Source organism: Burkholderia ubonensis (assembly GCF_001718695.1).
In the GTDB taxonomy this organism is placed as follows: domain Bacteria; phylum Pseudomonadota; class Gammaproteobacteria; order Burkholderiales; family Burkholderiaceae; genus Burkholderia; species Burkholderia ubonensis_B.
The window spans coordinates 1,703,597-1,816,206 of sequence record NZ_CP013420.1 but is presented as its reverse complement, the minus strand read 5'-3'; the positions used below and the strand labels follow the sequence as shown (position 1 = coordinate 1,816,206).

General features: G+C 68.8%; 100 protein-coding genes, 1 tRNA gene, 4 pseudogenes and 1 riboswitch (2 of these 106 running past the window's edge). Of the genes and pseudogenes, 53 read left to right on the top strand and 52 right to left on the bottom strand.

Features of this window, described 5'->3' with window-relative positions; genetic code table 11:
• The 4 genes and pseudogenes from WJ35_RS08285 to ubiA form a co-directional block, all read left to right on the top strand.
• Nucleotides 1-76, top strand: the 3' end of a protein-coding gene (locus tag WJ35_RS08285) for a LysR substrate-binding domain-containing protein (RefSeq protein ID WP_010091417.1). 884 nt of this gene lie to the left of the window's left edge; 76 of the gene's 960 nt are visible here — the last part of the coding sequence; its start codon lies beyond the left edge, outside the window; its stop codon occupies nt 74-76.
• Between the two features lie 492 nt (nt 77-568).
• A pseudogene (gene katG / locus WJ35_RS08275) lies at nt 569-2,756 on the top strand (catalase/peroxidase HPI).
• A 118-nt stretch (nt 2,757-2,874) separates the two neighbouring features.
• Nucleotides 2,875-3,039, top strand: a complete 165-nt coding sequence (locus WJ35_RS31790) for a hypothetical protein (RefSeq protein ID WP_088580152.1) — start codon at nt 2,875-2,877, stop codon at nt 3,037-3,039.
• A 138-nt stretch (nt 3,040-3,177) separates the two neighbouring features.
• Nucleotides 3,178-4,041 carry a 4-hydroxybenzoate octaprenyltransferase gene (gene ubiA, locus WJ35_RS08265; RefSeq protein ID WP_010091422.1) on the top strand — a complete coding sequence of 288 codons (864 nt, stop codon included), beginning with the start codon at nt 3,178-3,180 and terminating at the stop codon, nt 4,039-4,041.
• Between the two features lie 121 nt (nt 4,042-4,162).
• On the opposite strand, the gene proC is transcribed toward ubiA, so the two are convergent.
• From proC to WJ35_RS08235, 6 genes are all read right to left on the bottom strand, one after another.
• Entirely contained in the window at nt 4,163-4,975 is an 813-nt protein-coding gene (gene proC / locus WJ35_RS08260; RefSeq protein WP_060236192.1) for a pyrroline-5-carboxylate reductase, read from the bottom strand.
• A gap of 23 nt (nt 4,976-4,998) precedes the next feature.
• Nucleotides 4,999-5,697: a YggS family pyridoxal phosphate-dependent enzyme gene (locus WJ35_RS08255; protein WP_042584509.1), complete on the bottom strand. Its 699-nt coding sequence runs from the start codon at nt 5,695-5,697 to the stop codon at nt 4,999-5,001.
• Nucleotides 5,698-5,839: 142 nt separating this feature from the next.
• The gene (gene glcF, locus WJ35_RS08250; protein WP_060236190.1) at nt 5,840-7,066 is read right to left on the bottom strand and encodes a glycolate oxidase subunit GlcF; all 1,227 of its coding nucleotides are present in this window, start codon (nt 7,064-7,066) and stop codon (nt 5,840-5,842) included.
• A 7-nt stretch (nt 7,067-7,073) separates the two neighbouring features.
• Complete coding sequence (gene glcE / locus WJ35_RS08245) at nt 7,074-8,162, bottom strand: glycolate oxidase subunit GlcE (protein WP_010091426.1); 1,089 nt, start codon at nt 8,160-8,162, stop codon at nt 7,074-7,076.
• 169 nt (nt 8,163-8,331) lie between these two features.
• Complete coding sequence (locus WJ35_RS08240) at nt 8,332-9,822, bottom strand: FAD-linked oxidase C-terminal domain-containing protein (protein ID WP_010091427.1); 1,491 nt, start codon at nt 9,820-9,822, stop codon at nt 8,332-8,334.
• 17 nt (nt 9,823-9,839) lie between these two features.
• A complete protein-coding gene (locus tag WJ35_RS08235) occupies nt 9,840-11,258 on the bottom strand; it encodes an FAD-binding oxidoreductase (protein ID WP_060236189.1) in 1,419 nt (472 codons plus the stop codon).
• A 268-nt stretch (nt 11,259-11,526) separates the two neighbouring features.
• Here WJ35_RS08235 and WJ35_RS08230 point away from each other — a divergent pair, with 268 nt between their 5' ends.
• On the top strand, nt 11,527-12,078 hold the full coding sequence (locus WJ35_RS08230) for a cob(I)yrinic acid a,c-diamide adenosyltransferase (protein WP_069239026.1): 552 nt from the start codon (nt 11,527-11,529) through the stop codon (nt 12,076-12,078).
• A 90-nt stretch (nt 12,079-12,168) separates the two neighbouring features.
• Nucleotides 12,169-13,377, top strand: a complete 1,209-nt coding sequence (hmpA, locus tag WJ35_RS08225; RefSeq protein ID WP_069239025.1) for an NO-inducible flavohemoprotein — start codon at nt 12,169-12,171, stop codon at nt 13,375-13,377.
• A 126-nt stretch (nt 13,378-13,503) separates the two neighbouring features.
• Here the strand turns inward: hmpA and aroG are convergent, their stop codons facing one another.
• The 4 genes from aroG to WJ35_RS08205 all read right to left on the bottom strand — a co-directional run bounded on the left by aroG (nt 13,504) and on the right by WJ35_RS08205 (nt 21,617).
• Nucleotides 13,504-14,577, bottom strand: a complete 1,074-nt coding sequence (aroG, locus tag WJ35_RS08220; RefSeq protein WP_010091431.1) for a 3-deoxy-7-phosphoheptulonate synthase AroG — start codon at nt 14,575-14,577, stop codon at nt 13,504-13,506.
• A 398-nt stretch (nt 14,578-14,975) separates the two neighbouring features.
• Nucleotides 14,976-16,442, bottom strand: coding sequence for a metalloprotease TldD (gene tldD / locus WJ35_RS08215; protein ID WP_060236182.1), 1,467 nt, complete (start codon nt 16,440-16,442; stop codon nt 14,976-14,978).
• 100 nt (nt 16,443-16,542) lie between these two features.
• On the bottom strand, nt 16,543-17,370 hold the full coding sequence (locus WJ35_RS08210) for a carbon-nitrogen hydrolase family protein (RefSeq protein ID WP_060236179.1): 828 nt from the start codon (nt 17,368-17,370) through the stop codon (nt 16,543-16,545).
• 44 nt (nt 17,371-17,414) lie between these two features.
• Nucleotides 17,415-21,617, bottom strand: a complete 4,203-nt coding sequence (locus WJ35_RS08205; protein ID WP_060236177.1) for a YhdP family protein — start codon at nt 21,615-21,617, stop codon at nt 17,415-17,417.
• A gap of 187 nt (nt 21,618-21,804) precedes the next feature.
• On the opposite strand from WJ35_RS08205, the gene glnE reads away from it, so the two are divergent.
• Nucleotides 21,805-24,609, top strand: a complete 2,805-nt coding sequence (gene glnE / locus WJ35_RS08200; RefSeq protein ID WP_069239419.1) for a bifunctional [glutamate--ammonia ligase]-adenylyl-L-tyrosine phosphorylase/[glutamate--ammonia-ligase] adenylyltransferase — start codon at nt 21,805-21,807, stop codon at nt 24,607-24,609.
• A gap of 131 nt (nt 24,610-24,740) precedes the next feature.
• Here glnE and recN read toward each other — a convergent pair whose 3' ends face one another.
• Both recN and WJ35_RS08190 read right to left on the bottom strand, forming a co-directional pair.
• Complete coding sequence (recN, locus tag WJ35_RS08195; protein ID WP_060236175.1) at nt 24,741-26,390, bottom strand: DNA repair protein RecN; 1,650 nt, start codon at nt 26,388-26,390, stop codon at nt 24,741-24,743.
• Nucleotides 26,391-26,409: 19 nt separating this feature from the next.
• Nucleotides 26,410-27,318, bottom strand: coding sequence for an NAD kinase (locus WJ35_RS08190; protein ID WP_069239024.1), 909 nt, complete (start codon nt 27,316-27,318; stop codon nt 26,410-26,412).
• A 133-nt stretch (nt 27,319-27,451) separates the two neighbouring features.
• On the opposite strand from WJ35_RS08190, the gene hrcA reads away from it, so the two are divergent.
• From hrcA to WJ35_RS08175, 3 genes are all read left to right on the top strand, one after another.
• The gene (hrcA, locus tag WJ35_RS08185) at nt 27,452-28,474 is read left to right on the top strand and encodes a heat-inducible transcriptional repressor HrcA (protein ID WP_010091439.1); all 1,023 of its coding nucleotides are present in this window, start codon (nt 27,452-27,454) and stop codon (nt 28,472-28,474) included.
• Between the two features lie 138 nt (nt 28,475-28,612).
• The gene (gene hemH / locus WJ35_RS08180; RefSeq protein ID WP_069239023.1) at nt 28,613-29,677 is read left to right on the top strand and encodes a ferrochelatase; all 1,065 of its coding nucleotides are present in this window, start codon (nt 28,613-28,615) and stop codon (nt 29,675-29,677) included.
• Nucleotides 29,678-29,682: 5 nt separating this feature from the next.
• Entirely contained in the window at nt 29,683-30,090 is a 408-nt protein-coding gene (locus tag WJ35_RS08175; RefSeq protein ID WP_060236172.1) for an RNA-binding S4 domain-containing protein, read from the top strand.
• On the opposite strand, the gene WJ35_RS31785 is transcribed toward WJ35_RS08175, so the two are convergent.
• Entirely contained in the window at nt 30,062-30,223 is a 162-nt protein-coding gene (locus WJ35_RS31785; RefSeq protein ID WP_010091442.1) for a hypothetical protein, read from the bottom strand. The genes WJ35_RS08175 and WJ35_RS31785 overlap by 29 nt on opposite strands.
• Before the next feature lie 342 nt (nt 30,224-30,565).
• Between WJ35_RS31785 and grpE the strand changes: the two genes are divergently transcribed.
• The 5 genes from grpE to pabB all read left to right on the top strand — a co-directional run bounded on the left by grpE (nt 30,566) and on the right by pabB (nt 36,931).
• A complete protein-coding gene (gene grpE / locus WJ35_RS08170; protein WP_060236170.1) occupies nt 30,566-31,111 on the top strand; it encodes a nucleotide exchange factor GrpE in 546 nt (181 codons plus the stop codon).
• A 10-nt stretch (nt 31,112-31,121) separates the two neighbouring features.
• Nucleotides 31,122-31,544 carry a thioredoxin family protein gene (locus WJ35_RS08165; protein WP_060236168.1) on the top strand — a complete coding sequence of 141 codons (423 nt, stop codon included), beginning with the start codon at nt 31,122-31,124 and terminating at the stop codon, nt 31,542-31,544.
• A gap of 147 nt (nt 31,545-31,691) precedes the next feature.
• Nucleotides 31,692-33,641 carry a molecular chaperone DnaK gene (gene dnaK, locus WJ35_RS08160; protein ID WP_069239022.1) on the top strand — a complete coding sequence of 650 codons (1,950 nt, stop codon included), beginning with the start codon at nt 31,692-31,694 and terminating at the stop codon, nt 33,639-33,641.
• Between the two features lie 256 nt (nt 33,642-33,897).
• Entirely contained in the window at nt 33,898-35,031 is a 1,134-nt protein-coding gene (dnaJ, locus tag WJ35_RS08155) for a molecular chaperone DnaJ (protein WP_010091447.1), read from the top strand.
• Nucleotides 35,032-35,035: 4 nt separating this feature from the next.
• Nucleotides 35,036-36,931, top strand: a complete 1,896-nt coding sequence (gene pabB / locus WJ35_RS08150) for an aminodeoxychorismate synthase component I (RefSeq protein ID WP_069239021.1) — start codon at nt 35,036-35,038, stop codon at nt 36,929-36,931.
• Between the two features lie 144 nt (nt 36,932-37,075).
• On the opposite strand, the gene panB is transcribed toward pabB, so the two are convergent.
• From panB to hda, 6 genes are read right to left on the bottom strand one after another with little or no spacing between them, the layout of a single operon-like run.
• Entirely contained in the window at nt 37,076-37,891 is an 816-nt protein-coding gene (gene panB, locus WJ35_RS08145; RefSeq protein WP_042583171.1) for a 3-methyl-2-oxobutanoate hydroxymethyltransferase, read from the bottom strand.
• 41 nt (nt 37,892-37,932) lie between these two features.
• Nucleotides 37,933-38,619, bottom strand: coding sequence for a deoxynucleoside kinase (locus tag WJ35_RS08140; RefSeq protein ID WP_060236163.1), 687 nt, complete (start codon nt 38,617-38,619; stop codon nt 37,933-37,935).
• Entirely contained in the window at nt 38,616-39,161 is a 546-nt protein-coding gene (gene folK / locus WJ35_RS08135; protein WP_060236161.1) for a 2-amino-4-hydroxy-6-hydroxymethyldihydropteridine diphosphokinase, read from the bottom strand. Before folK ends, WJ35_RS08140 begins: the two co-directional genes overlap by 4 nt.
• Before the next feature lie 33 nt (nt 39,162-39,194).
• Nucleotides 39,195-40,715 (bottom strand): polynucleotide adenylyltransferase PcnB, encoded by a 1,521-nt coding sequence (gene pcnB, locus WJ35_RS08130; RefSeq protein ID WP_060236159.1) that lies wholly within the window; start codon nt 40,713-40,715, stop codon nt 39,195-39,197.
• A gap of 21 nt (nt 40,716-40,736) precedes the next feature.
• Nucleotides 40,737-41,414 carry an HAD family hydrolase gene (locus WJ35_RS08125; RefSeq protein WP_010091454.1) on the bottom strand — a complete coding sequence of 226 codons (678 nt, stop codon included), beginning with the start codon at nt 41,412-41,414 and terminating at the stop codon, nt 40,737-40,739.
• A gap of 11 nt (nt 41,415-41,425) precedes the next feature.
• Nucleotides 41,426-42,166: a DnaA regulatory inactivator Hda gene (gene hda, locus WJ35_RS08120; RefSeq protein ID WP_029226419.1), complete on the bottom strand. Its 741-nt coding sequence runs from the start codon at nt 42,164-42,166 to the stop codon at nt 41,426-41,428.
• A gap of 223 nt (nt 42,167-42,389) precedes the next feature.
• On the opposite strand from hda, the gene purM reads away from it, so the two are divergent.
• Both purM and WJ35_RS08110 read left to right on the top strand, forming a co-directional pair.
• The gene (gene purM, locus WJ35_RS08115; protein ID WP_010091456.1) at nt 42,390-43,445 is read left to right on the top strand and encodes a phosphoribosylformylglycinamidine cyclo-ligase; all 1,056 of its coding nucleotides are present in this window, start codon (nt 42,390-42,392) and stop codon (nt 43,443-43,445) included.
• Nucleotides 43,446-43,552: 107 nt separating this feature from the next.
• Nucleotides 43,553-43,933, top strand: a complete 381-nt coding sequence (locus tag WJ35_RS08110) for a YybH family protein (RefSeq protein ID WP_011883373.1) — start codon at nt 43,553-43,555, stop codon at nt 43,931-43,933.
• Between the two features lie 26 nt (nt 43,934-43,959).
• On the opposite strand, the gene miaA is transcribed toward WJ35_RS08110, so the two are convergent.
• Nucleotides 43,960-44,934: a tRNA (adenosine(37)-N6)-dimethylallyltransferase MiaA gene (gene miaA / locus WJ35_RS08105; RefSeq protein WP_069239020.1), complete on the bottom strand. Its 975-nt coding sequence runs from the start codon at nt 44,932-44,934 to the stop codon at nt 43,960-43,962.
• Nucleotides 44,931-46,925: a DNA mismatch repair endonuclease MutL gene (gene mutL / locus WJ35_RS08100; protein WP_069239019.1), complete on the bottom strand. Its 1,995-nt coding sequence runs from the start codon at nt 46,923-46,925 to the stop codon at nt 44,931-44,933. Before mutL ends, miaA begins: the two co-directional genes overlap by 4 nt.
• Nucleotides 46,926-47,099: 174 nt before the next feature.
• Here mutL and WJ35_RS08095 point away from each other — a divergent pair, with 174 nt between their 5' ends.
• On the top strand, nt 47,100-47,783 hold the full coding sequence (locus WJ35_RS08095; protein ID WP_069239018.1) for a DedA family protein: 684 nt from the start codon (nt 47,100-47,102) through the stop codon (nt 47,781-47,783).
• Between the two features lie 240 nt (nt 47,784-48,023).
• Here the strand turns inward: WJ35_RS08095 and cysC are convergent, their stop codons facing one another.
• From cysC to WJ35_RS08035, 12 genes are all read right to left on the bottom strand, one after another.
• Nucleotides 48,024-48,611, bottom strand: a complete 588-nt coding sequence (gene cysC / locus WJ35_RS08090; protein WP_069239017.1) for an adenylyl-sulfate kinase — start codon at nt 48,609-48,611, stop codon at nt 48,024-48,026.
• 505 nt (nt 48,612-49,116) lie between these two features.
• On the bottom strand, nt 49,117-49,950 hold the full coding sequence (locus WJ35_RS08085; protein WP_069239016.1) for a class II glutamine amidotransferase: 834 nt from the start codon (nt 49,948-49,950) through the stop codon (nt 49,117-49,119).
• A gap of 116 nt (nt 49,951-50,066) precedes the next feature.
• A complete protein-coding gene (locus tag WJ35_RS08080; protein WP_060236147.1) occupies nt 50,067-50,396 on the bottom strand; it encodes a carboxymuconolactone decarboxylase family protein in 330 nt (109 codons plus the stop codon).
• Between the two features lie 609 nt (nt 50,397-51,005).
• A tRNA-Lys gene (locus tag WJ35_RS08075) sits at nt 51,006-51,081 on the bottom strand.
• A gap of 58 nt (nt 51,082-51,139) precedes the next feature.
• Complete coding sequence (gene ybgF, locus WJ35_RS08070) at nt 51,140-51,889, bottom strand: tol-pal system protein YbgF (protein ID WP_069239015.1); 750 nt, start codon at nt 51,887-51,889, stop codon at nt 51,140-51,142.
• A gap of 19 nt (nt 51,890-51,908) precedes the next feature.
• On the bottom strand, nt 51,909-52,418 hold the full coding sequence (gene pal, locus WJ35_RS08065) for a peptidoglycan-associated lipoprotein Pal (RefSeq protein WP_010091485.1): 510 nt from the start codon (nt 52,416-52,418) through the stop codon (nt 51,909-51,911).
• A gap of 15 nt (nt 52,419-52,433) precedes the next feature.
• Entirely contained in the window at nt 52,434-53,729 is a 1,296-nt protein-coding gene (tolB, locus tag WJ35_RS08060; RefSeq protein WP_060234335.1) for a Tol-Pal system beta propeller repeat protein TolB, read from the bottom strand.
• Between the two features lie 109 nt (nt 53,730-53,838).
• Nucleotides 53,839-54,864, bottom strand: coding sequence for a cell envelope integrity protein TolA (gene tolA / locus WJ35_RS08055; RefSeq protein WP_060234334.1), 1,026 nt, complete (start codon nt 54,862-54,864; stop codon nt 53,839-53,841).
• A complete protein-coding gene (tolR, locus tag WJ35_RS08050; RefSeq protein WP_060234333.1) occupies nt 54,861-55,310 on the bottom strand; it encodes a protein TolR in 450 nt (149 codons plus the stop codon). The genes tolA and tolR overlap by 4 nt, the downstream gene beginning before the upstream one ends.
• Nucleotides 55,311-55,320: 10 nt before the next feature.
• The gene (gene tolQ / locus WJ35_RS08045; protein ID WP_010091489.1) at nt 55,321-55,998 is read right to left on the bottom strand and encodes a protein TolQ; all 678 of its coding nucleotides are present in this window, start codon (nt 55,996-55,998) and stop codon (nt 55,321-55,323) included.
• A 133-nt stretch (nt 55,999-56,131) separates the two neighbouring features.
• Nucleotides 56,132-56,602 (bottom strand): tol-pal system-associated acyl-CoA thioesterase, encoded by a 471-nt coding sequence (gene ybgC, locus WJ35_RS08040; protein ID WP_069239014.1) that lies wholly within the window; start codon nt 56,600-56,602, stop codon nt 56,132-56,134.
• Nucleotides 56,603-56,694: 92 nt separating this feature from the next.
• The gene (locus WJ35_RS08035; protein WP_010091492.1) at nt 56,695-57,441 is read right to left on the bottom strand and encodes an SDR family NAD(P)-dependent oxidoreductase; all 747 of its coding nucleotides are present in this window, start codon (nt 57,439-57,441) and stop codon (nt 56,695-56,697) included.
• Between the two features lie 177 nt (nt 57,442-57,618).
• Nucleotides 57,619-57,718: riboswitch (ZMP/ZTP riboswitch) on the top strand.
• Between the two features lie 139 nt (nt 57,719-57,857).
• Between WJ35_RS08035 and glyA the strand changes: the two genes are divergently transcribed.
• The 7 genes from glyA (at nt 57,858) to WJ35_RS08000 (ending at nt 62,676) form a co-directional block, all read left to right on the top strand.
• Nucleotides 57,858-59,105, top strand: a complete 1,248-nt coding sequence (gene glyA, locus WJ35_RS08030; protein ID WP_060234332.1) for a serine hydroxymethyltransferase — start codon at nt 57,858-57,860, stop codon at nt 59,103-59,105.
• A gap of 6 nt (nt 59,106-59,111) precedes the next feature.
• Nucleotides 59,112-59,594, top strand: a complete 483-nt coding sequence (gene nrdR, locus WJ35_RS08025; protein WP_010091494.1) for a transcriptional regulator NrdR — start codon at nt 59,112-59,114, stop codon at nt 59,592-59,594.
• 171 nt (nt 59,595-59,765) lie between these two features.
• Entirely contained in the window at nt 59,766-60,326 is a 561-nt protein-coding gene (locus tag WJ35_RS08020) for a GspH/FimT family pseudopilin (RefSeq protein ID WP_069239418.1), read from the top strand.
• The gene (locus WJ35_RS08015; protein WP_045578510.1) at nt 60,323-60,745 is read left to right on the top strand and encodes a hypothetical protein; all 423 of its coding nucleotides are present in this window, start codon (nt 60,323-60,325) and stop codon (nt 60,743-60,745) included. The genes WJ35_RS08020 and WJ35_RS08015 overlap by 4 nt, the downstream gene beginning before the upstream one ends.
• The gene (locus tag WJ35_RS08010; protein WP_069239013.1) at nt 60,735-61,568 is read left to right on the top strand and encodes a type IV pilus assembly protein; all 834 of its coding nucleotides are present in this window, start codon (nt 60,735-60,737) and stop codon (nt 61,566-61,568) included. The genes WJ35_RS08015 and WJ35_RS08010 overlap by 11 nt, the downstream gene beginning before the upstream one ends.
• Before the next feature lie 197 nt (nt 61,569-61,765).
• Nucleotides 61,766-62,224, top strand: a complete 459-nt coding sequence (locus WJ35_RS08005; RefSeq protein WP_011883410.1) for a pilus assembly PilX family protein — start codon at nt 61,766-61,768, stop codon at nt 62,222-62,224.
• Nucleotides 62,224-62,676: a type IV pilin protein gene (locus WJ35_RS08000; RefSeq protein WP_069239417.1), complete on the top strand. Its 453-nt coding sequence runs from the start codon at nt 62,224-62,226 to the stop codon at nt 62,674-62,676. Before WJ35_RS08005 ends, WJ35_RS08000 begins: the two co-directional genes overlap by 1 nt.
• A gap of 52 nt (nt 62,677-62,728) precedes the next feature.
• On the opposite strand, the gene WJ35_RS07995 is transcribed toward WJ35_RS08000, so the two are convergent.
• From WJ35_RS07995 to WJ35_RS07985, 3 genes are all read right to left on the bottom strand, one after another.
• Nucleotides 62,729-63,172, bottom strand: coding sequence for a DUF3318 domain-containing protein (locus tag WJ35_RS07995; protein WP_069239012.1), 444 nt, complete (start codon nt 63,170-63,172; stop codon nt 62,729-62,731).
• A gap of 43 nt (nt 63,173-63,215) precedes the next feature.
• Complete coding sequence (locus WJ35_RS07990) at nt 63,216-63,605, bottom strand: phage holin family protein (protein ID WP_060234329.1); 390 nt, start codon at nt 63,603-63,605, stop codon at nt 63,216-63,218.
• A gap of 124 nt (nt 63,606-63,729) precedes the next feature.
• Nucleotides 63,730-64,032, bottom strand: a complete 303-nt coding sequence (locus tag WJ35_RS07985; RefSeq protein WP_010091502.1) for a DUF883 family protein — start codon at nt 64,030-64,032, stop codon at nt 63,730-63,732.
• A 316-nt stretch (nt 64,033-64,348) separates the two neighbouring features.
• Here WJ35_RS07985 and WJ35_RS07980 point away from each other — a divergent pair, with 316 nt between their 5' ends.
• Nucleotides 64,349-64,987, top strand: a complete 639-nt coding sequence (locus WJ35_RS07980; RefSeq protein WP_059760761.1) for a peroxiredoxin — start codon at nt 64,349-64,351, stop codon at nt 64,985-64,987.
• 124 nt (nt 64,988-65,111) lie between these two features.
• Here WJ35_RS07980 and WJ35_RS07975 read toward each other — a convergent pair whose 3' ends face one another.
• Nucleotides 65,112-66,299, bottom strand: coding sequence for an acyl-CoA dehydrogenase (locus tag WJ35_RS07975; protein ID WP_060234328.1), 1,188 nt, complete (start codon nt 66,297-66,299; stop codon nt 65,112-65,114).
• Between the two features lie 94 nt (nt 66,300-66,393).
• Here WJ35_RS07975 and WJ35_RS07970 point away from each other — a divergent pair.
• A pseudogene (locus WJ35_RS07970) lies at nt 66,394-67,183 on the top strand (IclR family transcriptional regulator).
• An 85-nt stretch (nt 67,184-67,268) separates the two neighbouring features.
• Nucleotides 67,269-67,679 (top strand): GFA family protein, encoded by a 411-nt coding sequence (locus WJ35_RS07965; RefSeq protein ID WP_010091506.1) that lies wholly within the window; start codon nt 67,269-67,271, stop codon nt 67,677-67,679.
• 46 nt (nt 67,680-67,725) lie between these two features.
• Here WJ35_RS07965 and WJ35_RS07960 read toward each other — a convergent pair whose 3' ends face one another.
• Nucleotides 67,726-68,529 carry an EAL domain-containing protein gene (locus WJ35_RS07960; protein ID WP_060234326.1) on the bottom strand — a complete coding sequence of 268 codons (804 nt, stop codon included), beginning with the start codon at nt 68,527-68,529 and terminating at the stop codon, nt 67,726-67,728.
• Nucleotides 68,530-68,871: 342 nt separating this feature from the next.
• Here WJ35_RS07960 and WJ35_RS07955 point away from each other — a divergent pair, with 342 nt between their 5' ends.
• From WJ35_RS07955 to fahA, 5 genes and pseudogenes are all read left to right on the top strand, one after another.
• Nucleotides 68,872-70,539 carry an FAD-dependent oxidoreductase gene (locus tag WJ35_RS07955; protein WP_196222073.1) on the top strand — a complete coding sequence of 556 codons (1,668 nt, stop codon included), beginning with the start codon at nt 68,872-68,874 and terminating at the stop codon, nt 70,537-70,539.
• Between the two features lie 29 nt (nt 70,540-70,568).
• Nucleotides 70,569-70,802, top strand: a complete 234-nt coding sequence (locus WJ35_RS07950; RefSeq protein ID WP_042583256.1) for a DUF2783 domain-containing protein — start codon at nt 70,569-70,571, stop codon at nt 70,800-70,802.
• Entirely contained in the window at nt 70,799-72,154 is a 1,356-nt protein-coding gene (locus tag WJ35_RS07945) for an MFS transporter (protein ID WP_059846949.1), read from the top strand. The genes WJ35_RS07950 and WJ35_RS07945 overlap by 4 nt, the downstream gene beginning before the upstream one ends.
• Nucleotides 72,155-72,174: 20 nt before the next feature.
• Entirely contained in the window at nt 72,175-73,509 is a 1,335-nt protein-coding gene (gene hmgA, locus WJ35_RS07940; RefSeq protein WP_042583258.1) for a homogentisate 1,2-dioxygenase, read from the top strand.
• Nucleotides 73,506-74,815, top strand: a pseudogene (gene fahA, locus WJ35_RS07935) (fumarylacetoacetase). Before hmgA ends, fahA begins: the two are co-directional and overlap by 4 nt.
• 65 nt (nt 74,816-74,880) lie before the next feature.
• Here the strand turns inward: fahA and WJ35_RS07930 are convergent.
• From WJ35_RS07930 to WJ35_RS07910, 5 genes are all read right to left on the bottom strand, one after another.
• Complete coding sequence (locus WJ35_RS07930; RefSeq protein WP_060234323.1) at nt 74,881-76,047, bottom strand: MFS transporter; 1,167 nt, start codon at nt 76,045-76,047, stop codon at nt 74,881-74,883.
• Between the two features lie 94 nt (nt 76,048-76,141).
• Nucleotides 76,142-77,311: an MFS transporter gene (locus tag WJ35_RS07925; RefSeq protein WP_060234322.1), complete on the bottom strand. Its 1,170-nt coding sequence runs from the start codon at nt 77,309-77,311 to the stop codon at nt 76,142-76,144.
• Between the two features lie 409 nt (nt 77,312-77,720).
• On the bottom strand, nt 77,721-78,458 hold the full coding sequence (bluB, locus tag WJ35_RS07920) for a 5,6-dimethylbenzimidazole synthase (protein ID WP_069239011.1): 738 nt from the start codon (nt 78,456-78,458) through the stop codon (nt 77,721-77,723).
• A 166-nt stretch (nt 78,459-78,624) separates the two neighbouring features.
• Nucleotides 78,625-79,623: a 2-hydroxyacid dehydrogenase gene (locus WJ35_RS07915; protein ID WP_060234320.1), complete on the bottom strand. Its 999-nt coding sequence runs from the start codon at nt 79,621-79,623 to the stop codon at nt 78,625-78,627.
• 35 nt (nt 79,624-79,658) lie between these two features.
• A complete protein-coding gene (locus WJ35_RS07910; RefSeq protein ID WP_010091518.1) occupies nt 79,659-80,642 on the bottom strand; it encodes a LysR family transcriptional regulator in 984 nt (327 codons plus the stop codon).
• Between the two features lie 705 nt (nt 80,643-81,347).
• Between WJ35_RS07910 and WJ35_RS07905 the strand changes: the two genes are divergently transcribed.
• Nucleotides 81,348-82,559, top strand: coding sequence for a pyridoxal-phosphate-dependent aminotransferase family protein (locus WJ35_RS07905; protein ID WP_069239010.1), 1,212 nt, complete (start codon nt 81,348-81,350; stop codon nt 82,557-82,559).
• 23 nt (nt 82,560-82,582) lie between these two features.
• Here the strand turns inward: WJ35_RS07905 and WJ35_RS07900 are convergent, their stop codons facing one another.
• The gene (locus tag WJ35_RS07900; protein WP_060234319.1) at nt 82,583-83,530 is read right to left on the bottom strand and encodes a helix-turn-helix domain-containing protein; all 948 of its coding nucleotides are present in this window, start codon (nt 83,528-83,530) and stop codon (nt 82,583-82,585) included.
• A gap of 140 nt (nt 83,531-83,670) precedes the next feature.
• Here WJ35_RS07900 and WJ35_RS07895 point away from each other — a divergent pair, with 140 nt between their 5' ends.
• The gene (locus WJ35_RS07895; protein WP_060234318.1) at nt 83,671-84,561 is read left to right on the top strand and encodes a DMT family transporter; all 891 of its coding nucleotides are present in this window, start codon (nt 83,671-83,673) and stop codon (nt 84,559-84,561) included.
• Nucleotides 84,562-84,701: 140 nt separating this feature from the next.
• Here the strand turns inward: WJ35_RS07895 and WJ35_RS07890 are convergent, their stop codons facing one another.
• On the bottom strand, nt 84,702-85,925 hold the full coding sequence (locus WJ35_RS07890; RefSeq protein ID WP_069239009.1) for an MFS transporter: 1,224 nt from the start codon (nt 85,923-85,925) through the stop codon (nt 84,702-84,704).
• A gap of 340 nt (nt 85,926-86,265) precedes the next feature.
• Between WJ35_RS07890 and xdhA the strand changes: the two genes are divergently transcribed.
• The 6 genes from xdhA to WJ35_RS07860 all read left to right on the top strand — a co-directional run bounded on the left by xdhA (nt 86,266) and on the right by WJ35_RS07860 (nt 92,240).
• Entirely contained in the window at nt 86,266-87,810 is a 1,545-nt protein-coding gene (gene xdhA / locus WJ35_RS07885; RefSeq protein ID WP_069239008.1) for a xanthine dehydrogenase small subunit, read from the top strand.
• Between the two features lie 16 nt (nt 87,811-87,826).
• The gene (gene xdhB, locus WJ35_RS07880) at nt 87,827-90,178 is read left to right on the top strand and encodes a xanthine dehydrogenase molybdopterin binding subunit (RefSeq protein WP_060234316.1); all 2,352 of its coding nucleotides are present in this window, start codon (nt 87,827-87,829) and stop codon (nt 90,176-90,178) included.
• Nucleotide 90,179: 1 nt separating this feature from the next.
• A complete protein-coding gene (gene xdhC / locus WJ35_RS07875; protein WP_069239007.1) occupies nt 90,180-90,743 on the top strand; it encodes a xanthine dehydrogenase accessory protein XdhC in 564 nt (187 codons plus the stop codon).
• A 326-nt stretch (nt 90,744-91,069) separates the two neighbouring features.
• Nucleotides 91,070-91,303: a FitA-like ribbon-helix-helix domain-containing protein gene (locus tag WJ35_RS07870; protein ID WP_069239006.1), complete on the top strand. Its 234-nt coding sequence runs from the start codon at nt 91,070-91,072 to the stop codon at nt 91,301-91,303.
• On the top strand, nt 91,290-91,709 hold the full coding sequence (locus WJ35_RS07865) for a type II toxin-antitoxin system VapC family toxin (protein WP_069239005.1): 420 nt from the start codon (nt 91,290-91,292) through the stop codon (nt 91,707-91,709). Before WJ35_RS07870 ends, WJ35_RS07865 begins: the two co-directional genes overlap by 14 nt.
• Nucleotides 91,710-91,838: 129 nt before the next feature.
• Nucleotides 91,839-92,240, top strand: a complete 402-nt coding sequence (locus WJ35_RS07860) for a nuclear transport factor 2 family protein (protein WP_069239004.1) — start codon at nt 91,839-91,841, stop codon at nt 92,238-92,240.
• A 40-nt stretch (nt 92,241-92,280) separates the two neighbouring features.
• Here the strand turns inward: WJ35_RS07860 and WJ35_RS07855 are convergent.
• The 3 genes and pseudogenes from WJ35_RS07855 to WJ35_RS07845 all read right to left on the bottom strand — a co-directional run bounded on the left by WJ35_RS07855 (nt 92,281) and on the right by WJ35_RS07845 (nt 95,507).
• Nucleotides 92,281-93,233 (bottom strand): annotated as a pseudogene (locus WJ35_RS07855) (LysR family transcriptional regulator).
• A 98-nt stretch (nt 93,234-93,331) separates the two neighbouring features.
• Nucleotides 93,332-93,970, bottom strand: a complete 639-nt coding sequence (locus WJ35_RS07850; protein WP_060234313.1) for a DsbA family protein — start codon at nt 93,968-93,970, stop codon at nt 93,332-93,334.
• Between the two features lie 112 nt (nt 93,971-94,082).
• The gene (locus WJ35_RS07845) at nt 94,083-95,507 is read right to left on the bottom strand and encodes a TAXI family TRAP transporter solute-binding subunit (protein WP_060234351.1); all 1,425 of its coding nucleotides are present in this window, start codon (nt 95,505-95,507) and stop codon (nt 94,083-94,085) included.
• A 438-nt stretch (nt 95,508-95,945) separates the two neighbouring features.
• Here WJ35_RS07845 and WJ35_RS07840 point away from each other — a divergent pair, with 438 nt between their 5' ends.
• The 3 genes from WJ35_RS07840 to WJ35_RS07830 all read left to right on the top strand — a co-directional run bounded on the left by WJ35_RS07840 (nt 95,946) and on the right by WJ35_RS07830 (nt 100,965).
• Nucleotides 95,946-96,320, top strand: a complete 375-nt coding sequence (locus WJ35_RS07840; RefSeq protein ID WP_029226428.1) for a BON domain-containing protein — start codon at nt 95,946-95,948, stop codon at nt 96,318-96,320.
• A 109-nt stretch (nt 96,321-96,429) separates the two neighbouring features.
• A complete protein-coding gene (locus tag WJ35_RS07835) occupies nt 96,430-98,529 on the top strand; it encodes a D-(-)-3-hydroxybutyrate oligomer hydrolase (protein WP_060234312.1) in 2,100 nt (699 codons plus the stop codon).
• Between the two features lie 603 nt (nt 98,530-99,132).
• Nucleotides 99,133-100,965, top strand: coding sequence for a S10 family peptidase (locus WJ35_RS07830; RefSeq protein ID WP_060234311.1), 1,833 nt, complete (start codon nt 99,133-99,135; stop codon nt 100,963-100,965).
• A 120-nt stretch (nt 100,966-101,085) separates the two neighbouring features.
• Here the strand turns inward: WJ35_RS07830 and WJ35_RS07825 are convergent, their stop codons facing one another.
• The 4 genes from WJ35_RS07825 to WJ35_RS07810 all read right to left on the bottom strand — a co-directional run bounded on the left by WJ35_RS07825 (nt 101,086) and on the right by WJ35_RS07810 (nt 105,015).
• The gene (locus WJ35_RS07825) at nt 101,086-101,874 is read right to left on the bottom strand and encodes a sulfite exporter TauE/SafE family protein (RefSeq protein WP_029226429.1); all 789 of its coding nucleotides are present in this window, start codon (nt 101,872-101,874) and stop codon (nt 101,086-101,088) included.
• Nucleotides 101,875-102,032: 158 nt separating this feature from the next.
• On the bottom strand, nt 102,033-103,475 hold the full coding sequence (locus WJ35_RS07820) for a DHA2 family efflux MFS transporter permease subunit (protein WP_060234310.1): 1,443 nt from the start codon (nt 103,473-103,475) through the stop codon (nt 102,033-102,035).
• A gap of 103 nt (nt 103,476-103,578) precedes the next feature.
• Entirely contained in the window at nt 103,579-104,310 is a 732-nt protein-coding gene (locus WJ35_RS07815) for a DsbA family oxidoreductase (protein WP_060234309.1), read from the bottom strand.
• A gap of 57 nt (nt 104,311-104,367) precedes the next feature.
• Nucleotides 104,368-105,015 (bottom strand): helix-turn-helix transcriptional regulator, encoded by a 648-nt coding sequence (locus WJ35_RS07810; protein ID WP_060234308.1) that lies wholly within the window; start codon nt 105,013-105,015, stop codon nt 104,368-104,370.
• Nucleotides 105,016-105,718: 703 nt separating this feature from the next.
• Here WJ35_RS07810 and WJ35_RS07805 point away from each other — a divergent pair.
• From WJ35_RS07805 to groL, 9 genes are all read left to right on the top strand, one after another.
• Entirely contained in the window at nt 105,719-107,566 is a 1,848-nt protein-coding gene (locus tag WJ35_RS07805) for a beta strand repeat-containing protein (RefSeq protein WP_060122186.1), read from the top strand.
• A 292-nt stretch (nt 107,567-107,858) separates the two neighbouring features.
• Nucleotides 107,859-108,218 carry a hypothetical protein gene (locus tag WJ35_RS07800; protein ID WP_069239003.1) on the top strand — a complete coding sequence of 120 codons (360 nt, stop codon included), beginning with the start codon at nt 107,859-107,861 and terminating at the stop codon, nt 108,216-108,218.
• Between the two features lie 49 nt (nt 108,219-108,267).
• Entirely contained in the window at nt 108,268-108,783 is a 516-nt protein-coding gene (locus WJ35_RS07795; RefSeq protein WP_069239002.1) for a sigma-70 family RNA polymerase sigma factor, read from the top strand.
• Nucleotides 108,783-109,574, top strand: coding sequence for an anti-sigma factor family protein (locus WJ35_RS07790; protein WP_069239001.1), 792 nt, complete (start codon nt 108,783-108,785; stop codon nt 109,572-109,574). The genes WJ35_RS07795 and WJ35_RS07790 overlap by 1 nt, the downstream gene beginning before the upstream one ends.
• Before the next feature lie 31 nt (nt 109,575-109,605).
• Complete coding sequence (locus WJ35_RS07785) at nt 109,606-110,025, top strand: quinol oxidase (protein ID WP_069239416.1); 420 nt, start codon at nt 109,606-109,608, stop codon at nt 110,023-110,025.
• Nucleotides 110,022-110,654 (top strand): DUF1571 domain-containing protein, encoded by a 633-nt coding sequence (locus WJ35_RS07780; RefSeq protein WP_069239000.1) that lies wholly within the window; start codon nt 110,022-110,024, stop codon nt 110,652-110,654. The genes WJ35_RS07785 and WJ35_RS07780 overlap by 4 nt, the downstream gene beginning before the upstream one ends.
• 23 nt (nt 110,655-110,677) lie before the next feature.
• Nucleotides 110,678-111,187: an SRPBCC family protein gene (locus WJ35_RS07775; RefSeq protein WP_069238999.1), complete on the top strand. Its 510-nt coding sequence runs from the start codon at nt 110,678-110,680 to the stop codon at nt 111,185-111,187.
• Nucleotides 111,188-111,560: 373 nt separating this feature from the next.
• A complete protein-coding gene (groES, locus tag WJ35_RS07770; protein ID WP_004186661.1) occupies nt 111,561-111,854 on the top strand; it encodes a co-chaperone GroES in 294 nt (97 codons plus the stop codon).
• A gap of 46 nt (nt 111,855-111,900) precedes the next feature.
• On the top strand, nt 111,901-112,610 hold the beginning of the coding sequence (groL, locus tag WJ35_RS07765) for a chaperonin GroEL (protein WP_069238998.1). Its footprint extends 931 nt past the window's final position; only the first 710 of its 1,641 coding nucleotides appear in the window; the start codon lies at nt 111,901-111,903; its stop codon lies off the right edge, out of view.

The window sequence follows — 112,610 nt, the reverse complement described above, 5'->3', positions numbered from 1 at the left end:
CGCGATCAGCGAGGCGATCGCCGCGTGCGAGCTGCCGGGCGTCGCAAAGCTCGACATGCCGGCGACGATGAACTGAGCACACGTGGCGTACGCCGTGCGCCGGCCGATGAACGGGGTTCCGAGGCCCCGTTTATTTTTCCCTATCGCATAGATAAAAGTTATCAAATTCAAAATGTCGATAGATGAAAATAGAATGGTCGACATGGATGCAGCAGGCCGGTCAAACGCGGTCTGCACGCTGGGTGCAAGGGTCAGGGGAGGATGTCATGATGCGATCGGTATTGGAGCACGCGCGGCGGAACATGCCGTTGCGCGATGAAGTCGTCAATCGTGCGCGGGCCGCGGCCCGCAGCCTGGGCCCGCTCGCGTATGCGTATCTCGCGGACCGCGCGTACGGCGGATGAGAGCCGCCGCGCAGGATCGGCGGGCCAGCCGCGCTGCGGCCACGACGCACGACATCCGATAGCAACACAGGTGTACGAGCCTGTTCCGTCTTATCCCCCGCAATGCTTCACTGACCGCGCCACGGCACGTGGGGGCCTACGAGCAAACAATGGAGAAGAAAAGCATGTCGACCGAATCGAAATGTCCGTTCAACCACACGGCGGCCGGCGGCACGTCGAACAAGGACTGGTGGCCCGAGCAGCTGAACCTGAACATCCTGCACCGGCATGCGTCGGTGTCCGATCCGATGGACGCGGATTTCGACTATGCCGAGGCATTCAAGAAGCTCGATTTCGCGGCGCTCAAGCAGGACCTCCGCGCGCTGATGACCACGTCGCAGGACTGGTGGCCGGCCGACTTCGGCCACTACGGCGGCCTGTTCATCCGCATGGCGTGGCACAGCGCCGGCACGTACCGCACGGGCGACGGCCGCGGCGGCGCGGGCGGCGGCCAGCAGCGCTTCGCCCCGCTCAACAGCTGGCCCGACAACGGCAACCTCGACAAGGCGCGCCGGCTGCTGTGGCCCGTCAAGCAGAAGTACGGCCGCAACATCTCGTGGGCCGACCTGATGATCCTCGCCGGCAACGTCGCGCTCGAATCGATGGGCTTCAAGACCTTCGGCTACGCGGGCGGCCGCGCGGACACGTGGGAGCCGGACGACGTCTACTGGGGTTCGGAGAAGATCTGGCTGGAACTGAGCGGCGGCCCGAACAGCCGCTACTCGGGCGACCGTGATCTCGAGAACCCGCTGGCCGCCGTGCAGATGGGCCTGATCTACGTGAACCCGGAAGGCCCGGACGGCAACCCGGACCCGATCGCCGCGGCGCGCGACATTCGCGAGACCTTCGCGCGGATGGCGATGAACGACGAGGAAACCGTCGCGCTGATCGCGGGCGGCCACACGTTCGGCAAGACCCACGGCGCTGGCCCCGCGTCGAACGTCGGCGCCGAGCCGGAGGCTGCGGCCATCGAGGAGCAGGGGCTCGGCTGGAAGAGCAGCTACGGCACCGGCAAGGGCAAGGACGCGATCACGAGCGGGCTGGAAGTCACGTGGACGACCACGCCGACGCAGTGGAGCCACAACTTCTTCGAGAACCTGTTCGGCTACGAATGGGAGCTGACGAAGAGCCCGGCCGGCGCGCACCAGTGGGTTGCGAAGGGCGCCGACGCGGTGATTCCGGATGCATTCGATCCGTCGAAGAAGCACCTGCCGACGATGCTGACGACCGACCTGTCGCTGCGCTTCGATCCGGCGTACGAAAAGATCGCGCGGCGCTTCTACGAGAACCCGGACCAGTTCGCCGACGCGTTCGCCCGGGCGTGGTTCAAGCTGACCCACCGCGACATGGGCCCGCGCGCACGCTATCTCGGCCCGGAAGTGCCGGCCGAGGCGCTGCTGTGGCAAGACCCGGTTCCGGCCGTCGACCACGAGCTGATCGACGACGCCGACGTCGCGGCGCTGAAGGGCAAGATCCTCGCGTCGGGCCTGTCCGTGTCGCAGCTGGTGTCGACCGCGTGGGCGTCGGCGTCGACGTTCCGCGGCTCCGACAAGCGCGGCGGCGCGAACGGCGCGCGCATTCGCCTCGCGCCGCAGAAGGACTGGGAAGCGAACCAGCCCGCGCAGCTCGCGAAGGTGCTGGCGACGCTCGAAGGCATCCGCAGCGCGTTCAACGACGCGCAGACGGGCGGCAAGCAGGTGTCGCTCGCGGACCTGATCGTGCTGGCCGGCGCCGCGGGCGTCGAGCAGGCGGCGAAGAACGCAGGCCAGACGGTGACGGTTCCGTTCGCGCCGGGCCGCACGGATGCGTCGCAGGAGCAGACCGATGTCGACGCGATGGCGGTGCTCGAGCCGCACGCGGACGGCTTCCGCAACTACCTGAAGGGCAAGTACCGGGTGCCGGCCGAGGCGCTGCTGGTCGACAAGGCGCAGCTGCTGACGCTGAGCGCGCCGGAAATGACGGTGCTGCTGGGCGGGCTGCGCGTGCTGGGCGCGAACGTTCGGGCAGAGCGCGCATGGCGTGTTCACGGACCGGCCGGAGGCGCTGACCAACGACTTCTTCGTGAACCTGCTCGACATGGGCACCGAGTGGAAGCCGGTGTCGGCCGACAACGACGTGTTCGAAGGGCGCGATCGCGCGACGGGCAAGGTGAAGTGGACCGGCACGCGCGTGGACCTGGTGTTCGGCTCGCACTCGCAGCTGCGGGCGCTGGCCGAGGTCTACGGCAGCGCGGATGCGCAGGAGAAGTTCGTGCGCGACTTCGTCGCGGTCTGGAACAAGGTGATGAACCTCGACCGCTTCGACCTCGCGTAATCGCGACGCCTCGCTGTCGACGCACTGACGGCGGGTAACGGGGAAACGGCCGGTCGCGAGACCGGCCGTTTTCGTCTGACGGATGGATTTTGTCGTTCTGTTTGAAGGAGTCACGATCATGACGCAATTGATGATGGATATGCGCGTCGCGCTCGCCGCGCCGGTGACGCGCGCGCCTGCGGCCGCGCTGCGGCGCTTCGTCGGCTTCGCGATCGCCGGCGGCGGCGCGGCCGTGCTGGTCGCGCAGGCGCTGCACCACGTCGCCGCCGTCGCGGCCGGTTGAGCGCGCGAACCCGTTTCGCTCGAGGGGGCCGATCACGATCCCCGCTGCGCGGGCGGGCGCCGGGCGCGAGCCGCCCCGACATGACGCGAACCGCTGCCCGGCTCTAAAATGCCGGGGTTATCTTCCCGGTGCTTCGCCATGCTCGCCCGCTTTCCCCTGTATCTGCGGCTCGTCCGGATGGACAAGCCGATCGGCAGCCTGCTGCTGCTCTGGCCGACGCTCAACGCGCTGTGGATCGCGTCGAACGGCCAGCCGCGCTGGTCGCTGCTCGTGATCTTCGCGCTCGGCACGCTGCTGATGCGTTCGGCCGGCTGCGCGATCAACGACTACGCGGACCGCGACTTCGACCGCCACGTGAAGCGCACGGCCGACCGTCCGCTGACGTCCGGCAAGATCCGGGCGTGGGAAGCGATCGCGATCGCGGTCGGGCTGGCGCTCGTCGCGTTCCTGCTGATCCTGCCGCTCAATACGCTGACGAAGGAGCTGTCGGTAGTCGCGGTGATCGTCGCGGGCACCTATCCGTTCATGAAGCGCTTCTTCGCGATCCCGCAGGCGTACCTCGGCATCGCGTTCGGCTTCGGCATCCCGATGGCGTTCGCGGCCGTGCAGGACACGGTGCCGATGCTCGCGTGGGTCATGCTGATCGCGAACGTGTTCTGGTCGGTCGCCTACGACACCGAATACGCGATGGTCGATCGCGACGACGACATCAAGATCGGCATTCGCACGTCGGCGCTCACGTTCGGCCGCTTCGACGTCGCGGCGGTGATGGCATGCTATGCGGCCACGCTCGGCATCTACGTGTGGGTCGGGCTGACGCTCGGCTTCGGCCTCGTCTACTGGGCGGGGTGGGCGGCGGCGGCCGGCTGCGCGGTGTATCACTACACGCTGATCAAGGATCGCGAGCGGATGCCGTGCTTCGCTGCGTTCCGGCACAACAACTGGCTCGGCGGCGTGCTGTTCGCGGGGATCGCCGCGCATTACGCGGTGGCCGGGCTCTGAGCGCCGGTGACGGCGGCGCATCCTGCGCCGGAAAAAGAGAAAGCGGCCCGCGGGCCGCTTTCTCTTTTTGCGCGAAGGGGCGAGCGGGGGTGCGGAGCCGCAACCGCCGCGCACGTACCGTTTAATCGCGCCCGAGCTCGTCGCCCATTTCCTTCGCGCGCGCCGCGGCCGCGAGCGCGCCGCGCACGATCGCTTCCTTGACGCCCTGCGCGTCGAACGACGCGAGCGCGGCCGCCGTCGTGCCGCCCTTCGACGTCACGCGCTCGCGCAGCACGCTGGCCGGCTCGCCGGATTGCGCGGCGAGCTGCGCGGCGCCCGTGAACGTCGCGACCGCGAGCGCGCGGCCCTGCTCGTCGTTCATCCCGAGGCGGCACGCCGCTTCCTGCAGCGCTTCGATGAAATAGAACACGTACGCGGGGCCGCTGCCCGAGATCGCGGTGACCGCGTCGAGCTGCGACTCGTCGTCGAACCAGACGATCTCGCCGACCGCGCCGAGCACGTTCGACGCCAGTTCGCGGCCCGCCGCGTCGACGCCCGGCAGCGCGGCGAGCCCCGTCACGCCCATGCCGACGAGCGCCGGCGTGTTCGGCATCGTGCGCACGACGCGCGCGTAATCGCCGAGCCAGCGCGCCAGATCCGTGCCGCGGATGCCCGCCGCGATGCTGATCACGAGCTGGGTCTTCAGGTGCGGCGCGAGCGCCTGCGCGACGTCCTTCAGCACCTGCGGCTTGACCGCGAGCACGACCGCGTCGTAATCCGCGAGCGTCGCGTCGATGGCCGCGCCGGTGCGGATGCCGAATTGCTGCGCGGCGCGCGCGCGGACGTCTTCGTTGACGTCGATCGCGTACAGGCCGTCCGCGCCGACGCCGCGCTTGACGAGGCCGCCGATCAATGCCGCGGCCATGTTGCCGCTGCCGATGAATGCAATCTTCATGATGTCGGGGAATGAGAAGTGGATCAATGGGAATAGTCGCGCGCGCCGAAGATCGCGGTGCCGACTCGCACGATCGTCGCGCCTTCGAGCACGGCCGCCTCGAGATCGGCGGACATGCCCATCGACAGCGTATCGAGCGGCAGCCCATCCGCGCGCAGCGCGTCGAACAGCGCGCGCAGCGCGCGATGCGGCGCGCGCTGCGCGTCGGCGTCGCCCGCGGGTTCGGGGATCGCCATCAGGCCGCGCAGCCGCAGCGACGGCAGCGCGGCCACCGCGTGCGCGACCTCGGCGACGTCGGCCGGCGCGACGCCGCTCTTCGACGCCTCGCCGCTGATGTTCACCTGCACGCACACGTTGAGCGGCGGCAGATGCGCGGGCCGCTGCTCGGCGAGCCGCTGCGCGATCTTCAGCCGGTCGATCGAATGCACCCAGTCGAAGCGTTCGGCGACGGGGCGCGTCTTGTTCGACTGCAGCGGCCCGATGAAATGCCATTCGAGCGCCGCGCGCAGATCGGCGAGCGCGTCGATCTTGTCGATCGACTCCTGCACGTAGTTCTCGCCGAACGCGCGCTGGCCGGCTGCGTGTGCGGCGCGCACCGCATCGGCGGGGAAGGTCTTCGAGACGGCGAGCAGCGTGACGGCGGCGGGGTCGCGCCCGGCTGCGCGGGCGGCGTCGGCGATGCGGCGGTGGACGGATTCGAGGCGAACGGCGAGATCGGACATGACGGGCACGGAAGCTGGCACTGAAGCGGAGACGGCGCGCTGCGGCACCGCATGCGCCGCAGCAAAGCGCCCATTATACGGACGGCACGCGGACGGACGGCAGGCGGACGGCGCGCCGCGCCGCAGCGGGCCGCCGCTCGCGTCAGCCGTACAGCAGGTGCTCGACCAGCTGGACCCAGTGCGCGACCGGTATCTGCGTGCCGCTTTGCAGGTGCGCGATGCAGCCGACGTTCGCGGAGACGATCATCTGCGGCTCGAGCGCCTGCAGCTTCGCGAGCTTCTGCTTGCGCAGCTTGTACGACAGCGACGGCTGCGTCAGCGAATAGGTGCCGGCCGAGCCGCAGCACAGGTGGCTGTCGGCAGGCAGGCGCACGTCGATGCCGAGCGTCTCGAGCAGCCGCTCGACCTTGCCGCGCGACTGCTGGCCGTGCTGCAGCGTGCACGGCGGGTGGTAGGCGACGGTATGGATCGCGCGGCGCCGCGCGAGCGTCGCGAGCTCGGCCTCGAACGCGAGCAGCACGTCGGACACGTCGCGCGTCAGCGCGACGATGCGCTGCGCCTTCTCCGCATAGGCCGGATCGTCGCGCAGCAGGTGCGCGTATTCGAGCACCGTCGCGCCGCAGCCGGACGCGTTCATCACGATCGCCTCGACGCCCTGCTCGACGTAGGGCCACCACGCATCGATGTTGCGGCGCACGTCGTCGAGCGCCTCGTCGTGATAGTTCAGGTGCAGCCGGATCGCGCCGCAGCAGCCGGCCTCGGGCGCGACGATCGTCTCGACGCCGAGCGCGTCGAGCACGCGCGCGGTCGCGATGTTGATGTTCGGCAGCATCGACGGCTGCACGCAGCCGGCCAGCATCAGCATCTTGCGGGGATGGGGGCGGTTCGGCCATTCGAGCAGCTTCGTGCGCGGCGGCACCTTGTCGCGCAGGCGCTTCGGCAGCAGCGGCCGCACGTGCTGGCCGAGCCGCATCACCGGCGAGAACAGCGCGCTGTTCGGCACGAAGCTCGCGAGCGCGCGGCGCACGAGCCGCTGCGACAGCGGGCGCCGCACCTGCGCCTCGACGTGCTTGCGGCCGATCTCGACGAGGCGGCCGTACTGGACGCCGGACGGGCACGTCGTCTCGCAGCTGCGGCACGTGAGGCAGCGATCGAGGTGCTGTTGCGTGCTGCGCGTCACGGGGGCGCCCTCGACCATCTGCTTGATCAGGTAGATGCGCCCGCGGGGGCCGTCGAGCTCGTCGCCGAGCAGCTGGTAGGTCGGGCAGGTCGCGGTGCAAAACCCGCAATGCACGCACTTGCGCAGGATCGCGTCGGCTTCGTCGCCGTCGGGCGTATTGCGGATGAAATCGGCGAGGTTCGTCTGCATCGAGCCCTCAGAGATCGGGGTAGAGCCGGCCGCGATTGAAGATGCGCGCCGGATCGAACGCCGCCTTCAGCCCGCGGTGGATTTTCATCAGCGGCGCGGGCAGCGGCGTGAACACGCCGGCGCTGCGGTCGTACGATTCGCCCGCGCGGAACAGCGTCGCATGGCCGCCCGCCTGTTTCGCGCTCATGCGGACGGTCTGCGCATCGGCGTCGGTGATCCACCAGCGCTGTGCGCCGCCCCATTCCATCAGCTGGGTGCCCGGCAGGTGCATCGGCTCGGTGATGCTCGGCAGCGACAGGCGCCACAGCGCGAAGCCCGGCGGAATGCCGTTGAAGAACGGATCGGTGTGCTCGCGCAGGCCGGCCCAGAAGCGCTCGGCTTCGACCGCGTCGACGACTTCGCCGCCGAGCAGCGTCTTCGCGGCCTTCACCGCGGCCTCGGCGCCGGACAGGCGCAGCACGAGGGTGCCGTTGCGCCACGCGCTCGCGCTGACGGGCAGCGGGTGGCCGCCCCATTCATTGAGCTTGCGCACCGCATCGGTCGCGCTCATCTCGAACTTCAGCGTGATTTCGGCGACGGGCACCGGCAGCACCTTGATCGACAGCTCGAGCATCAGCCCGAGCGTGCCGAGCGAGCCGGCCATCAGGCGCGACACGTCGTAGCCGGCGACGTTCTTCACGACCTGGCCGCCGAACCGCAGCACTTCGCCGCGGCCGTTCATCAGTTCGACGCCCAGCACGAAGTCGCGCGGCGCGCCGCAGGCTGCGCGCCGCGGGCCGGCGAGCCCCGCCGCGATGCAGCCGCCGACCGTGGCCGCGCGGCCGAAATGCGGCGGCTCGAACGGCAGCATCTGGCCGCGCTCGCCGAGGATGGCTTCGAGCTGCGCGAGCGGGGTGCCCGCGCGGACCGTGACGACGAGTTCGGCCGGGTCGTACGACACGATGCCGTGAAACGCGCGCGTATCGAGTATCTCGCCCTCGAGCGCCTGGCCGTACCAGTCCTTGGTGCCGCCGCCGCGCAGGCGCAGCGGCCGGCCGTCGGCGCTGGCCGCGCGAACGCGCTCGGCCCAGCCGGCGACGATGTCGTCCTCTTCCATGATCGGTTGTCGTTTCGTCTCGTGTCGTTGTCCGGTCGATTGTACCGGGGTCGCGCGAATGCACATCGCGACTATCCCTAAGCCCGGTCCGGTTCCGGCGGCGCGCGGCCACGCCGCCGGAACCGGACCGGGCCGGCTCGGGCGGCGGCGCGTGTGCCGCGCCGGCGGCTCAGAAGCGCGGCAGGTCGGGGTGCGGCAGCAGTCCGCCTCGGACGTGCTGGCGGCCGTATTCGGCGCAGCGCGCGCGGGTCGGGATGCCCTTGTCGGGATTGAGCAGCCCGGGCGGATCGAACGCGCGCTTGACCGCGAAGAACGCGTCGCGCTCCTGCGGCGAAAACTGCACGCACATCGAGTTGAGCTTCTCGACGCCGACGCCGTGCTCGCCCGTCACGGTGCCGCCGAATTCGACGCAGCACTCGAGGATGTCCGCGCCGAACAGCTCGACGCGGTGCAGCTCGTCCGGATCGTTCGCGTTGTACAGGATCAGCGGATGCATGTTGCCGTCGCCCGCGTGGAACACGTTGATGCAGCGCAGCCCGTAGCGCGCCTCCAGCTGCTCGATGCGCGCGAGCAGCGGCCCGATCGCGCGGCGCGGCACGGTGCCGTCCATGCAGTAATAGTCGGGGGAAATCCGCCCGGCGGCCGGAAACGCGTTCTTGCGGCCGGACCAGAAGCGCAGCCGCTCGCTTTCGTTGCGCGACACCTGGATGCGCGTCGCGCCGTGCTCGCGCAGCACCGCCGTCATCCGGACGATCTCCTCGGCGACCTCCTCGGGCGTGCCGTCCGATTCGCACAGCAGGATCGCCTTCGCGTCGAGGTCGTAGCCTGCGTGCGTGAACGCCTCGACCGCCTGCGTCGCCGGCTTGTCCATCATCTCGAGGCCGGCCGGGATGATCCCCGACGCGATGATCGCCGCGACCGCCTCGCCGCCCTTGACCACGTTGTCGAAGCTCGCCATCACGAGCTGCGCGGTCTGCGGTTTCGGGATCAGCCTCACCGTGACTTCGGTGACGATCGCGAACATGCCCTCGCTGCCGATCGTGACCGCGAGCAGGTCGAGGCCCGGCGTGTCGAGCGCGAGCGAGCCGAATTCGACGATTTCGCCGTCGATCGTCACCGCGCGCACGCGCATCACGTTGTGCACGGTCAGGCCGTACTTCAGGCAGTGCACGCCGCCGGAATTCTCGGCGACGTTGCCGCCGATCGTGCAGGCGATCTGCGACGACGGGTCGGGCGCGTAATACAGGCCGTACGGCGCGGCGGCCTCGGAGATCGCGAGGTTGCGCACGCCGGGCTGCACGGTCGCGGTGCGCGCATACGGGTCGACCTCGACGATTCGCGTGAAGCGCGCGAGCGACAGCACGACGCCGAGCGAGATCGGCAGCGCGCCGCCCGACAGGCTCGTGCCCGCGCCGCGCGGCACGATCGGCACTTCCATGCGCCGGCAGATCTGCACGATGCGCTGCACCTGCGATTCCGTCTCGGGCAGCGCGACCGCGAGCGGCAGGCGCCGGTACGCGGACAGGCCATCGCATTCGTATGGCGCGGTGTCTTCCTCGCGATACAGCAGGCAATGCGTCGGCAGCACGGCCATCAGCGCCTGCACGACTTCGCGCTGGCGCTGCGCGCGCATCTCGGCCGACAGTTCGGGGGCGTTCATGAGGTCTCCTGCGTGGGTCAGCACGTGAAGATCTTGCCGGGATTCATCAGGTTGCGCGGGTCGAGCGCGAGCTTGATCGCGCGCATCGCGTCGATCGCGTCGTCGCCGTGCTCCTTCGGCAGGAAGCGCATCTTGTGCAGGCCGACGCCGTGCTCGCCGGTGCAGGTGCCGCCCATGCGCAGCGCGCGCTCGACGATCCGGTCGTTGATGCGTTCCGCTTCGTCGAGCTCCTCGGGCCGGTCGGGATCGATCAGGATCGCGACGTGGAAATTGCCGTCGCCGACGTGGCCGACGATCGGGCACGGCAGCGACGACGCGCGCAGGTCGGTCTCGGTTTCCTCGACGCACGCGGCGAGCTGCGAGATCGGCACGCAGACGTCGGTCGTCACCGCGCGGCAGCCGGGCTTCAGCTGCAGCATCGCGAAGAACGCGTTGTGGCGCGCGGCCCAGAGCCGGCTGCGGTCTTCGGGCCGGGTCGCCCATTCGAATCCCTGGCCGTGGTTCTGGCCCGCGAGGGCCTCGACCAGTTCGGCCTGTTCCTTCACGCCGGCCTCGGTGCCGTGGAATTCGAAGAACAGCGTCGGCGCCTCGGCGAGCGTCAGGTTCGAGTGGCGGTTGATCGAGCGGATGGCGAGCGCATCGACGAATTCGACGCGCGCGATCGGCACGCCGATCTGGATCGTCTCGATCACGGTGCGCACTGCGTCGCCCATCGACGGGAACGTGCAGGTCGCGGCCGACACGGCTTCCGGCAGCGGGTGCAGGCGCAGCGTGATTTCGGTGATCACGCCGAGCGTGCCTTCGGAGCCGACGAACAGGCGCGTGAGGTCGTAGCCGGCCGACGACTTGCGCGCGCGCGAGCCGGTCTTCACGACGCGGCCGTCGGCGAGCACCGCGGTCAGGCCGAGCACGTTCTCGCGCATCGTGCCGTAGCGCACGGCGTTGGTGCCGGACGCGCGGGTCGCGGTCATGCCGCCGATGCTGGCGTCGGCGCCGGGGTCGATCGGGAAGAACAGGCCCGTGTCGCGCAGCGCTTCATTGAGCGCCTTGCGCGTGATGCCGGGCTCGACGGTTACGGTCAGGTCTTCCGCGTTGATCGACAGCACGCGGTTCATGTCGGACAGGTCGAGCGACACGCCGCCGCGCACCGCGAGCAGGTGGCCCTCGAGCGACGAGCCCGCGCCGTACGGGATCAGCGGCACGCCGTAGAGCGCGCAGAGCGCGACGACCTGCCGGACGTCGTCGGCGCTGTGCGCGAACACGACCGCGTCGGGCAACTGCGGGTCGAACGGCGATTCGTCGCGGCCGTGATGCGCACGCACTGCGTCGGCCGTCGACACGCGCTCGCCGAACGCGGCGCGCAGCGCATCGAGCAGGGCGGGGGGCAGGGGGCGGCGCGTTCCGGTCGGTGCGGCCGGCGGGGCGGGGTGATTCACGCAAGTCTCCTCTCGATCAGCATGGGCGCATCGGCACCGGGTTGCGGTCCCATGCAGGGCTGCGAGCGCCTCGGCACCGATTCCGGCCCCGCGCTTTGCGCCTGGTCCCGTGCAAGGTCCGACAGCTTGCCGGGCGGTACCGCGGCGGGCGGGGCGGTCTGCTTTCATTCTACGCTGGAACACCTGCTGCGAGCCGCGCGGCAGGCTGCGATAATCGGCTTGCAATGCAACCCGGGCCGCGCCGCGGCCGAGCACGAGAGGACTTCGCATGGGCAACCGCTTGAGCAAGATCGCCACGCGCACCGGCGACGACGGTACCACCGGCCTGGGCGACGGGCGGCGCGTCGGCAAGGACGACGTGCGGATCGCCGCGATCGGCGACGTCGACGAACTGAATTCGACCATCGGCGTGCTGCTCGCCGAAACGCTGCCCGACGACGTGCGCGCGGCGCTCGTCACGATCCAGCACGACCTGTTCGACCTGGGCGGCGAGCTGTGCATTCCGGGCCACACGGTGCTCGGCGATGCGCATCTCGCGCGCCTCGACCAGTGGCTGGCCGGCTACAACGCGACGCTGCCGCCGCTGAAGGAATTCATCCTGCCCGCTGGTTCGCGCGCGGCGGCGCTCGCGCACGTGTGCCGGACCGTGTGCCGGCGCGCGGAGCGCGCGATCGTCGCGCTCGGCCGCGTCGAAACGCTGCAGGAGACGCCGCGCCGGTACGTGAACCGGCTGTCCGACCTGCTGTTCGTGCTCGCGCGCGTGCTGAACCGCGCGGACGGCGGCGCGGACGTGCTGTGGGAGCGAGGGCGCGTGCGCTGAGGCGCGCGCCTTCCCGCGCTGCGACAATTTGCCCGAGGGGCCGCGATTTTTAAAGATGTATTGTATGGGCATGTTTAACGGAGAACGAACATGACCCACATCACCGCCGACCAGATGGCCCGCGTGAAAGCCACCGCCCCCGTCCTCGCCGAGCACGGCGCGACGATCACGAAGCATTTCTACGGGCGCATGTTCGCGCGTCACCCGGAACTGAAGAACCTGTTCAACCAGACGCACCAGAAGACCGGCAGCCAGCCCGAGACGCTCGCGAAGGCGGTCTACGCGTATGCGGCGAACATCGACAACCTGGGGGCGCTCGGCGGTGCGGTGTCGCACATCGCGCACAAGCACGCGAGCCTGAACATCCGCCCCGAGCATTACCCGATCGTCGGCGAGAACCTGCTCGCGTCGATCGTCGAAGTGCTCGGCGACGCGGTCGATGCGGACACGCTCGAAGCGTGGCGCGTCGCATACGGCCAGCTCGCGCAGATCCTGATCGGCGCCGAGGCGGACCTGTACGCGGGCGCGGCGTGGAGTGGCTTCCGTCCGTTCAAGGTCGCGCGCAAGGTGCGCGAGAGCGACGAGATCACGTCGTTCTACCTGAGGCCGGCCGACGGCGGCCAGGCGCCGACGTTCGAGCCGGGCCAGTACGTGACCGTGAAGCGCTTCGTCGGCGACCTGGGCGTCGATCAGCCGCGCCAGTACAGCCTGTCCGACGCGCCGAACGGCACGTGGCTGCGCATTTCGGTGAAGCGCGAGGCGGGCCGGCCCGAGGCGATCCCGGCGGGCAAGGTGTCGACGCTGATGCACGACGGCGTCGAAGAGGGCGCGATCGTCGAGGTGACCGCGCCGATGGGCGAGTTCTCGCTGAAGCGCGACGTGCCGACGCCGGTCGTACTGATCTCCGGCGGCGTCGGCCTCACGCCGATGGTGTCGATGGCGTCGACGCTGGTCGCGCAAGGCAGCCCGCGCGAAGTGCGCTTCATCCATGCATGCCGTTCGGGCGCGGTGCACGCGTTCCGCGACTGGCTCAACGACACGGTGCGCGAGCACGCCAACGTCAAGCGGACCGTGCTGTACGAGCTGGTCGGGCCGAACGACCGCGCGGGCATCGATCACGATCTCGAAGGGCGGCTCACGCCGGAGCGGGTGAAGCACCATGCGCTGGTGCCGGACGCCGACTATTACATCTGCGGCCCGATCGCGTTCATGCAGGCGCAGCGCGATGCGCTCATCGCGCTGGGTGTCGCGCCGGAACGTATCAACACCGAGATCTTCGGCTCGGGCGCGCTCGAGTAACGACCGCTTGGCCGGTGGCGGCCGATGCAGCGACGCAACGACAAAGCCCGGCGCGAGCCGGGCTTGTCTTATTGGGGCATCGATCGGGCCGCGCGCGGCATGCGCCGGCCCGCGGCCCGCTGGCCGTCAGTTCCCGCTGCCGCGCGCGACGCGCCGCGCCTTGACGGATTCCGCGAGGCCTTCGAGCACCTTGACGCTGTCCTCCCAGGCGATGCATGCATCGGTGATGCTCTGGCCGTAGGTCAGCGGGCAGCCTTCCTTCAGGTCCTGGCGGCCTTCGACGAGGTGCGACTCGACCATCACGCCGACGATGCGCTCGTCGCCCGCCGCGATCTGGCGGCCGATGTCCGCGCATACCGGAATCTGGTTCTCGTGCTTCTTCGAGCTGTTCGCGTGGCTCGCGTCGATCATCAGGCGCGCGGCGAGGCCGGCCTTGCCGATGTCCGCGCACGCGGCATTCACGCTTTCCGCGTCGTAGTTCGGCGTCTTGCCGCCGCGCAGGATCACGTGGCAATCCTCGTTGCCGGCCGTCGACACGATCGCCGAGTGGCCGCCCTTCGTCACCGACAGGAAATGGTGCGGCTGCGACGACGCCTTGATCGCGTCGACCGCGATCTTCACGTTGCCGTCGGTGCCGTTCTTGAAGCCGACCGGGCACGACAGCCCCGACGCCAACTCGCGGTGCACCTGCGATTCGGTCGTGCGTGCGCCGATCGCGCCCCACGAGATCAGGTCCGCGATGTACTGCGGGCTGATCATGTCGAGGTATTCGGTCCCGGCCGGCAGCCCCATTTCGTTGATGTGCAGCAGCAGCTCGCGCGCGGTGCGCAGCCCTTCGTTGATCTTGAAGCTGTTGTCGAGGTGCGGATCGTTGATGAGCCCCTTCCAGCCGACCGTCGTGCGCGGTTTCTCGAAGTACACGCGCATCACGATTTCCAGCTCGTTCTTGAAGCGCTCGCGCTCCTTGACGAGTCGCCCCGCGTACTCGAGCGCCGCCTTCGTGTCATGGATCGAGCACGGCCCGATCACGACGATCAGCCGGTCGTCCATCCCGTGCAGGATCCGGTGCATCGACTGCCGCGCGTTGTAGATCAGCTCGGACGCGGCTTCGGAGCACGCGAACTCGCGGATCAGGTGGGCGGGCGGCGTCAGCTCCTTGAGTTCACGAATGCGGACGTCGTCGGTATTGTGCGGGGGCATGCTGTTTCTCCTTGATAGGGCTAGCCGTTCGGTCAGTGCGCGGGCGGCAAATTCATCAATTCAGGCAATTCAGTCGTTTCGGCCGGCGCTGCGGGACGACTTCGGCGGCGACCAGGGGCGAAGGGCGAAAAAAAACCGCCGGGTTCGCCGGCGGTTTTTTTTTCGGGAATTTTGGTTGCGCTTTACGCGCCATCAACCCTCTCGATCCGCCAGCGGTCTGAGATGCCAAAAAAAGTAAAAGTAAAACTTGGCGGACATGACGGAAAGTGGGTTCGTCAAAAAAGTTGATTCGGAATTTATACCCGCTCGCCGCGCGGCTGGCAACCAGGGGGCGACGAAAATGCGGACATTCCGCGCGTTTTTCGCAAAATGCGCGGAATGTCTGCGCGGCGATGCGGTTATGCCGTACCGCCGACCGTCATCTTGTCGATCCGGAGGGTCGGCTGGCCGACGCCGACCGGCACGCTCTGGCCTTCCTTGCCGCACACGCCGACGCCGGTGTCGAGCGACATGTCGTTGCCGATCATGCTCACGTACTTCAGCGATTCCGGGCCGCTGCCGATCAGCGTCGCGCCCTTGACCGGATACGTCACCTTGCCGTTCTCGATCATGTACGCCTCGGACGCCGAGAACACGAACTTGCCGTTCGTGATGTCGACCTGGCCGCCGCCGAAGTTCACCGCATACAGGCCGTTCTTCACCGACGCGATGATTTCCTGTGGGTCCTTGTCGCCGTTCAGCATGTAGGTGTTGGTCATGCGCGGCATCGGCAGCGCCGCGTACGACTCGCGCCGCGCGTTGCCGGTGACGGGCATCTTCATCAGGCGCGCGTTCAGCGTGTCCTGGATGTAGCCCTTCAGGATGCCGTCCTCGATCAGCGTCGTGCACTGGGTCGGGTTGCCTTCGTCGTCGATGTTCAGCGAGCCGCGGCGGTTCGGCAGCGTGCCGTCGTCGACGACGGTCACGCCCTTCGCGGCGACCTGCTCGCCGATCCGGCCCGCGAACGCCGACGAGCCCTTGCGATTGAAGTCGCCCTCGAGGCCGTGGCCGATCGCCTCGTGCAGCAGCACGCCCGGCCAGCCCGGCCCGAGCACGACCGTCATCGCGCCGGCCGGCGCCGGGCGCGCATCGAGGTTCACGAGCGCCGCGTGCACCGCGTCGTCGACGTAGCGCGACAGCACGTCGTCCGTGAAGTAGCCGTAGTCGAAGCGGCCGCCGCCGCCGCCGGTGCCGATCTCGCGGCGGCCGTTCTGCTCGGCGATCACCGTCACCGACACGCGCACCAGCGGGCGGATGTCCGCCGCGAGCGCGCCGTCGCTGCGCGCGACGAGCACGACATCGTATTCGCCGGCGAGGCCCGCCATCACCTGCGTGATGCGCGGGTCGCGGCCGCGCGCCATCTGCTCGATGCGCTCGAGCAGCCTGACCTTGGCCGTGGCGTCGAGCGACGCGAGCGGGTCGGACGGCAGGTACAGGTCGCGGCCCGAGATGCCCTTCAGCGACGTGGCCGCCTTGATCTTCTGGCGGCCGCCGCCCGCGGCCGCGATTGCCTTGGTGGCCGCGGCCGCCTGTGCGATCGCTTCGGGAGACAGGTCGTCGGAATACGCGAACGCGGTGCGGTCGCCCGCGACCGCGCGCACGCCGACGCCCTGGTCGATGCTGAAGCTGCCCGATTTGACGATGCCTTCCTCGAGGCTCCACGCTTCGCTGCGGGTCGCCTGGAAGTACAGGTCCGCGTAGTCGACGCGATGCGTGAAGATGTCGGCGATCGTGCGCGTCAGGAGGCTCTCGTCGAGGCCATAGGGCGTGAGCAGGATGTCCTTCGCCAGCGCCAGGTTGCGGATGCCGGGTTCGATGATGTTCATGCGGGTATCGGGGTTTCTCAAAAAATTGTCGGGTGCGGATAGGGGGCAGATGGTTCGCGCGGGCCGGGGTTTCAAGGGGGCGGGCCGGTGACGGCGGGCGTCAGCCGAGCACGCGGTGCCGCCATGCGGGCAGGCTCTGGCGCACGTCCGCGATGCGTTGCGGGTCGAGCGTGCCGATCACGACGCTCGCGCCTTCGGCGCGCTCCGCGACGATCTCGCCCCACGGGTCGACCAGCATGCTGTGACCCCAGGTGCGCCGGCCGTTCTCGTGCCTGCCGCCCTGCGCGGCCGCGAGCACGTAGCACTGGTTCTCGACCGCCCGCGCGCGCAGCAGCGTTTCCCAGTGCGCGCGGCCGGTGGTGTAGGTGAACGCCGACGGCACGACGACCAGCGCGCAGTCGCCCATCTTGCGGTACAGCTCCGGAAAGCGCAGATCGTAACAGACCGACAGCCCGACGCGGCCGAACGGCGCGCCGAACGTGACGACCGTGTCGCCCGGGCGGATCGTGCGCGCCTCGTCGAACGACTCGTCGCCCTTCTCGAAGCTGAACAGGTGGATCTTGTCGTAGCGGGCCGCCTCGGTTCCGGACGGATCGAACACGAGCGTCGTGTTCAGCACGCGGTTCGCCTCCGGCGCCTTCAGCGGCAGCGTGCCGCCGATCACCCAGATGCCGTGGCGGCGCGCGGCGTCGGCGAGGAACTGCTGGATCGGGCCGTCCCGGTAGGCTTCGGCGAGCGCGAGCTTGTCGGTGTCCTGGTGCCCCATGAAGCAGAAATACTCGGGCAGCAGCACGAGCTGCGCGCCTTCGCCGGCGGCCTCCGCGATCAGGCGGCGCGCCTCGGCGAGATTGCGCGCGACATCCGGCGTGCTCACCATCTGCAGCGCGGCAACCCGGACGGGCGTGGCGGAAAGGGTGGGGTCGGTCATCGCGAGTTCGGTTGCGTCATAAATGGGGTGCGGCCCGTTGCGGCTCAGGGGTTCGACGTGCCGGCCGCGTCGTGATTCATCTTACCCTGATCGCCCCGCACCCGCTCGATGTGCGGATGCGCCCACGAGCCGTTGATCGCGTAGTCGATCGCGAACGCGCGCGACAGCGTCTCCGACAACGCGTAGTTCGCGGCCAGCACGCCGATGCCGAGCAGCGGGTTGACGATCGCGGCCGCGATCGCCGCCGTGCCGGCGCCGATCTTCGGCGCAACGTGCGCGCGCAGGTCCTGCGTCTCCGCGCCGAGGTCGACCGAGCCCTTCAGCGTGACCTTCGCGGGCGACGTCGTCATCTCGAAATCGTCGGTGCGCGCGATGCCGTTGGTGATCTGGCCGGTGCCGGTGATCTTGTCGAACGGCAGCCCCTTGCCGACCACTTCGCGGAAATTGAGCGTCAGGAAGCGCGCGAGGCTCTGCAGGCTCAGCACGCCGAGCAGCTTCGCCGCGCCCGGATCGACCTTCAGGATCTCGCCGTGCTCGAGTTCGAGCGCGAGATGGCCGTTGAGCGACGGGTAGTCGAGCGCAGTCGGGCCGCCGCGCCAGCCGACCTTGCCGGTCAGCGTGCCGTGGCCGTCCCCGACCGTGCGGGGCAGGCCGACGCGGTCGAGCAGCGCGCCCGCGTTGTCGATGTCGAGCTTGAAGTCGAACACGCTGCGGCGCGGCGCGTCGGCTTCGTCGACGCCGCGCGCGAGCGCCCGGCGCGACGTGCGCCAGTTGCCGGTCGCGGTGAGCTTCGCCGCCGGGTTCGACAGCTCCAGCTTGTCGAGCTGCCAGACCGGCACGCCGTCCTCCTCGACGTTGCGCGCGTTGACGACCAGCCGGCCGATGTCGTGGCCGCGCTCGACGACTTCGTCGACGACCAGGTCGATCGACGGAATCGGGCGGTCGGCCGGCGTCGGCAGGTTCATCGCGCGGCCGACGAGGTCCTGCTCGGCGCTCTGCGGAATCACGAGCTTCGCGAGCCGCGCGTTCAGCACGCCTGCGCCGTTGTCGCCGCCGCCCGGCGCCCACGACAGGTAGCCGGACACCTGGTTCGACGCGATGTTCGCCTGCCACAGCTCGTCGACGTGCGACGCGCCGACGATCACGTTTTCCCAGTTGCGCTTGAGCAGCTTCAGCGTGCCGAAATGGAACGCGAAGCGCTTCGGCGCGAAGCTCGCGAGATCGATGCGTTCGGCCGCCTGCGGCTCCTGCGCGCGCTGCGGGCCGCGCAGCGTGTGCGCGAGCGCGAGCCACGCGTCGGCGTCCAGCTCGCCGACGTCGACGGCCGCGCTCACGCCTTCCTGCGGCACGTCGGGCATCCGGTGGATCCCCATCGCGCCGCGCACCGCGCGCAGCGGCTGGCCGCGCGTCGCGTCGAGCACGTAGGTGGCGGCGATCGGGCCGAGCGTCAGGTCGGCGCGCTCGAGGCGCCGCGCGTCCGTCTGCGGCGCTGCCGGCCGCAGCGTGAAGCTGAACGGCATCGGCGTGCCCGCGGGCTTCGCGAACGGCGCCGGGAAGTTCAGCGCGACGCCCGTCAGGTCGGAGCGGGCCGTCACGTCGGGCAGGCGGCCCGGCGCGCCGCGCACGGCGATCCGGTACGGCGCGTCGCCGACCACGTGCTCGAGCAGCGCGGCCGCGGGGCCGTGCAGGTTCAGGCCGCGCGCGGCGTCGAGCGCGAGCCGGCCGTCGATGTCGAACGCGTACGGGCCGTGCGACGTCAGGCTGCCGTTCGCGCGCACCGGGCCGCCGAGGAAGCGGGCGGAGAGGTTGTCGAGCGCCGCGCCGGACTGCGTGAAACGCACGCTGCCGCGCAGCGCGGACAGCGGCGGCACGCCGTCGGTCGACAGCGTGTTGCCGCCGAACGCGAGCGCGCCTTCGACGCTCGTGTGCTGGTGCGCGATCCGCTGCGGGATCGTCAGCTTGAGCGCGAGCGTCGCGGGCCCTTGCGCGTCGATCCGTTCGCCGACGTGGCCGCTCAGGCCACCGAGCGTGCTGTTGTTCGCATAGTCGATCAGGTCGGCGAGCGGGCCGCGCGCGTCGCCTTCGATCACGAGCGGCGACGTGACCGGGCGGCCGAGGTCGTCGATCCGGCCGCTGACCTTCGTCAGCGCGACCTGCTTGTAGGACGCGCGGGAGATGTCGAAGCGCAGCTTGTTCTGCTCGAGCTCGAACACGCCGTCGATGCCGGTGAGGGCGGGCCACACGCTCGGCGTGCCGTTCGCGAGCTTGTGCGGCGGGAACGGAGTCGGTTCGAACTTGCCGCCGGTGAACGGCGCAACGATGCGGAACACGCCGCCGCTCGGGTCGTGCTCGTACGGGAAGGTCTCGAGCGGGCCGCGCGCGACGATCGACGCGCCTTTGGTGACCTGTCCCGCCTGCAGCGCGTGGCCGAGATACTGGCGCAGGTGCTCGGCCATGCCGGTCGGCAGGTAGCGCGGGATGCGCGCGACCGCGGCGCGCGCGAAGTCGGCGCGCAGGTCGAGCGAGCCGCGGCCGTGGCCCGGGTTCGTGTAGCTGCCCGACACCGCGATCTCGGCGTCCGGGTTCGACACGAGCAGGTCGGGCACCGTCACGTCGACGCGCGCGTGCTTCTCGCCCGGCGCCGGCGTGACGACCCATTTCGCGTTGCCGCGCAGCCGGTCGAACGTGAGGCGCGGCTCGTCGAACTCGCCGGGCACCGTGACCGCGGCGTTGACCGTGTCGAAATGCGCGACGCCGCCCGTCTCGGTCGCGTCGATGCGGCCCCACAGGTTTTCGATCCCCGGCCAGCCGGCGCGCGGATGGCCGCGCGCGGACAGGCCGGGCGGCGGCTCCTGCGCGGCGAAGCTGATGCCCTGCAGGTCGCCGAGGAAGCGGTACCGGACGACCGGCGCGGCGCCGGTGCGCTTCTCCTCTTCGGCGAGCTCGGCTTTCGCCGGCTTCGCGCGCTCGACCTCGATGTGATAGTTCGACACCATCCCGCGCGGGTCGACCCGCACGAGCTCGTTGCGCAGGTGGGCCGGCAGCGGCAGCCCGCGGATGAATTCGCTGAGGATGCCGAGATCGACGCGGTCGCCGGCCACGCTGATCAGCTGCCCCTGGCTCGCGGACGGCACCCGGTAACGCGCGGTGAGCGTCGCCATGCCGAGCGAGCGGGCGAGCGTCGTGCCGTCCGGCAGCGGCGGCTGGCCCAGCTCCGCGTGAAAGCGCGACAGGTGCAGCGTGTAGTCGTGGCCGGGGTCCATCGTCATGTCCCAGCCGAAGCGGGCGATCGGCACGTCGAGCCGCGGCTGCGTCGGCCGCACGCGCAGCGCGACGTCCGCGCCCTGCAGGTTGCCGCCCGCCGAGCGCAGGCGGCCGTCCCGGAAGGTCGCCCAGATCGCGTTGTCGATCCGGCCCGCGTGCATCGTGAACGGCATGTTCACGTAGCGGGCAAGGGTCGGCAGGTCGACGGGACCGGTCGACAGGTACGCATCGCCGGTCCAGTTCGCGGGCTTGCCGATCGGCTCGAGCGCCTTGTGCGTGAAGCGCGCGCGGAAATCCAGCGGGCCGCGCAGCAGCGTGCCGTTCGCGGGCGCCTGCAGCGCCGCCCTGTGGGTGCGCCCATCGTTGAGCACCGCGAGCCGGATCCCGGCCAGCGCGAGCTCCGGCGCGTCGTGCCGCGCGTCGCGCCAGCGCAGCGTGCCGCCGCGCAGCACGATCGCTTCCTGCTTGAGGAGCCAGGCGCTGAACGTGTCGTCGTGGCCGCCGTGGGTGGTCGGCACGCCGACCCCGGCGATGAACAGCTCGCCGTCCGCGGTGCGCTCGACGACCAGGTCCGGCTGGTCGACGATCAGGCTCGACAGCGCGGGCGACAGGCGCGGCAGCGACCACCAGGACAGCGCGGCGGTCGCATGCGGCACCGACAGCGCGAGCCGGCCGTCGCGGCCGCGGATCGTCAGCCCGGTGATTTCGACGCCCGGCTGCATGCCGGACCAGTGGGGCGCCAGCTTGCCGATCGACAACTGCGCGTGGAGCTTGTCGGAAACGAACCGCTCGATGCGCGGCCGGTAGTCGTCGACGCGGGGCAGCAGCACGTAGCGCAGCCCGAGAAATGCGCCCGACGCGACGAAGTAGGTGCCGAGCCCGACCGCCAGCGTCACCTTGAACACGCGGCGCAATACCGGATGATCGTGCTTCGGAGGTCCCGCTTTGGGCACTGCTACGGCGGATTCCTGACGGTCGGACATGCGGCGGACGGGCGGCGGTGTGGTAGTTTGCGAACTGACGTTGAAATGTATCACACGGGTCCGTGCCGGCGGCCGTCGCGGCGGCGCGGCACGGGCTTCCCGGCGCGCGATCGTGCGCCTGCCGCGCTCGCGGCAGCGCGTGCACGTTCCCCATGTCGCCCGATTCTTGCGCAAGGCCCGCATCTCGATGACCGACGCTTCAGCCCTGATCAGCACGTCCTATTCCCACTATCTGGCGCGCGCGGTCGCGGCGCGCCCCGCGCTCGCCGGCCGGATCGCCGCGTGGGCGGCTGCCCCCTTGTCCCGCGCGCAGCTCGAAACGCGGCTCGACGAGTTGCTCGCGGCGCTCGCCGGAGCGGCCGCGCCGACCGAGGACCAGTTCAAGAAGGCGCTCCGCCAGTTGCGCGCCGAGGTGTTCGGCGCGGTCGCCGAGCGCGACCTGCGCGGGCTTGCCGACGTCGCCGAGGTCACGGGCGCGATGACCGATCTCGCCGAGGTGGCCGTGCAGCGCGCGCTCGCGCTGCTGTCGGCCGAGCTCGACGCGCTGTACGGCGAGCCGCGCGGCGCCGACGGCCAGCGCGTCGTGCTCGGCGTGGTCGGGATGGGTAAGCTGGGCGGGCGCGAGCTGAACGTGTCGTCCGACATCGACCTGATCTTCGTCTACGAGGACGACGGCGAGACGGCGGGCGGCACCCGCGCGGCGTTGTCGACGCAGGAATACTTCACGCGGCTCGGCCGGCGCCTGATCGGCGTGCTGTCCGAAGTGACGGCCGACGGCTACGTGTTCCGCGTCGACATGCGGCTGCGCCCGAACGGCGATTCCGGGCCGCTCGTCTGCAGCATCGGGATGCTCGAGGAATATTTCTACGTGCAGGGGCGCGAGTGGGAGCGCTACGCGTGGATCAAGGGCCGGCTCGTGTCGGAAGGGCAAAGCGACGCGGCCCGGCGGCTCGCGACGCAGCTCGACGCGATCGTCAAGCCGTTCGTCTACCGGCGCTACCTGGATTTCGGCGTGATCGGCGCGATCCGCTCGCTGCATCAGCAGATCCGCCAGGAAGCGGCGCGCCGCGCGTCGATGCGGCCGGACAAGGCCGACGACATCAAGCTCGGGCGCGGCGGGATCCGCGAGATCGAATTCAGCGCGCAGGTGTTCCAGCTGATCCGCGGGGGCCAGGACGCGGGCTTTCGCGTGCGGCCGACGCTCGCCGTGCTGCGCCATGCGCAGGCGCGCGGGCTGATCGGCGACGACGTCGAGGCGCGGCTCGCCGACGCGTACCGCTTCCTGCGCACGCTCGAGCACCGGCTGCAATACCGCAACGACGCGCAGACGCACGCGATGCCGGTCGACGCCGACGAGCGCGCGGCGCTGGCGGCATCGCTCGGCCTGGCCGACTATGCGGCGCTGATGACGGTGCTCGACGGCCACCGGACCTTCGTCGAGGCGCAGTTCGACCAGATCTTCGCGGACAAGGTCAGCGGCGGGCCATGCGGAGCCGCCGACGACAGCGAGGCAGCCTGGATCTGGAGCGGTGCGCTCGCCGACGACGGCACGGACGATACGCTGGCGGCCCGTCTGGAAAGCCTCGGTTTCGGCGATCCGCAGGCCGTGCTGACGCGCCTGCGTGCGGTCTGGCGCTCGTCGCGCTACACGGGCCTCGCGGAAAAGAGCCGCCAGCGCTTCGACAGCGTCGCGCAGCGCGCGCTCGAGGCGGCGCCGCGGATCGACGCCGCGCACCGCGACGACACGATCGTGCGGCTGTTCGACCTGCTCGAGACGGTCAGCCGGCGCGGCGTCTATCTCGCGCTGCTGACCGAGTACCCGGCGGCGCTGGACCGCGTGCTGTCGGTGCTCGGCGCGACGCGCTGGGGCGGCGGCTACCTGATCCGGCATCCGCAGCTGCTCGACGAGCTGCTCGACGACGAGGCGATCGCGAGCCCGTTCGACTGGCCCGCGTTCAAGCATGCGCTGCGCGCGCGGCTCGCGGCGGCCGACGGCCCCGAGCAGCAGATGGACCTGCTGCGCCACGCGCAGCACGCGGAGGTGTTCCGCATCCTGCTGATCGATCTCGCCGGGCAGCTGTCGGTCGAGCACATCAGCGACCGCTTGTCCGAGCTGGCCGACGCCGTGCTCGACGTGACGATCGAGATCGTCTGGTCGCAGCTCGCGAAGCGCCACCGCGACGTGCCGAAGTTTGCGGTGATCGCGTACGGCAAGCTGGGCGGCAAGGAGCTCGGCTATGCGTCGGATCTCGACCTGATTTTCCTGTACGACGACCCGGACGAGCGCGCGGCGGACGTCTACACGACGTTCACGCGGCGGCTGATCACGTGGCTGACGACGGCGACCGGCGCGGGCGCGCTGTTCGACATCGACCTGCGGCTGCGGCCGAACGGCGAGGCCGGGCTGCTCGTCACCGATCTCGACGCGTTCCGCCGCTACCAGCTGCGCGAGGGCGACGCGGCGAACACCGCGTGGGTCTGGGAGCACCAGGCGCTGACGCGGGCGCGCTACAGCGCGGGTGACGCGCAGATCGGCGCGGCGTTCGAGGCGATCCGCCGGCAGGTGCTGACGATGCCGCGCGACGCGGCCGTGCTCGCGAAGGAAATCGTCGACATGCGCGACAAGGTGTTCGCCGGCCATCCGAACCACGGCGAGCTGTTCGACCTGAAGCACGACCGCGGCGGGATGGTGGACATCGAGTTCATCGTCCAGTACTGGGTGCTGCTGCATGCGTCGCGCGACCCGGAGCTGATTCGCAATACCGGCAACATCGCGCTGCTGCGCGAGGTCGCGCGCTTCGGGCTGATGAGCAGCGAGGCGGAAGCCGAACGCGTCGGCGCGGCCTATCGCACGTACCGGAAGCTGCAGCACAAGCTGCGGCTCGACGGGATGGAGAAGGCGCGGGTCGATCCGGCGACGGTCGCCGACGAGCGGGCGGTGGTGACGGCGTTGTGGGAGCGGGTGTTCGGGGCGGCAGGGACTGCGGGCTGACGGTGGTTCGGCTTTGAACGCGGTTGGGGGCGGGCGGTCGAAGCTCGCGGCTTGTCACCCTGGCTCGAGGCCGAATCTGAATCCGGGATCGAGCCCCGAGCCCCAACCGCTTTCCGCGGCAGAGCGGCCCGTCAGGCCGCCAGCATTTCCTTCGCGTGCTTGCGCGTCGTCGCCGTGATCTCGAGCCCGCCGAGCATCCGCGCGACTTCCTCGACGCGGCTCGCCTTGTCGAGCGGGACGACCGTCGACACGGTGCCGCCGTTGTCGTCGGCGCCCTTGGCGACCTGGAAGTGCTGGTCGCCGCGCGCCGCGACCTGCGGCAGATGGGTCACGCACAGCACCTGCCGGTCGCGGCCCAGCTGGTGCAGCAGCCGGCCGACCACTTCGGCGACGCCGCCGCCGATCCCGGTGTCGACTTCGTCGAAGATCAGCGTCGGCGTCGGGCTCGCGGCGCTCGCAATGACCGCGAGCGCGAGGCTGACCCGCGCGAGCTCGCCGCCCGACGCGACCTTCGCGAGCGGCCGCAGCGGCACGCCCGGGTGCCCGGCGACGCGGAACTCGACCTGTTCGAGGCCGTGCGGGCCGCCGTCGGCGAGCGGCACGAGCGCGACCTCGAAGCTGCCGCCCGCCATCGACAGCTCCTGCATGCCGGCGGTCACGGCCGTGCCGAGCGCCTTGGCCGCCTGCGCGCGCGCCTTCGACAGGCGTTTCGCGTCAGTGACGTAAGCGTCCCATGCCTTGGCCTGCGCGGCGTGCAGCGCACCGAGGTCGGCGGCGGCGTCGAGCGCGGCCAGCTGCGCGCGCCGCGCCGCGTGCTCCTCGTGCAGCGTGTCGGGCGGCAGGCGGAATTTGCGGGCGGTCGAATGCAGCGCGTCGAGACGCGTTTCGACCTGCGCGAGCCGGTTCGGGTCGAGGTCGAGGCGCTGCGCGTAGTGCGACAGCGAGTAGACGGCCTCCTGCAGCTGGATTTCGGCCGGCTCGAGCGACGCGAGCGCATCGCCGAGCGCCGGATCGTAGTCGGCGAGGCTGCGCAGCTTCGACACGATCGCGCCGAGCTGCGCGAGCATCGCGTCGTCCGCTTCGGACAGCGCGTTGAGCGCGCCCTGCACGCCGTCGATCAGGTTCGCCGAATGCGACAGGCGCTTGTGCTCGTTGCTGACCTCGTCCCATTCGCCGGGCTGCGGCGCGAGCTTGTCGAGCTCGGCGAGCTGCCACGCGAGCTTTTCGCGTTCGAGCTGCAGTTCGCGCTCGTGCGCCTTCGCCGCGTCGATCGCCTGGGTCGCGTCGCGCCACACGCGCCACGCGCGCGCGACGTTCGCGGCGTCGGCGACGAGCCCGGCATGGGTGTCGAACAGCTCGCGCTGCGCATCCGGCCGCATCAGCAACTGGTGCGCGTGCTGGCCGTGGATGTCGACGAGCATCTCGCCGACCTCGCGCAGTTGCGCGAGCGTCGCGCTGGTGCCGTTGATGAACGCGCGCGAGCGGCCGTTCGCGTCGATCACGCGGCGCAGCATCACGGTGTCCTCGGCGTCGAACGCGTGCTCGTCGAGCCAGCGCGCGACGCGGTCGTGCTGGGTGAATTCGGCGGTGATATCGGCGCGGCCGCAGCCGGTGCGCACGACGCTCGCGTCGGCGCGTTCGCCGAGCGCCAGCGCGAGCGCGTCGATCAGGATCGATTTGCCGGCGCCGGTTTCGCCGGAGAAGACGGTAAAGCCGCTGTCGAATTCGAGATCGAGCGCGGCGACGATGACGAAGTCGCGGATCGAGAGGTGGCGGAGCATGGTGTCGGGCGGTTGGGCGTCAGGACGCCGTGTCGTCGTCGTCTTCGTTCGATGCGTGCTCGTTCCAGTGCAGCTTCTTGCGCAGCGTCGCGTAATAGCTGTAGCCGATCGGGTGCAGGAACGGCACGGTGTGCTTCGAGCGGCGCACCTCGATCGTGTCGTTCAGTTCGAGCGCGGTGAACGACTGCATGTCGAAATTCACGTTGACGTCGCGCCCGCCGACGATCTGGATCGCGATCCTGGTGTCGTCGGGCAGCACGATCGGCCGGTTCGACAGCGCATGCGGCGCGATCGGCACGAGCACGATGCCCTGCAGCTGCGGATGGAGGATCGGCCCGGCCGACGACAGCGCGTACGCGGTCGAGCCGGTCGGCGTCGCGACGATCAGGCCGTCCGAGCGCTGGTTGTACATGTACCGGCCGTCCACCGTCGCGCGCAGCTCGACCATCCCGGAAAAGCCGCTGCGGTTCACGACGACGTCGTTGAACGCGAGCGCGTGGTAGATCGGTTCGCCGTTGCGCATGATCCGGGCCTCGAGCAGCGACCGTTCCTCGCGCTCGAACTTGCCGGACAGCATCACCGGGACGCGCGCCTGCATGTCGGCCGCCGCGATGTCCGTGACGAAGCCGAGCCGCCCGTGGTTGATCCCGATCAGCGGCGTCTTGTACGGCGCGAGCTGCCGGCCGATGCCGAGCATCGTGCCGTCGCCGCCCAGCACGACCGCCACGTCGGCGCGCGCCCCGATCTCGGCCGGGGTGAGCGCCGGGTAGCCGGCGATGCCGAACTCGCGAGCGGTGTCGGCTTCGAACACCACCTCGAAGCCCCGCTCCGCGAGGCAATCGGCAAGCGTGGCGAGCGGCTCGGCGATGCCGGGCGTGTTGCTCCGGCCGACGAGCGCGACAGTATGGAACTGATTACCGGTTTTCATGGCGGCATTACACCATAGCTCGTTGACGAAAAGAACCGTTTGCGTTTGCGGCCCCGGGCGCCGCGCCCGGCCCGTTTGCGTGCCGGGCGCGGCCACTCGCCGCAGTCGCGCGGTTGCGCTAAAATTTTCTACCATGCTAGATCCTCGCGCACGAACCCTCCTGAAAACCCTGATCGATCGGTATATCGCCGACGGTCAGCCGGTCGGATCGCGCACGTTGTCTCGTTATTCCGGGCTGGAACTGAGCCCGGCGACGATCCGCAACGTGATGTCCGACCTGGAGGAGCTCGGCCTCGTCTCGAGCCCGCACACGTCGGCCGGCCGGGTGCCGACCCCGCGCGGCTACCGCCTGTTCGTCGACACGATGCTGACGGTCGAGACGCCGATCGACGCCGAGGCGGTCGCCCGCCAGGTCCAGACCACGCTGCAGGCCGGCGAGCCGCAGCAGAAGGTGGTCGCGGCCGCGGCGAGCGTGCTGTCGAACCTGTCGCAGTTCGCGGGTGTCGTGCTGACGCCGCGCCGCAGCCACGTGTTCAAGCAGATCGAGTTCATGCGCCTGTCCGACAAGCGCATCCTGCTCATCATCGTCACCCCCGAAGGCGACGTGCAGAACCGGATGCTCGCGACGCCGCGCGACTACTCGCCGTCGCAGCTGACCGAGGCGTCCAACTACATCAACGCGCATTTCGCCGGCCTGTCGTTCGACGAGGTGCGCCGCCGCCTGCGCGACGAGATCGACCAGCTGCGCGGCGACATGACCGCGCTGATGCACGCGGCCGTGACCGCGAGCACCGAGGTGCCGGATACGGAAGACACCGTGCTCATTTCCGGCGAGCGCAACCTGCTCGAGGTCGCCGACCTGTCGTCCGACATGGCGCGGCTGCGCAAGCTGTTCGACGTGTTCGACCAGAAGACCGGCCTCCTGCAGCTGCTCGACGTGTCGAGCCATGCGCAGGGCGTGCAGATCTTCATCGGCGGCGAATCGACGCTCGTGCCGATCGAGGAAATGAGCGTCGTCACCGCGCCCTACGAGGTGAACGGCCAGATCGTCGGCACGCTCGGCGTGATCGGCCCGACCCGGATGGCGTACAACCGGGTGATCCCGATCGTCGACATCACCGCGCGCCTGCTGTCGCTCACGCTCAGCCAGCAATAACCGCTCCGATGGCCGGTCCCGCCATCGTGCCGCGGCGCGCTGCGCGCCGCAATCGGCCGAACGGCCAGTCACCCGTTGCAGGACGGCCCGCTATAATTGAAAGCCGTCCGGTTCCGTGCCTCGAGCACGTCCCTGCTTATGCGCTTCGATCTTGAGCCGCCATCGAGCGTCGCGGCCGCCCATCGCATCGCGGTGCTGCTGATCAACCTCGGCACGCCCGACGCTCCGACGCCGCGCGCGGTCCGTCGCTATCTCGCCGAATTCCTGTCCGATCCCCGCGTGGTCGAAATCCCGCAGGCGGTCTGGCAGGTCCTGCTGCGCACGCTGATCCTGCCGTTGCGCGGCCGCGCGTCCGCGAAGAAATACGCGGCCGTGTGGATGCCCGAAGGCTCGCCGCTGCGCGTGCACACCGAGCGCCAGGTCGACGGCGTGCGCCACCTGCTCGCGTCGAACGGCTATCAGGTGCTGGTCGACTACGCGATGCGCTACGGCAGCCCGAGCATCGCGCAGGTGCTCGCGCAGCTCAAGCGCGCCGGCGTCGAGCGCGTGCTGCTGATGCCGATGTATCCGCAATATTCCGCGTCGACGACGGCGACCGCCTTCGACGCGGCGTTCAACGCGCTCGCGCGCATGCGCAACCAGCCGGAAGTTCGCACCGTGCGTCATTACGCCGACCATCCGGCCTATATCCATGCGCTCGCCGAGCAGGTGCGGCAATACTGGGCGCAGCAAGGGCGACCCGATTTCGCGGCCGGCGACAAGCTGGTGCTGAGCTTCCACGGCGTGCCGAAGCGCACGCTCGACCTCGGCGATCCCTATCACGACCAGTGCCAGCAGACGGCCGCGCTGCTGATGACGGCGCTCGGGCTGTCGACGATCGAATGCCGCGTGACCTTCCAGTCGCGTTTCGGCAAGGCCGAATGGCTGCAGCCGTACACCGCGCCGACGCTGCGCGAGCTCGGCGAAGCGGGCGTGCGGCGCGCGGACGTGTTCTGTCCGGGCTTCACGGCCGACTGCCTCGAGACGATCGAGGAGATCGGGATGGAAGTGCGCGACGAATTCATCGCGGGCGGCGGCAAGGCGTTCCATCGTATTCCGTGCCTGAACGGCGCGCATGCGTGGATCGGCGCGCTCGGCGAGATCGTCGCCGAGAATCTGCAGGGCTGGCCGGTCAAGGCGGCGCAGCCGGAAACGGTGAGTTGAACGCGATGAACTACAAGATTTCCACCGAGCCGGGCGCGCGGCTGCGCATCGACAAGTGGCTGTGGGCCGCCCGGTTCTTCAAGACGCGCTCGCTCGCGGCCGACGCGGTCGACAAGGGGCGGGTGCGGATCGGCGGCGCGCCGGTCAAGCCGGCCAAGGAGGTGCGCGTCGGCGACGAGGTCGAGATTGCGATCGACGGCATCGTCTGGCAAATTGCCGTGCTGGGCGTGTGCGACGTGCGCGGGCCGGCGAGCGTCGCGCAGACGCTTTACGCGGAGACGGAATCCGGGCGGGCCGCGCGGCTCGCCGAGCAGGAGCGGCGACGCACGTTCCACGAGCCGGCGGCCCAACTGCACGGCCGGCCGACGAAACGCGACCGTCGCATCATCGACAGATTTTCGGGTGGGAGCTGAACATCCGGTCCAGCGTCGCCTGTACGCTGCCGTATTCGGTCGTGCGGTCGGTGACTGCCCCGGACAGGCAGATGGTGGTGGTGCCGGCAATGAGTACCAGCGCGACCACCGATATGGCAAAGGTCAGTTTCACGGTACTCCCCTCGAGAAGACGGGTGAAAATGGCGCCTGGTGGAGTTCGGGCAACGGTCGCGTCAGGGTAAACGCGCCGCTCCGATGCGTGAAATGCAGTGTAGTGCAGCGTCCGGAGGCGGGCTAGTACTCGCCGGGTAAGCGTTGTTACAGGCCGTTTCGACCGCTCGGGCGGCGGTTGCCGCAGACGGCGCGGTTGATTCGCGACGTTGGCGAATGCGCGACAATGACCCTCTTGAAGTGGGTGTTTTCGCCCTTATCTGCACCAGTAATGTGCGGTGCCGTCGACGATTCGTCAGACGGTTGCCGATTTGGCTTCAACCTCTAATCGACTTTCAGCGACATGGAAAATACGCAAGAGAACCCGGCTGCCCAATCGGCCGAAGACATCGGCAGCGAGACGCAGGCGGCGCAAGGCGCCGCGCCGGCCGCCGAGGCTGCCGAAGCGGCGCTCGCCGAGGCTCAAGCCAAGGTCGCCGAGCTGCAGGAAAGCTTCCTGCGGGCGAAGGCCGAGACCGAGAACGTGCGCCGCCGCGCGCAGGACGACGTCGCGAAGGCGCACAAATTCGCGATCGAGAGCTTTGCCGAGCACCTGCTGCCGGTGCTGGACAGCCTCGAGGCGGCGGTCGGTGATACGTCCGGCGACCTCGCGAAGGTGCGCGAGGGTGTCGAGCTGACGCTGCGCCAGCTGACGAGCGCGCTCGAGAAGGGGCGCGTCGTCGCGATCAACCCGGTCGGCGAGAAGTTCGATCCGCACCTGCACCAGGCGATCTCGATGGTGCCGGCCGAGCAGGAGCCGAACACCGTCGTCACCGTGCTGCAGAAGGGCTATACGATCGCCGACCGCGTGCTGCGCCCGGCGCTCGTCACGGTCGCGCAACCAAAGTAAGGCTGCCGCCATGGTGCCCGCCGGCGTCGATCCGGCCGCGTTCGTCGCGTTCGACATGCAGGCGCTGTCGGCCGACACGTTCGACGCCGGCCTCGCAGGCGCGGGCGACGCGCTCGCCGTGGTGTTCTTCTGGGGCGTCGACTGCTTCAACTGCGAAATCGCGAAGAAGGCGATGCTCGCGCAGCCGGACGCCATTCGCGCGCTGGGCTTGAAGTGGTTCCACAGCAACGTCTACGAACACCGCGACCTCGGTCGACGCTTCGGGCTGCACGGCGTGCCGACGTGGTTGTTCTTTCACCGCGGCAGGCGGCTCGGCCGTGCGACCGGCTGGCATGGTCTCGCGCAGTTCCAGGCGGCGGTGGCGGCAGCGCGGGCGAAGATCGTGGCGGCCGGCGCTCCGGCGGCCGGCAACCCGGCACTGTCCGGCGATTGAAAAAATTTAATAGCCGCATCGCTTGTCGGGTCTTGAAAACGGCGCGAGCGGACTTATTTCGGGAACAGAGTTGAATTCGGCGCGCGAAACGGCCCAAAAAGAGCAAATTTTCGCGCAGCAATCAAGGATTTCTGGAGATTAGGAAAAATGGGAAAGATCATCGGTATTGACCTCGGCACCACGAACTCGTGCGTTGCCATCATGGAAGGCAACCAGGTCAAGGTCATCGAGAACTCGGAAGGTGCGCGCACCACGCCGTCGATCATCGCCTACATGGACGACAACGAGGTGCTCGTCGGCGCGCCGGCCAAGCGTCAGTCGGTGACGAACCCGAAGAACACGCTGTTCGCGGTCAAGCGCCTGATCGGCCGCCGCTTCGAAGAGAAGGAAGTCCAGAAGGACATCGGCCTGATGCCGTACTCGATCATCAAGGCGGACAACGGCGACGCATGGGTCGAAGCGCACGGCGAGAAGCTGGCGCCGCCGCAAGTGTCGGCCGAAGTGCTGCGCAAGATGAAGAAGACGGCCGAAGACTACCTCGGCGAAAGCGTCACGGAAGCCGTGATCACGGTGCCGGCGTACTTCAACGACAGCCAGCGCCAGGCCACCAAGGACGCCGGCCGCATCGCGGGCCTCGAAGTCAAGCGGATCATCAACGAGCCGACCGCGGCGGCGCTCGCGTTCGGCCTCGACAAGGCGGAGAAGGGCGACCGCAAGATCGCCGTGTACGACCTCGGCGGCGGCACGTTCGACGTGTCGATCATCGAGATCGCGGACGTCGACGGCGAAATGCAGTTCGAAGTGCTGTCGACCAACGGCGACACGTTCCTCGGCGGCGAGGACTTCGACCAGCGCATCATCGATTACATCATCGGCGAGTTCAAGAAGGAGCAGGGCGTCGACCTGTCGAAGGACGTGCTCGCGCTGCAGCGCCTGAAGGAAGCCGCCGAAAAGGCGAAGATCGAGCTGTCGTCGAGCCAGCAGACCGAAATCAACCTGCCGTACATCACGGCGGACGCATCCGGTCCGAAGCACTTGAACCTGAAGATCACCCGCGCGAAGCTGGAAGCGCTGGTCGAGGATCTGGTCGAGCGCACGATCGAGCCGTGCCGCATCGCGATCAAGGACGCGGGCGTCAAGGTGTCGGACATCGACGACGTGATCCTGGTCGGCGGCCAGACCCGCATGCCGAAGGTCATGGAGAAGGTGAAGGAATTCTTCGGCAAGGATCCGCGCCGTGACGTGAACCCGGACGAAGCCGTCGCGGTCGGCGCGGCGATCCAGGGCCAGGTTCTGTCGGGCGACCGCAAGGACGTGCTGCTGCTCGACGTGACCCCGCTGTCGCTCGGCATCGAGACGCTCGGCGGCGTGATGACGAAGATGATCAACAAGAACACGACGATCCCGACGAAGCACGCGCAGGTGTACTCCACCGCGGACGACAACCAGGCCGCCGTGACGATCAAGGTGTTCCAGGGCGAGCGCGAGATGGCCGCCGGCAACAAGCTGCTCGGCGAGTTCAACCTCGAAGGCATCCCGCCCGCACCGCGCGGCGTGCCGCAGATCGAAGTGACCTTCGACATCGACGCGAACGGCATCCTGCACGTCGGCGCGAAGGACAAGGCGACCGGCAAGGAAAACAAGATCACGATCAAGGCGAACTCGGGCCTGTCCGAAGCCGAGATCGACCAGATGATCAAGGACGCGGAAGCGAACGCGGCGGAAGACCACAAGCTGCGTGAGCTGGCCGATTCGCGCAACCAGGGCGACGCGCTCGTCCACAGCACGAAGAAGGCGCTGACCGAGTACGGCGACAAGCTGGACGCGGGCGAGAAGGAGAAGATCGAGGCCGCGCTGAAGGAGCTCGAGGAAGTGCTGAAGAGCACCGCGAGCGACAAGGCCGCGATCGATGCGAAGGTCGAAGCCGTGGCGACGGCCTCGCAGAAGCTCGGCGAGAAGATGTACGCCGACATGCAGGCGCAGCAGGCAGGCGCGGCCGGTGCGGCGGGCGCAGCGGAAGGCGCGGCCCATGCGGGCGCGCAGCAGGCCGCGGACGACGTCGTCGACGCCGAGTTCAAGGAAGTGAAGAAGGACTGAGCCGGGTTGCAACAGCACCGTACGCCGCGCGCGAGCCGCGCGCGGCGCGGCTGACAAGCGGTCTGTCTTTCCTTCCGGATGGCCGGATCGACTCTACGCCTGGCGGGCTTCGCGGCCCTCCGGGCACATTTGTTTTTTGGCGGGCGCTGCGCACGCCGTCCCCGGACGGCGCGCCGCAACGCCAGACGAGTCGCGAGACTTTACTGCAGGCGAAAGGAGCCGTTGCGCGCATCAGGCGTGGCGGCAGTGAATCGATATGGCGAAACGGGATTACTACGAGGTTCTGGGCGTCGCGAAGAATGCGAGCGACGACGAAATCAAGAAGGCATATCGCAAGCTTGCGATGAAGTATCACCCTGACCGCAATCCGGACAACAAGGGTGCGGAAGAGCATTTCAAGGAGGCGAAGGAAGCCTACGAAATGCTGTCGGACAGCCAGAAGCGGGCCGCGTACGACCAGTACGGCCACGCGGGCGTCGATCCGAACATGGGCGGTGCGGGCGCACAGGGCTTCGGCGGCTTTGCCGACGCGTTCGGCGACATCTTCGGCGACATTTTCGGCCAGGCGGCGGCGGGCGGCCGCGGCGGCCGGGGTGGTCCGCAGGTGTATCGCGGCGCGGACCTGCGCTACAGCATGGAAATCACGCTCGAGCAGGCCGCGCACGGCTACGACACGCAGATCCGCGTGCCGAGCTGGGTGTCGTGCGGGATCTGCCACGGCTCGGGCGCGAAACCGGGTACCAAGCCCGAGACCTGCCCGACCTGTCACGGCCAGGGCACGGTGCGGATGTCGCAGGGCTTCTTCAGCATCCAGCAGACCTGCCCGAAGTGCCACGGCAGCGGCACCTACATTCCCGAGCCGTGCGCGCATTGCCACGGGTCGGGCAAGGTGAAGGAAACCAAGACGCTCGAAGTGAAGATCCCGGCGGGGATCGACGACGGCATGCGGATCCGCTCGGCCGGCAACGGCGAGCCGGGCATCAACGGCGGGCCGCCGGGCGACCTGTACGTCGAGATCCACATCAAGCCGCACTCGGTGTTCGAGCGCGACGGCGACGACCTGCATTGCCAGATGCCGATCCCGTTCACGACCGCCGCGCTCGGCGGCGAGATCGAGGTGCCGACGCTGGCCGGCCGCGCGACGTTCCCGGTGCCGGAAGGCACGCAGTCGGGCAAGACGTTCCGCCTGCGCAGCAAGGGCATCAAGGGGCTGCGTTCGAGCATCGCGGGCGATCTGTACGTGCACGTGCAGGTCGAGACGCCGGTGAAGCTGACCGAGCAACAGCGCGATCTGCTCAAGCAGTTCGAGAAATCGCTGGCCGAAGGCGGCGCGCGCCACAGCCCGCAGAGCAAGAGCTGGTTCGACCGGGTGAAGAGCTTCTTCGAGTAACGGCATGACTGAAGGCAGCGAGAGCGCGTCGTTCGCGCTCTTGGACGATTGCGACTCGACCGCGTCCGCGCGGTCGAGTCGCTTGTATACGGGCTTCGTGCGCGAGCGGGTGTGCGCCGATCCCGCGCAGCTCGACGCGATCGATGCGGCGCTCGCGCAGGATCTGCGCGACGGGCTGCACGCGGTCGTGGCCGGCGACTATGAATTCGGGCGCAACCTGCAATGGGCGCAGCCGGGCGAGGCCCCGCTGCGCTTTTTGCTGTTTGCGCGCTGCGAGCGCCTGTCGCGCGACGAGGTCGATGCGTGGCTCGCGCAGCGCGACGGCGGCGCGGCGTCGCCGTCGATCGCGGGCGTCGCGCACGTGACGAAGAGCGTGACGCGCGACGCGTTCGATGCGGCGATCGCCGCGGTGCACGACGCGCTGCGCGCGGGCGACTCGTATCAGGTCAACTACACGTACCGGCTGCATTTCGACGCGTTCGGCGCGCCGCTCGCACTGTATCGGCGCCTGCGTGCTCGCCAGCCGGTGCGCTACGGCGCGCTGATCGCGCTGCCGGACGGCGCGTGGGTCGTGTCGTGCTCGCCGGAGCTGTTCGTCGAGCGGCACGGCGACGTGCTGCGCGCGCGGCCGATGAAGGGCACCGCACCGCGTTCGGGCGATCCGCAGCGCGATGCTCAGGCAGCGGCATTCCTCGCGAACGACCCGAAGAACCGTGCCGAGAACGTGATGATCGTCGATCTCCTGCGCAACGATCTGTCGCGGATCGCGCGCACGGGGACGGTCAAGGTGCCGGCGTTGTTCTCGGTCGAGCCGTATGCGTCGGTGTGGCAGATGACGTCGACCGTCGAAGCCGGATGGCGCGACGGCACGACGTTCGCCGATGTGCTGCGCGCGCTGTTTCCGTGCGGCTCGATCACCGGTGCGCCGAAACACAAGACGATGCAGCTGATCGACGCGATCGAGTCGACGCCGCGCGGCCTCTATACGGGAGCGATCGGCTGGCTCGACGCGCCGCCCGAACCCGCGGCCGGCTGCGGCGATTTCTGCCTGTCGGTGGCGATTCGCACGTTGACGCTCGGCGCGGCCGGCTTAGGCGCGGCCGGCGTAGGTGCGGCAGGCGAAAGCGCGGCCATCGCCGGCGGCTGGCGTACCGGCACGATGGGTGTCGGCGGGGGGATCGTGCTCGACAGCGTCGCCGCCGACGAATATGCGGAGTGCGAATTGAAAGCGCGATTCCTGACCGATGCCGATCCCGGCTTCCAGCTGTTCGAAACGACCTGCGCGACGCGCGCGGACGGCATCCGCCATCTCGACCGGCATCTCGCGCGGCTGCGGCGCAGTGCGGACGCGTTCGGCTTTCGCTTCGACGAAGCCGCGTGCCGCGAGCGGCGGATCGCCGCGGATTGCGCGTCGCTCGAAGGCGACGGTCCATACCGGATGAAGCTGTCGCTCGCGAAGGATGGGGCGTTCGAGATCGTCGCCGCGTCGTTGAAGCCGCTGCCGGCAGGGCCGGTCGGCGTGCTGCTCGCATCGGAGCACGGCTTTGCGCCGATGCGTTCGGACGACGCACTGCTACTGCACAAGACGACGCGCCGCGCCGAATACGATCGCGCATGGCAGGCGGCCGAGGCGCTCGGCTGTTTCGACATGCTGTTTTTCAACGAGCGCGGCGAGCTGACGGAAGGCGGGCGCTCGAACGTGTTCGTGAAGCTCGATGGGCGATGGGTGACGCCGCCGCTGTCGAGCGGGGTGCTGCCGGGTGTGATGCGCGGCGTGCTGCTCGACGATCCGTCGTTCGGCGCGACGGAGCGCGTCGTGACGCGCGAGGACCTGTCGCGCGCGCAAGCGCTGCTCTTGACCAACGCGCTGCGCGGCGCGCTGGATGCGGTGTTGAAGTGATGTGACCGGCAGGGGTGGCCGCCGAGGCCGCGCCGGTCATCCCGAATGCAACGATGAAAAAAACGCGGCGCCCCGCAACGGGCACCGCGTTTTTTTGCGTCTGCGAATCGGCGGCGAGTCGCTATTCGTGCGCGCCGCCGCGCATCAGAACGTATGCTCCGGCCCGGGAAACGAACCGTCCTTCACCGCGCGCACATACGCTTCGACCGCCGCCTGAATATTCGGCTGGCCCTGCATGAAGTCCTTGACGAAGCGCGGCCGCTTGCCGGGGAAGATGCCGAGCATGTCGTGCAGCACCAGCACCTGGCCCGAGCAGTCCACACCCGCGCCGATGCCGATCGTCGGAATGCGCAGCATGTGCGTGACTTCGGATGCGACGAGCGTCGGCACGGCCTCGAGCACGACGAGCTGCGCGCCCGCGTCCTCGATCGCGCGCGCGTCGCGCAGCAGTTGCGCGGCGCCGGCTTCGGTCTTGCCCTGCACCTTGAAGCCGCCGAACGCATGCACCGATTGCGGCGTCAGGCCGACGTGCGCGCACACGGGCACCGCGCGCTCGACCAGGAAGCGCACGGTGTCGGCGAGCCATTCGCCGCCTTCGAGCTTGACCATCTGCGCGCCGGCGCGCATCAGCTTGACCGAGCTCTCGAACGCGTCGGCGGGCGTGCCGTACGTGCCGAACGGCAGGTCCGCGACGATCAGCGTGCGCGGCTGCGCGCGTGCGACGCAGGCGGTGTGATACGCGATGTCGTCGAGCGTGACGGGCAGGGTGGTGGTGTGGCCTTGCAGCACGTTGCCGAGCGAATCGCCGATCAGCAGGACGTCGACGCCCGCGCGGTCGAGCAGCGCGGCGAAGCTCGCGTCGTAGCAGGTCAGCATCGCGATCTTCTCGCCGGCGTCGCGCATCGCCTGCAGTTTCGGCACGGTCACGGCAGCCCGGCTCGATTCCTGGAGATAGGTCATGGGAAATCCGGTTCGATAGGTAAAAACAGCGGCGAGACGCGTCAGCGCGTCGTCTCGCCCTTGACGAAGAATTCCTTGCGGCCGCGCATCGTTGCGATGTGCTCGACCAGCAATGCGAGATCTTCGGGGGAGTCCAGCGGATTCAGGTGTTCCGCGGCGACCGTCAGTACCGGCGTGCGGTCGTAGTGATAGAAGAATTCGTTGTACGCGTCGACGAGCGCGCGCAGGTAGGCGTCGCTGATCTGCAGCTCCATCGGCAGGCCGCGTTTCTGGATCCGCGCGAACAGCACCTCGGGGCTCGCCTGCAGGTAGACGACGAGATCGGGGGCGCTCGCCCGGGGCGCGTCGACGTGCGCCGCGAGCGCGCGATAGAGCTGCCACTCGTCTTCCGGCAGGTTCAGCCGCGCGAAGATCTCGTTCTTCTGCGGCATGAAATCGGCGACGACCGGCCGGCCCGTGTCCAGCGCCGCGCTCAGTTCGCGCGCCTGCTGCGCGCGCTGCAGCGCGAACGCCAGCTGCGTCGGCAGCGCATAGCGCGCGGTGTCGCGGTAGAAGCGCTCGAGAAACGGATTGTCCTGCGGGCGCTCGAGCAGCGTCTGCATCGACCAGCGCTCGGCGAGCAGGCGGGCCAGCGTCGTCTTGCCGACGCCGATCGGGCCTTCGATCACGAGATAGCGGTGCGGCGCGCGCAGGTCCGGCGCGGTGACGGTCAGCGGTGTCGGGTTCATCGGCAGGGGTTCTTGTCGGCGCCGTTGCCGGCAGCGGCGAGCGCTCTCTGCATCGGGCACTTGCAGGTCTGGACCTTCTCGATGCGCTGGCTCGCGACCGCGGCGAGAAATGCCTCGGCGCGGCCGCGCGCCGGGATGTGGAGCGCCGGGTCGAGCTCGACGAGCGGCACGAGCGCGAACGCGCGGTCGGTCAGGCGCGGGTGCGGGACGATCAGGTCGGGTTCGTCGATCGAGTCGACGCCGTACAGCAGGATGTCGATGTCGAGCGTGCGGGGCGCGTTGCGGTACGGGCGCTCGCGCCCGAAGTGATGTTCGATCTTCTGGCAGAGGGCGAGCAGCTCGCGCGCGGCGAGCGTCGTGTCGATCTTGACCGCGCAGTTGTAGTAGTCGTCGCCCCCGGCGTCGACCGGGGCCGTGCGATACAGGCTCGACTTGTCGAGCACGGCGACCGTGCGCTGCTGCGCGAGGCATACCACCGCGTCCTTCAAGGTCTGGCGCGCATCGCCGAGATTCGCCCCCAGTCCGAGATATGCAACCGTCATGGCATCACTTCCTACGTCGTTCGCCGGCGCGCGTCAGTCGTCGGAACCGGCCGGGCCGTCCGACGCCTGCTCCGCGCCTTCGGTGCCCTTGCGGTTCTTCGCGCCGCCGCGGCGGCGCCGCTTGCGGGGCGATTTCTCCTTGTTGCCGCCCTGCGTGAGCAATGCGTCGCGCGCGGCCGCGTCGCCTTCGATGAATTCCGTCCACCACTGCCCGACGGCAGGATCCAGCTCGCCGGATTCGCAGCGTAACAGGAGGAAATCATACCCCGCTCTGAATCTTTGGTGTTCCAGCAGGCGCAGCGCGCTGCGGCCGGAGCGCTTCTCGAGGCGCAGCTGCAGGCCCCAGATCTCGCGCATGTCGGCCGAGTAGCGCTTGTGGATCGCGAGCTTCTCGGTCTGCATGTCGAGCACGTCGTCCATCGCGCGATGCAGCGCGGGCACCGGGAACTCGCCGTCGGCCGTGTACTGCTCGAAGCGCTGGCGCATGTCGTGCCACAGCAGCGTCGCGAACAGGAAGCCCGGCGACACCGGCTTGCCGGCGCGCACGCGCGCGTCGGTGTTGTTCAGCGCGAGCGTGATGAACTTCTCGCCCTGCGGCTGTTCGAGCACGACGTCGAGGAGCGGCAGCAGCCCGTGGTGCAGGCCTTCGCCGCGCAGCTGCTTCAGGCACGCGAGCGCGTGGCCGGACAGCAGCAGCTTCAGCATCTCGTCGAACAGGCGCGCGGCCGGCACGTTGTTGATCAGGTCGGCGAGCGCGTTGATCGGCTCGCGCGTATGCAGCTCGATGTCGAAGCCGAGCTTCGCCGCGAAGCGCACCACGCGCAGCATCCGCACCGGGTCCTCGCGATAGCGCGTGGCCGGGTCGCCGATCATCCGCAGCAGGCGCGCACGCACGTCGGCCATCCCGTCGTGGTAGTCGAGCACCGTTTGCGTCGACGGGTCGTAGTACATCGCGTTGATCGTGAAGTCGCGGCGCGCGGCGTCCTCGTGCTGTTCGCCCCACACGTTGTCGCGCAGCACGCGGCCGCTCGCGTCGACCGCGTGCGTGCGGCGGTCGAGTTCGTCGCGCTTCAGGCGCTTCGGCGGCTCGGCCTCGGCAGGGGGCGGATCGACGAGCGCGCGGAACGTCGACACCTCGATCAGCTCCTGGCCGAACTGCACGTGGACGATCTGGAAGCGGCGGCCGATCAGGCGCGCGCGGCGGAACAGGCGCTGGACCTCGGTCGGCGTCGCGTCGGTCGCGACGTCGAAGTCCTTCGGCGCGATGCCGAGCAGCAGGTCGCGGACCGCGCCGCCGACGATGAACGCGCGGAAGCCCGCCTGTTGCAGCGTATCGGTCACGCGCACCGCGTTTTTCGAGATCAGCGCGGGATCGATGCGGTGCACGCTCGCGGGCACGACGGTCGGCTCGTGGTTGCTGCGCGGACGCTTCGCGGCGGCGCCGCGGGCGCCCTTCGCGGTGCGCGGGGCGGGCGCCGCATCGGTGGCGGCGGCGGAGGGCGTTTGCGCGGCGTCGTCCTGGCCGAGCAGCTTGCGGATGAATTTCTTGATCACGACGTTACGACGTTACGACGTTCAGAAGAGATCTAGGATGCGCCAGCCGCGGTCGCGTGCATGCGCGCGCAGCGTGTCGTCGGGGTTGGTCGCGATCGGGTCGGTGACTTTCTCGAGCAGCGGGATGTCGTTGTGCGAGTCGCTGTAGAAGTAGCTGTGCTCGAAATCGTCCCAGTGCTTGCCGAGCGACGCGAGCCACGCTTCGGTGCGCACGATCTTGCCTTCGCGATAGCTCGGTGTGCCGGTCGGCCGGCCGGTGTACGGCGAGTCGGGGTGGCCGTCGGTCGTCTCGACCTCGCACGCGATCAGCGTGTCGACGCCGAAGGCGGTCGCGATCGGCCGCGTGATGAATTCGTTGGTCGCGGTGACGACGCAGCACAGGTCGCCGGCATCGAGGTGCTGGCGCACGAGTTCGAGCGCGGCGGGCGTCATCGCGGGCCGGATCACCTCGTGCATGTACTGGTCGTGCCACTCGGCGAGCTGCGCGCGCGAATATTTCGCGAGCGGCGTGAGCATCGCCGTGAGGTACGCGTGGATGTCCAGCTTGCCGGCCTTGTAGTCGGCGAAGAACTGGTCGTTCTGACGCGAAAAGCTTTCCGCGTCGACGATGCCGAGCTTCACCATGAAGCGGCCCCATTCGTGGTCGCTATCGGTCGGGATCAGCGTGTGATCGAGGTCAAAGAGTGCCAGATTAGTCATGGATGCGCATTTTACTCGAAGCGGTTCGGGCCCGCGCCCGGCGGCGCGATGTCGTCGCCGGGGCGGGCCAGCATCCGGCGCAGCAGCGGCAGCGTGACGGCGCGCTTCTGCTCGAGCGAGAAACGGTCGAGCGCGTCGAGCAGCGCCATCAGGCTTGGCATGTCGCGGCGGAAATGGGTCAGCAGGTAAGCCGCGATGTCGTCGGTGAGCGCGATCCCGCGCTCCTTCGCCGCGAGCTTCAGCACGGCGATCTTGCCGGCGTCGGACGGCGGCGACAGGTGGAACACGAGCCCCCAGCCGAGGCGCGTGCGCAGGTCCTCGCGGACGTCGAGCGCGAGCGGCGCCGCGGGGCCCGCCGCGACGAACGCGCTCGACGGATGTGCGCGGACCTCGTTGAACAGGTTGAAGAGCGCGACCTGCTGCGTGTCGCTCATCCGGTCGCAGTCGTCGATCGCGTAGATGCCGATGCGCGGATCGAACGTGAACGCGCCGAGCGGGCTTTGCGGCGTCAGGTAGCGCGCGTAGCCGTACGACGCGTCGCTCACGAGCGCCTGCAGCAGGTGGCTGCGGCCGCTGCCGGGTTCGCCCCAGATGTAGAACGACCGGTCCGGCACGGGGCCCGCCGCCAGCGCGAGGTCGAGCTTCTGCAGCCGCGTGACGAGCTCGCCGTTTTCCTCGCCCGTGATGAAGTTGTCGAACGTGGCGGGGGGCGGCGTGCCGAGATCGAGCGTCAGTTGACGGGACACAGTCACAATGCGGGTCGGTTGGTGAAACGTGCGCCGGGGAGCGCGGCGTCGATGGCTGCACGCGCGGCCGCACGCACGGCGGCGCGCGGGTTCCGGCGCGGCTCGCTCAGCGGTGAAAACGGGGACGTGTTGGCCAAGATGCAATCCCTGACGAATCGATGCGGGGAATTCCGGCCAGCGGGCCGGCTTCGGGTAAAATCGCATTTTACCGACCTTCTCGCATTCCCCCATGAATCCTCCGAAATCCGCTCCTGACGCTCAAGGTCTGTCCTATCGTGACGCGGGCGTCGACATCGACGCGGGCGACGCGCTCGTCGACAAGATCAAGCCTTTTGCGAAGAAAACCCTGCGCGACGGCGTGCTCGGCGGCATCGGCGGGTTCGGCGCGCTGTTCGAGGTGCCGAAGAAGTACCGCGAGCCGGTGCTCGTGTCGGGCACCGACGGCGTCGGCACGAAGCTCAAGCTCGCGTTTCATCTGAACAAACACGATACGGTCGGCCAGGATCTCGTCGCGATGAGCGTGAACGACATCCTCGTGCAGGGCGCCGAGCCGCTGTTCTTCCTCGACTACTTCGCGTGCGGCAAGCTCGACGTCGACACGGCCGCGACCGTCGTCAAGGGCATCGCGCAAGGCTGCGAACTGTCGGGCTGCGCGCTGATCGGCGGCGAAACCGCCGAAATGCCGGGCATGTACCCGGACGGCGAATACGACCTCGCGGGCTTCGCGGTCGGCGCGGTCGAGAAGAGCAAGATCATCGACGGCAGCACGATCGCCGAAGGCGACGTGGTGCTGGGCCTCGCGTCGAGCGGCATCCACTCGAACGGCTTCTCGCTCGTGCGCAAGATCATCGAGCGCGCGAACCCGGACCTGTCGGCCGATTTCCACGGCCGCTCGCTCGCCGACACGCTGATGGCGCCGACCCGCATCTACGTGAAGCCGCTGCTCGCGCTGATGGAAAAGATCGCCGTGAAGGGGATGGCGCACATCACCGGCGGCGGCCTCGTCGAGAACATTCCGCGCGTGCTGCGCGAAGGCCTGACGGCCGAGCTGGACCAGAAGGCGTGGCCGCTGCCGCCGCTGTTCCAGTGGCTGCAGGAGCATGGCGGCGTCGCCGACGCGGAAATGCATCGCGTGTTCAACTGCGGGATCGGCATGGCCGTGATCGTGTCGGCGGCGGATGCCGACGCAGCGGTCAGCCAGCTGACGGCGGCCGGCGAGCAGGTGTGGAAGATCGGCGTCGTGCGCGCGAGCCGCGAAGGTGAAGCGCAGACGGTCGTGGTCTGACGCGCCGCCGCAGCATGCAGTGACGAAAGCCGCCCGGAGTCGATCCGGGCGGTTTTTTTTCGCGCTCGGCGCGGGCGTGCCGATGCGGCATTGAAGGAGGGACGACGATGACCGAAGACGAACACGCGATTCGCACGCTGGTGGAAACCTGGTTCGTGTCGAGCCGCCGCGGCGATCTGGCGACCGTGCTCGACCTGATCGCCGACGATGCGATCTTCATGGTCGCCGGCCAGCCGCCGTTCGACAAGGCGGCGTTCGCAGCCGCATCGCGCGGCGCGCACGCGGCGGCCGTCGACGGCCGTTACCGGATCGACGAGCTGCGCGTGATGGGCGACTGGGCGTATCTGCGCAATTTCATCGAGATCGACGCGACGCCGCCGGGCGGCGACACCGTGCGGCGCTCGGGCCACACGCTGACGATCTTCCGCAAGCGCGACGGCCGCTGGCAGCTGGTGCGCGACGCCAATCTCGTGACGCTCGCGCAGTAAGTGCGGCGGCTCGCGACGCGGGCGCGTCAGCGCGCGGCGAGGCCGTCGAGCACGCGTTCGAGCGCGTCGACCGCTCGCGCGGCCGCATCGGCCGCGACGCAGTCGACGACGATCCGCTCCGGCATCGCGCGCAGCCAGGTGAGCTGCCGCTTGCACAGCTGGCGCGTCGCGAAGATGCCCTTGTCGCGCATCGTCCGATAGTCGGTCGCCCCGTCGAGGAATTCCCATGCCTGCCGGTAGCCGACGCAGCGCATCGACGCCAGCCCGAGATGCAGGTCGTCGCGGCGGCGCAGCCGCTCGACCTCGTCGATGAAGCCCGCATCGAGCATCGCGTCGAAGCGCTGCGCGATCCGCGCGTGCAGCACCGCGCGGTCGGACGGCTCGAGCGCGACCGGCACGAACCGGTAGCGGGCCGCCGCATCGTCCGCGCGCGGCGGCGCGGCGAGCAGCGCCGACATCGGCCGGCCGCTCAGCATGAAGACTTCGAGCGCGCGCTGGATGCGCTGCGAATCGTTCGGCGCGAGGCGCGCGGCCGTCTCCGGGTCGACCTGCGCAAGCCGCGCGTGGAGGGCCGGCCAGCCGTCGCGCGCGGCATCCGCGTCGAGTTCCGCGCGCACGGCCGGGTCCGCGGACGGCAGGTCGTTCAGCCCCTGCGTCAGCGCCTTGTAGTACAGCATCGTGCCGCCGGCGAGCAGCGGCGTGCGGCCGCGCGCGGCGATCTCGCCGATCAGCCGCAGCGCGTCGGCGCGGAATTGGGCGGCCGAATACGCGTCGGCCGGGTCGATGATGTCGATCAGGTGATGCGGCGCGCGCGCGCGCTCGTCGCGGGTCGGCTTCGCGGTGCCGATGTCCATGTCGCGGTAGACGAGCGCCGAATCGACGCTGACGATCTCGATCGGCCGGCGTGCCGCGAGCGCCAGCGCCGCGGCCGTCTTGCCGGACGCGGTGGGCCCGAGCAGGCAGGCGATCGTCGTTTGAGCGGGAGACTGCGACACGCTCATTGGCCGCGCATGAACAGGCGGTCGAGGTCGCCGAGCGTGAGCTGGTACCAGGTCGGCCGGCCGTGGTTGCACTGGTCCGCGCGTTCGGTCGCTTCCATCTGGCGCAGCAGCGCGTTCATCTCGTCGAGCGTGAGGCGGCGGTTCGCGCGCACCGCGTGATGGCAGGCGAGCGTGCCGAGCAGCTCGTGCTGGCGCTCGGTGAGCACGCGCGAGCCGCCGAACGCGTGCAGGTCGGCGAGCACCGCGCGCGCGAGCGCCTGCAGGTCCGCGTCCTTCAGCAGCGCGGGCACCGCGCGGATCGCGAGCGTCGTCGGCGACAGCACCGCGAGGTCGAAGCCGAGCGATTCGAGCGTCTCGCGCTCCTCTTCGACGGTGCCGATCTCGACCGGCGTCGCGTTCATCGACACCGGCAGCAGCAGCGCCTGCACCGCGACCGAGCGGTCGGCGAGCGCATGCTTGAACTGTTCGTACAGGATCCGCTCGTGCGCCGCATGCATGTCGACGATCACGAGCCCGTGCGCGTTCTGCGCGAGCACGTAGATGCCGTGGATCTGGCCGAGCGCGAAGCCGAGCGGCTGGTCGTCGTACGCGGTGCGGGCGAGCGACGGCGCGGCGGCGAATCCCGCCAGCGGTGCGGTCGGCGCGTCGCCGGCGTCGGCTGCGTCATGCGCGACCGCCGTGGTGCCGGCCGGCGTGCCCGCGCCGCTGTCCTTGCGGCCGAACAGCGCGTCGTAGAGCGCGAGCGGCTGCGCGACGGGCAGCGTGCCTTGCGTCATCCGCGCCTGGCGCAGCCACGTGCTGCCTTGCGACGGCGTGGGCGCGGGGCTGCCGCCGCCGCTCGCCGCCTGGCCGAGCGGCGTGCCCTGGAACGAAGCGGGGCCCGGCGCCGCTGCGATGTGTGCGGCGTGGCCGCCGGCGGTGGTTTCGGGCGACGCGCCCGCATGGCGGGCCAGCGCGCGCTGCACCGCATGGAACACGTACTGGTGGATCGAGCGCGAATCGCGGAACCGCACCTCGATCTTCGACGGGTGCACGTTCACGTCGACGGCCTCGGGCGGCAGGTCGAGGAACAGCACGTAGGACGGGTAGCGGTCGCCGTGCAGCACGTCCTCGTATGCGGCGCGCACCGCGTGCGTCAGCAGCTTGTCGCGCACGAAGCGGCCGTTCACGAAGAAATACTGCTGGTCGGCGCGGCCGCGGCTCGCGGTCGGCAGCCCGGCGCAGCCGTAGACGGCCAGCGGCCCGGCGCGCTCGTCGAGCGGCAGGTACGCGGTCGCGAAGCCTTCGCCGAGGATCTTCGCGACCCGCTGCGTGGGCTCGGTCGCGTTCCAGTGCTCGACGGCCTTGCCGTTGTGCAGCACCGAGATCGCGACGTCCGGCCGCGCGAGCGCCGCGCGGCGGATCATTTCGACGCAATGGCCGAACTCGGTCTGCTCGCTCTTCAGGAACTTGCGCCGCGCGGGCGTGTTGAAGTACAGCTCGCGCACCTCGATCGTCGTGCCGACCGCGCCGGCGGCGGGGGCGAGCACGCCGGTCTGTGCGTCGATGCGCGTCGCGTGCGCCGCATCGGCCGTGCGGCTCGTGATGAACATCTCGGCGACCGACGCGATCGACGCGAGCGCTTCGCCGCGGAACCCGAGCGTCGCGACCGCTTCGAGCTCCTCGAGCGAGCGGATCTTGCTCGTCGCGTGGCGCATCAGCGCGAGCGGCAGCTCGCCGGGCGGGATCCCGCAGCCGTCGTCGGTGATCGAGATGCGCTTGACGCCGCCTTCCTCGAGCACGATGCGCAGCGTGTTCGCGCCGGCGTCGAGCGCGTTCTCCAGCAGCTCCTTGACGACCGACGCCGGACGCTCGACGACTTCGCCCGCGGCGATCTGGCTGATCAGCTGGTCGGGCAGGGGCTGGATCGCGCGCAGCGGGCGCGGCGAGTGCGGATAGTGCGGATCAGCGGCGGGCGTGGCGCCCGCGGCCGTTTCGGTGAATTCGGACATGGCCGAATTATAGCGAGGCCGCCGGCGCGCGCCGGGCCGGCGATCCGTTACGTTTTTTCACGGAGCCTTAAGGGAGTTTCGGTATGATGACTGCGTTTCACGCGCCGCCCTTGCCGGGCGGGCGATTCCGCCCTTTGTGCCGTCACCGGCCTGCCTGCCCTGAAGGAACCGCATTTGGATACGCTGCTTCATTTCGTCAATCTCGTCCTGCACATCGACGCATTCCTCGGCGACTTCATCCGGCAATACGGCGCCTGGGTGTATCTGGTGCTGTTCCTGATCGTGTTCTGCGAAACGGGCCTCGTCGTGTTTCCGTTCCTGCCGGGCGATTCGCTGCTGTTCATCGGCGGCGCGTTCGCGGCGACCGGCGAAATGAACGTCGGCGCGCTGATCGTGCTGCTGCTCGTCGCGGCGATCACCGGCAACACCGTCAATTACCTGATCGGCCGCTGGATCGGGCCGAAGGTCTTCAATACGCACATTCCGGTGCTCGAGCGCTTCCTCGACCGCGCGGCGCTGCAGAAGACCCACAGCTTCTACGACAGGCACGGCGGCAAGACGATCGTGCTCGCGCGCTTCATCCCGGTGGTGCGGACCTTCGCGCCGTTCGTCGCAGGCGCGTCGTCGATGAGCGTTACGCGCTTCCAGCTCTTCAACGTGCTCGGCGCGCTGATCTGGGTGCTGCTGCTCGTGCTGCTCGGCTACTTCTTCGGCAACATTCCCTTCGTTCGCCAGTACCTGAACGTGATCGTGCTGGCCGGGATCGGCGCGGCGGCCGTGCCGGTCGCGTTCGGCGCGCTGTGGAAGCTCGTGCGCGGGCGGCAGTCGGGCAGCACGCAGAAGACGGGCGGACGCTGAGCAGGCGCGGTTTCTGTCGATTGAAGTAAAAAGCGGGGCAGCTCGACGGGAGCTGCCCCGCTTTTTTGTGCATTGGTTGCGGTGCGGGTGCGCAGGCGGCGCATGCGGCGCTCGACGAAGGAATCGACGTGCAGCCGCTGCCGTGGATGACCGGACGACCCGGATGCGGGGCGCGCCGCAGTCGATGTGTTGCGCGTGCTCGCCGCAATGGTGTCTCGATGCTTGCAGTGCGAGCGCGGCCTACAACGGCAATTGCCGCATGATCTCGGCCACGCAGGCGTCGGGGCTCGCCTCCGCCGTCCTCACGTGTACTTCGGGCGACTCCGGTTGCTCGTACGGCGAGCCGATGCCGGTGAATTGCTGGATGGTTCCGCGTCGCGCCAACACGTACAGCCCCTTCGGATCGCGTGCCTCGGCAACCTCCAGCGCCACGTCGACGAATACCTCGACGAAGGTGCCGGGCGCGAAGCGCGCACGCGCTTGGGCGCGTGCGTCCGCGAACGGCGAGATCAGCGCGGCGATCACGATGAAGCCCGCATCCGTCATCAGCCGCGCCACTTCGGCCGTGCGTCGGATGTTCTCGCGCCGGTCGGCATCGCTGAAGCCGAGATCCCGGTTCAACCCTTCGCGCAGCGTGTCGCCGTCGAGCAGATAAGTTCGATGCCCGAGCGCGTCCAGCTGCAGCTTCAGCAAGCTGGCGAGCGTGGACTTGCCGGCGCCCGACACGCCCGTCAGCCACACGACGAACGGGCGCGGGTTCGGGCCCGAAAATGCGCTGCGGCCGCCGGACAATGGATCGGGCGGAGAAGGATTGGCAGGATGATTCATTTCAGAGCCGATATGCCGAAAATCGAGGGGCAATTTTGTTTTGAGTCGATCTGTCGATCGCAATGTCGGCCGATTGTAACGTGCTTTTCGATGTCTCGTAAATTTCCTATCTTATTACGAAATATTGCAGCGGAGGGTGCGCGACTGGCAATTTCCACGGACTGCGTAACAATTTGAAATAAGGGTGGTAATCGAATTGAAACGAACCCAGGCATTATTGCCGCCGCCTTGCCCGGTATGGCTGACATCGCATCAGCGTATCGCGCGCGTAATGGCGTGACTTTCCATTTCGGCACGGATAATGCGGTGGCGAGTATTTCCGTTTTAAATAGAATTGCCAGATTAAAATGGGGCCGCAAGATGGTTCGTTAATCGGATGTCAATCTCGAGGATTTTAGAATCATATTTTTTGCGCGAGGTTTTACGCCGCGAATTTCCGCGGATAAATATCCCCTGGCGCAATGCCGCGCCCTCGGCAAGTGACTGATATTCCGAGAAAAGCGCGTCACTTGTGCCTTGGATTGAATGGCCGCTGCTGTACATCGGCCCCATGCGCGACGATCGCCGTGCTTTCCGGAATTTCCTCCCACGCGCCGCGCAGGTCGACGAGCGGCTCGGACAGCACCATGAACGCATCGTCACCCGCTTCGGCGATGCGCGGATTGTGCGGATACAGTTCGTGCAGGTGCCGGAACGACGTGCTGTGGAACAGCGAGCGCGATTGCCGCTCGCTCGAGTAGCGGACCGAGATGATCTGCTCGCCGTCGGTCACGCAGACCGTCATGTTGAGCGGCAGGTCCACGCGGTGCCGCGCGGCGATGTCCTCGATGATGCCGGCCATCCGCTCGAGCGCCGGCAGCGGCGACTGTTCGAGGCCGAACGTCAGCGCGAGGCGGAACATCAGCTCCGAATCGGTCGACCCTTCGATCGTCGGGAACAGCGCCGGATCGATCTTCATCGCGAGGTCGCGGTGCAGCTTCGGCAGATCGCGGATCAGGCCGTTGTGCGCGAACAGCCAGCGGCCGTGCCGGAACGGATGGCAGTTGGTTTCCTGCACCGGCGTGGCGGTCGCCGCGCGGATGTGCGCGACGAACATCCGCGAGCGGATCGCACGCGCGGCTTCGCGCAGGTTGCGATCGTTCCACGCGGGATGCACGGAGCGGTAGCGGAACGGGAGTTCGTCCGGGTGGCCGTACCAGCCGATGCCGAAGCCGTCGCCGTTGGTGGTCGTCGCGCCCAGCTCCGAATGCAGGCTCTGGTCGATCAGCGAATGCTTCGCACGGAACAGGACGGTCTCGAGGTGGATCGGGTTGCCCGTGTAGGCGAGCCAGCGGCACATGGGGCGCTCCTTCGCGATGAACTGTCGCGCATGGTAGCGGAGTTCGCGGCGGCCGGCCCGCTGGACTGGCCGCCGCGATCGTCGGGTGACGATTCGGCGGCTACGCGGCGCGCGCGTCAGTCGCCCATCGCATCCATCACGCGCGCCGAATAGACGAGCGTGGCGCCCGCGTTCAGCGCGACCGCCACGCCGAGCGCTTCCGCCACTTCCTCCTTCGTCGCGCCGTGCCTGGCGGCTTCGGCCGTGTGCACGGCGATACAGCCGTCGCAGCGCGTCGTGACCGCGACGGCGAGCGCGATCAGCTCGCGCGTCTTCGCGTCGAGATGGCCGGTCTTCGCGCCGGCGCCGGCCAGCGCCTGGTAGCCGGCGAGCGTATCGGGCGACAACTTCGCCAGATCGCCGATGCGCGTCGAGAGTTCCTTGCGATATTCGTTCCAGTTCAGCATGATGCGTCCTTTGGATGGGTTGAGCGGCTGGTGCCGCGATCTCGGGCGATGCATGGCTATTCTGGGCGTTACGGATGAGGGTTTCGATAGCCGATAGCGACATTTTTGGCGTAAACGTCTCATGGACGCGTGGCGTCGATGGTTGTCGTCGGGCAGGAAGTCACGTCGAGGTGAAGGATGCATGCGGCGGCCTTGCCCGGGCCGGCGTCGACCGTCCGCTCGCGATGTCGCATGGTCGCGTTTCATCTGTTGCCGGTCGATCTCGGCGCGACATTTCCGTGGAAGGGTATTGGCCCGTTCGTCGTGGGGAGCCGGACGATGCGCGCGTGGCGCGTTCCTGCAGCAGACGCGGCGCGGGCGAAGCGGCGATCGGGTTAGCGCTCGGCTCGCACTCGGAGCAGGCGTTCCGTGCGGTGCTCGGTGCGACGCTGCGGCGATGGCTGCGCACGCAGCGTGCAGGATGACGCGAACGAGCGTGGTCGTCGCGGCGAGGATGTCGGAGAACGGGTAGGGCGATGGAGACGCGGCCGCGGCAGCCCGGGGACTCAACCGGCGAGCATCAATGAAAAAGGGGCTTCCGGTTTCCCGGAAGCCCCTTTTTTACATCCTTGGTAGGCCGTGCGTGACTCGAACACGCGACCAACGGATTAAAAGTCCGCTGCTCTACCAACTGAGCTAACGACCCAAAGAGCAAAAGATTATAGCGGCGGGTCGTATACCTGTCAACGACCCGTCGCGACGATTTACTTGATGCTCTCGATCTTGCCCTGCGCCGTCTGCGCCGCGCTCGTTCCGTTGTACTGCGAAACGACCTGTTCGAAGCTCTTCTTCGCCGCCGCCTTCTGGCCTTGCTCGAGCTGGTTCGTACCGATCGCGACGAGCGCGTCGGCTGCACGCGGATGCTGCGGGAACTTGCTCACGATGCCCTGCCACGTCGCCGTCGAGCCGCGGTAGTCGCGCAGCGCGTACTGCGCATTACCGAGCCAGTACTGCGCGCTCGGCTGGTAGGGGCTCTGCGGATACTTCGCGATGAAGCTGCGAAACGACGCGGCGGCAGCCTTGAAGTTGCCGTCGCGGAACTGCTGCTGCGCCGCATTGAACGCATCCGTCTCGCCCGGCTGAACGGTGCCTTCGACACCGTCGACCGTCTTCTGCTCCGGCTCGAACTTCTTGAGCCGCGTATCGAGATCGGTGTAGTACTCCTTCTGCTGACGTTCCAGCGTCGTGAGGCGGTTCGTCAGATCCTCGTTCTCGCCGCGCAGCGTCGCGACCTGCTGGTTCAGCTGGTCGAGGCGGGCGGTCTGATCGAGGATCGTGCGTTGCGCGGCCGCGAGCTGGTTCGCAAGATTGTCGCTCTTGCTGCGCAGATCGAGCACGGCGCGGCGCGCCTCGTTGTCGTCGAACATGCCGGCGTGCGCCGGCGCGGCCGACCACGCCGCGCCGACGACGCACAGGGCTGCGGCCACGCGCAGCCAGGATTCACGGTGCGTCATACAGCTAACCTTCCGTCACTTACTGTTGGTAGACGAGATCCGAGCGGCGGTTCTGCGCCCACGATGCCTCGTCGTGACCCGCTGCCTGCGGCTTTTCCTTGCCGAGGCTCACGGCTTCCATTTGCGAATCGGCGACACCGAGCAGCGCCATCGCGCGGCGGACGGCTTCCGCACGCTTCTGGCCCAGCGCGAGGTTGTACTCGCTGGTGCCGCGTTCGTCGGTGTTGCCCTGGATCAGCACGTGACGCTGCGGATGGCTCTTCAGGTACTGCGCGTGCTGCTGCATCAGCGGCTGATACTCATCCTTCACCGAGTAGCTGTCGAAATCGAAGTAGATGCTGCGCTTCGCGAGCGGGCTGTTCGGGTCGTTCAGCGGATCGACCGTCACTTGCGCGACGTTCTCGGGGTTCGGCTGGGTGCTCATTGCACCGGCGTTGGCCTTCTCGTCGAGCTTCACGCCCGACTTGCATGCTGCCAGCGCGCCGACCATCATCACGGCCAGGGCCAGACGAACTTTTTTCGACATCATGGTTACTCTCCTTGGTCATTGCATGAAGGGTCCCCACGACGGCTCGCGTACGGAGCCGCCCTGGACGGACAGAATCTGCGGCGGCGCACTGCCGTCGGATGGGACGGCGGCCAGCACGTTGCGCCCACCCGACTGGGTGGCGTACAGAAGGTATTGGCCATTCGCCGCGAAGCTGGGCGACTCGTCATGACTCGTATTGGTGATCGCGTTCGCCGCGCCCGTCTGCAGATCCTGAACGTACAGCTTGAAGCCCCCGCCCGTGCGGGAGATGTAAGCGAGCAGCTTGCCGTCCGGGCTGACGCGCGGGCTCGTGTTGTAGCTGCCGGTGAAGGTCACGCGCTGAGCCGCACCGGCGCTTTCGCCCTGGGCGGGCATCCGGTAGATTTGCGGCGCGCCGCCACGATCGCTCGTGAAGTAGATCCAGCGGCCGTCCGGAGAGTAGAACGGCTCGGTGTCGATCGAGTTGCTTTGGGTCAGCCGGCGCAGGCCGCCGCCGGTCGAGTTGACCGCGTAAATCTGCGTGTTGCCCGTCAGCGACAGCGCGACCGACAGCGTCTGGCTGTCCGGCGACCACGCCGGCGCGCTGTTGTTGCCCTTCTGGTCGGAAACGATGTAGCGGCGGCCGGTCGGCAGGTCGTGGATGTAGACGATCGGCTTCTTGCGCTCGAACGATACATAGGCGACCTTCGTGCCGTTCGGCGACCACGCCGGCGAGATGATCGGCTCGGTGCTCGACAGCGCGATGCGCGGGTTCTGGCCGTCCGAATCGGAAATCTGCAGCTGGTAGCGGTTGCCGGACTTGATCACGTACGACAGGCGCGTCGCGAACACGCCGCGCGTGCCGAGCAGCTTCTGGTAGATGTAGTCGGCGATCTTGTGGCCGGCCGTGCGCAGCGTGCCGTCGTTCGCCGTCAGCGACAGGCCGCCGAGGCTTTGCTGCTTGACGGTGTCGTACAGGATGAAGTTGACCTTGTACTGGCCGCTCGCGTCGCGGTTCACGCTGCCGGCGACGAACGCATTCGCGCCCTTGGCCTTCCATGCGCCGAGGTCGACCGATGCGGTCTCGGGCACCGGCGTGCTGCCGGCGTCGATGTTGGTGAATTTGCCGCTGCGGGCGAGGTCCGCGCGGACGATCGACGTGACCTGCTGCGGCAGGCCCGCCTCATTCGCGAAATTCGCGGTGGCGATGGGGAACTGGGTCGAACCGACGCCGGTGATCAGCACGTTGACCTGCGCGTTGGCGGCGCTGCCCGCCGCAATCAGACACGAGGCCACGAGTGCCCTGAAACCTAGCTTCGTCATCAAACTCATGCTTCTTGCTTCCCGTATGACTTGTATCGCTGCGCAACCGCAGAGACAGTAAAAATACCCGATTCGTTCCCGTCCTACAGCGACGGCGGGAGTGTAAGCGCATTTCCGTTCACTCCGCCGCCTTGAAGGTAATCGTAATGTCCGATGGAGTACGACCGTTAGAATCGGGCGGCAACGGGACCGACGCCTGGATCGCACTGACCACGGCTTGATCCCACCCCGAGTTTCCGCTCGAACGGCGGATCGATACGCTCAATACGTCGCCCGACGGCGTGCAGCGGATCGCGACGACGGTCGTCAGGCTGTCGCGCTCGCCGCCCCAGACGATGTGCGGCTTGACGCGACGCCGCACCTTGTCCGGATAGCCCGGGGACGCCGCGTTGCCGCCGGAGCCGGTGCCGGTGCCGCTCTTCGCGAGACCTTCGCCACCGCCTTCGCCGCCGCCCGCCAGGCCTTGCATCTGCGCGAGGCGCACACGCCGCTCCTGGTCGAGCTTCGCCTTCGACGCCGCATCGGCCTTCGCGCGGGCCGCCGCTTCAGCCTTCGCCTTGGCCGCGGCTTCGGCTTTCGTCTTCGCGGCCTGCTGCTGCGCCTCGAGCTTTGCCTGCTTCTGCTGCTCGAGCTTCTGCTGTTCCAGTTTTTGCTGCTCGGCGAGCTGCTTCTGCTTGAGCTTGTCAGCCTGCTTCTGCTTTTCCTGCTCGGCGGCCTTCTGCGCGGCGAGCGCGGCGGCCTGCCGGGCCGCCAGCTGCGCGCGTTTGGCCTGTTCTTCCTGTTCCGCCTTGAGCTGCTGCGCGCGGCGCTGCTGTTCGAGCAGCGCTTCGCGTGCGGCGGCTTCCTGTTGACGCTTCTTCTGCTGCAGCGCGATGTCCGCTTCCTCGTTCCTCACCGGGGGAGGGGGCGGGGCGACGCGGGCGGGCGGCGTCGGGGCCGGCTGCGGCGCCTGCATGTCGGGCACCGTCGTCCACAGTTCGGCCTCGGCGCCGGCCGGGGTGCTGTTCTGCCATTGCACGCCGTGATACAGGAACAGCGCGAGCAGCACGTGCATCAACGCCGCGAGCGCGAACGCGCGCCACGTGCCGCGCTCGCGCGGCGGCATCGGCGGGTAGGCGGTGCTGCGCGGGGGGGGCCGTTTCATTGCGATTTGACGAGGAGGCCGACGCGCTTGACGCCGCGCGCCTTCAGATCCGACATCACGGTCATGACTGCATCGTACTGCACGGTCTTGTCGGCCGCGATCACGACCGGCTGGTCAGGATGATCCGTCTGGCGGGCGGCGATGAAGCCGTCGAGCTCGGCCTTCGTCATCGTGTCTTCCTGCGTCGCGCCCGAGTTGCTCTTGTACTTGACGCTCATCGTGCGGTCGGCCTTGATGTTGACGACGACGGGCGGCGTCTGCTCCTGCGGCGCGGCATTGCCGACGGTCGGCAGGTTGATGATCGACGGCGCGACGAGCGGTGCGGTGACCATGAAGATCACGAGCAGCACGAGCATCACGTCGATGTACGGCACGACGTTGATGTCGGCCATCGCGCGGCGCGAGCGGCCGCCGCGCATGCTGGATCGGATGGGAGTTCCGGCCATGTCGCGCTCCTTACTGGGCCTGGCGCTGCAGGATGTTCGAGAACTCTTCGATGAAGGTCTCGAAGCGGATCGCGAGGCGGTCGATGTCGTGCGCGTAGCGGTTGTAGGCGACGACGGCCGGAATCGCGGCGAACAGGCCGATCGCGGTGGCGACGAGCGCTTCGGCGATGCCCGGCGCGACGTTCGCGAGCGTGGCCTGCTGGACGTTCGCGAGGCCGCGGAACGAGTTCATGATCCCCCAGACCGTGCCGAACAGACCGATGTACGGGCTGACCGAGCCGACCGACGCGAGGAACGCCAGGTTCGCTTCGAGCACGTCCATCTCGCGCTGGAACGACGCGCGCATCGCACGCCGCGCGCCGTCGAGCACGAGGCCCGGGTCGCTGATGCGCTTTTCCTTCGCCTTCAGGAACTCGCGCATCCCCGATTCGAAGATCCGCTCGAGCGCACCGATCGTGTGGCGGTTGTTCGCCGCGCTCTGATACAAGGCCTGCAGGTCGCCGCCCGACCAGAAATCCCGTTCGAAACGCTCGGTCTGTGCGCGTGCGCGGCGGATCGCGAACCACTTGCGGAAGATGAAGGTCCACGACATCAGCGACAGCAGCAGCAGCAGTCCCATCACGGCCTGGGCCAGGACGCTCGCATTGAGGACGAGGGAAATGATCGACAGGTCTTGAGAAGTGTTCATAGAGGTTTGAGTAACGTCCCTTCGGGGGCGCCCGGCAAGGGCGCACGGGTGCGTGCGGTACGGCGCGCCGACGCAGCCCTGGCGCGGAACCATGCTTAGTATCGATTCAGGAAGGCAAGTTCATAGGTTTTGTCTAAACGGGGCTCACGCGAGCCTCGTTGACGGGCCCGCGTTGCAGCGCGTCGAGCACCGCCGGCGGGATCGCCGCGGGGCGGATGCCCGTGCGGTCGACGCAACCGATGCGGATCTGCCCGGCGACGAGCAGCGTGTCGCCACGCCACGCTTCCTGCATGAATTCGACCGACGCGCGGCCGATCCGTCCGGGCCGGCTCGTGATCGCGAGCATATCGTCGAGCCGCGCCGGCGCGCGATAGTCGAGCGCGGTGCTGCGGACGATGAAGATCGCGCCCGTTTCGTCGGCGAGGCGCCGCTGGTCGATGCCGCAGGCGCGCAGCCACTCGGTGCGCGCTCGCTCGAAGAATTTCAGGTAGTTGGCATAGAAGACGATGCCGCCTGCGTCGGTATCCTCGTAATACACGCGAACCGGCCAGGTGAAGCCGGAAGGCGCTTCCGGGGGGCGGGTAGGCTGAGTCATGGCGCGCATTTTACCGGAAGCGGGGAGGCCGCTTCGCAACCGATTCGTAACGGAATGTTCCGGGCCGCGAGCCGGCCGCCGGGCCTGCTCGCGGCGGACCGTCAGCCGCGATGGACGGTGAGGCCGGCCGGCGCCTGGGCAACTGGCATCATCTCGATCGTGTTGATGTTCACGTGCGCGGGACGCGTCGCGATCCAGTAGATCGTGTCGGCGATGTCCTCGGCCGTGAGCGGCTGGACGTTCGCGTACACGCCGGCCGCCTTCGCGTCGTCGCCGCGGAAGCGGACGTTCGAGAATTCGGTGCCGCCGCACAGGCCCGGCTCGATGTCGGTGACGCGCAGCGGCGTGCCGATCAGGTCGGCGCGCAGGTTCAGGCTGAATTGTCTGACGAATGCCTTGGTGGCGCCGTAGACGTTGCCGCCCGGGTACGGGTAGGTGCCGGCAACCGAGCCGAGGTTGAAGATGTGGCCGCGGCCGCGCGCGATCATGCCCGGCAGCAGCGCGTGCGTGACCGTCACGAGGCCCGAGCAGTTGGTGTCGATCATCGTCTGCCACTCGTCGAGACTGGCCTTGTGGGCAGGCTCGACGCCGAGTGCGAGACCGGCGTTGTTGACGAGCACGTCGAGCGCGGCGAACTCGGCGGGAAGGGTGGCCGGCACGGCTTCGACGGCGGCGCGGTCGCGCACGTCGAGCTCGAGCGGCAGCAGTGCGTCGCCGAGCTCGGCCGCGAGCGCGTCGAGACGATCCTTGCGGCGCGCGGTCGCGACGACGCGGTGGCCGCCGTTGACGAAGGCACGGGCGATGGCGGCGCCGAAGCCGGCGGACGCGCCTGTGACGAACACGATCATTGCTGCTCCTGGTCGGTAGGGTAGCGGGTGGGGAACCTGCAAGCGTACTGAGATTGCCGCACCGCGGCAAGGCGCAAAGCTCAGCCGGTGCGGGCGGCGCAACTCTGTCCCCGTTTGTTTGCGGTGGCCGCCGCGCGGTTGCCTATTCATGACGCATCCAATAAACTAACGCGCTCATCACCCCTGCGTGACTGGCGATAGAACCCTCGGGTTCAAGGTGGAGCATCCCACCGTGAAGCGCAGGGCGCCGTTTTTGCCGTTCGCCTGGGCAGCCGTTGTGCGCCGTCGCGTGCATCGCCGGTGGCTGTCCCCTGCCTCGCGTCATACGGATTCTTCCGCCACGTCGAGCTGGTGCCGCCAGCAGCGCAATGTACTCGGCCACCCCGGTCAACCTGTACACACTTAACGGAAACCGTATGTTTGACAGAGCCCAAAGCACCATTGCGAACGTCGATCCCGAAGTCTTTGCAGCGATCGAGCAGGAAAACCGCCGCCAGGAAGATCACATCGAGCTGATCGCGTCGGAAAACTACACGAGCCCGGCCGTGATGGCCGCGCAGGGCTCGCAGCTCACGAACAAGTACGCCGAAGGCTACCCGGGCAAGCGCTACTACGGCGGCTGCGAATACGTCGACGTCGTCGAGCAGCTCGCGATCGACCGCGTGAAGGCACTGTTCGGCGCCGAAGCCGCGAACGTCCAGCCGAACTCGGGCTCGCAGGCGAACCAGGGCGTGTTCTTCGCGATGCTCAAGCCGGGCGACACGATCATGGGCATGAGCCTCGCGCACGGCGGCCACCTGACGCACGGCTCGCCCGTGAACATGTCGGGCAAGTGGTTCAACGTCGTCAGCTACGGCCTGAACGAAAGCGAAGACATCGACTACGAAGCGGCCGAGAAGCTTGCGCAGGAGCACAAGCCGAAGCTGATCGTCGCGGGCGCGTCGGCGTTCGCGCTGAAGATCGACTTCGAGCGTCTCGCGAAGATCGCGAAGTCGGTCGGCGCGTACCTGATGGTCGACATGGCGCACTACGCGGGCCTGATCGCCGCGGGCGTCTACCCGAACCCGGTGCCGCACGCCGATTTCGTCACGACCACGACCCACAAGAGCCTGCGCGGCCCGCGCGGCGGCGTGATCCTGATGAAGGCCGAGTACGAGAAGCAAATCAACTCGGCGATCTTCCCCGGCATCCAGGGCGGCCCGCTGATGCACGTGATCGCCGCGAAGGCGGTCGCGTTCAAGGAAGCGCTGTCGCCCGAGTTCAAGGCGTACCAGCAGAAGGTGGTCGAGAACGCGCGCGTGCTGGCCGAGACGCTGGTCAAGCGCGGCCTGCGCATCGTGTCGGGCCGCACCGAAAGCCACGTGATGCTGGTCGACCTGCGTGCGAAGCACATCACCGGCAAGGCGGCGGAAGCCGCGCTCGGCGCCGCGCACATCACGGTCAACAAGAACGCGATCCCGAACGATCCGGAAAAGCCGTTCGTGACGAGCGGCGTCCGTCTCGGCTCGCCGGCGATGACGACGCGCGGCTTCGGCACGGCCGAGGCGGAGCTGGTCGGCAACCTGATCGCCGACGTGCTCGACAACCCGGAAGATGCTGCGACGATCGAGCGCGTGCGCGCGCAAGTGGCCGACCTGACCAAGCGTTTCCCGGTCTATCGCTGATCGCTCATGCGCTGCCCGTTCTGCCGCAGCGACGACACGCAGGTGGTGGATTCGCGCGTGTCCGAAGACGGCGCCGCGATTCGCCGGCGCCGTCGCTGCTCGGCCTGCGACAAGCGTTTCACGACGTACGAGCGGGTCGAGCTGGCCCTGCCGGTCGTCGTGAAGAAGGACGGCAGCCGCACGGAATTCGACCGTCGCAAGATCGTCGCCAGCATGCAACTCGCGCTGCGCAAGCGGCCGGTTGCGGCTGACGCGATCGATGCGGCGGTCGCCCGCATCGAATATCAGCTGCTCGCGACAGGCGAGCGCGAAGTGCGTAGCGAGAAGCTCGGCGAACTCGTGATGAACGAGTTGCGCGGCCTCGATACGATTGCCTATGTGCGCTTTGCATCGGTGTATCGCCGGTTCGAAGACGTGTCCGAATTTGCCGACGTGATCGAAGAGTTCCGTCGCGCCTCTCCGGCTGCCAAGCCCCCGCGTAAGCGCTGACGCGCCGCGTTCGTTCATCGTCTTCTCCGCAGGCCCGATTGGGCCGAGTGATCCAGTTCGTCCCGATTGTGTCGGTCTCGGCCGCATGTCGCCAGTTGGCCGTTTGGCCAATGGCGCGGGTTCGCTCGCGTCGCTACAGTCGTTGCATCACGTTGACGGAGGGCAATGGCGATGGGACTGCACCGAAAGATTGTCGGCGCGCACCTGCGGCGCTGCGACGGATTCACGCTCGTCGAACTGATGGTCGCAATCGCGCTGGCGGCCGCGACGGCGCTCTACGCCGCTCCGGCATTCGAGCAGTGGCGGATGCGCGAGCGGGTCGACGCCCGCTCGCGCGCGTTGCTCGGCGCGCTGTCGTTCGCGCGGGCCGAAGCGGCGCGCCTCGGCGTGCGCGTCACGCTGTGCCGGGCCGGGCCCGCCGGCGATTGCGTGCGCGCCGACGAACCATGCGATCCGGCCGCATGGTCGTGCGGCTGGCTCGTGAGCGGACATTTCGACGAGCGGTCGCAGGTGCTGCGGCGGTATCCGCGCGATCCCGACATTGCCGTGACGGGCGCCACGCACGATCTGGCGTTCGCGCCGCCGGCCGGACAGGTGATCGGCGGGATCCGGCGCTTCGAATTGCGTGCGCAGCGCGAGCGGCCTGGCGACGAGGCGCGCACGTCGCGTTGTATCCGGATTTCGGCGGGCGGTCGCGCGCGCATCGTGGCCGGCCGGTGTGACGCGGCATGAAGTGCTCGCGCCGACGAACGCACGGCACGTCGCTGCTCGAAGCGGTGCTGGCCGTTGCGCTGCTCGCGGCCGTGATGCTGACGGTGGTCGGCAGCCAGTTCGCGATGACCCGCATGCAGCGGGCGACGATCTGGCGCGAACGTGCATTGTGGCTGGCCGATGCACGCATCGAGCGCCGTCATGCGGCACCAGGCGATGACGGCGGCCTCGCGGCGCTTGCGGCGGCATCGTTGCCCGACGGCGCAATGATGCTCGACCGTGGGGCGGCCGGTGTCAGCTATGCGATCGTCGGCTGGCGCGACGCCGACACTGCGCAGTCGGCCTCGGCGTCCGCGCGGTGCGATGCGGCGCGGACGATGACGAAGCCGCCGTCGTGTGTGCGCATTCCGTTTCGGGAGTTCGACGCCGATGAACGCTGATCGCCGCAGCCGCGCACATACGCTGCTGGAAGTCCTGATTGCGATGGTCGTCGGCCTGCTCGTGCTCGCGGCAGTCGGCGCGCTGTATCACGCGCAGCGTGTCGCGCACGGGCGGGCCGAGGACGCGTTCGCGATGCGCGATGCGGCCACGACGGCCCTGATGCTGATCGGACAGCAGATTCAGATGGCCGGATTTCGTTCGCTCGACGACGACGACGCGTTGCCGCTGCCGCCGTTGTTCGGTTGCTCCGCGGCGCGGGTGCGTGGCGATGGTGCACAGGTGCGCTGCGAAGCCGCTCGCGAGGCCTCCGATGCGGTGGTGGTCCGTTATGTCGGCGACGGTGTGTCGACCTGGCCAACCATTGGCGACCAGGTATCCGACTGTCTCGGGCAGGGTATCGGTGCCCCCGGCGAGCGGCCGCTGGTGGAAAACCACTTCGATGCGCATGTCAGCCCGTCGACCGGTGAGCCCGAGCTGTACTGCGAAGGCAGCGGTCGCCCCGGCACGCCGCAGCCGGTGGTGTCCGGCATCGACCAGTTGCGTGTGCGCTATTTGCGTCGCGGAACCGTGCGATTCGCCGACGCGGCGGCGATCGGCGCTGACGGGTGGCGCGACATCGTCGCGGTACATCTGTGTGTGCGGGCGCGCGGTGAACCGATGCGCGCGCCGACGCGTCATGTCGACTGCGATGGTCGCGTTGCCGTATCCGACGATGGCCGCGCGCGCCTCACGCTGCATCGCATCGTCGCGTTGCGGAATTCATCGATCGCGTTGGCCGATCGTGTCGTGGGCGGTGTGCGTGACGGTGAGGCATTCCGATGATCCGCGCGACCCGGTCCGTCCGACGTTGTGCGACGCGGATCGCGACAGCCGATGCGTCGGCGCGCCGTGCTGCGGGCCGGCGCGGCGCAGGTGACGGCCCCGCGTTGCCGAACCGCGCGACATTACGCGTTGCGCCCGCACGTCGGCCTCGGCTTCGGCGTCGGCTTCGCAATGCCGGCCTTGCGCTGCCTGCCGTGATGGCCGTTGCCGCGGCGGTCGTGGCGCTGGCAGGCACATGGTTCGAGTCGGCGTTGACGGAATCGCGTCGCACGCGCGCGTTGTCCGATCGGATGATCGCGTTTCATGCCGCCGATGCGGCGTTGGCCGCATGCATCGTGCGTTTGCGCGGCGGCGCAGCGCCATACCTCGACGAACCGGCATCGCATGGTGAACCACGCGCGTGGCGGCGGACGCCCGCGCTGCGCGTCGCCGACGCGTTCGAGCCGTTTGCATCGTGGCCGCTGGCGGCGCAGCCGCCGCGTTGTCTGATCGAAGCGTGGCGAGGTGCCGGTCCGGCCGGCAGCCGCGCGTACCTCGTCACCGCGCGCGGCGTCGGCGGCGATGCCTCGAGCGTGGTCTGGCTGCAGAGCCAGCTCGCGTTGCGCGACGGGCGCATCGTGGCGCAGCGCTGGCGTCGTGTCGTGACGGTGCAATGATGCGAGCCGCTGCTGCGATGCGCCGGCTGGCGGCCTTCACGTTGCTCGAATTGATGATCGTGCTGGCGATCGTCGCTGCGTTGGCGAGCTGGGGTGTCCCGTCATATCGCGCGCACGTCGCGCGCATGCATCGCACCGCTGCGGTAAGTGCGCTGTACCGGGCCGCCCAGTATCTCGAAACGCTCGATGGCCCGCCGCCGCAGACGTTGCCGGATGCGTACACACAGGCACCGCCGGACGGGCAGCCGGTCTATCGGCTTACGCTGCGGCGACCGGCCGACGGCGATGCGCCGGTGGCATACGAACTCGTCGCCAGCCCGCTCGACGACGGGCCGATGCGCGATGACCGCTGCGGAGCGTTCACGTTGCGCTCGGACGGGACGAAAGGCAATGCAATGGCGGATACCGGCCAGATGGACGAACCGTCTCGCGCGTGCTGGGGCGTGCATTGAGTCTGCACGTGACGCGCGCGGCTCAACCGCATCGCGCGCGCCCCGTGGAGCGTCAGTCGTTGCTCGCGGTGCTGTCGCGCTCGTCGCGCGATTGCTTCCAGATCTGGTAGATCTCCCATGCGGCGAAGCCCAGCGTTCCCCACTTCAGCGCCGGCCCGCCGGTTGCGCGCAACAGCGAGCGCACGGGTTTCGCGAGCACCAGCGACACAAGCGAGCTCAGCATCGGATACTGGTTGACGAGGTTGCCGATGCTCGCGTTCAGGCTTTTCGCGGATTGACCGAATTTCGAGGTCGACAGGCCGGGGATGAACACCTTCAGCCAGCTGAAGCGCGTGACGGCGTGACGCATGTCGGCGGCGGCTTCGGCGAGCTCGAGCCGCTCGACTTCGGAGCGCAGGATCAGCAGCTCCTTGCGGAGTGCGCGATGCTGCGACGCGCTCCAGTTCGAGCGCGACGAATGGTGGCTGGGCGAATGGCCCGTGACGTTCTGGCTCATGGCGCGTCGGCGAAATGGGTGGAACGGGTGAACGCGACGGCGTTCACGACTTGCCGCGGAACAGTTCGCGGTCTTTCTCGAATTCGGCCAGCGTGGCTTCGAACACGACCGGCGCGTCGCGCAGGCTCGCACGCACCTTCAGTGCGCAGGCGGCGCCGGCGATCGCGTACAGCGCGGTGACCACCGCGAGCGATTGCCAGCGATAGGTATCCCAGAACGCGATCGCGACGAGCGCGGTCAGGCTGATGAGCGCCATCGTCGCCAGCATCATCGCGATGAGCCCGAGGAACAGCACGCCCATCAGGCGCTCTTTCTCCTCGGCGAGCTCGATGCCCGCGAGTTCGAGGCGCGTTTGCAGCAATCCGATCACCGAGCCGATGAGACGGCGCAACGGGCCCTGGCCGGATGACTGCGAGGTGGTGTCTGTCGTCATGGATGAGGCGCTTGCACGCGCAGTGAGCAGCAAGGTCAAGCCAGGCCGGCGGCGAGCCGCCGGCCTGCCGCGACTCCCGCGTGCCGCAGCGAGCGGCGCGCGGGGCGAAACGGCGCAGCGCGCGTTACTTGCGGTTGACCAGCAGGCCGATCAGCACGCCGACACCGGCCGCGATGCCGATCGACGTCCACGGGTGCTCATGCACGTAGTCGTCGGTCGCGCGCGCGGCTTTCTTGCCTTTCTCGACCACGACGACCTGGACGTCGGTTGCCTTTTCCTTGGCCTGCTTCAGGCGCGACATCGCTTTCTCGCGCAGCTCGGCAGCGCGGTCGCCCGTGCTGCTCGCGGCTTGCTTGAGCAGGTCTTCGGCGTCCGCGAGAACGGTTTTGATATCCGACATCAGTTTCTCCTTGTTGATTTCCGACATTGCAACTCCCTTCATGCTGTCATGCTGCAGTTCATATCGTAGCGAAACGCCTGCTTGCTGGCGAGCCGGGATGACGCACGGCGACATTGCAAGACCGCATGGTAAACGAAACGTAAACAAAAACAGAGCCGCCGACGGCGTGAAAAGTGCCTTTCGCCGCTGTCCACCGCGCTCTGCGCCTGGGCAAAAATGACAAAAATGTATGAATATCGAACGGAATAATCGTTCGCATGGCCCATTGCTTCCCGTAAGCTGAGTGACTATCCCGCGCCGACAGCGCGCGGTTTCAACCAGCATCGTTCAAGGAGAGAACAACATGGGTCTGCGTCTTGGCGACATCGCGCCGGATTTCGAACAGGATTCGAGCCTCGGCCGCATCAAGTTCCACGAGTGGCTGGGCAACGGCTGGGGCGTGCTGTTTTCCCATCCGGCGGACTACACGCCGGTGTGCACGACGGAACTCGGGCTGACCTCGAAGCTGAAGGGCGAATTCGAGAAGCGCAACGTGAAGGTGATCGCGCTGTCGGTCGACAGCGTCGAGTCGCACCAGGGCTGGATCAACGACATCAACGACACGCAGGCGACGGTCGTCGGCTTCCCGATCATCGCGGACGCGGATCGCAAGGTTTCCGCGCTGTACGACATGATTCACCCGAACGCGAACGAGACGCTCACCGTGCGCTCGCTGTTCGTGATCGATCCGAACAAGAAGGTGCGGCTCATCATCACCTATCCGGCGAGCACCGGGCGCAACTTCGACGAAGTGCTGCGCGTGATCGACTCGCTGCAGCTGACCGACAACTACAAGGTCGCGACGCCCGGCAACTGGAAGGACGGCGACGACGTGGTGATCGTCCCGTCGCTGCAGGATCCGGAAGAGCTGAAGCAGCGCTTCCCGAAGGGCTTCAACGCGGTGCGTCCGTATCTGCGTCTCACGCCGCAGCCGAACAAGTAAGCAGCGGCTGCGCGCGATCGCCGCGCGCCCATGAAAACGGCCTGCCCGGCATCGACGCCGGGCGGGCCGTTTCGTTTCAGCGCACGACGCAGCGCGACCGGCGCCGCGTCGCCTGCGCAAACGGTCAGAAGAACGCCTGGATGCCCGTCTGCGCGCGGCCGAGGATCAGCGCGTGGATGTCGTGCGTGCCTTCGTACGTGTTGACCACTTCGAGGTTCACGAGATGGCGCGCGACGCAGAACTCGTCCGAGATGCCGTTGCCGCCGAGCATGTCGCGCGCGAGCCGCGCGATGTCGAGCGCCTTGCCGCACGAGTTGCGCTTCATGATCGACGTGATCTCGACGGCCGCGGTGCCTTCGTCCTTCATGCGGCCGAGCCGCAGCACGCCTTGCAGGCCGAGCGTGATTTCGGTCTGCATGTCGGCGAGCTTCTTCTGGATCAGCTGGTTCGCGGCGAGCGGCCGGCCGAACTGCTTGCGGTCGAGCACGTACTGGCGCGCGGTATGCCAGCAGGCCTCGGCGGCGCCGAGCGCGCCCCAGGCGATCCCGTAGCGCGCCGAGTTCAGGCACGTGAACGGGCCGCGCAGGCCGCCGACGTGCGGCAGCCGGTTCTCCTCGGGAACGAACACGTCGTCGAGGACGATCTCGCCGGTGATCGACGCGCGCAGCCCGACCTTGCCGTGGATCACCGGCGCGGACAGGCCCTTCCAGCCCTTCTCGAGGATGAAGCCGCGGATCGTGTCGTGGCCGTCTTCCTCGAGCTTCGCCCAGACGACGAACACGTCGGCGATCGGCGAGTTCGTGATCCACATCTTCGAGCCGGACAGCGAATAGCCGCCGGGCACCTTCTTCGCGCGCGTGATCATGCTGCCCGGATCGGAGCCGTGGTTCGGCTCGGTGAGGCCGAAGCAGCCGATCCATTCGCCGGTCGCGAGCTTCGGCAGGTATTGCTCCTTCTGCGCATCGGAGCCGAACTCGCAGATCGGCACCATCACGAGGGACGATTGCACCGACATCATCGACCGGTAGCCGGAATCGACGCGCTCGACCTCGCGCGCGATGAGGCCGTAGCTCACGTAATTGAGGCCGGGGCCGCCGTACTGCTCGGGGATCGTCGGCCCGAGCAGGCCGAGCTCGCCCATTTCACGGAAGATTCCGACGTCCGTGCGTTCGTGGCGGAACGCGTCGGTCACGCGCGGCGCGAGCTTGTCCTGCGCGTAGGCGCGCGCGGCGTCGCGCACCATCCGCTCGTCCTCGGTGAGCTGCTGGTCGAGCAGCAGCGGATCGTCCCAATGAAAAGTTGCAGCGCTCATCGTGTCATCTCCTGATCCCATGCCCATGGTTCGCTTGACTTGCGTTCCGCTGTGCGGAACAATGTTTTGCAAATCGACCTCAGTGTAGCACCGGATGACGCTTCCAACCATCGACGACCAACATCGACGAGCGCAAGTTCGTCGTCGCGCTCGCGCGCGGCCTGGACCTGCTGCGCGCGTTCCGTCCCGGCGAGACGATGCTCGGCAATCGCGATTTCGCCGAGCGCACCGGCCTGCCGAAGGCGACGGTGAACCGGCTCGCGTACACGCTGACGGTGCTCGGCTACCTGCGCTACGACGACACGCTCGGCAAATATGCGCTCGACGCGGGCGTGCTGTCGCTCGGCTTCGCGCTGCTGTCCGGCGCGGGCACGCTGGACCTCGCGCGGCCGCACATGCAGGCGCTCGCGCGCGAGATCGGCGCGGCGGTGTCGCTCGGCTGCCGCGACGGGCTCGACATGATCTATCTGGAGACGATCCGCAGCGAGACCGCGCTGACGCTCGGGCTCGCGCCGGGATCGCGGCTGTCGATGCTGACGAGCTCGATGGGGCGCGCGTATCTGGCGGTGCAGCCGGAGGACGTGCGGCGCGCGCTGTACGCGGAGCTGCACCGGGCGGCCGGCGCCGGGCCGGACGCCGACGCGCTCGTCGGCGCCGCGCAGCAGGCGGTGGCCGAGTTCGCGTCGGGCGGCTGCTGCTACTCGTTCCGCGCGTGGCACGCGGACGTCAACGCGGCGGCCGTGCCGTTTCGGGAGCCGCGCGAGGGGCGCTGGCTGATCCTGAGCTGCAGCGGGCCCGCGTCGTCGATGGGGGAGGACGTGTTCCGGTCGCAGGTGGGGCCGCGCCTGAAGGCGCTGGCGCAGCGGCTGGGGCAGGTTGCCTGAGGCTGCCTGAGCACTTCCCGGTTGTGCATCCGCCGAACGGCGCTCATCATCGGTCGCCTGACGCCCGAATACGACGAGGTTCGCCATGTCGCACACGGAAATGCTCGAAGGCGGCTGCGCCTGCGGCGCGATCCGCTACCGGATCAAGCACATCCCGACCGACGCCGGCTTCTGCCATTGCCGGCTATGCCAGAAGACGACCGGGGCGGCGGTGGTCGCGTCCGCGTCGCTGCCGCTCGACGCGTTCGAATACCTGAGCGGCGAGCCGGTCGTCTACGCGTCGAGCGCGTGGGGCGAGCGGCGCTTTTGCGGGCGTTGCGGCGCGCAGCTCGAATACCGGCTGCGCCACGCGCCGCGGACGGTCGAGCTCAACTACGCGACGCTCGACGACCCGTCGCGGATTCGCCCTGCGTGGCATATCTGGTACGCCAGCCGGTTTCCCGGCATCGAGATCGGCGACGACTTGCCGAAGCATGACGACGGCGGCGAGGACTGACGCACGCCGCCGCGCGGCCTGGACCCGCCACTCGCCACCCGCCGCCTCAGGCCGGCACCACCTTCGCAAACACCGGCCCCTGCATGAACCGCACGTCGTGCTGGCGCAGCAGCTCGCACTGCGTCTCGTCGACGACGCCGTCGAAGATCAGCGGAATCCGCACGCGCTGCGCATACCCGACGAGCGCCTTGACCATCCCGTCGCGCAACGCGATGCCCGCGTCCATCTTGATGTAGTCCGGCCGCGCCATGTCCGATTCGACCGCGAGGATGCGGCCCGGGTCGGGCAGCTTGTCCGCGACCCTGAAGCCGTGATGCTGGTAGCTGCGCGTCAGGTAGCCGAGGAAGGTCTTGTGCGCGACCGCGGCGGCCGGCAGCTCGATCACGACCCGCTCAGGCGGCAGCCCGAAGCGCTGCAGCACCGACGAGAAGTGCTTGCCGTGGTCGTACTTCACGCTCTTCAGCAGCCGCTCGTGCACGCGCAGGAACAGCAGCCCGTGGCGCTGCGCGCCGAAGAAGTTGATCGCATGCAGCGCGCGCGACAGGCGGTCGACCGCGACCAGCGCCTGGTCGTCCGCGGCCGAATCGAACGGATCGGGCGCGGTGCCCGTCGTCAGCGTCACCGCCTGGAAGCCCAGCTCGTCGCCGTAGCGCTCGATCGCGTCGGCAAACGACGTCGACTGCGGCGCGCCCGGCATCGTCACGTCGTAGATCGGCTCGTACGCGCTGTTCAGCGTCAGCTCGGGCAGGCGCGCGCACGCGGTGCCGCCCTCGGCGAGCGCAACGTGATCCCGCAGGAACGGCAACTGCCCGGCGCGGGTGACCAGCTCGGGAATGGTAGGCGGAATCATGGGGAAGTCGGCATGGAAAAACGGCGGCCGAACGGGCCGCCTCACCACTCGATAGTAGCAGCGCGCGCCGCGCTCGGCTCGGCGATTCGCTCATATGGTTATCCCGCCGGCGGCCGGTGCTTAGGGTTTACGTTCTTTTCACTATTCGTAATTGGTTTTACTATTCGTAAATCCTGAGTTTGTCGTCGATCAAGAAAGACAGCATTCGGGCGTCGTCGGACGATGCCCTGTCCCCGATTCAACAGGAAGCAAGGAGCGAGACGTGGCGGGTGAGACGAAATGGACGTCGCAGGCGGGCACGGTGTGGCCCGCGCGACGGGGTTGAGCGGACGGATGGCGACCATGAGCATCGATTACCAGACCCTGAAGTTTGCGTACCGGCCGCGCGCGGAGCGCGGCGCCGACAGCGACGCGGCGATCCATCCGGTGATCATCGTCGGCGCGGGCCCGGTCGGCCTGTCCGCCGCGATCGACCTCGCGCAGCAGGGCGTGCCCGTCGTGCTGCTCGATGACGACGACACGCTGTCCACCGGCTCGCGCGCGATCTGCTTCGCGAAGCGCACGCTCGAGATCTTCGACCGGCTCGGCTGCGGCGAGCGCTTCGTCGACAAGGGCGTGAGCTGGCACGTCGGCAAGGTGTTCCTGCAGGACGAGCAGCTCTATGCGTTCGACCTGCTGCCCGAGGCGGGGCATGCGCGTCCGGCGTTCATCAACCTGCAGCAGTACTACGTGGAAGGCTATCTGACCGAGCGCGCGTTCACGCTGCCGAATCTCGACATCCGCTGGAAGCACAAGGTGACGGGCCTCGTGCAGTCGGACGCGTGCGCGGCACTGACGGTCGAGACGCCGGAAGGCGTCGAGACGCTGCGCGCGCAGTACGTGATCGCGGCGGACGGCTCGCGCAGCCCGGTGCGCACGATGATGGGGCTCGAGAGCCACGGGCGCACGTTCAAGGACCGCTTCCTGATCGCCGACGTGAAGATGAAGGCGGAGTTTCCGACCGAGCGCTGGTTCTGGTTCGATCCGCCGTTCCACCGCAACCAGTCGGTGCTGCTGCACCGCCAGCCGGACAACGTGTGGCGCATCGACTTCCAGCTCGGCTGGGACGCCGATCCGGTCGCGGAGAAGCAGCCGGAGCGCGTGATCCCGCGCGTGCGGGCGCTGCTCGGCGCGGACGTCGAGTTCGAACTGGAGTGGGTGAGCGTCTACACGTTCCGCTGCCAGCGGATGGACGCGTTCCGCCACGGCCGCGTGCTGTTCGCCGGTGACTCGGCGCATGGCGTGTCGCCGTTCGGCGCGCGCGGCGCGAACAGCGGCGTGCAGGACGCCGACAACCTCGCGTGGAAGCTGAAGCTCGTGCTCGACGGCCGCGCGCCCGAGCGCCTGCTCGACACGTATGCGAGCGAACGCGAGTTCGCGGCCGACGAGAACATCCGCAACTCGACGCGCTCGACCGACTTCATCACGCCGAAGAGCCCCGTGTCCCGCGTGTTCCGCGACGCGACGCTGAAGCTTGCGCGCGACTGCGAATTCGCGCGCAAGCTCGTCAACAGCGGGCGCCTGTCGGTGCCCGCGGTGCTCGCCGATTCGCCGCTGAACACGCCCGACCGCAAGGGCGACGCGTTCGCGGGCGCGATGCGTCCGGGCACGGCGGCAGCCGACGCGCCGGTGCAGGCGCACGGCGCGGCCGGCTGGCTGCTGCGGCATCTGTGTGACGGCTTCACGGGCGTGCTGTTCGGCCTGCCCGGCGACGCCGCCGCGCTCGCGCAAGCGCTCGCCGGCCATGCGCTGCCGGTGAAGCCGGTGCTCGTCGTGCCGAAGGGCCAGGCGCGCGACGTGCCGGGCGTCGACGTCGTGGAGGATGTCGACGGGCTGGCCGCGGAGCGCTACGACGCGCAGCCCGGCACGTTCTACCTGCTGCGGCCCGATCAGCACGTGTGCGCGCGGATGCGCGCGCTCGACCGGCAGGCGGTGGGCGACGCGCTCGCGCGCGCGACCTGCGCGGCCTGACTGCCAACAAGACATCGGAGACACCCGTCATGCCTCACCATCTCGACACCCGCCTGCGCCTGGCCGATCCGGACGCGTTCTACGAAGCGCTGATCGACATGCATCGCGACCTGACCGACAGCGACAGCCAGCTCGTCAATGCGAAGCTGATCCTGCTGCTCGCGAACCAGATCGGCGACCTCGGCGTGCTGCGCGAAGCGATGGCGCTCGCGCGCCAGGGCGTGACGCCGCCCGCGCATCCGGCCGCGGAGGCCGTGCAATGAGCGCCGCGCCGGGCGCGGCACGCACGCTCGAAGTCGAGCGCCTGATCGACGACACCCATCGTCCCGCGTTTCACTGGATGCTGCTCGCGCTGTGCGGGCTGTGCCTCGTGATCGACGGCTTCGACGCGCAGGCGATGGGCTACGTCGCGCCGAGCGTGATCGCCGAGTGGGGCGTGCCGAAGCAGGCGCTCGGCCCGGTGTTCAGCGCGAGCCTGTTCGGGATGCTGCTCGGCGCGCTCGGCCTGTCGGTGCTGGCCGACCGGATCGGGCGGCGTCCGGTGCTGATCGGCGCGACGCTGTTCTTCGCGCTGACGATGCTCGCGACGCCGTTCGCGGGCTCGATCCCGGTGCTGATGGCGCTGCGCTTCGTCACGGGCCTCGGCCTCGGCTGCATCATGCCGAATGCGATGGCGCTCGTCGGCGAGTTCAGCCCGGCCGCGCATCGCGTGAAGCGGATGATGATCGTGTCGTGCGGCTTCACGCTCGGCGCGGCGCTCGGCGGCTTCATCAGCGCCGCGCTGATCCCGGCGCTCGGCTGGCGCGCGGTGTTCTTCGTCGGCGGCGCGGTGCCGCTCGTGCTCGCGGTCGCGATGGCCGCGCGGCTGCCGGAGTCGCTGCAGTTCCTGGTGCTGAAGGGCCGCGACGCGCAGGCGCGCGGCTGGCTCGCGCGCTTCGCGCCCGAAGCCGGCATCGACGCCGATACGCGCCTCGTCGTGCGCGAGCAGGCGGCGCGCGGCGCGCCCGTCGCCGAGCTGTTCCGCGACGGCCGGCTGCCGGTCACGCTGCTGTTGTGGTCGATCAGCTTCATGAACCTGATCGACCTGTATTTCCTGTCGAACTGGCTGCCGACCGTGATGCGCGATGCCGGCTATGCGCCCGGCACCGCGGTGATCGTCGGCACCGTGCTGCAGACGGGCGGCGTGGTCGGCACGCTGTCGCTCGGCTGGTTCATCGAGCGCTACGGCTTCGTGCGCGTGCTGTTCGCGTGCTTCGCGTGCGCGGCGGCGTCGGTCGGGCTGATCGGCTCGGTCGCGCACGCGCTGCCGTGGCTGCTGCTCGTCGTGTTCGCGGGCGGCTTCTGCGTGGTCGGCGGCCAGCCGGCCGTCAACGCGCTCGCGGGCCAGTACTACCCGACGTCGCTGCGCTCGACGGGCATCGGCTGGAGCCTCGGCATCGGCCGGATCGGCTCCGTGCTCGGGCCGCTCGTCGGCGGACACCTGATTGCGCTCAACTGGTCGAACGGCGCGCTGTTTCATGCCGCGGCGGTGCCGGTGCTGTGTTCGGCGCTGTTCGTGCTCGGCCTTGCCAATGTGACGCGGCGTCGCGGTGCCGAGACACCGCGCGCCGTCTGAATCGAAGGAGAACTGAAACGATGACGCTTGACCTGTCGAAACCGGCGAGTGCCGGCTACCTGAGCGGATTCGCGAACGAATTCGCGACCGAGGCGCTGCCGGGCGCGTTGCCGCACGGCCGCAATTCGCCGCAGCGCGCACCGTACGGGCTGTACGCGGAGCAGCTGTCCGGCACCGCGTTCACCGCGCCGCGCAGCCACAACCGCCGCTCGTGGCTGTACCGGATCCGGCCGGCGGCCGTGCACCGGCCGTTCGAGCCGTTCGCGGGCCCGCAGCGGCTCGTCGCGGAATTCGGCGATTCGCCGGACGTGCCGCCGACGCCGCCGAACCAGCTGCGCTGGGACCCGCTGCCGATGCCGGCCGAGCCGGTCGATTTCGTCGAAGGCTGGGTGACGATGGCGGGCAACGGCTCGGCCGCCGCGATGAACGGCTGCGCGATCCACCTGTACGCGGCGAACCGCTCGATGCAGGACCGCTTCTTCTACAACACCGACGGCGAGCTGCTGATCGTCCCGCAGCAGGGGCGCCTGTTCATCGCGACCGAATTCGGCCGGCTCGACGTCGAGCCGTTCGAGATCGCGGTGATCCCGCGCGGCGTGCGCTTCACGGTCGCGCTGCCGGACGGCGACGCGCGCGGCTACATCTGCGAGAACTTCGGCGCGCAGCTGCGCCTGCCGGACCTCGGGCCGATCGGCTCGAACGGCCTCGCGAACCCGCGCGATTTCGTCACCCCGCAGGCTGCCTACGAGGATCGCGAAGGCGCGTTCGAACTGGTCACGAAGCTGAACGGGCGCCTCTGGCGCGCGGACATCGGCCATTCGCCGCTCGACGTCGTCGCGTGGCACGGCAACTACGCGCCGTACAAATACGACCTGCGCCTGTTCAACACGATCGGCTCGATCAGCTACGACCATCCCGATCCGTCGATCTTCCTCGTGCTGCAGTCGCCGAGCGACACGCCGGGCGTCGACACGATCGACTTCGTGATCTTCCCGCCGCGCTGGCTCGCGGCCGAGGACACGTTCCGCCCGCCCTGGTTCCACCGCAACGTCGCGAGCGAATTCATGGGCCTCGTGCACGGCGCCTACGACGCGAAGGCCGAAGGCTTCGTGCCGGGCGGCGCGAGCCTGCACAACTGCATGTCGGGCCACGGCCCGGACGCGGAGACGTTCGAGAAGGCGTCCGCGAGCGATACGACGAAGCCGCACAAGGTCGACGACACGATGGCGTTCATGTTCGAGACCCGCACGCTGATCCGGCCGACGCGCTTCGCGCTCGACACCGCGCAGCTGCAGGCGAACTATTTCGAATGCTGGCAAGGCATCCAGAAACACTTCAACCCGGAGCAACGATGAGCGACACCCGAGACTGGCGCGCGACGCTCGACCCAGCGCGCAAGAGCTGGGTCGAAGCGGCGAACGAACCCGCGTGCGACTTCCCGATCCAGAACCTGCCGTTCGGCATCTTCAGCGATGCGAAGCAAACGGCGCGGCGCGCGGGCGTCGCGCTCGGCGACCAGATCGTCGATCTCGCGGCGCTCGCGCACGCGGGCCTCGTGACGCTGCCGGCCGGCGCCGGCGACGTGTTCGCGCAGCCGACGCTGAACGCGTTCATCGCGCTCGGCCGCGACGCATGGCGCAGCGTGCGCGTGCAATTGAGCGCGCTGTTCGCGCGCGACACCGCGCGGCTGCGCGACGATGCGGCGCTGCGCGCGCAGGCGCTCGTGCCTCAGCGCGACGCGACGCTGCATCTGCCGGTCGATATCCCGGGCTACACCGATTTCTATTCGTCGAAGGAGCATGCGACCAACGTCGGCTCGATGTTCCGCGATCCGAAGAACGCGCTGCTGCCGAACTGGTCGGAGATGCCGATCGGCTACAACGGCCGCGCGTCGTCGGTGGTCGTGAGCGGCACGCCGGTGCGGCGCCCGAACGGGCAGCTCAAGCTGCCCGACCAGGAGCGTCCGGTGTTCGGCGCGTGCCGCAAGCTCGACATCGAGCTGGAGACGGGCTTCATCGTCGGCAAGGGCAACGCGCTCGGCGAGCCGATCGCGTGCGAGGACGCCGAGGCGCATATCTTCGGCATGGTGCTGCTGAACGACTGGAGCGCGCGCGACATCCAGCAGTGGGAATACGTGCCGCTCGGGCCGTTCAACGCGAAGAGCTTCGCGACGACGATCTCGCCGTGGATCGTCACGCTCGACGCGCTCGAGCCGTTCCGCACCGCGCAGCCCGGGCAATCGCCGCAGCCGTTGCCGTATCTGCGGCACGCGGGCAAGCATGCGTTCGACATCGCGCTCGAAGTGACGCTGCGCGCGGAAGGTGTGCGCCGGAAGCGACGACGATCTGCCGCACCAACTTCAAGCACATGTACTGGACGATGGCCCAGCAGCTCGCGCATCACACGGTCTCGGGCTGCAACACGCGGGTCGGCGACCTGATGGGCTCGGGCACGATCAGCGGGCCGACGAAGGACTCGTTCGGCAGCCTGCTCGAGCTGACGTGGAACGGCAAGGAGCCGGTCGCGCTGACGGGCGGCGGCAGCCGCGCGTTCATCGAGGACGGCGACGAGCTCACGCTCGCGGGCTGGTGCCAGGGCGACGGCTATCGGGTCGGCTTCGGTGCTTGCGTCGGCAAGATCCTGCCGGCGCTTGCGCGCTGACGCGCACACGGCGGCGCGCCGGACCGGTGGTTCGCGCGCCGCGTGATCGGATGGACTGCCGCGCGCTACGCGGACGTCGCGACGCGCGCCAGCGCGCGCCGCTCCCACAGCGCCGCGACGACGAACGCGAGCACGCTCGCGACCAGCACGCCGACCAGCGCGTTGCTGCCGAGCTGCTCCATCAACGCGCCGGCCACGAGCGGGCCGCCGAAGCTCGCCGCACTCCACGACGCGGACACGAGCGAGCTCGCGGTGACGAGCGCGGCGCCCCGGAAGCGCTCGCCGCACGCGACGAGCGACAGCGTGTAGATGCTGCCCGCCGCCGCGCCGAGCACGAACAGGAGCGGCCAGCACAGCCACGGATTCGCGATGACGAGCGGCAGCAGCGGCAGGCCGGCGAGCACGATCCAGCCGGCGCCGAGATGCACGCGTTCGCGGCCGAGCTTGTCCGCGAGCCAGCCGATCGGGAACTGCATCGCGGTGTCGCCGAACAGCATGATCGACGCGAGCAGCACCGCGGTCCCGCTCGCGACGCCGCGATCCATCGCATAGAGCGGCAGCAGCGACAGCGCGAGCGTGTCGAACAGCGCGAAGAAACCGGTGCCGATGACGAGCGCGGGCATGCGCGGCAGCACGCTGCGCCAGTGATCGTGGCCAGCGTGATGCGCGTCGTCGCCCGCGAGCGGCGCGCGGCGGATCGACGCGAGCGACGGCAGCGCGAGCAGGAACAGTGCGCCGCACAGCGCGAAGCGGATGCCGGTGAAGCCCGAAATCTGGCTGACGAGCACCGGGCCCGCCATCTGGAACAGCGTGAAGTTGGTCGCGTAGATCGCGACGACGCGGCCGCGCGTCGAATCGTCGGCGAGCTGGTTGACCCATGCCTCGCCGATCGTGAACAGCAGCATCAGCGCCGCGCCGCACAGCACGCGCAGCACGCCCCAGACGACGAGGTTCGACGTGAACTGCATCACGGCGGTCGCCGCGGCGAGCAGCAGCACCGACGCGACGATCGCGCGGCGTGCGCCGAAGCGGCGCGCGAGCGCGGTGACGAACGGCACGATCGCGAGGCCGCCGCCGGCCTGCGCGGCCGTCAGCATGCCGACGACGTTGGTGCCGTGCCCGGCTTCGGTCAGCGCGAGTGCGGTGAGGGGAAGGGTGGCGCCGGTGCCCAGGCCGACGACCGCGACGCTCAGAATGAGCGCCAGGAAATCTCGATCAAGAATGGCTTTCATCGGCCGAGATGCTACACCGGCGGCCCGCGACGGTCCATGAAGGCCGTCAGGCGCGCGGGGTGTTCGGTTCCCGCGCGGCGAAACCGCCTTTGCGTTACACGTATTCGGTCGGCGTGGCGACCGGGCGGCGTTCGAGCGAGGCCGACCACAGCGTGATCGCGAGCGCCGCGACCGCCATCGCGACGCCGACCCACGGCAGGCTGACGAGCGGAATGCCGGCGCCGATCGCCGTCCCGCCGAGCCACGCGCCCGTCGCGTTGCCGAGATTGAACGCGCCCTGGTTGAGCGTCGACGCGAGATTCGGCGCGTCGCTCGCGCGATCGACGATCAGGATCTGCAGCGGCGGCACGATCGCGAACGCGAGCATCCCCCACACGAAGATCGTCGCGAGCGCGGCGAGCGGCACATGCATCGTGCCGGCGAACAGCGCGAGCACGACGGCGATCAGCGCGAGCGACGCGATCAGCGACGGCATCCGGCGCCAGTCGGCGAGCTTGCCGCCGAGCGTGCCGCCGACCGTCAGGCCGAGGCCGAACAGCAGCAGCACGTAGGTGACCTGGCGCGGCGAGAAGCCGGTGACGTCCTCGAGGATCGGCGTGATGTACGTGAACACGCTGAACAGGCTCGCGGACGCGAGCACGCTGATGCCGAGCACCATCAGCACCTGCGGATGCTTCAGCACGCTGAATTCGCGGGTGATGCTGGTGTCGGGCATCGCCAGGTTCCTCGGCAGGCAGACCGCGAGCGCGGCGGCCGCGGCGATGCCGATCCCGGTCACCGCCCAGAACGTCGCGCGCCAGCCGAACGCCTGGCCGAGCGCGGTGCCGAGCGGCACGCCGAGCACGTTCGCGAGCGTGAGGCCGGTGAACATCAGTGCGATTGCCTGCGCGCGCCGGTTCGGCGCGACGAGGTTGCTCGCGACCACCGAGCCGATGCCGAAGAACGCGCCGTGGCAGAACGCGGTGACGACGCGCGCGGCCATCAGCACCGTGTAGCCGGGCGCGATCGCGCAGAACAGGTTGCCCGCGATGAACAGGCCGATCAGCCCCATCAGCGCGCGCTTGCGCGGCATCTTCGCGGTGACGACCGCGAGGATCGGCGCGCCGATCGTCACGCCGAGCGCGTAGCCCGACACGAGCATCCCGGCGGCCGGGATCGACACGCCGAGATCGCGCGCGACGTCGGGCAACAGGCCCATGATCACGAATTCGGTGGTACCGATTCCAAATGCGGCGACGGCAAGGGCGAAAAGAGGCAAAGGCATCGCGATGGGTCAGGGAAAGAGCCGCGGCCGGGATTCGGCGCGGGATGCGCACGATGGCTGGGCGGGGACGTCAGCCGCGATTCTACGTGAGAGAAAACCCGGACGCTCGGGGCCGGAACGTATTGTTTCGCGGGCCATGCTGGGGCGGCCGACGTCACGCTACGGTGGGGATTTCGATGGGCGCGATTGCGGCGGCGCCGGAAGACGTCGCACTTCCGCAATGCCCGACGCCGCTGCGCTCGGTGCCCACGCCGGTAGGGCGATCATTGCTCGCGCGACATGTCCGGCGGAGCTGACGCACCGCCACGGTGGCGGGACTTCGACGGGTGCGATCGCAGCGGCGCAGCCCGATGTAGCGATGTAGCGATGCCCGGCGCCGCCGCGCTCGGCGCCCACGCCGGAGCGGTGGTCATTGCCCGCGCAGCATGTCCGGCGGCGCGTCGGCGGCGTGCTCCAGCGTTGCCGCGCCGTCGCGGGTCGGCGTCGATTCGGCGCTGGGGTTCGCCTGCGCCGGTGCGTCCCAAGTGTTTTCGAACAGGCACGCTTCGATCGGCATCCGCGCGGCCCAGCGCTCTTCCTCGAGCATCGGTTTTGCATAGAACGCATCGACGTGCCCGAGACACAGCACCGCGATCGGTTTCGCGCCGTCGGGCATCCCGAGCAGCGCGCGCAGCGCGTCGACGTCGAACAGCGACACCCAGCCCATCCCGAGCCCTTCCGCGCGGGCCGCGAGCCACATGTTCTGGATCGCGCACGCGGCGGACGCGAGGTCCATCTCCGGCAGCGTGCGGCGGCCGAAAACGTGACGTTCGCGGCCGTCGGCGAGCGCGACGACCAGCAGTTCCCCGCATTCGCGCACGCCTTCGACCTTGAGCCGCATGAATTCGTCCTGGCGCTCGCCGAGCGCGGCGGCGGTCGCGCGGCGCTCGGCTTCGACGAGCGCGTGGATGCGCGTGCGCAGCGCGGGATCGGTGATGCGGATGAAGCGCCACGGCTGCATGAAGCCGACGCTCGGCGCGTGGTGGGCCGCGCGCAGCAGCCGGGCGAGCACGGCCGGATCGACGGGCGCCGACGTGAAATGGCGCATGTCGCGCCGCTCGAAGATGGCGCGGTAAACAGCGGCGATGGCGGGATCGTCGAAACGCATGGGCGGCAGGCAGTGGCAGGGATGACGTCGGCGCAACGATAGCAGACTGCGCGCGGGCGGCGTTACATGAGCGGGATCGAAGTGCTGGATTGGTGCAAATTGCGAAACGATCCGGCCGCGGCGCAACGAAACGGACAGGTGAACCGGGCCGGCGCGCCGCCTGCCGTCAGCGATTCGGCGTCACCACGTTCCGCGGGGTCCCCGCGTACCACGCCTCGATGTTGAGCAGCGTCGTATGCGCGATCTCCGCGAGCGCCTCGCGCGTGAAGAACGCCTGGTGCGACGTGACGATCACGTTCGGGAACGTCAGCAGCCGCGCGAGCACGTCGTCCTGCAGCGGCTGGTCCGAGTGGTCCTCGAAGAACAGCCCGCTTTCCTCTTCGTACACGTCGAGCCCCAGGTGCCCGAGCTGGCCGCTCTTGAGCGCGTCGATCAGCGCCTGCGCGTCGACGAGCCCGCCGCGGCCGGTGTTGATCAGCATCGCGCCGTGCTTCATCTGCGCGAGCGTGCGCGCGTTGATCAGGTGATGCGTCGACGGCAGCAGCGGGCAGTGCAGGCTGACGATGTCGGCGTGGCGCAGCAGCTCGTCGAGCCCGACGTAGCGGGCGCCGAACGCGATCAGCTCGTCGTTGTACGGCGGCGCCGAATGCGCGAGCACGTGCATCCCGAAGCCCATCATGATCTTCGCGAACACACTGCCGATGATGCCGGTGCCGATCACGCCGACCGTCTTGCCGTGCAGGTCGAAGCCGAGCAGGCCGTTCAGCGAGAAGTCGCCTTCGCGCGTGCGCGCGACGGCGCGCGGCAGGCGGCGGTTGAGCGCGAGGATCAGCGCGACCGCGTGCTCCGCGACCGCATGCGGCGAATAGGCGGGAACCCGCACCACGGTGATGCCGAGGCGTTCGGCGGCGGCGAGGTCGACATGGTTGAAGCCCGCCGAGCGCAGCGCGATGAGCCGCGTGCCGCCGTCCGCGAGCCGTTCGAGCACCGCCGCGTCGACGGTATCGTTGACGAACGGGCAGACCGCTTCGTAGCCGTGCGCGAGGATCGCGGTTTCGGCGTCGAGGTGCGACGACTGGAAATGCAGCCGGTAGCCGAACTGCCGGTTGGCGGCAGTAAATGAATCTTCATCGTACTGCCGGCTGCTGAACAGGATTACGCGCACGCTGCACCTCCGGAGGCTGAGGTGCGCAGTTTACTTCACTGGAGGCCCGTGACGATGTCGGAGCGCTCCTGGGCGCGCGGGTCGCGCAGGAACACGTAGCTTGCGTGTGTGCGCGCCGCCTGCGTGCTGAAATGGTCGAGCGCGTGCTCGACGAAGCTGCGGGTGCGCGCGGGCACGAACTGGCGGTTCGGGTAGACGAGCGACAGTTGCGTGTCCGGATCGTCGATCCGGTAGCCGGGCAGCAGCCGCACGAGCGCGCCGCTGTCGAGTGCGTCGGCGACGACGTTTTCCGGCAGCACGGCGATGCCCGAGCCCGCGACGGTCGCCGCCTGCACGAGCGACAGCTGGTTGACCGTGTAGACGGGGCGCACCGTCACCGGATGAACCGCGTCGTCCGGGCCGACGAACCGCCACGCGGGCGCGTGCTGGTGCGGCGCGAGCGCGACCCAGTCGTGGCGCGGCAGGTCGTCGGGCACGAGCGGTTCGCCGCGCCGCTGCAGATAGGCCGGCGCAGCACACGCGACGAGCGTGTTCGGCGACAGCGCGTGGCCGATCAGCGCCGGGTTGCCGTCGAACCGGTTGCCGGTGACGACGCCGACGTCGTAGCCCGCGTCGAGCACGTCGAGCGGACCCTCGGCGACGGTGAGCTGCACGCGCACCTGCGGATAGCGGCGCTGGAAACCGTTGACGAGCGGCGTGAGCGCGAGCGGCGACAGCGTGCCGGACGCGACGATGCGCAGCGTGCCGACCGGCTCGCGCACCGCGTGCACGACCGACGCTTCAAGGTGATCGAATTCCTCGAGCAACGCCCGGCACCCGTCGAGGTAGCGTACGCCGGCCTCGGTGAGCGACAGGTTGCGCGTGGTGCGGTGGATCAGCCGCGTATTCAGATGACCTTCGAGCATTGCGATCGAACGCGTGACAAGCGCGTTCGATACGCCCAGTTGGTGTGCTGCGCGCCTGAAGCTTTGCTGTTCGGCGACGCAGACGAATACACGCATGGTCTGAATCTGGTTCATGTCTCGCGTATTTCTGGCCCGGTGGATTGATTTTGCTTGGAATTTTTCGTCGCGCGACCGGGATTGCCGGTGTGCGTCGTCCGATTTTCGTTCGTATCGAAAAAGCGGCTCTCGATTCCGCAGACGATTGTTCATTACGTCGGCAATATTCGTCAACCTGAGAAAAGGGGCGGGTTGCGGAAAATCGAAATCGCGGCTATCGGATTTATGCGGCGGTCTCGTTGGTTTCCCGGCAGTATTGAAACCGGTAGTTCGGTATCTGAATGTTGCTCAGTAAAATCAACGCGTTATGTGTTTTGTACGATGCTTCGCAGCGGTAATTTTCGAACTCTGTCACTAATAGATGCCGCGATAATCGATGTTTTTCCGGCGCATCGGCATTTGGTGGATCCATTCGGTCCGCGCGGTTTTTATCCTGATGCGGCGTATTTCCGACTAATTGGGTCGTCTATTACTGAAGCGGGCGCATCCGCACGCACCGCAATATGGCCGGGAAAATCGCCTGTACCGGGCCGCGGCGGGGCCGCCGGCGTGCTCGCTCGCGATGCGCGGCCGGCTGGCCCGGTCGTCCGACCGAGCCAGCGTCGCGCCGTCCGGCCGCGCGCGCCTCTTGCGCGCGGGCGCGGAACACGGAATCATCGATCGATCCGCCATGCCCTGTGGCGGGCGACGCTCGAGCGTCTTTCTTCATCTTTTTTGCCAGCCATGTCCCTCGACCATTCGCCGATTCCCTGCCCCGTCGTCGTGCCGCTCGACGCGATCCTGCCCGAAGAACCGCTGCTGATGATGGGGGCCGGCCCGGTTCCGATCCCGGCCGCCGTCGCGAAGGCGAACACGATCGTGATCAACCATCTCGGCGCGACGATGGCGAAGATCATCGAGCAAGTGAAGGAGATGGCGCGCTACGTGTTCCAGACCCGCACGAAGTGGGTGCTCGGCGTCGCCGGCCCCGGCTCGGCCGCGATGGAAATGGCGATGTCCAACCTCGCGTGGCGCGGCACGCGCGTGCTGTCGATCCGGAATGGCTTCTTCAGCGCGCGGATGGCCGAGATGGCGACGCGCGTCGGCGCCGACGTCGCGGTGCTGGAGGTGCCCGACCGCGCCGTCGCGAGCCTCGACGAGATCGCCGACGCGATCGCGCGCGAGCGTCCGGAGATCGTCACGATCGTCCACGGCGAAACGTCCAACACCGTGTGGAACCGCGACCTGCGCGACATCGCGGCGCTCGCGAAGGCGGCGGGCGCGCTCGTCGTGGTCGACGCGGTCTGCACGCTGTCGACGATGCCGCTCGAGATGGACGCGTGGGGCATCGACGCGGTGATCACCGGCGGGCAGAAGGGCCTGTCGTCGATCCCCGGCGTGTCGCTGATCGCGTTTTCCGACGCCGCGTGGGAGCGGATGAAGAGCCGGCCCGAGCCGAACGCGCACTGGTGCCTCGACATGGCGCTCGCGGAGAATTTCTGGCACAACGCCGGCTATCACTACACCGCGCCGGTGTCGGGCGTGCTCGCGCTGCACGAGGCGCTGCGGCTCGTCTGCGCAGAGACGCTCGAAAGCCGCTTCGCGCGCCACCAGCGCTGCTCGCTCGCGCTGCAGGCGGGCATCGAGGCGATGGGGCTCAAGCTCTACGCGCCGAAGTCGTGCCGGCTCAATTCGGTGGTCGGCATCGAGACGCCCGAAGGCCTCACGCCGGGCATGATCTGCGGGCACATCTCGAAGCAGTACCAGGTCGAGATCTCCGGCTCGTTCGGCCTGCCGATCGTGCGGATCGGCCAGATGGGCGAGCAGTGCCGCGAGCACAACCTGTTCCGCACGCTGCACGCGTTCGGCCGCACGATGATCGATCTGAAGGTGCCGGTCGAGCTGCCCGCCGGCGTCGCGGCGCTCGAGCAGGAATTGTCGCGGCGCGGCGAGTAGCGCAATGGGCCGCCGGGGCGGCCTCAGCCGCCCCGCATCGCCCGCCGGTACGTGTTCGGCGTCGTGCCGTGCGCGTCGCGGAACCGGTGGCTGAAGTGTCCGGCGTTCGCATAGCCGCATGCCGCGGCGACCTGCGCGAGCGGCAGCGACGTCGTGCGCAGCAGCAGGCGCGCCCGCGCGAGCCGCTGCTCGGCGATCCACGCGTGCGGCGCGCGGCCGAACGACAGCCGGAACATCCGCGAGAAGTGGTATTCGGACAGCGCGGCGACCTCGGCCAGCTCGCCGAGCGTCAGCGGCTGCGTCAGGCAGGCGTCGATGTAGTCGCGCACGCGGCGGCGCACGGCGGGCGCGAGGCCGCCCTTGAACGGCGCGTCCGTGCGCATCGCGCTCTGCCCGCGCAGCAGCAGGCTCAGCACGTCGTGCGCGGTTTCGTTCGCGCGCAGCCGGCCGTCGGTGTCGTCCCAGCTTTCCAGCGCGAGCGAACGGCACAGCGCGGCGACGCGCGCATCCTCGAAGTAGGTGCGGTCGGCAAGCTTCAGCTCGCGCGGCTCGCGGTCGAGCTCGCGGATCGCGCGCTGCGCGAAGTGCTCGGGCAGGAAATACAGGTGGACGAAGTGCATCTCGCCGCGCACCCACCAGCGCGATTCGTGGTCGCCCGGCAGCGCGCACAGCAGGCTCGGCGCGCCGTAGCGCGGCACCTTCTGCCGCTCGGTCCGGTAGCCGCCGTCGAGATAGCACGACAGCGTGTGATGCCCGGGCTGGTCGTAGATCGTCTCGGCCTCTTCGGTGATCCGCGTCCATTCGGCGATCGCCAGATGGTCGCCGAGCCACGCGAAGCGCTGAAGCGTCGCGTTCGCCTCCGCGAGCGTGCGGCACACCGACTGCAGGCCGAACGGCATTTCGCCGCCGGCGGCGGCAGCGGCGGCGGCCGGTGACGGCACGGCGGGCGGGGCGGGAGGCGGGACACGCATGATGACGGAGTATAAGCGCGCCTGCGCCGGCCCGTTCCACCGGCCGGCAAAAGACCGCAATTCCGGACAATCGGCGCGCGCCGCGCGGCGGCATAGTCGGAGACCCCGCATTCGTTGCGCCTTTTGTCCCGGTTTCCGTCATGAATCTTTCGCTCTACATCGTCACCGTGCTGATCTGGGGCACGACCTGGATCGCAATCAAGTGGCAGCTCGGCAGCGTGCCGCCGCCCGTGTCGATCGCGTGGCGCTTCTGGCTCGCGGCGGCGGTCATGTTCATGCTGCTGCGCGCGATGCGCCGGCCGATCCTGCCGCCGCGCGACGCGTGGCGCTACCTCGCCGCGCAGGGCTTCGCGCTGTTCTGCCTGAACTTCCTGTGCTTCTACTATGCGGAGCGGGTCGTGCCGAGCGGGCTCGTCGCGGTGATCTTCTCGACCGCGCCGCTCCTGAACTCGATCAACGGCCGGCTGTTCATGGGCCGAGCGCTGCGGCCGTCCGCGGTGGCCGGCGCGCTGCTCGGCCTGACCGGCATCGCGTGCCTGTTCTGGCAGCAGATGGCGGGCCATCTGGACGACCACGCGACCTGGATCGGGCTCGCGATCGCATTCGCCGGCACGCTGTGCTTCTCGGCGGGCAACCTGCTGTCGAGCCGGATGCAGTCGATGGGACTTCATCCGTTCGCGACCAACGGCTGGGCGATGCTGATCGGCGCGACGATCCTGACCGTCGGCAGCGCCGCGGCCGGGCTGCCGTTCGCGCTCGATCCGAGCCCGCGCTATCTCGGCGCGCTCGTCTATCTGGCCGTGCCGGGCTCGGTGATCGGCTTCACCGCCTACCTGACCCTCGTCGGCCGCATCGGGCCGGAGCGGGCCGCCTATTGCACGGTGCTGTTCCCGATCGTCGCGCTGGCCGTGTCGACGGTGTTCGAGGGCTACCAGTGGTCGCCGCTGGCGGTGGCGGGCCTGCTGCTGGTGCTGGCCGGCAACCTGGTCGCGTTCGACCTGGCGCGGCGGCTGTTCCCGCGCATGGCGTGACGGCCGCCGCGTGGCGCGCGGGCCGGTTCCGGCCCGGCGGTCCGCTGTTCGCCTGCTGTTCGCCTGCATTCGCGCATAAATAATAACCCCGCGTTCCGGAGAACGCGGGGTTTCGTCATTGATGCGAGCGGGCAGTGCGGTCAGGCCGCCGCGCCGCTCCCCGCGACGCGCGCCTGCCGCTGGTACAGCAGCGCCGACAGCGCGACGCCGGCCGCCGATGCGAGCGATGCGAGCGCGGCGAACAGGAACACCTGCGGATAGCCGAACGCGCCGGCGACGTAGCCCGCAAGCGGCCCGGTGATGCCGAGCGACAGGTCGAGGAACACCGAATACGCGGACAGCGCCGCGCCGCGGCTCGCGGGCGGCACGAGCGCGACCGCCTCGACGCCGAGCGCGGGGAAGATCAGCGCGAAGCCGAAGCCGGTCAGCGCGGCGCCGACCAGCGCGACGTGCGGCACTGGCGCGAGCCACAGCAGCAGCAGCCCGGCGGCTTCGAACGCGAACGACACGATCGCGACGCGGAAGCCGCCGTAGGTCTTGATCGTGTTCGCGAACAGCAGGCGCGCGCCGATGAACAGCGTGCCGAACACGGTCAGCGACAGCGCGGCGTTCGGCCAGTGGCGCGCCGCGTAGTACAGCGTGACGAACGTCGCGATCGAGCCGAAGCCGGCCGAGCCGAGCGCGAGGCCGAGGCCGTGCGGCAGCACGCGGGTGAACACGCTCGCATACGACATCCGTTCGCCGTGCACGACCGGCACCGCGGCGATCAGGCGCGCGAGAGCGTAGCCGAGCGCGGCGAGCGCAATCACGATCACGCCGATCAGCGCCGGGTTCAGCGCATGCGCGATCGCCACGCCGACCGGCGCGCCGAGCGCGAGCGCGCCGTAGGTCGCGATGCCGTTCCACGAGATCACCTTCGCGTTGTGCGCAATGCCGACGCGGCCGATCCCCCACAGGATCGCGCCGGTGCCGCACAGGCTCTCGCCGACGCCCAGCACGAGCCGGCTCGCGACCAGCAGCACGAGGCTCGCGGCGGGCCAGTGCGCGAGCAGCAGCGCGACGAGCAGCAGCACGCCTGACACGCCGCAGCCGATCAGCCCGCGCATGACCGTCTGCTTCGGGCCGAGCGTATCGGCGAAGCGCCCGGCGAGCGGCCGCGACGCGAGCGTCGCGAAATACTGGACGCTGATCGCCGCGCCCGCGACGATCGCCGAGAAGCCGAGTTCATCGTGGACGAAGCCCGGCAGCACCGCGAGCGGCAGGCCGATGGTCAGGTAGCAGATGAACGTGAAGCAGACGACGGAGACGATTTGCAGCGTGACGGCGAACCCGCTGCGCGGCGTTGAGGCGGAATCGGTGGACATGGGGTCGGATTAGATGAACGAAGCGGGACGACGATCGCGACAGATGCAGCCAAACAACGGAATCGGGATTTTCCCATGGAACCGGTTTTTCCGCAGGTACTACTTAGTTAATCGTGACCCGTTTTAGCGCTGCAATGGGCCCGGCGAAAACAGCCAGCGCCACGCGCATGCTGCACAGCTGGCGGCCCGCCGCCCCCATATCGCGGCCGTGATATGGGCCGCATGCGTGATGGGCTATGGGTTGTGAAAATTGACGGTGATAGCGTTCAAACTGTCAGAAGACGACGGCTCGGCGCAGCGGCGCGGGCCGCCTTGCCCAACTTGAAGAACGTTACGAGACATGAGTGAGCCGATCCGTTTCTATCATCGTCACGCGATCCGCGAAGTCGGCGGCGCGGACGTCACCCGCACGGTGCTGCAGTACCTGCGCGAGGACGCGCATTGCACCGGCACCAAGGAAGGCTGCGCGGAAGGCGACTGCGGCGCGTGCACGGTCGTCGTCGGCGAGCTGACCGACGCGGGCACGGTCGCGTTCAAGGCCGTCAACGCGTGCATCCAGTTCCTGCCGACGCTCGACGGCCGTGCGCTCTTGACGGTCGAGGACCTGCGCCGGCCGGACGGCTCGCTGCATCCGGTGCAGCAGGCGATGGTCGATTGTCACGGCTCGCAGTGCGGCTTCTGCACGCCCGGCTTCGTGATGTCGATGTGGGCGCTGTACGAGAAGCACGGCTTCGAGGGCTGCGGCAGCGCGTGCGCGAAGGCGAAGGACGTGCCGACGCGCACCGAGATCGCCGACGCGCTGACCGGCAACCTGTGCCGCTGCACCGGCTACCGGCCGATCGTCGACGCGGCGGTGCAGATGTTCGACGCGAGCGGCGAACGCACGCCGGCGCAGGACTCGCCGGTCGACGCGGCCGCGCTCGCGCGCACGCTCGCGTCGCTGAAGCGCGACGGCACGTTCGACTACGAGATCGACGGCGCGCGCTTCGCCGCGCCGCGCACGCTCGCCGCGCTCGCCGCGCTGAAGGTCGAGCGGCCGGACGCGCGGATTCTCGCGGGCAGCACCGACATCGGCCTGTGGGTCACGAAGCAGATGCGCCGGCTCGACGACCTGATCTACATCGGCCAGGTTGCCGAACTGCGGCGCATCGTGCACGGCGAGGACTGGATCGAGATCGGCGCGGGCGTGACCGTCGAGGACGGCTACGCGGCGCTCGCCGGCACCTATCCGGAGCTGACCGAGATGTGGAAGCGCTTCGCGTCGCTGCCGATCCGCAACGCGGGCACGCTCGGCGGCAACGTCGCGAACGGCTCGCCGATCGGCGACGCGATGCCGGGGCTGATCGCGCTCGGCGCGCGCGTCGTGCTGCGCGGCGGCGACGTCGTCCGCGAGCTGCCGCTCGAGGCGCTCTATACGGGCTACCAGCAGAAGGACATGGCGCCGCACGAATTCGTCGTCGGCGTGAAGGTGCCGACCCGCCGCGGCGCGCGCGCGAACCTGCGGTTCCGCACCTACAAGCTGTCGAAGCGCTTCGATTCGGACATCTCGGCCGTGTGCGCGGCGTTCGCGTTCATCGCGGACGGCGACACGATCCGCGAGCCGCGCATCGCGTTCGGCGGGATGGCCGCGACGCCGAAGCGCGCGGCGCATGCGGAAAGCCTGCTCGACGGCGCGCCGTGGCACGAGGCCACCGCGCAGGCCGCGATGCAGGCGCTCGAACGCGACTACCAGCCGCTCACCGACATGCGCGCGACGAGCGCGTATCGTCTCGACACCGCGAAGAACCTGATGTATCGCTTCTGGCTGGAGACGCGTGCGCACGACCCGCTGCCGCCGCAGGCGCTGAACGTGCGCGAGGTCGCAGCGGTTGCGGCGCGCGCCTGACGAGGGAGGGCACACGATGAACCAGCAAGCCGAAGCATTCCTGAACACCCTCGATCCGCAGGCCGACGCAGCCCAGGTGCACGTGTCGCGTCCGCACGAATCCGCGCATCTGCACGTGAGCGGGCGCGCGACCTACACCGACGACATCCCGCTCGTCGCCGGCACGCTGCACGCGGCGCTCGGCCTCTCGGCGAAAGCGCACGCAAGGATCGCGTCGATGAACTTCGACGCGGTGCGCGCGACGCCCGGCGTCGTCGCCGTGTTCACCGCCGACGACATTCCCGGCGTCAACGACTGCGGCCCGATCATCCACGACGACCCGGTGCTCGCGAAGGGCGTCGTGCAGTTCGTCGGCCAGCCGATGTTCATCGTCGTCGCGACGTCGCACGAAACCGCGCGGCTCGCCGCGCGCCGTGCGAAGGTCGACTACGAAGATCTGCCCGCGATCCTCACCGCGCAGGACGCGCGCCACGCGCAGTCCTACGTGATACCGCCGCTGAAGCTCGCGCGCGGCGACGCGGCCGCCCATCTTGCCGCCGCGCCGCATCGCCATGCGGGCGGGATGAATCTCGGCGGCCAGGAGCAGTTCTACCTCGAAGGGCAGATCGCCTACGCGGTGCCGAAGGACGACGACGGCATGCACGTGTACTGCTCGACGCAGCACCCGAGCGAGATGCAGCACCTCGTCGCGCACGTGCTCGGCGTCGCGTCGCACAACGTGCTGGTCGAATGCCGCCGGATGGGCGGCGGGTTCGGCGGCAAGGAATCGCAGTCGGGCCTGTTCGCGTGCTGCGCGGCGCTCGCCGCGTGGAAGCTGCTGTGCCCGGTGAAGCTGCGTCCGGACCGCGACGACGACATGCTGATCACCGGCAAGCGGCACGACTTCCACTACCACTTCGACGTCGGCTACGACGACGACGGCCGCCTCGACGGCGTGGCGGTCGACATGACGTCGCGCTGCGGCTTTTCGGCCGACCTGTCCGGGCCGGTGATGACGCGCGCCGTGTGCCACTTCGACAACGCGTACTGGCTGCCCGACGTGTCGATCGCCGGCTACTGCGGCAAGACCAACACGCAGTCGAACACCGCGTTCCGCGGCTTCGGCGGCCCGCAGGGCGCGTTCGCGATCGAGTACATCCTCGACGACGTCGCGCGCACGCTCGGCCGCGATCCGCTCGACGTGCGCTACGCGAACCTGTACGGCAAGACCGAGCGCAACGTGACGCCTTACGGGCAGACGATCGAGGACAACGTGCTGCCCGAGCTGCTCGCCGAGCTCGAGGCGACGAGCGGCTATCGTGCACGGCGCGCCGGCGTGCGCGAATTCAACGCGCGCAACCCGGTGCTGAAGAAAGGCATCGCGCTCACGCCGGTGAAGTTCGGCATCGCGTTCAACGTCACGCACTTCAACCAGGCGGGCGCGCTCGTCCACATCTACACCGACGGCTCGGTGCTCGTGAACCACGGCGGCACGGAGATGGGGCAGGGGCTCAACACGAAGGTCGCGCAGGTCGTCGCGCACGAGCTCGGCATCCGCTTCGAGCGGATTCGCGTGACGGCGACCGACACGAGCAAGGTCGCGAACACGTCGGCGACGGCCGCCTCCACCGGCTCGGACCTGAACGGCAAGGCCGCGCAGGATGCCGCGCGGCAGTTGCGCGAGCGGCTCGCGACGTTCGCCGCGAAGCATTACGGCGGCGGCGCGGTCGACGCGGCGGCCGTCAGGTTCGGCAACGATCGCGTATGGATCGGCGAGACCGGCGTGCCGTTCGGCGAGGTGATCGCGAAGGCGTATCTCGCGCGCGTGCAGCTGTGGTCCGACGGGTTCTACGCGACGCCGAAGCTGCACTGGGACCAGGCGAAGCTGCAGGGCCGGCCGTTCTTCTACTACGCGTACGGCGCGGCCGTGTCGGAAGTCGTGATCGACACGCTGACGGGCGAGATGCGCACGCTGCGCGTCGACGCGCTGCACGACGTCGGCGCGTCGCTGAACCCGGCGCTCGACATCGGCCAGGTCGAGGGCGCGTTCATTCAGGGGATGGGCTGGCTCACGACCGAGGAGCTGTGGTGGAACGCGGGCGGCAAGCTGATGACGCACGCGCCGTCGACGTACAAGATCCCGACCGTCAACGACACGCCGCCCGAATTCAACGTGCGCCTGTTCGAGAACCGCAACGTCGAGGACAGCATCCACCGCTCGAAGGCGGTCGGCGAACCGCCGCTGCTGCTGCCGTTCTCGGTGTTCTTCGCGGTGCGCGACGCGGTCGCGGCGGTCGGCGACTATCGCGTGAACCCGCCGCTCGACGCACCGGCGACGGGCGAGTCGATCCTGCGCGCGGTGCAGGCCGTGCGCGCGGCGCGAGGCTGAGATGACGTTCGCCAAGGGCACCGGCCGGCGCAACCGCGCCACGGGCGCGCCCCTGCCGATGCACGTCGTGCTGTTCGGCGCGGGGCACGTCGGCCACGCGCTCGCGACGCTGCTCGGCGCGCTGCCGTGCGTCGTGCAGTGGGTCGACACGCGCGACGAGCTGTTCCCGGACGAATGCCCGCCGAACGTGCAGCCCGAGCCGACCGACACGCCCGAGGCGCTCGTCGACGAAGCGCCGCCGGGCGCGTACTTCCTCGTGATGACGCACAACCATGCGCTCGATTTCGCGCTCGCGGAACGGATCATGCGGCGGCGCGACTTCGCGTACTTCGGGATGATCGGCTCGCGCACGAAGCGGGTGAAGTTCGAGCGCCGGCTCGTCGCGCGCGGCGTCGAGCCGGCGCGGATGCGCGAGATGGTGTGCCCGATCGGCATCGCCGGGATCGTCGACAAGGCGCCCGGCTCGATCGCGGTGGCCGTCTGCGCGGAGTTGCTGCAGGTGCGCTCGAAGGTACCCGCGCGCCGTTCGCCGAACCATCGTGAAAGCGCCGGTAGTGTGGAGTAAACGGCGGCGGCTCCGAACGGCCGAGCATGCGATGCCGTGCTGGCGTCGTGCGAAGACTTTGCCGCCTTGCACGATCGGCCAATCTGTTGGATTTATGCGGGCGCATCCGTTCGGATGGATCACCCGAGGCCGTCACTCCGGAAGCGTCATCGTTGCTTGACCGCGGCTTCGGCCGAAACCGTCCGTGTTGGAGCCGTTATTTCCAAGGCGGCCGTGACGGTCACGTGCTGAGGCATTCGACGAATGCCACCCTGAAAGGCGATCAGTGCTTGCAGCTTCCGCGAAGAGTGCTAGCATTGATATCAACTCGGATGTGGAGGTGAAGCATGGCAACTCTTCTGGTGAGAAATGTGGACGAGGAACTCGTCCAAAGCCTGCGCGAGCGGGCCGCAGCCAACGGGCGCAGTGCGGAGGCCGAGCATCGAGAGATCCTGGCAAAGGCGCTGCGCGCGCCGCAGCGCAAGACGTTCGCGCAGGTGTTGATGAGTATCCCGAACGTCGGAACCGATGCCGATTTTGCGCGCGTGGATGACGGCGAGGCAGCGAATGTTTTTGATTGATACGAACGTCATCAGCGAAGTACGGAAGCGGGAGCGAGCAGATAAAGGTGTGATGGCGTTTTTCCGCAAGGCCGCGCAGGACGATGCCGATCTGTACCTTTCCGTGGTGACGGTTGGCGAACTGCGGCGCGGTGTGGAAATCATCCGTCACCGTGGCGACAAGTCCCAGGCGACGCGCCTTGAAAACTGGCTCGATGGCGTACTTCGGGAGTTTGCGTCGAACATTCTGGGGGTGGACGAAGAGATCGGGCAGTTGTGGGGACGCCTGCGCGTCCCGCATCCCGAGCACTCGCTCGACAAGTTGATCGCGGCAACGGCGTTGATCCACGACCTGATCGTCGTGACGCGGAACGTCGATGATTTCGCCGGAACGGGCGCACGCGTTCTGAACCCATTCGAAAGCTGATACCCAACGCCGGAGAAAGCGGAGCGCTGAGCGGTTGTTGCTTGCGGTAACGACGCCAGCCGCGCACGCATTCGTCTACACTCCGCAGATCGTGCGGCACCGGGCCGCGCGTTTTTCCCTGCACACCGCATGTCCGATCCGCAGATCTATCTCGATGCACTCGCCGCGAGCGTCGTCGCCATCGAGCGCTGGCTGTCCGGCGCCGATTCCGAGCCCGCGGCCGTCGATGCGCTGCTCGCCGATTTCGCCGCCGATTTCACGATGATCCTGACCGACGGCCGCGAGCTCGACCACGACGGCATGCGCGCGCTGTTCGCGAAGCTGGCCGGCGCGAAGCCCGGGCTGCGCATCGGGTTGTCGGAAACGCACGTGCTCGTGTCGGACGACCGCCACGCGGTCATCACCTATCTCGAAGCGCAGCACGCGGCGGCGGGCGAGCTGCCCGCGCGGCGCGCGACCGCGGTGTTCGAACGCGACGCGGCGGGCGCGGTGCGCTGGACCCATCTCCAGGAAACGTTCTGCACGGCCTGAACGCCGGCGCGGCCCCGAACTGGAACGCGAGTGAGCTGATTCAGCGCTTGCGCACGCGCGCCGCGGTCAGCTCGTCCGACATGCTTTGCATCAGCGCGCGCAGCCACGCGATGTCGGTCGGGCGATCGGGCTGCGGATGCGTGAGCAGATAGCTGCGGATGCGCGGAAACGGCACCGGCGGCGCGACGACGACGAGCGGCAGCAGCTGCGCGTAGTGCGTCGCGAAGCGCCGCGTCGTCGTGAAGATCAGGTCCGATTGCAGCAGCACCTGCGGCACGAGCCCGAAGTACGGCAGCGTCGTCACGATCCGCCGCGCGAGGCCCGCGCGCGCGAGGCCGATCTCGATCGCATTGCGCTTGTCGCCGGTGTAGGGCGTCGGCGCGAGATGCGCGGCCCCCGCGTAGGCGTCGCGCGTGAGCGGCGCCTGCGCGAGCGGATGGGAGTCCCGCATCAGGCAGACGACGGCGTCGGAGAACAGGTCGTCGCGCGCGAAGCGCGGGTCCGGCTTCGGCCAGTTGCCGATCACGAGATCGAGCGCGCCGGATTCGAGCGCGCCCGCGTGATCGAGCGTCGGATTCAGCGAATCGATTTCCAGATGCGCGTGCGGCGCCGCGTCGCGAAAGCGCGCGATCAGCGTCGGCATGAAGAAGTCGTTCAGGTAGTCGGGCGCGGCGATGCGGAACGTGCGGCGCGCGCTTTGCTTTCCGGCGCGAACTCGCCGTGCGGCGTCGCGATGAAGTCGACCTCGCGCAGCGCGCGCTGCGCGGCGTCGAGCAGCGACGCGCCGTATTCGGTCGGCACCATCCCGGACTTGCCGCGCACGAGGATCGGGTCGTTCAGCGTCTCGCGCAGCTTGCGCAGCGCGGTGCTGATCGCGGGCTGGGTCTGGTTGAGCCGCAGCGCGGCCTGCGTGACGCTGCGCTCGAGCAGCAGCGTGCGCAGCACGCGCACGAGCCAGATGTCGAGCGAGGCGGTACGGTCGTCGTCTTGCATGGGTGGGGGATGGGGCGGGCGAGGCGTAACCTTACCGCAGGCGCGCGCGCCCGTGCATCGTGACCGGTTGATGCCCGCTATTACGCACGGACACGCGCCTACGCGCGCCCCTTCGGCAGCGCGCTGATGCGCTTCACTTCGCGCGTCTCGAGCCAGGTCGGCGTGCGCGCGCAGTACAGCACCATCGGCAGCGCGTCCTCGCCCCAGAACAGCTGCTTGCTCATCCAGAACGTCGGCACGCCGAACACGCCGAGCGCGATCGCGTCGTCGATGTGGCGGCGCAGCTGCGCGGCGGTTTCCTCGAATTCGATCAGCTGGTCGCCATGCCCGACGCCGACCCGCTCGCACAGCGCCGCGAAGCCGTCCGGCGTCGACGGGTCGTTGCCGTCGCGCCAGACGAAGCGGAACATCTCGCGCACCGTCGCGAGGTCGGCGCGCAGCGCGATCGCGAGGCGCAGCGCCTTGTCGGAGTCGAACGGGTGTGCGGGCGGCATCTTGAAGCGGATGCCGAGCTGCTCCGCGCGAAACAGCGCATGCCGATACGTGAAGACGCGCTTGGCCGGCACGTCCGCGCTCGGGCGCTGGCCCCAGTGGCGCTGCAGGTCGTAGAGCGACACCGCGACCGGCGCGAACGGCACGTCCGGCCAACGTTCATACTGTTCGAGCAGCAGGTAGGAGAACGGCGAGACGAAATCGAAGAACCAGGCGGGCTGGGCGGTGTCGAGGCCGGTTGTCATGACGATCTCCAGAGGATGGGGCCGGGGCCGGCCGTCTCGCGCGCGGCGCCCGGCGGCGGCCTCCATGTTACGCGGCGGCCGGCCGATGCGGCAATGATCGCGGATCGCGCGCTCAGGCGGAACCCGGTGTCGCCCGGGGGGGCGCGCCGTCGCCGCCGGACGCGTGCGGCGCGTCGTGCGGGCGGCCGTGCGGATCGGCTTCGTGCGCGGTCAGCCGCTCGCGCACGAAGCCGATGTGCTCGCGCAGCACGTAGAACTGCCCGGCATACGCGAGCGGCATCTTCATCCGGTTCACCGAATCCTCGATGTCGTCGAGCCGGTCGAGCAGCTCGACGCGCTCGGCGGCCGTGTGCTCGCCGAGCGCGTTGCGCTCGAGCGCGATCAGCGCGCCGTACCAGCGGTAGATCCGCGAGCGCACGCGCCAGCCGTACAGCGCCGGCACGACCCGCACCCCGGGAATCAACACGACGATGAGCGGCACGACGATCACGAGCAGCCGGTCGACGAGGCTCGCGACCCAGAACGGCAGCCGCCGGTACAGGAAGGTCTTGCCCGACTTGTAGTAGCGCGCCGCGTCGTCCGACAGCGGGAAGCTGCGCGTGAGCGCCGACGGGAATTCGCCCGCGTGCTGCAGGATCGTCGCGTGGCCGTGCACCTCGCGCGCGGCCTCGATCAGCAGGTCGGACAGCGCCGGGTGCAGCGCGTCGCGCGCGACCAGCTCGATCGTCGGCGCGACCGTGTGGATGTCGGCGGGCGGCAGGTTCCGGCCGAGATCGTAGACCCCTTCGGGCAGCGTGATCGCGGTCAGGTACGGGAAGCGGCGCGCATAGGCTTCCGCCTGCGTGAACGAGTACACGTGCACGCCCGGCGCGCGGAACAGCTTCGCCATCACCGGGATCTGCGTCGAGTCGCCGGACAGGAACGCCGCGTCGATCTTGCCGGCGAGCAGCGCGTCGGCGGCGTCCTCGCCGGCGATCGGCAGCAGCGCGGTCGTCCCGCCCGGCGCGATGCCGTTCATCTTCAGCAGCGCGAGGCTCAGCTCGCGCGCGCCGCTGCCTTCCGGGCCGAGCGCGAGCCGCTTGCCGTTGAAGTCCGACAGCCGCGCGACGATCGGGCCGCGGTACATGATCGCGAGCGGCACGTAGCCGATGCTGCCGAGCGCGACGAGGTGCTCGTCGCGCGTCTTCGGGCCGATGCCGCTCTGCACGAAGCCGACGTCCACCGTCGCCTTCGGGTTGGACAGCCGCTCGAGGTTCTGCGCGGAGCCTTCGGACGACTCCACGTCGAGCGTCACGCCGTTCTTCGCGAGGATCGCCTTGTACTTCTGCGCGGCGTTCCAGTAGGTGCTGCCGGGCGGCCCGGACGAGATCACCAGCGTGGACGGCGGCGCGGGCTGGATCATCCTGATCGCGAGCCAGACGGCGGCGACCGCGAGCAGCACGGTCGGCCCGACCGACAGCGCGAGGTCGCGCCACGACACCGCGACGAAGCGGGCGAGGATGCGGGGCGGCCGGCGAGGGCGCAGGAGTGGCTTCATGAACGGCGATAGGCGAGTGACGCATGCATGACGGATCGATGACGCGGACGCGTCACGGATCGCATGCATTCGCGGCGATGGTAACCGGATTCGCCGCGCATGCGCGAATTCGGCGAATCCGGCGCTTCCGGCGGGCCCGGCCGGCGCCGGCGCCGCGTCAAAAGCTTTGCGCTTCCGCGGGCGCTGGATTACATTGTGCGACGCAGCCACGCCCGACTTGCGCGACCCGGCACCCGACCAGACCGGGCGCGCCCGGCCGGCGGCTGCCCGGCCCGGCCGGCCCGCCTTCGCGTGCGCCGGCCGCCGGTTACGTCCCGCCTCTCTCGCATCGCCGTGGAAATCACCGGCTGTCCCGCCGCGCTCGCGCGTGCAGGCCGGCCGCCTTTGGGGGTAGTCGGCCGCACTGTGCGCGGCCGTTTTGATTCACTAGGAGATAGCATGAAGTCGATCGTGTCGAGAGCGCTGGGAGCGTTGGGGGTGGCCGCGGTGGCCGCGTGTCTGTCCGGCAGCGTCTACGCGCAGTCGAGCGAGCCGGCGGCGCCCGAAGCGCCCGCCGCCGCGAAGAGCGCATCGAAGGCCGCCGCGAAATCCGCGAAGCAGGCGAACCGCAAGCTCGGCTATGCGGTGCGCAAGGCGATTTCGAAGGAGAACGGCGTCGACGTCGCGAACATCGTCGTGCGTTCGAAGGGCGGGGCGATCACGCTCGAGGGCTCGGTGCCCGACGCCGCACAGATCGAGAAGGCCGAAGCCGCGGCCAAGGGCGTGCCGGGCGTCACGTCCGTCAGCAACAAGCTGAGCGTCCAGCCGCAATGATGCGGGGCGGCGCGTTCGCGCCGCTCGCGCTCGCATCCAGGCGGGCCTCGGAAATCCGGGGCCCGTTTTCGCTTGGAGTCCATCCGACATAACGAGAGAGAGGGCGACAATGACGAAGCTACGGTGGGGCAGGCGGGTCGGGTTCGGAGCGGCGCTGGCCGCCGTCGTGACGCTGTTCGGGGCCTGCAACGGCAACGAGACGCGCGACGGCAACCCGCTGCCCGGTTTCATCGCGGGCAGCGTGCGCACGACGGCCTACGACGGCGCGAGCGACGATCTGCTGACGGCCGGCCTTGGCAAGAGCGGCCTCGCGAGCGCCGTGCCGCCGGCGTTCGCGAACCCGGCCCGGCCGACGGCGGCCGAGCTGCGCCGCCTCGCGATCTGGTCGAACTACCGCGCGATCGTCGACATGAGCGCGAACGGCGGCTACGGCCGCTTCTGGGGGCCGAACGTCGATCTCGACGGCAACGACACGCTCGGCGAAGGCCGGATCGCCGGCACCGAATACATCGCGTACTCCGACGACGGCAGCGGCCGCCGGAACGTCACGCTGCTCGTGCAGGTGCCGACCGGTTTCGACCCGACGCAGCCGTGCATCGTCACCGCGACGTCGTCCGGCTCGCGCGGCGTGTACGGCGCGATCTCGGCCGCCGGCGAGTGGGGCCTGAAGCGCGGCTGCGCGGTCGCATACAACGACAAGGGCGGCGGCAACGGCGCGCACGAGCTCGGCTCGGACACCGTCACGCTGATCGACGGCACGCTCGCGAACGCGGTGCTCGCCGGCAACGCGAGCCTCTTCACCGCGAACGTGTCGAGCGGCGAGCTGGCCGCGTACAACGCGCAGTTCCCGAACCGCTACGCGTTCAAGCACGCGCATTCGCAGCAGAATCCGGAGCAGGACTGGGGGCGCGTGACGCTGCAGGCGGTCGAGTTCGCGTACTGGGCGCTCAACGAGCAGTTCGGACCGCTGATCGACGGCACGCGCCACGGCGTGCGCTACCGCCCCGGCGACATCACGACGATCGCCGCGTCGGTCAGCAACGGCGGCGGCGCGGCGCTCGCGGCGGCCGAGCAGGACACGCGCAACTGGATCACCGCGGTCGTGGTCGGCGAGCCGCAGGTCAACGTGCGGCTGGCGCCGAATGCGGTGGTGCGGCAGGGCGGCGCCCCGGTGCCGTCGTTCGGGCGGCCGCTGGCCGACTACGCGACCTTCGCGAACCTGATGCAGCCGTGCGCGGCGGCGGCGTCCGCGCTGGCCGGCGCGCCGTATCTCACCGCGCTGCCGTCGACCGTCACGCAGTCGATTCGCGCGCAGCGCTGCGCGACGCTGGCCGCGGCCGGGCTCGTCGCGGGCGCCGACCAGCAGAGCCAGGCGGCCGACGCGCTCGCGCAGCTGCACGCGGCCGGCTATCTCGCCGATTCCGACATGCTGCAGGCGCCGATGTGGGATTCGCAGGCGATACCGGCGATCGCGGTGACCTACGCGAACGCGTACACGCGCTCGCGCGTCGTCGACAACCTGTGCAATTTCAGCTTCGCGACGACGAACGCGGCCACCGGCGCGGTGGCGCCGCCCGCCGCGTCGCCGATGCCGAGCGTGTTCGGCGCGGGCAACGGCGTGCCGCCGACCAACGGCATCAACCTCGTGTTCAACACGGGGCCCGCGAGCGGCGTCGACCACCGCCTCGCGACGCCGGACGCGAGCTTCGCGGGCGCGCTGTGCCTGCGCCAGCTGTGGACCAACGGGCAGCTGAACATGCCCGCGAACGTCGACGCGGTGCGCGTGAACGCGAACCTGCAGGGCAAGCCCGCGATCATCGTGCACGGCCGCAGCGATGCGCTCGTGCCGGTCAACCATGCGTCGCGCGCGTATGTCGCGCAGAACAGCATCAGCGAAGGCGGCCGCAGCCAGCTGGCGTTCTACGAGGTGACGAACGGTCAGCACTTCGACGCATTCCTGCCGGTCGCCGGCTTCGATACGCGCTTCGTGCCCGTGCATTACTACGACCTGCAGGCGCTGAACCTGATGTGGCGGCACCTGAAGAACGGCGCGCCGCTGCCGCCGTCGCAGGTGATCCGCACCGTGCCGCGCGGCGGCACGCCGGGCGCGGCGCCGGCGCTCACGACCGCGAACCTGCCGCCGATCTCGGCCGCGCCGGGCGGCAATGCGATCACGGTCGGCGCGGGGGCGCTCGACGTGCCGTTCTGAACCCGCGCCGCCGCCCGCCCGAAGCCGGACGCGCGCGTCCGGCTTTTTTTCGACCATGCGCGGGAATCGCTTCCCGGATTCGATTCCCGGCGAAACGCCGGCGCCGTAACAAATTGTTACTTTACGGCCGAAAACCCGGAATCTATTATGCGCCGGTGTTTTAACTTAATTTAGTAAATTATCCGGGACACCTATTCCTTTCCTTTCGATTGGATAATCCTTTCGATTTTATTAATTCGGCCCGGGCCGCGATTGAACGCAATTTTGCGATTAATCGGCGCTCCGCCGAGAGGGATTGCTCGCCCTTTCGCAGCGAAGTTGCCTTGTCGGGCTGGGCTTTGCGGGGTGCGGCTTTGCCTTCGAGTTGCATGCGGCTCGCGATGACCGGGAATCGCGAGTGATTTTGAATTGCCGTTTTCAATGGAATTGATTCCATTGGGTGCTTGCTGAATATCGGGTGGGGTAAATCATGCCGGTCGATTTGCGTCGAGCCGGTAAAAAACTCGGAGTGCGTCGCATAACGAATGCGCTCCCAGTGCGGAACGCCGGATCAAATCATCCTTTGCGTCCGGCGATATTTATCGTTCTGTTCGAGAGGCAATAATGACGACACTGAAGTCCTTGAAAGACGGTTTCGCGCTATTTGGAACGACGCTGAGCGGCCCGCTCGTCGCGGCCACGGCCGCCGCGCTGCTCGTCACGGGGTGCGGCGGCGACGACGGCGCGAGCCCGTCCGCCGCGGCCGCCGCGGCCACGGCCGCGAATACGCCGGCGTCCGGCGCGGCGACGAACGCCGCGCAGGCCGACCAGCCGTTCGTCGACACCGACGTCTACGGCACCGGCCCCAACGACGCGGTGACCGACGCCACCGAAGGCGCGGCGGTCGTGCACCGGCAGGTGTCGATCGGCGGCAAGGTCGTCAAGTACACGGCCACCGCCGGCCACCTGACGACGATCGATCCGGTCACGTCGCAGCCGAACGCGAAGATGTTCTACGTCGCGTACACGCAGGACAATCCCGACCCGTCGAAGCCGCGCCCGGTCACGTTCTTCTACAACGGCGGCCCGGGCTCGTCGTCGGTCTACCTGCTGCTCGGCTCGTTCGGCCCGAAGCGGCTGCAGTCGTCGTTCCCGAACTTCACGCCGCCCGCGCCGTACAAGCTGCTCGACAACCCGGACAGCCTGCTCGACCGCTCCGACCTCGTGTTCATCAATCCGGTCGGCACCGGCTACTCGGCGGCGATCGCCCCGGCGAAGAACAAGGACTTCTGGGGCGTCGACCAGGACGCGCGCTCGATCGACCGCTTCATCCAGCGCTACCTGACCAAGTACTCGCGCTGGAACTCGCCGAAGTTCCTGTTCGGCGAGTCGTACGGCACCGCGCGCAGCGCGGTCGTGTCGTGGGCGCTGCATGAGGACGGCATCGAGCTGAACGGGATCACGCTGCAGTCGTCGATCCTCGACTACGCGAACGCGCTGTCCGCGGTCGGCACGTTCCCGACGCTCGCCGCCGATGCGTTCTACTGGAAGAAGTCGACGGTCACCCCGACGCCGACCGACCTCGACGCATACATGGTGCAGGCGCGCAATTACGCGGACAACGTGCTCGCGCCGCTCGCGCAGGCGCCGAATCCGCAGGACGGCGGCTTCGTCAACGTGCGGCTGAACCTGAACCTGCAGACCGCGCAGCAGATGGGCTCGTACATCGGCACCGATCCGGTCTCGCTGATCCAGACCTTCGGCAACCCGGCGGCGCTCGGCAACGTGCCGTCGTCGAACGACAACCCGCCGTACACGTTCTTCCTGACGCTCGTGCCGGGCATCCAGATCGGCCAGTACGACGGCCGCGCGAACTACACGGGCAAGGGCATCGCGCCATACATCCTGCCGAACTCGGGCGGCAACGATCCGTCGATCAACAACATCGGCGGCGCGTACACCGTGCTGTGGAACAGCTACCTGAACACCGACCTGAAGTACACGTCGACGTCGTCGTTCGTCGACCTGAACGACCAGGTGTTCAACAACTGGGACTTCAGCCATACGGACCCGACCGGCGCGAACCGGGGCGGCGGCAACACGCTGTACACGGCGGGCGACCTGGCGTCGTCGATGAGCCTGAACCCGGACCTGAAGGTGCTGTCCGCGAACGGCTACTTCGACGCGGTGACGCCGTTCCACCAGACCGAGCTGACGCTCGCGCAGATGCCGCTCGATCCGACGATCAAGGCGCAGAACCTGACGATCAAGAACTATCCGTCGGGCCACATGATCTACCTGAACGACGCGTCGCGGACCGCGCTGAAGGGCGATCTCGGCAACTTCTACGACGGCATCCTCGCGAACCGCGCGGCGTTGCAGCGCGTGCAGAAGCTGCAGATGCGCGCGCAGCAGCTGCGCCAGCAGAAGCTGGAGCAACAGCAGCAGCTCCACTGAGCGCGGGCGGCGCCCGCGCCGCCTGACGGGACGTAAAGGACGCGACGTAAAAAAACGCCGCCCGGTCACGAGCCGGGCAGCGTTCTTGATTGGAGCGGCGCGCGCGTGGCGCGCCTGCCGTCACGCGAGCACGAGTCGCAGGCCGACCGCGACGAGCGTCGAGGCGAGCAGGTTGCGCAGCAGGCGCTCGGGCGCGCGCGTCGACAGCACGCTGCCGATCACGATGCCGGGCAGCGAGCCGATCAACAGCGACAGCAGCATCGACCAGTCGACCGAGCCGAGCAGCCAGTGGCCCATGCCGGCGATGAGGGTGAGCGGGACCGCGTGCGCGATGTCGGAGCCGACGATGCGGGTCGTCGCGAGCGCCGGGTACAGCAGCAGGAGCACGGTCACGCCGATCGCGCCGGCGCCCACCGACGTCATCGACACCAGCACGCCGAGCACGGCGCCCGTCAGCACGGTCGACCACAGCGTGCGCGCCGGGCTCGGCGCGAGCGGGTTGCGCGCGGCGAGCGCCGTGAGCTGCGGGCGGAAGATCAGCGCGAGCGACGTGAGCAGCAGCGCGCCGCCGAGCACGAGCTGGATCAGCCGCGCGGCGGCGGGCGTGTGCATCCCGTACGTGTGCAGGATCCACAGCGTGACCGCCGACGCCGGGACGCTGCCCGCGGCGAGCCGGCCCGTGATGCGCCAGTCGACCGAGCCCTTGAGGCCGTGGACCAGCGTGCCGGTCGCCTTGGTCGCGGCCGCGTACAGCAGGTCGGTGCCGACCGCGGTCGCCGGGTGGACGCCGAACAGCAGCACGAGGATCGGCGTCATCAGCGAACCGCCGCCGACGCCCGTCAGGCCGACGAGGATGCCGACGAACAGGCCGGACAGGGAGTACAGCAGATCGATATGAGGGAGCGACATCGGCAGCAGGCGATTGGGTGGCGTTCGGCGGCGACGCGCGGCGGCGGCGCGCGCCGGCGGCGCGCGCGTCAAAGTCCGACATTGTCGCAAAACTGGCGGGGCGGTGTACGACTGCGTTAAAAATCGGCCGCCCGGCCGCCTGCGGCTGATGCCCCGGATCAGTGCATCGCGCTGCCGACCCCGCTTCCTGCCAGGGCCTGCCGCCGGATGCGCAGCGCGAGGCCGATCAGCGCGGCCGCGGCCGCGAACACCGCGCCGAACGCGAACGCGACGTGATAGCCACCGTTCAGCGCGTCGAGCGGCGCGGCCTGGCTTGCGGCGAGCGCATCGGTGCGCGCGGCCGCGAGGCTCGCGAGCACGGCGAGCCCGAGCGCGCCGCCCATCATGAACGCGGTGTTGACGATGCCGGACGCGAGGCCCGAATCCGCGGGGTCGACATCGCCCATCGCGGCGAGCAGCACCGGATTGAACGCGACGCCCGCGCCGACGCCGAGCAGCGCCATGCCGGGCAGCACGTGCCACACGAAGCCGCCGTCGACCGGCGCGCGCGCGAACAGTGCGAGGCCGCACGCGGCGAGCAGCAGGCCGGCGGCGATCGGGCCGCGAATCCCGAAGCGCATCACGATCCGCGCCGACAGCCCGAGCGAGAACGCGGCCATGATCAGGTTGGCCGGCAGGAACGCGAGGCCGACCTGGAGCGGTTGGTAGCCGAGCACGCGCTGCATGTAGAGCGCGGACAGGAAGAACCACGCGAACATCGCGGCCGCCCACAGCACGCCGATCACGTTCGCGAGCGCGACGTTGCGCTTGGCGAACAGGGTGAGCGGCATCAGCGGGTGCGCGACGCGCGCCTCGATCGCGACGAACAGCGCGAGCAGCGCGGCGGCCGCGCCGACGAGCGCGACGGTCTGCGTCGACAGCCAGCCGGCCTCGTTGCCGTTGACGATCCCGTAGACGGCGAGCATCAGCGACGCGGTCACGGTGACGGCCCCCGCGACGTCGAGCCGCGCGCTGGCGGCCGGCGCGCGCGTGCGCGGCAGCAGCGCGGTGCACAGCGCGTAGACGGCGATGCCGATCGGCAGGTTGACGAGGAAGATCCAGTGCCACGACAGCGCGCTCGTCAGCAGCCCGCCGAGCAGCACGCCGATGCTGCCGCCGCCCGCGCAGACGAAGCCGTAGACGCCCATCGCGCGCGCCCGCTCGCCGGTCTCGGTGAACAGGTTCATGATCAGCGACAGCGACACCGCCGACACGATCGCGCCGCCGAACCCCTGCACCGCGCGCGCGGCGATCAGCATCGCCTGCGACTGCGCGACGCCGCAGGCGAGCGACGCGAGCGTGAACACCGTGAGGCCGGCGAGGAACATGCGCCGGTGTCCGTACAGGTCGCCGAGCCGGCCGCCGAGCAGCAGGCAGCCGCCGAAGGTCAGCATGTATGCGTTGACGACCCAGACGAGCGCCGTCTCGCTGAAGTGCAGGTCGGCGCTGATCGACGGAAGGGCGACGTTCACGATCGTGTTGTCCAGCACGATCATCAGCACGCCGAGGCAGAGGACGATCAGCGTGTACCAGCGCTTCTCGCCGTGGATGCCGTGGGTCATGGGGAGGCGGCCTTTTTTAGTTATTTGAAAGGCAACATTCTAGACGCCGCACGGCGCGGCTTCCTGCCGGTTTCTGGCAGCAGTGAAGCGGACCGTTACGCCGTTACGCGCGCTGCGGCAGCGCGCAGCCGTCGGGGCCGCATGCGGCCGCGTCGTCGCCGCCGATCGCGACGATGCCGTCCTGCCACGCCTGCTCGAGCGCCTGCGCGAACACGTCGGCCGGCTGCGCGCCGGACACCGCGTAGCGCCCGCCGAACACGAACAGCGGCACGCCGCGGCCGCCGATCTGCTCGGCCCGCGCGACGTCGGCGTCGACTTCGTTCCGGTACGCGTCGCTGCGCAGCACCGCTTCGACCGCCGCGCGCTCGAGCCCCGCGTCCACCGCGAGATCGGCCAGCGCGCCGTGATCGAACAGCACGCCGTGCTCGCTGAAGTACGCGCGATACAGCCGCTCGGTCAGCGCATGCGCGCGGCCGGTGGTTTCTGCGAGCTTCACGAGCCGGTGGCCATCGAGCGTGTCGCCGACGAGCGTGCCGGGCAGGTCGTAGCGCAGCCCGACGCTTGCGGCCGCGTCGGTCACCTGCCGCAGCATCTGGTCGACCTGCGCGGGCGCCAGCCGATACTTGCCGGCGAGCATCGCCTCGACCGGCTCGACCGGCTGGCCGGGGAACAGCCGGTACGCGCGCAGCGCGACGTCGACGCGGTCCGCGTGCGCGAACGCGGCGAGCGCCTCGTCGAAACGGCGCTTGCCGATCCAGCACCACGGGCAGATCAGGTCGGACCAGATTTCGACGGTCAGCGTCGGGCGAAGCGCGGGGGAGGAGGCGGTCGGCATGGGATGGCGGTTCGGGAAAAAGTGTAACCGCCACTATATCACTTTTTGCCTCGACGCCTATGCGTCGCCCTGCGTGTCCTTCAGATGCTTGAGATGCTTGTAGACCGTCGCGCGTCCCATCCCGAGCACGTTCGCGACGTAGTTCGCCGCGCTCTTGCCGCGGAACGCGCCTTCCGCGTAGAGCGCCTCGACGAGCTCGCGCCGATGCTCGCGCGTGAGTCCGTTCAGGCCGATCTGCCGCTCGCGCAGCCAGCCGTGCAGGAACGTGTTGATGCGCTCCTGCCAGTCGTCGCGGAACAGCTCGTCCGGCTGCGCGACGACACCCGCGCCCTTGATGAACAGGTCGAGCGTCGCCCGCACGTCGTCGAACACCGCGATGTTGAAGTTGATGCACATCATCCCGGCCGGATGCCCTTCGTCGTCGAACAGGATGTTGCTGACGCAGCGCATCCGCCGGCCGTCCCAGTTGAGCTTCTCGTACGGGCCGATCACGCGCTCGCGCGCCGAGTGGTCGATTTCCTCGAGCGCGGAGTCGTCGCCGACCTCGCGCTTCGACAGGTTGTTCGCGAGGTACAGCACGGTCTGGTCGCGCAGGTCGTGAATCACGACTTCCGCGTAAGGGAAGAACAGCGTCGCGATGCCGTCGGCAAGCGGCGCGTAGCGGGACAGCAGCAGGTCTTTGACGGGAGATTTCTTCTTGCGCATCGGGATCGCACTCTCGGGTGAGCGGGGGCGCGGGCGGCGCGTTCGCGCGCGCTGGCACCGGCGCCGCGGCGGTTGCGCCATTGTATCTAGCCTGCGCAGACGGGCGGCTCATCCGCGCGGCTGTTCGCGCGAGAGCGGCCGGTGGCTCGCCGAGATGATGACCGGCGCGCCGACGATATCGACCCGCATTCGTATCGGCCTGTGGGCTTCGGTTGACTGCGGCCGGGCACGATGTGACGGCCGCTGTGCGAGCGGTTTTCACAGTTTTTCATTCGACTATACGTAGTGGCGAAAACTATGTCGATCGCAATGGTCTGCGTAATTGATCGGAAAGAAATCACCGATAAGAAAATAATAAATCCCGACGATTTTTAAATGCATTTCATCGAAATGAAATGCAAAAGGGATGGGCGGTCCATACGGGTATCGAAGGCGTGGCGACGAATGGCTGCAATGTGCGCGAATGTACCGGAACACGTTACCTGCGGCCTCGAAAACGTTACGTTACATCCGCAGTCCTCGATGCTCTTTCGTCTGACGAGTCGATGGAAATGCGCCGTCCTTTTCCCTATAGATCCATATAAATCCGTTATTGCGTCGCAATAAATAGCCGAGTCGAACCGTTTTATTAGGGTGGCATGCTTCGTGCAATCCGTCCCCATGCTTTATCAACGTAGTGCCAACCGAGATGGGGTAAACAAAGATGGGACAAAACATTAATTTGACGGGTGTGGCGCTGTCGGTCGCGACGGTGTTCGGGGTGCTGGCTTCCGGTTCGGCGATGGCGGCGGCGCTCGATGCGCTGCCGATTCCGCAAGTGATCGTGAATCCGCCGACGAACAACGTGTCGGTCGGGCTGGCCGCGACCGGCACGTCGCCGCTGGGCTCGGTGACCGTGACGACGGGCGGGGCCGGCGCGCTTCAGACGTCGCTCGGCAATCCGGCGCAGGCGTTGTCGGGGGTGGTGAATGGGTTGCCGGGCGCGCTGGGGGGCAGCGGCGGCACGGTGACGCCGCTCGCGCCGGTGCAGGGCGTGGTGAATCAGGTGACGGGCGCGTTGGGGAGTGTCGGGGGCGGCGCGAATCCGTTGGCGGCGGTGCAGGGCGCGGTCGGTCAAGTGACGGGTGCATTGGGTAACGTTGGCAGCGGTAACCCGGCCGGCGCATTGACCGGAGCACTCGGCACGGTGACCGGCGCATTGGGCAACGCTGGTGGCGGTAACCCGGCCGGCGCATTGACCGGCGCACTCGGCAACGTCGGCGGCGCGAATCCCCTTGCCCCTGTCCAGAACGTCATCGATCAGGTCACCGGCACGCTCGGCAGCGGCAATCCGGCCGGCGCGCTGGGCAACGGCGTCAACACGATCACGGGTGCGCTGGGCAACCTGGGTGGCGCCTCGAACCCGCTCGCGCCGGTGCAGGGCGCCGTCACGCAGGTGGCGGGCACGCTCGGCAACGGCAATCCGGCCGAAGCGCTGACGAATGCGGTGAACTCGGTGACCGGCGCGCTCGGCAACCTCGGCAGCACGAGCCCGCTGGCGCCGGTGCAGGGCGTCGTCAATCAGGTCGTCGGCTCGTTGTCCGGCGCTGGCGGCAGCAACCCGATCGCGCCGATCACGAACCTCGTCAACGGCTTGCAGAACGCGCTGCCGACCGGCGGCAACGCCGCGGGCGCGCTGACCGGCGCACTCGGTACGGTCACCGGCGCCTTGGGCAATCTCGGCAGCACGAACCCGCTGGCACCGGTGCAGGGCGTCGTCAATCAGGTCGTCGGCACGCTGTCCGGCGCTGGCGGCAGCAACCCGATCGCGCCGATCACGAACCTCGTCAACGGCTTGCAGAACGCGCTGCCGACCGGCGGCAACGCCGCGGGCGCGCTGACCGGCGCACTCGGTACGGTCACCGGCGCCTTGGGTAACCTCGGCAGCACGAGCCCGCTGGCGCCGGTGCAAGGCGTCGTGAACCAGGTCGTCGGCACGCTCGGCGGCAGCAACCCGGCCGGTGCGCTGACCAACGCACTCGGCACGGTCACCGGCGCCTTGGGCAACCTCGGCGGCACGAACCCGTTGGCGCCGGTGCAGGGCGTCGTGAATCAGGTCGTCGGCACGCTCGCGGGCGCTGGCGGCGGCAACCCGATCGCGCCGATCACGAACCTCGTCGGCGGTCTGACCGGCGGCAACAACCCGGCCGGCGCGCTGACCGGCGCACTCGGCTCGGTGACGGGCGCGCTCGCGAACGGCCCGGCGGCACTCGGGCAGGCCGCGGGTGCGTTGACCGGTGCGGCCGGTTCTGCCGCCGCGGCCGGCGGCGGCTTGCTCGGCTCAGGCGCCAGCGCCGGGGGCAGCACGGCAGGCGCGGTCGGCTCGCTGGTGTCGACCACGGGCAATGCGACGGCGACGGTCGTCAACGCGGCCGGCACGACGGTGGGCACCGCGCTGGGCTCCACGCCGGGCCTGTCGGTCACGCCGCACTCGGGCAACGGTTCGGCGAACAACCCGCTCGCGCCGGTGTCGACGCTCCTCCAGGCAGTAACGGCCGCCTTGCCGAGGTAACCACCGCACAGCGCGCGGCGGCGGCGCATCGCTCGCCGCGCGCAATGCGTCACACGACGCGGCATGACTTCAACGTCATGCCGCGTTTTCTTTTGCATCGCGCCCGTTTCTCATCTCACCAATAGCCGATGCGCGCCCGCTGCAGTGGAGCGGCCGCGCGGAATAACCACCCACGCTCATTCGTTTACATACCGAGTCGCAGCGCACACGCACGGCGGGATAATGGTCGGCACCATGCCGAGCGTCCCGTCGGGCCGCACCGTGCCGCGATGCCACGCAAAGGAGAACGGCAATGAAGACGATGATGGTTGCGCTCGCGCTGACCGCCGCGATTGCACGCCCGGCCGCCGCGGAGCTGCCGCAGGTCAGCGGCGGGAAGCTGGTCGACGAAGACCGGATGACGCTGTACGCGTTCGATCACGACGCGCCGGGCAAGAGCACGTGCACGGGCGCCTGCGTGGCGAACTGGCCGCCCGCGCTCGCCGACGGCTACGACCACGCAGCAGGCCCGCTCACCCTCGTCGCGCGCGACGACGGCAGCAAGCAATGGGCATATCGCGGCCGTCCGCTGTACCGGTGGAAGATGGACGGCAAGCCGGGCGAAGCGGGCGGCGACGGGATGGGCGGCATGTGGCACGTTGCGCGTCCCTGAGCGAGCGACGGCCTGACGGCGCGCGACGCGCGATGCGCGAGGCGTCCGGATGAGCTACGAATCGGACTTGCTGGTGTGGCTGCCGCGCCTGACGCGGTACGCGCGTGCGCTGACGGGCGACCCGGCCTGGGCCGACGATCTCGTGCAGGACACGCTCGAACGCGCGCTGAACAAGCCGCCGCGCGTCGACGGCAACCTGCGCGCATGGCTGCTGACGCTGCTGCGTCACCGTTTCATCGACCAGCTGCGCGCGCGGCGCGAGATCGCGGTGGATGACGCGACCGCGCCCTGGCAGACGATGGCCGCGCCCGCGGGCGAGATCAGCGGGCTGTTGCTGCGCGACGTGCAGCGCGCGCTGTACCGGCTGCCCGTCGAGCAGCGCGAGGTGCTGCTGCTGGTGGCGCTCGAGGAGCTGAGCTACCAGGAGGCCGCGCAGGTGCTGGCGGTGCCGGTGGGCACCGTGATGTCGCGGCTGGCGCGGGCGCGCGAGCACATGCGCGCGCTGCTGTCCGGCGAGCCGCCGACGCACGGCACGGCCGCACTACGGGTGATCGGGAAGACATGATGGACGACGAACCGCGCACACCTTCGCACGATGCGGACGAAACCGCATCGGCCCAGCTGCTGTCGGCATTGCTCGATGGCGAACTGTCCGGGCCGGAGCGCCGCGAGGTGCTCGAGCGGCTGCGGTCCGATCCGCAGTCGGCCGACCGGTTCGCGCATTACCGCGCGCAGCGCGCCGCGCTGCAGGCGCTGTTCCCGCTGCCCGGCGCCGCGCCGGTGCTGTTCGTGCAGCGCCGCGCGTCGCGCCGGCACGCGGCCGCGTACGCATTCGCCGGGCTTGCGGCCGGGCTGCTGCTCGGCCTCGCGCTGCATGCCGGCTGGACGGCGTTCGGCGCAGCTCCCGCGTTTGCCGCGCGCGCGGACATCGCGTACGCGGTGTACGCGCTCGACCGCGACCATCCGGTCGAAGTCGGCGCGCACGATGCCGGCGATGCGGCGCGCCTGACCGGCTGGCTGTCCGCGCGGCTCGGGCGGCCGGTGCGCGCGCCGTCGCTCGCCGAATATGGCTACACGCTGATCGGCGGGCGGCTGCTGCCGGGCGACGCCGGCCCGGCCGCGCAGCTGATGTATCAGCGTGCCGACGGCGCACGCGTGACGCTTTACATGACCGCGTACGACGCGCGGCGTCTCGCGCCGCGCGCGCTGTCGTCGCAAGGTCGCCATACGTATTTCTGGTCGGATCGCGGCATCGGTTACGCGCTGTCCGGCGATGGCGACGAACGCCGGCTGCGCGAGATCGCGATGGAAGCGTGCGGCGCGCTCGGCGGCTCGACCGACGCGTGGAAGGGATGACCGCCCACCGTGCGGCGGCATGGAGCAGACGATGAATCCGAAGATCCTGAAGCTGTTGACGGCTGGCGCGCTCGCGGCAGGCACCGCGCTTGCTCGCGCTGATGCAACGGTGCCGACGCGCGTGCCGGTCGATGCCGACGGCGTGCAGCGGGTCGCGATCGTCGGCGGCAGCTACTTCTTCCGCCCGGCGCTGGTGATCGTGCGCGCCGACGTACCGGTCGAGCTGACCGTATCGGCCGAGCCGGGCGTCGTGCCGCACAGTTTCGAAATAGACGCGCCGCAGGCCGGCATCGCGGTGCGCACCGAGTTGTCGACCACGCCGAGGACCTTCCGCTTCACGCCGACGCAGGCGGGCCGCTTCGCCTACTATTGCACGCATCGGCTGCTGTTCTTCAAGAGCCACCGCGACCGCGGCATGGAGGGCGTGCTGGAGGTCGAGGGGGCGCCGTGATCGCCGCGCTGCTGGCCGCGAGCCTGATAGGAGCAAGCATGACAGCCGATCCCGTAACCGTCGCGCACGCCCATTTCGAGCAGGTTCACTCGTATCGGGCGACGATCCGCTCGTCGGCGCGCAGCGGCGAGCATGCCGAAATCCATTACGCGTACCTCAAACCCGGTTTCGTCCGGATGGACTTCGTGTCGCCGCATCACGGCGCCGTGCTCGCATACGATCCGGGCGACGGCAAGGTGCGGGTGCGGCCGTTCGGCGCGCATCTGCCGCCGGCGCTGTCGCTGGCGCCGACCAATCCGCTCGTGCGCGACCCGAGCGGCCACCGGGTCGACCAGTCCGATGTCGGCGAGCTGCTGCGCAACGTGCGCGCGCTGCAGGAAGGCGGCGTGACCGTGCTGCAGGGCGAGGAGCCGGTCGGCGGCCGGACCGCGCTGCGCGTCACCGTCACCGGCGCGCCCGCGCATGCGGTGGCGGGCGTGCATCGCTACCAGCTGTGGCTCGACGCCGAGGACGGCTTTCCGCTGAAGGTGGTCAGCTTCGCGGATGGCGACGACCGGCCGCTCGAGACCGTCACGCTCGACGACGTCGAGATCGACGTCGCGTTTCCCGCCCGCTTTTTCGCGCCCTGATTCCGCTTCGTGCCGGAGGCGGCATGGCTGAGTACCGGTTCTCGACGACGTGGCGGGTGGACGCGCCGTTGGCGGCGGTCTGGAACGCGATCTACCAGGCCGACATGTGGCCGGACTGGTGGAAGGGGGCGGAGCGGACCGTCGAGGTCGAGTGCGGCGACCCGCACGGCGTCGGCGCGCTGCACCGGTACACATGGAAGGGCGCGCTGCCGTACCGGCTGAGCTTCGACATGCGCGTGCTGCGCGTCGAGCCGATGCGCGTGCTCGAAGGCCGCGCGAGCGGCGCGGTCGAGGGCGACGGCCGCTGGTCGTTCGCCGGCGATGCCGAACGCACGGTCGTTCGCTACGACTGGCACATCCGCACGCACGTGCGCTGGATGAACTGGCTCGCGCCGCTGGCCCGTCCGCTGTTCAAATGGAATCACGACGTCGTGATGCGCGAAGGCGCGCGCGGGCTCGCGCAGCGGCTCGGCACCACCGTCGAGACCGACGGCCGGACGTTCCGGCCGGTCGCCGGCTGTCCGGATATGTAACGGCGCCGCACCGGTCGCCCGGTCGCCGCCCGGCGTGCCGGCTGGATTCTCGGCGCCGTGCGATGTTCGCGGAACTTGCTGCCGGCCACGTGTCAAATTGGTGCAACGATCGGGAAATCCCGTAGGGCAGCGGCGCTTCGATGCCTCGAAGCGACACCTATCTCCTTGTTTTGAAACGATTTGGTGCCTTCTTCGACCGCAATTCCACCGCTTTCGTGCCGCTGAAAAATCCTCCTGCTCCCCTTCTTGAATTTGTCAAAACCCGTCCATATAATTAGCACTCGCTGCACGAGAGTGCTAACAATTTTCTGCCGGGCGTCCCGCCGGGCAGATTCCCAAGCGTTCTTCAATCTCAGTCAAGAGAGGAGTGAATATGAACCTTCGTCCTTTGCACGATCGCGTGATCGTCAAGCGCCTCGATCAGGAAACCAAGACCGCCTCGGGCATCGTGATCCCCGACGCCGCCGCTGAGAAGCCGGATCAAGGCGAAGTCCTGGCCATCGGCCCGGGCAAGCGCGACGACAAGGGCGCGCCGATCGCGCTCGACGTGAAGGTCGGCGATCGCGTCCTGTTCGGCAAGTACGCTGGCCAGACCGTCAAGGTCGACGGCCAGGAACTGCTGGTGATGCGCGAAGAAGACATCATGGCCGTGGTCAACGCCAAGTAAGCGTCCACCAACGGTACATATTCCCAAGAATCCAAGGAGTTAGAAGATGGCAGCTAAAGACGTCGTATTCGGCGATTCCGCCCGCTCGAAGATGGTCGAAGGCGTGAACATTCTCGCCAACGCAGTGAAGGTCACGCTGGGTCCGAAGGGCCGCAACGTCGTGCTCGAGCGCAGCTTCGGCGGCCCGACGGTCACCAAGGACGGTGTGTCGGTCGCGAAGGAAATCGAGCTGAAGGACAAGCTCCAGAACATGGGCGCGCAAATGGTCAAGGAAGTCGCTTCCAAGACCAGCGACAACGCAGGCGACGGCACGACGACGGCGACCGTCCTCGCGCAATCGATCGTCCGCGAAGGCATGAAGTACGTCGCATCGGGCATGAACCCGATGGACCTGAAGCGCGGCATCGACAAGGCCGTCGCAGCGGCAGTCGAAGAGCTGAAGAAGATCAGCAAGCCGTGCACGACGAACAAGGAAATCGCGCAGGTCGGCTCGATCTCGGCGAACAGCGATTCGTCGATCGGCGATCGCATCGCTGAAGCGATGGACAAGGTCGGCAAGGAAGGCGTGATCACCGTCGAAGACGGCAAGTCGCTGGCCGACGAGCTGGACGTCGTCGAAGGCATGCAATTCGACCGCGGCTACCTGTCGCCGTACTTCATCAACAACCCGGACAAGCAAGTCGCCGTCCTCGAGAACCCGTTCGTGCTGCTGCACGACAAGAAGGTCTCGAACATCCGCGATCTGCTGCCGGTGCT

What these genes read in the sequence shown, in the direction of transcription:
- WJ35_RS31790 (WP_088580152.1), top strand. Translation starts at nt 2,875, where the DNA reads ATGACGCAATTGATGATGGATATGCGCGTCGCGCTCGCCGCGCCGGTG.
- ubiA (WP_010091422.1), top strand. Translation starts at nt 3,178, where the DNA reads ATGCTCGCCCGCTTTCCCCTGTATCTGCGGCTCGTCCGGATGGACAAG.
- proC (WP_060236192.1), bottom strand. Translation starts at nt 4,975, where the DNA reads ATGAAGATTGCATTCATCGGCAGCGGCAACATGGCCGCGGCATTGATC.
- WJ35_RS08255 (WP_042584509.1), bottom strand. Translation starts at nt 5,697, where the DNA reads ATGTCCGATCTCGCCGTTCGCCTCGAATCCGTCCACCGCCGCATCGCC.
- glcF (WP_060236190.1), bottom strand. Translation starts at nt 7,066, where the DNA reads ATGCAGACGAACCTCGCCGATTTCATCCGCAATACGCCCGACGGCGAC.
- glcE (WP_010091426.1), bottom strand. Translation starts at nt 8,162, where the DNA reads ATGGAAGAGGACGACATCGTCGCCGGCTGGGCCGAGCGCGTTCGCGCG.
- WJ35_RS08240 (WP_010091427.1), bottom strand. Translation starts at nt 9,822, where the DNA reads ATGAACGCCCCCGAACTGTCGGCCGAGATGCGCGCGCAGCGCCAGCGC.
- WJ35_RS08230 (WP_069239026.1), top strand. Translation starts at nt 11,527, where the DNA reads ATGGGCAACCGCTTGAGCAAGATCGCCACGCGCACCGGCGACGACGGT.
- hmpA (WP_069239025.1), top strand. Translation starts at nt 12,169, where the DNA reads ATGACCCACATCACCGCCGACCAGATGGCCCGCGTGAAAGCCACCGCC.
- aroG (WP_010091431.1), bottom strand. Translation starts at nt 14,577, where the DNA reads ATGCCCCCGCACAATACCGACGACGTCCGCATTCGTGAACTCAAGGAG.
- tldD (WP_060236182.1), bottom strand. Translation starts at nt 16,442, where the DNA reads ATGAACATCATCGAACCCGGCATCCGCAACCTGGCGCTGGCGAAGGAC.
- WJ35_RS08210 (WP_060236179.1), bottom strand. Translation starts at nt 17,370, where the DNA reads ATGACCGACCCCACCCTTTCCGCCACGCCCGTCCGGGTTGCCGCGCTG.
- WJ35_RS08205 (WP_060236177.1), bottom strand. Translation starts at nt 21,617, where the DNA reads ATGTCCGACCGTCAGGAATCCGCCGTAGCAGTGCCCAAAGCGGGACCT.
- glnE (WP_069239419.1), top strand. Translation starts at nt 21,805, where the DNA reads ATGACCGACGCTTCAGCCCTGATCAGCACGTCCTATTCCCACTATCTG.
- recN (WP_060236175.1), bottom strand. Translation starts at nt 26,390, where the DNA reads ATGCTCCGCCACCTCTCGATCCGCGACTTCGTCATCGTCGCCGCGCTC.
- WJ35_RS08190 (WP_069239024.1), bottom strand. Translation starts at nt 27,318, where the DNA reads ATGAAAACCGGTAATCAGTTCCATACTGTCGCGCTCGTCGGCCGGAGC.
- hrcA (WP_010091439.1), top strand. Translation starts at nt 27,452, where the DNA reads ATGCTAGATCCTCGCGCACGAACCCTCCTGAAAACCCTGATCGATCGG.
- hemH (WP_069239023.1), top strand. Translation starts at nt 28,613, where the DNA reads ATGCGCTTCGATCTTGAGCCGCCATCGAGCGTCGCGGCCGCCCATCGC.
- WJ35_RS08175 (WP_060236172.1), top strand. Translation starts at nt 29,683, where the DNA reads ATGAACTACAAGATTTCCACCGAGCCGGGCGCGCGGCTGCGCATCGAC.
- grpE (WP_060236170.1), top strand. Translation starts at nt 30,566, where the DNA reads ATGGAAAATACGCAAGAGAACCCGGCTGCCCAATCGGCCGAAGACATC.
- WJ35_RS08165 (WP_060236168.1), top strand. Translation starts at nt 31,122, where the DNA reads ATGGTGCCCGCCGGCGTCGATCCGGCCGCGTTCGTCGCGTTCGACATG.
- dnaK (WP_069239022.1), top strand. Translation starts at nt 31,692, where the DNA reads ATGGGAAAGATCATCGGTATTGACCTCGGCACCACGAACTCGTGCGTT.
- dnaJ (WP_010091447.1), top strand. Translation starts at nt 33,898, where the DNA reads ATGGCGAAACGGGATTACTACGAGGTTCTGGGCGTCGCGAAGAATGCG.
- pabB (WP_069239021.1), top strand. Translation starts at nt 35,036, where the DNA reads ATGACTGAAGGCAGCGAGAGCGCGTCGTTCGCGCTCTTGGACGATTGC.
- panB (WP_042583171.1), bottom strand. Translation starts at nt 37,891, where the DNA reads ATGACCTATCTCCAGGAATCGAGCCGGGCTGCCGTGACCGTGCCGAAA.
- WJ35_RS08140 (WP_060236163.1), bottom strand. Translation starts at nt 38,619, where the DNA reads ATGAACCCGACACCGCTGACCGTCACCGCGCCGGACCTGCGCGCGCCG.
- folK (WP_060236161.1), bottom strand. Translation starts at nt 39,161, where the DNA reads ATGACGGTTGCATATCTCGGACTGGGGGCGAATCTCGGCGATGCGCGC.
- WJ35_RS08125 (WP_010091454.1), bottom strand. Translation starts at nt 41,414, where the DNA reads ATGACTAATCTGGCACTCTTTGACCTCGATCACACGCTGATCCCGACC.
- purM (WP_010091456.1), top strand. Translation starts at nt 42,390, where the DNA reads ATGAATCCTCCGAAATCCGCTCCTGACGCTCAAGGTCTGTCCTATCGT.
- WJ35_RS08110 (WP_011883373.1), top strand. Translation starts at nt 43,553, where the DNA reads ATGACCGAAGACGAACACGCGATTCGCACGCTGGTGGAAACCTGGTTC.
- miaA (WP_069239020.1), bottom strand. Translation starts at nt 44,934, where the DNA reads ATGAGCGTGTCGCAGTCTCCCGCTCAAACGACGATCGCCTGCCTGCTC.
- mutL (WP_069239019.1), bottom strand. Translation starts at nt 46,925, where the DNA reads ATGTCCGAATTCACCGAAACGGCCGCGGGCGCCACGCCCGCCGCTGAT.
- cysC (WP_069239017.1), bottom strand. Translation starts at nt 48,611, where the DNA reads ATGAATCATCCTGCCAATCCTTCTCCGCCCGATCCATTGTCCGGCGGC.
- WJ35_RS08085 (WP_069239016.1), bottom strand. Translation starts at nt 49,950, where the DNA reads ATGTGCCGCTGGCTCGCCTACACGGGCAACCCGATCCACCTCGAGACC.
- WJ35_RS08080 (WP_060236147.1), bottom strand. Translation starts at nt 50,396, where the DNA reads ATGCTGAACTGGAACGAATATCGCAAGGAACTCTCGACGCGCATCGGC.
- ybgF (WP_069239015.1), bottom strand. Translation starts at nt 51,889, where the DNA reads ATGACGCACCGTGAATCCTGGCTGCGCGTGGCCGCAGCCCTGTGCGTC.
- pal (WP_010091485.1), bottom strand. Translation starts at nt 52,418, where the DNA reads ATGATGTCGAAAAAAGTTCGTCTGGCCCTGGCCGTGATGATGGTCGGC.
- tolB (WP_060234335.1), bottom strand. Translation starts at nt 53,729, where the DNA reads ATGAGTTTGATGACGAAGCTAGGTTTCAGGGCACTCGTGGCCTCGTGT.
- tolA (WP_060234334.1), bottom strand. Translation starts at nt 54,864, where the DNA reads ATGAAACGGCCCCCCCCGCGCAGCACCGCCTACCCGCCGATGCCGCCG.
- tolR (WP_060234333.1), bottom strand. Translation starts at nt 55,310, where the DNA reads ATGGCCGGAACTCCCATCCGATCCAGCATGCGCGGCGGCCGCTCGCGC.
- tolQ (WP_010091489.1), bottom strand. Translation starts at nt 55,998, where the DNA reads ATGAACACTTCTCAAGACCTGTCGATCATTTCCCTCGTCCTCAATGCG.
- ybgC (WP_069239014.1), bottom strand. Translation starts at nt 56,602, where the DNA reads ATGCGCGCCATGACTCAGCCTACCCGCCCCCCGGAAGCGCCTTCCGGC.
- WJ35_RS08035 (WP_010091492.1), bottom strand. Translation starts at nt 57,441, where the DNA reads ATGATCGTGTTCGTCACAGGCGCGTCCGCCGGCTTCGGCGCCGCCATC.
- glyA (WP_060234332.1), top strand. Translation starts at nt 57,858, where the DNA reads ATGTTTGACAGAGCCCAAAGCACCATTGCGAACGTCGATCCCGAAGTC.
- nrdR (WP_010091494.1), top strand. Translation starts at nt 59,112, where the DNA reads ATGCGCTGCCCGTTCTGCCGCAGCGACGACACGCAGGTGGTGGATTCG.
- WJ35_RS08020 (WP_069239418.1), top strand. Translation starts at nt 59,766, where the DNA reads ATGGGACTGCACCGAAAGATTGTCGGCGCGCACCTGCGGCGCTGCGAC.
- WJ35_RS08015 (WP_045578510.1), top strand. Translation starts at nt 60,323, where the DNA reads ATGAAGTGCTCGCGCCGACGAACGCACGGCACGTCGCTGCTCGAAGCG.
- WJ35_RS08010 (WP_069239013.1), top strand. Translation starts at nt 60,735, where the DNA reads ATGAACGCTGATCGCCGCAGCCGCGCACATACGCTGCTGGAAGTCCTG.
- WJ35_RS08005 (WP_011883410.1), top strand. Translation starts at nt 61,766, where the DNA reads ATGGCCGTTGCCGCGGCGGTCGTGGCGCTGGCAGGCACATGGTTCGAG.
- WJ35_RS08000 (WP_069239417.1), top strand. Translation starts at nt 62,224, where the DNA reads ATGCGAGCCGCTGCTGCGATGCGCCGGCTGGCGGCCTTCACGTTGCTC.
- WJ35_RS07995 (WP_069239012.1), bottom strand. Translation starts at nt 63,172, where the DNA reads ATGAGCCAGAACGTCACGGGCCATTCGCCCAGCCACCATTCGTCGCGC.
- WJ35_RS07990 (WP_060234329.1), bottom strand. Translation starts at nt 63,605, where the DNA reads ATGACGACAGACACCACCTCGCAGTCATCCGGCCAGGGCCCGTTGCGC.
- WJ35_RS07985 (WP_010091502.1), bottom strand. Translation starts at nt 64,032, where the DNA reads ATGTCGGAAATCAACAAGGAGAAACTGATGTCGGATATCAAAACCGTT.
- WJ35_RS07980 (WP_059760761.1), top strand. Translation starts at nt 64,349, where the DNA reads ATGGGTCTGCGTCTTGGCGACATCGCGCCGGATTTCGAACAGGATTCG.
- WJ35_RS07975 (WP_060234328.1), bottom strand. Translation starts at nt 66,299, where the DNA reads ATGAGCGCTGCAACTTTTCATTGGGACGATCCGCTGCTGCTCGACCAG.
- WJ35_RS07965 (WP_010091506.1), top strand. Translation starts at nt 67,269, where the DNA reads ATGTCGCACACGGAAATGCTCGAAGGCGGCTGCGCCTGCGGCGCGATC.
- WJ35_RS07960 (WP_060234326.1), bottom strand. Translation starts at nt 68,529, where the DNA reads ATGATTCCGCCTACCATTCCCGAGCTGGTCACCCGCGCCGGGCAGTTG.
- WJ35_RS07955 (WP_196222073.1), top strand. Translation starts at nt 68,872, where the DNA reads ATGAGCATCGATTACCAGACCCTGAAGTTTGCGTACCGGCCGCGCGCG.
- WJ35_RS07950 (WP_042583256.1), top strand. Translation starts at nt 70,569, where the DNA reads ATGCCTCACCATCTCGACACCCGCCTGCGCCTGGCCGATCCGGACGCG.
- WJ35_RS07945 (WP_059846949.1), top strand. Translation starts at nt 70,799, where the DNA reads ATGAGCGCCGCGCCGGGCGCGGCACGCACGCTCGAAGTCGAGCGCCTG.
- hmgA (WP_042583258.1), top strand. Translation starts at nt 72,175, where the DNA reads ATGACGCTTGACCTGTCGAAACCGGCGAGTGCCGGCTACCTGAGCGGA.
- WJ35_RS07930 (WP_060234323.1), bottom strand. Translation starts at nt 76,047, where the DNA reads ATGAAAGCCATTCTTGATCGAGATTTCCTGGCGCTCATTCTGAGCGTC.
- WJ35_RS07925 (WP_060234322.1), bottom strand. Translation starts at nt 77,311, where the DNA reads ATGCCTTTGCCTCTTTTCGCCCTTGCCGTCGCCGCATTTGGAATCGGT.
- bluB (WP_069239011.1), bottom strand. Translation starts at nt 78,458, where the DNA reads ATGCGTTTCGACGATCCCGCCATCGCCGCTGTTTACCGCGCCATCTTC.
- WJ35_RS07910 (WP_010091518.1), bottom strand. Translation starts at nt 80,642, where the DNA reads ATGAACCAGATTCAGACCATGCGTGTATTCGTCTGCGTCGCCGAACAG.
- WJ35_RS07905 (WP_069239010.1), top strand. Translation starts at nt 81,348, where the DNA reads ATGTCCCTCGACCATTCGCCGATTCCCTGCCCCGTCGTCGTGCCGCTC.
- WJ35_RS07900 (WP_060234319.1), bottom strand. Translation starts at nt 83,530, where the DNA reads ATGCGTGTCCCGCCTCCCGCCCCGCCCGCCGTGCCGTCACCGGCCGCC.
- WJ35_RS07895 (WP_060234318.1), top strand. Translation starts at nt 83,671, where the DNA reads ATGAATCTTTCGCTCTACATCGTCACCGTGCTGATCTGGGGCACGACC.
- WJ35_RS07890 (WP_069239009.1), bottom strand. Translation starts at nt 85,925, where the DNA reads ATGTCCACCGATTCCGCCTCAACGCCGCGCAGCGGGTTCGCCGTCACG.
- xdhA (WP_069239008.1), top strand. Translation starts at nt 86,266, where the DNA reads ATGAGTGAGCCGATCCGTTTCTATCATCGTCACGCGATCCGCGAAGTC.
- xdhB (WP_060234316.1), top strand. Translation starts at nt 87,827, where the DNA reads ATGAACCAGCAAGCCGAAGCATTCCTGAACACCCTCGATCCGCAGGCC.
- xdhC (WP_069239007.1), top strand. Translation starts at nt 90,180, where the DNA reads ATGACGTTCGCCAAGGGCACCGGCCGGCGCAACCGCGCCACGGGCGCG.
- WJ35_RS07870 (WP_069239006.1), top strand. Translation starts at nt 91,070, where the DNA reads ATGGCAACTCTTCTGGTGAGAAATGTGGACGAGGAACTCGTCCAAAGC.
- WJ35_RS07865 (WP_069239005.1), top strand. Translation starts at nt 91,290, where the DNA reads ATGTTTTTGATTGATACGAACGTCATCAGCGAAGTACGGAAGCGGGAG.
- WJ35_RS07860 (WP_069239004.1), top strand. Translation starts at nt 91,839, where the DNA reads ATGTCCGATCCGCAGATCTATCTCGATGCACTCGCCGCGAGCGTCGTC.
- WJ35_RS07850 (WP_060234313.1), bottom strand. Translation starts at nt 93,970, where the DNA reads ATGACAACCGGCCTCGACACCGCCCAGCCCGCCTGGTTCTTCGATTTC.
- WJ35_RS07845 (WP_060234351.1), bottom strand. Translation starts at nt 95,507, where the DNA reads ATGAAGCCACTCCTGCGCCCTCGCCGGCCGCCCCGCATCCTCGCCCGC.
- WJ35_RS07840 (WP_029226428.1), top strand. Translation starts at nt 95,946, where the DNA reads ATGAAGTCGATCGTGTCGAGAGCGCTGGGAGCGTTGGGGGTGGCCGCG.
- WJ35_RS07835 (WP_060234312.1), top strand. Translation starts at nt 96,430, where the DNA reads ATGACGAAGCTACGGTGGGGCAGGCGGGTCGGGTTCGGAGCGGCGCTG.
- WJ35_RS07830 (WP_060234311.1), top strand. Translation starts at nt 99,133, where the DNA reads ATGACGACACTGAAGTCCTTGAAAGACGGTTTCGCGCTATTTGGAACG.
- WJ35_RS07825 (WP_029226429.1), bottom strand. Translation starts at nt 101,874, where the DNA reads ATGTCGCTCCCTCATATCGATCTGCTGTACTCCCTGTCCGGCCTGTTC.
- WJ35_RS07820 (WP_060234310.1), bottom strand. Translation starts at nt 103,475, where the DNA reads ATGACCCACGGCATCCACGGCGAGAAGCGCTGGTACACGCTGATCGTC.
- WJ35_RS07815 (WP_060234309.1), bottom strand. Translation starts at nt 104,310, where the DNA reads ATGCCGACCGCCTCCTCCCCCGCGCTTCGCCCGACGCTGACCGTCGAA.
- WJ35_RS07810 (WP_060234308.1), bottom strand. Translation starts at nt 105,015, where the DNA reads ATGCGCAAGAAGAAATCTCCCGTCAAAGACCTGCTGCTGTCCCGCTAC.
- WJ35_RS07805 (WP_060122186.1), top strand. Translation starts at nt 105,719, where the DNA reads ATGGGACAAAACATTAATTTGACGGGTGTGGCGCTGTCGGTCGCGACG.
- WJ35_RS07800 (WP_069239003.1), top strand. Translation starts at nt 107,859, where the DNA reads ATGAAGACGATGATGGTTGCGCTCGCGCTGACCGCCGCGATTGCACGC.
- WJ35_RS07795 (WP_069239002.1), top strand. Translation starts at nt 108,268, where the DNA reads ATGAGCTACGAATCGGACTTGCTGGTGTGGCTGCCGCGCCTGACGCGG.
- WJ35_RS07790 (WP_069239001.1), top strand. Translation starts at nt 108,783, where the DNA reads ATGGACGACGAACCGCGCACACCTTCGCACGATGCGGACGAAACCGCA.
- WJ35_RS07785 (WP_069239416.1), top strand. Translation starts at nt 109,606, where the DNA reads ATGAATCCGAAGATCCTGAAGCTGTTGACGGCTGGCGCGCTCGCGGCA.
- WJ35_RS07775 (WP_069238999.1), top strand. Translation starts at nt 110,678, where the DNA reads ATGGCTGAGTACCGGTTCTCGACGACGTGGCGGGTGGACGCGCCGTTG.
- groES (WP_004186661.1), top strand. Translation starts at nt 111,561, where the DNA reads ATGAACCTTCGTCCTTTGCACGATCGCGTGATCGTCAAGCGCCTCGAT.